Annotated in this window: 99 protein-coding genes and 2 tRNA genes; 10 read left to right on the top strand and 91 right to left on the bottom strand. The window is 38.9% G+C overall.

Annotated features, from left to right (window positions below):
- A partial coding sequence (locus Q1W14_RS10525; protein WP_300701361.1) for an ATP-dependent Clp protease ATP-binding subunit occupies positions 1-1,503 on the bottom strand: 1,503 nt, incomplete at its 3' end.
- 277 nt (positions 1,504-1,780) lie between these two features.
- Between Q1W14_RS10525 and gyrA the strand changes: the two genes are divergently transcribed.
- Positions 1,781-4,312, top strand: a complete 2,532-nt coding sequence (gene gyrA, locus Q1W14_RS10520) for a DNA gyrase subunit A (protein ID WP_300701360.1) — start codon at positions 1,781-1,783, stop codon at positions 4,310-4,312.
- A gap of 30 nt (positions 4,313-4,342) precedes the next feature.
- Positions 4,343-5,557, top strand: a complete 1,215-nt coding sequence (locus Q1W14_RS10515) for a tetratricopeptide repeat protein (protein ID WP_300701359.1) — start codon at positions 4,343-4,345, stop codon at positions 5,555-5,557.
- Between the two features lie 186 nt (positions 5,558-5,743).
- On the opposite strand, the gene Q1W14_RS10510 is transcribed toward Q1W14_RS10515, so the two are convergent.
- The 19 genes from Q1W14_RS10510 to tsaD form a co-directional block, all read right to left on the bottom strand.
- Positions 5,744-6,874 (bottom strand): universal stress protein, encoded by a 1,131-nt coding sequence (locus Q1W14_RS10510; protein WP_300701358.1) that lies wholly within the window; start codon positions 6,872-6,874, stop codon positions 5,744-5,746.
- 79 nt (positions 6,875-6,953) lie between these two features.
- Positions 6,954-7,229 carry a DNA-binding protein gene (locus Q1W14_RS10505; protein ID WP_294588676.1) on the bottom strand — a complete coding sequence of 92 codons (276 nt, stop codon included), beginning with the start codon at positions 7,227-7,229 and terminating at the stop codon, positions 6,954-6,956.
- A 265-nt stretch (positions 7,230-7,494) separates the two neighbouring features.
- Positions 7,495-8,328 (bottom strand): tetratricopeptide repeat protein, encoded by an 834-nt coding sequence (locus Q1W14_RS10500; RefSeq protein WP_300701357.1) that lies wholly within the window; start codon positions 8,326-8,328, stop codon positions 7,495-7,497.
- Between the two features lie 16 nt (positions 8,329-8,344).
- Positions 8,345-10,195 carry a BatD family protein gene (locus Q1W14_RS10495; RefSeq protein WP_300701356.1) on the bottom strand — a complete coding sequence of 617 codons (1,851 nt, stop codon included), beginning with the start codon at positions 10,193-10,195 and terminating at the stop codon, positions 8,345-8,347.
- A gap of 21 nt (positions 10,196-10,216) precedes the next feature.
- Positions 10,217-10,930 carry a tetratricopeptide repeat protein gene (locus tag Q1W14_RS10490; RefSeq protein ID WP_300701355.1) on the bottom strand — a complete coding sequence of 238 codons (714 nt, stop codon included), beginning with the start codon at positions 10,928-10,930 and terminating at the stop codon, positions 10,217-10,219.
- Positions 10,927-11,955 (bottom strand): VWA domain-containing protein, encoded by a 1,029-nt coding sequence (locus tag Q1W14_RS10485; RefSeq protein ID WP_300701354.1) that lies wholly within the window; start codon positions 11,953-11,955, stop codon positions 10,927-10,929. Before Q1W14_RS10485 ends, Q1W14_RS10490 begins: the two co-directional genes overlap by 4 nt.
- A gap of 73 nt (positions 11,956-12,028) precedes the next feature.
- Complete coding sequence (locus Q1W14_RS10480) at positions 12,029-13,012, bottom strand: VWA domain-containing protein (RefSeq protein WP_300701353.1); 984 nt, start codon at positions 13,010-13,012, stop codon at positions 12,029-12,031.
- A 60-nt stretch (positions 13,013-13,072) separates the two neighbouring features.
- A complete protein-coding gene (locus Q1W14_RS10475) occupies positions 13,073-14,146 on the bottom strand; it encodes a hypothetical protein (RefSeq protein WP_300701352.1) in 1,074 nt (357 codons plus the stop codon).
- A gap of 7 nt (positions 14,147-14,153) precedes the next feature.
- Complete coding sequence (locus tag Q1W14_RS10470; RefSeq protein ID WP_300701351.1) at positions 14,154-15,023, bottom strand: DUF58 domain-containing protein; 870 nt, start codon at positions 15,021-15,023, stop codon at positions 14,154-14,156.
- A gap of 220 nt (positions 15,024-15,243) precedes the next feature.
- Positions 15,244-16,239 carry an AAA family ATPase gene (locus Q1W14_RS10465; RefSeq protein WP_300701350.1) on the bottom strand — a complete coding sequence of 332 codons (996 nt, stop codon included), beginning with the start codon at positions 16,237-16,239 and terminating at the stop codon, positions 15,244-15,246.
- 191 nt (positions 16,240-16,430) lie between these two features.
- Complete coding sequence (locus Q1W14_RS10460; RefSeq protein WP_300701349.1) at positions 16,431-17,576, bottom strand: HU family DNA-binding protein; 1,146 nt, start codon at positions 17,574-17,576, stop codon at positions 16,431-16,433.
- A gap of 23 nt (positions 17,577-17,599) precedes the next feature.
- Positions 17,600-17,872 carry an HU family DNA-binding protein gene (locus tag Q1W14_RS10455; protein ID WP_300701348.1) on the bottom strand — a complete coding sequence of 91 codons (273 nt, stop codon included), beginning with the start codon at positions 17,870-17,872 and terminating at the stop codon, positions 17,600-17,602.
- A 78-nt stretch (positions 17,873-17,950) separates the two neighbouring features.
- Positions 17,951-19,249 (bottom strand): 30S ribosomal protein S12 methylthiotransferase RimO, encoded by a 1,299-nt coding sequence (gene rimO, locus Q1W14_RS10450; protein WP_300701347.1) that lies wholly within the window; start codon positions 19,247-19,249, stop codon positions 17,951-17,953.
- Positions 19,246-20,205: a signal recognition particle-docking protein FtsY gene (gene ftsY / locus Q1W14_RS10445; RefSeq protein ID WP_300701346.1), complete on the bottom strand. Its 960-nt coding sequence runs from the start codon at positions 20,203-20,205 to the stop codon at positions 19,246-19,248. The genes rimO and ftsY overlap by 4 nt, the downstream gene beginning before the upstream one ends.
- Before the next feature lie 200 nt (positions 20,206-20,405).
- Complete coding sequence (locus tag Q1W14_RS10440) at positions 20,406-20,564, bottom strand: DUF4295 domain-containing protein (RefSeq protein ID WP_300701345.1); 159 nt, start codon at positions 20,562-20,564, stop codon at positions 20,406-20,408.
- Between the two features lie 13 nt (positions 20,565-20,577).
- On the bottom strand, positions 20,578-20,766 hold the full coding sequence (gene rpmG, locus Q1W14_RS10435; RefSeq protein ID WP_002560155.1) for a 50S ribosomal protein L33: 189 nt from the start codon (positions 20,764-20,766) through the stop codon (positions 20,578-20,580).
- Positions 20,767-20,785: 19 nt separating this feature from the next.
- Entirely contained in the window at positions 20,786-21,046 is a 261-nt protein-coding gene (gene rpmB, locus Q1W14_RS10430) for a 50S ribosomal protein L28 (RefSeq protein WP_294588640.1), read from the bottom strand.
- 121 nt (positions 21,047-21,167) lie between these two features.
- Positions 21,168-21,635 carry a CinA family protein gene (locus Q1W14_RS10425; RefSeq protein ID WP_300701344.1) on the bottom strand — a complete coding sequence of 156 codons (468 nt, stop codon included), beginning with the start codon at positions 21,633-21,635 and terminating at the stop codon, positions 21,168-21,170.
- Positions 21,636-21,653: 18 nt separating this feature from the next.
- Entirely contained in the window at positions 21,654-22,676 is a 1,023-nt protein-coding gene (tsaD, locus tag Q1W14_RS10420) for a tRNA (adenosine(37)-N6)-threonylcarbamoyltransferase complex transferase subunit TsaD (RefSeq protein WP_300701343.1), read from the bottom strand.
- Positions 22,677-22,875: 199 nt separating this feature from the next.
- Here tsaD and Q1W14_RS10415 point away from each other — a divergent pair, with 199 nt between their 5' ends.
- Positions 22,876-27,348, top strand: coding sequence for a translocation/assembly module TamB domain-containing protein (locus Q1W14_RS10415; protein ID WP_300701342.1), 4,473 nt, complete (start codon positions 22,876-22,878; stop codon positions 27,346-27,348).
- A 134-nt stretch (positions 27,349-27,482) separates the two neighbouring features.
- Here Q1W14_RS10415 and Q1W14_RS10410 read toward each other — a convergent pair whose 3' ends face one another.
- The 8 genes from Q1W14_RS10410 to Q1W14_RS10375 all read right to left on the bottom strand — a co-directional run bounded on the left by Q1W14_RS10410 (position 27,483) and on the right by Q1W14_RS10375 (position 36,331).
- On the bottom strand, positions 27,483-28,394 hold the full coding sequence (locus Q1W14_RS10410; protein ID WP_300701341.1) for a Ppx/GppA family phosphatase: 912 nt from the start codon (positions 28,392-28,394) through the stop codon (positions 27,483-27,485).
- Positions 28,391-30,439, bottom strand: a complete 2,049-nt coding sequence (locus Q1W14_RS10405; RefSeq protein WP_300701340.1) for an RNA degradosome polyphosphate kinase — start codon at positions 30,437-30,439, stop codon at positions 28,391-28,393. The genes Q1W14_RS10410 and Q1W14_RS10405 overlap by 4 nt, the downstream gene beginning before the upstream one ends.
- A gap of 47 nt (positions 30,440-30,486) precedes the next feature.
- Entirely contained in the window at positions 30,487-31,626 is a 1,140-nt protein-coding gene (locus Q1W14_RS10400) for a glycosyltransferase family protein (protein WP_300701339.1), read from the bottom strand.
- A gap of 16 nt (positions 31,627-31,642) precedes the next feature.
- The gene (locus Q1W14_RS10395; protein WP_300701338.1) at positions 31,643-32,431 is read right to left on the bottom strand and encodes a UDP-2,3-diacylglucosamine diphosphatase; all 789 of its coding nucleotides are present in this window, start codon (positions 32,429-32,431) and stop codon (positions 31,643-31,645) included.
- A 180-nt stretch (positions 32,432-32,611) separates the two neighbouring features.
- Positions 32,612-32,794, bottom strand: coding sequence for a hypothetical protein (locus Q1W14_RS10390; RefSeq protein WP_300701337.1), 183 nt, complete (start codon positions 32,792-32,794; stop codon positions 32,612-32,614).
- Between the two features lie 86 nt (positions 32,795-32,880).
- Complete coding sequence (locus Q1W14_RS10385) at positions 32,881-33,867, bottom strand: cation diffusion facilitator family transporter (RefSeq protein ID WP_300701336.1); 987 nt, start codon at positions 33,865-33,867, stop codon at positions 32,881-32,883.
- Between the two features lie 72 nt (positions 33,868-33,939).
- On the bottom strand, positions 33,940-35,433 hold the full coding sequence (gene proS, locus Q1W14_RS10380; RefSeq protein WP_300701335.1) for a proline--tRNA ligase: 1,494 nt from the start codon (positions 35,431-35,433) through the stop codon (positions 33,940-33,942).
- Between the two features lie 265 nt (positions 35,434-35,698).
- Positions 35,699-36,331, bottom strand: coding sequence for a hypothetical protein (locus Q1W14_RS10375; protein WP_300701334.1), 633 nt, complete (start codon positions 36,329-36,331; stop codon positions 35,699-35,701).
- A 278-nt stretch (positions 36,332-36,609) separates the two neighbouring features.
- On the opposite strand from Q1W14_RS10375, the gene Q1W14_RS10370 reads away from it, so the two are divergent.
- Positions 36,610-37,074, top strand: a complete 465-nt coding sequence (locus Q1W14_RS10370; protein WP_300701333.1) for a TspO/MBR family protein — start codon at positions 36,610-36,612, stop codon at positions 37,072-37,074.
- Positions 37,075-37,370: 296 nt separating this feature from the next.
- On the opposite strand, the gene Q1W14_RS10365 is transcribed toward Q1W14_RS10370, so the two are convergent.
- The gene (locus Q1W14_RS10365; RefSeq protein ID WP_300701332.1) at positions 37,371-37,697 is read right to left on the bottom strand and encodes a hypothetical protein; all 327 of its coding nucleotides are present in this window, start codon (positions 37,695-37,697) and stop codon (positions 37,371-37,373) included.
- A 537-nt stretch (positions 37,698-38,234) separates the two neighbouring features.
- Here Q1W14_RS10365 and umuD point away from each other — a divergent pair.
- A complete protein-coding gene (gene umuD / locus Q1W14_RS10360) occupies positions 38,235-38,699 on the top strand; it encodes a translesion error-prone DNA polymerase V autoproteolytic subunit (RefSeq protein WP_300701331.1) in 465 nt (154 codons plus the stop codon).
- 15 nt (positions 38,700-38,714) lie between these two features.
- Here the strand turns inward: umuD and Q1W14_RS10355 are convergent, their stop codons facing one another.
- The 35 genes from Q1W14_RS10355 to Q1W14_RS10185 form a co-directional block, all read right to left on the bottom strand.
- On the bottom strand, positions 38,715-39,341 hold the full coding sequence (locus Q1W14_RS10355; protein WP_300701330.1) for a hypothetical protein: 627 nt from the start codon (positions 39,339-39,341) through the stop codon (positions 38,715-38,717).
- Positions 39,342-39,507: 166 nt separating this feature from the next.
- Positions 39,508-39,897 (bottom strand): hypothetical protein, encoded by a 390-nt coding sequence (locus Q1W14_RS10350; RefSeq protein WP_300701329.1) that lies wholly within the window; start codon positions 39,895-39,897, stop codon positions 39,508-39,510.
- A gap of 221 nt (positions 39,898-40,118) precedes the next feature.
- A complete protein-coding gene (locus tag Q1W14_RS10345) occupies positions 40,119-40,448 on the bottom strand; it encodes a hypothetical protein (protein WP_300701328.1) in 330 nt (109 codons plus the stop codon).
- A 107-nt stretch (positions 40,449-40,555) separates the two neighbouring features.
- Positions 40,556-41,002 carry a DUF6808 domain-containing protein gene (locus Q1W14_RS10340; protein ID WP_300701327.1) on the bottom strand — a complete coding sequence of 149 codons (447 nt, stop codon included), beginning with the start codon at positions 41,000-41,002 and terminating at the stop codon, positions 40,556-40,558.
- Complete coding sequence (locus Q1W14_RS10335; protein WP_300701326.1) at positions 40,999-41,394, bottom strand: structural protein P5; 396 nt, start codon at positions 41,392-41,394, stop codon at positions 40,999-41,001. The genes Q1W14_RS10340 and Q1W14_RS10335 overlap by 4 nt, the downstream gene beginning before the upstream one ends.
- Entirely contained in the window at positions 41,391-41,867 is a 477-nt protein-coding gene (locus Q1W14_RS10330; RefSeq protein ID WP_300701325.1) for a phage holin family protein, read from the bottom strand. The genes Q1W14_RS10335 and Q1W14_RS10330 overlap by 4 nt, the downstream gene beginning before the upstream one ends.
- Positions 41,868-41,968: 101 nt before the next feature.
- Positions 41,969-43,597: a hypothetical protein gene (locus Q1W14_RS10325; protein WP_300701324.1), complete on the bottom strand. Its 1,629-nt coding sequence runs from the start codon at positions 43,595-43,597 to the stop codon at positions 41,969-41,971.
- Between the two features lie 11 nt (positions 43,598-43,608).
- Positions 43,609-43,779 (bottom strand): hypothetical protein, encoded by a 171-nt coding sequence (locus Q1W14_RS10320; RefSeq protein ID WP_300701323.1) that lies wholly within the window; start codon positions 43,777-43,779, stop codon positions 43,609-43,611.
- 2 nt (positions 43,780-43,781) lie between these two features.
- Entirely contained in the window at positions 43,782-48,875 is a 5,094-nt protein-coding gene (locus tag Q1W14_RS10315) for a hypothetical protein (RefSeq protein WP_300701322.1), read from the bottom strand.
- Positions 48,872-49,288, bottom strand: coding sequence for a hypothetical protein (locus tag Q1W14_RS10310; RefSeq protein WP_300701321.1), 417 nt, complete (start codon positions 49,286-49,288; stop codon positions 48,872-48,874). The genes Q1W14_RS10315 and Q1W14_RS10310 overlap by 4 nt, the downstream gene beginning before the upstream one ends.
- A complete protein-coding gene (locus tag Q1W14_RS10305) occupies positions 49,285-53,610 on the bottom strand; it encodes a tape measure protein (protein ID WP_300701320.1) in 4,326 nt (1,441 codons plus the stop codon). Before Q1W14_RS10305 ends, Q1W14_RS10310 begins: the two co-directional genes overlap by 4 nt.
- 14 nt (positions 53,611-53,624) lie before the next feature.
- Positions 53,625-54,329 (bottom strand): hypothetical protein, encoded by a 705-nt coding sequence (locus Q1W14_RS10300; protein WP_300701319.1) that lies wholly within the window; start codon positions 54,327-54,329, stop codon positions 53,625-53,627.
- 123 nt (positions 54,330-54,452) lie between these two features.
- On the bottom strand, positions 54,453-55,151 hold the full coding sequence (locus Q1W14_RS10295; RefSeq protein ID WP_300701318.1) for a BACON domain-containing protein: 699 nt from the start codon (positions 55,149-55,151) through the stop codon (positions 54,453-54,455).
- 5 nt (positions 55,152-55,156) lie between these two features.
- Positions 55,157-55,561, bottom strand: coding sequence for a hypothetical protein (locus Q1W14_RS10290; protein ID WP_300701317.1), 405 nt, complete (start codon positions 55,559-55,561; stop codon positions 55,157-55,159).
- Positions 55,558-56,016 carry a hypothetical protein gene (locus Q1W14_RS10285; protein WP_300701316.1) on the bottom strand — a complete coding sequence of 153 codons (459 nt, stop codon included), beginning with the start codon at positions 56,014-56,016 and terminating at the stop codon, positions 55,558-55,560. The genes Q1W14_RS10290 and Q1W14_RS10285 overlap by 4 nt, the downstream gene beginning before the upstream one ends.
- Positions 56,017-56,018: 2 nt before the next feature.
- The gene (locus tag Q1W14_RS10280) at positions 56,019-56,342 is read right to left on the bottom strand and encodes a hypothetical protein (protein ID WP_300701315.1); all 324 of its coding nucleotides are present in this window, start codon (positions 56,340-56,342) and stop codon (positions 56,019-56,021) included.
- Positions 56,339-56,653 carry a DUF6706 family protein gene (locus Q1W14_RS10275; RefSeq protein WP_300701314.1) on the bottom strand — a complete coding sequence of 105 codons (315 nt, stop codon included), beginning with the start codon at positions 56,651-56,653 and terminating at the stop codon, positions 56,339-56,341. The genes Q1W14_RS10280 and Q1W14_RS10275 overlap by 4 nt, the downstream gene beginning before the upstream one ends.
- A complete protein-coding gene (locus Q1W14_RS10270; protein ID WP_300701313.1) occupies positions 56,650-56,967 on the bottom strand; it encodes a hypothetical protein in 318 nt (105 codons plus the stop codon). The genes Q1W14_RS10275 and Q1W14_RS10270 overlap by 4 nt, the downstream gene beginning before the upstream one ends.
- A 10-nt stretch (positions 56,968-56,977) precedes the next feature.
- Positions 56,978-58,096, bottom strand: coding sequence for a hypothetical protein (locus Q1W14_RS10265; protein WP_300701312.1), 1,119 nt, complete (start codon positions 58,094-58,096; stop codon positions 56,978-56,980).
- Positions 58,097-58,107: 11 nt separating this feature from the next.
- A complete protein-coding gene (locus Q1W14_RS10260; protein ID WP_300701311.1) occupies positions 58,108-58,695 on the bottom strand; it encodes a head fiber protein in 588 nt (195 codons plus the stop codon).
- A 2-nt stretch (positions 58,696-58,697) separates the two neighbouring features.
- Positions 58,698-59,339 carry a hypothetical protein gene (locus Q1W14_RS10255; protein ID WP_300701310.1) on the bottom strand — a complete coding sequence of 214 codons (642 nt, stop codon included), beginning with the start codon at positions 59,337-59,339 and terminating at the stop codon, positions 58,698-58,700.
- A 298-nt stretch (positions 59,340-59,637) separates the two neighbouring features.
- Entirely contained in the window at positions 59,638-60,165 is a 528-nt protein-coding gene (locus tag Q1W14_RS10250; protein WP_300701309.1) for a hypothetical protein, read from the bottom strand.
- 13 nt (positions 60,166-60,178) lie between these two features.
- Positions 60,179-60,541: a helix-turn-helix domain-containing protein gene (locus Q1W14_RS10245; RefSeq protein WP_300701308.1), complete on the bottom strand. Its 363-nt coding sequence runs from the start codon at positions 60,539-60,541 to the stop codon at positions 60,179-60,181.
- Positions 60,542-60,551: 10 nt separating this feature from the next.
- On the bottom strand, positions 60,552-60,851 hold the full coding sequence (locus Q1W14_RS10240; RefSeq protein ID WP_300701307.1) for a type II toxin-antitoxin system HigB family toxin: 300 nt from the start codon (positions 60,849-60,851) through the stop codon (positions 60,552-60,554).
- Between the two features lie 136 nt (positions 60,852-60,987).
- Positions 60,988-62,475: a phage portal protein gene (locus Q1W14_RS10235; RefSeq protein WP_300701306.1), complete on the bottom strand. Its 1,488-nt coding sequence runs from the start codon at positions 62,473-62,475 to the stop codon at positions 60,988-60,990.
- A gap of 11 nt (positions 62,476-62,486) precedes the next feature.
- Positions 62,487-63,755: a phage terminase large subunit gene (locus Q1W14_RS10230; RefSeq protein ID WP_300701305.1), complete on the bottom strand. Its 1,269-nt coding sequence runs from the start codon at positions 63,753-63,755 to the stop codon at positions 62,487-62,489.
- Positions 63,752-64,246, bottom strand: coding sequence for a hypothetical protein (locus Q1W14_RS10225; RefSeq protein WP_300701304.1), 495 nt, complete (start codon positions 64,244-64,246; stop codon positions 63,752-63,754). Before Q1W14_RS10225 ends, Q1W14_RS10230 begins: the two co-directional genes overlap by 4 nt.
- 1 nt (position 64,247) lies before the next feature.
- A complete protein-coding gene (locus tag Q1W14_RS10220) occupies positions 64,248-64,988 on the bottom strand; it encodes a ParB/RepB/Spo0J family partition protein (protein ID WP_300701303.1) in 741 nt (246 codons plus the stop codon).
- A 213-nt stretch (positions 64,989-65,201) separates the two neighbouring features.
- Positions 65,202-65,870 carry a phosphoadenosine phosphosulfate reductase family protein gene (locus Q1W14_RS10215; RefSeq protein ID WP_300701302.1) on the bottom strand — a complete coding sequence of 223 codons (669 nt, stop codon included), beginning with the start codon at positions 65,868-65,870 and terminating at the stop codon, positions 65,202-65,204.
- Between the two features lie 2 nt (positions 65,871-65,872).
- The gene (locus Q1W14_RS10210) at positions 65,873-66,001 is read right to left on the bottom strand and encodes a hypothetical protein (protein WP_300701301.1); all 129 of its coding nucleotides are present in this window, start codon (positions 65,999-66,001) and stop codon (positions 65,873-65,875) included.
- A gap of 69 nt (positions 66,002-66,070) precedes the next feature.
- Positions 66,071-66,460, bottom strand: coding sequence for an ASCH domain-containing protein (locus Q1W14_RS10205; RefSeq protein WP_300701300.1), 390 nt, complete (start codon positions 66,458-66,460; stop codon positions 66,071-66,073).
- Between the two features lie 32 nt (positions 66,461-66,492).
- A tRNA-Val gene (locus Q1W14_RS10200) sits at positions 66,493-66,566 on the bottom strand.
- Positions 66,567-66,704: 138 nt separating this feature from the next.
- Positions 66,705-66,905, bottom strand: a complete 201-nt coding sequence (locus Q1W14_RS10195; RefSeq protein WP_300701299.1) for a hypothetical protein — start codon at positions 66,903-66,905, stop codon at positions 66,705-66,707.
- Positions 66,906-67,158: 253 nt separating this feature from the next.
- Positions 67,159-67,446 (bottom strand): hypothetical protein, encoded by a 288-nt coding sequence (locus Q1W14_RS10190; protein WP_300701298.1) that lies wholly within the window; start codon positions 67,444-67,446, stop codon positions 67,159-67,161.
- Between the two features lie 14 nt (positions 67,447-67,460).
- A complete protein-coding gene (locus tag Q1W14_RS10185; RefSeq protein ID WP_300701297.1) occupies positions 67,461-67,736 on the bottom strand; it encodes a hypothetical protein in 276 nt (91 codons plus the stop codon).
- Between the two features lie 187 nt (positions 67,737-67,923).
- Here Q1W14_RS10185 and Q1W14_RS10180 point away from each other — a divergent pair, with 187 nt between their 5' ends.
- Positions 67,924-68,181, top strand: a complete 258-nt coding sequence (locus Q1W14_RS10180) for a helix-turn-helix transcriptional regulator (protein ID WP_300701296.1) — start codon at positions 67,924-67,926, stop codon at positions 68,179-68,181.
- Complete coding sequence (locus Q1W14_RS10175) at positions 68,178-68,924, top strand: abortive infection system antitoxin AbiGi family protein (RefSeq protein WP_300701295.1); 747 nt, start codon at positions 68,178-68,180, stop codon at positions 68,922-68,924. Before Q1W14_RS10180 ends, Q1W14_RS10175 begins: the two co-directional genes overlap by 4 nt.
- A gap of 53 nt (positions 68,925-68,977) precedes the next feature.
- Here the strand turns inward: Q1W14_RS10175 and Q1W14_RS10170 are convergent, their stop codons facing one another.
- The 6 genes from Q1W14_RS10170 to Q1W14_RS10145 all read right to left on the bottom strand — a co-directional run bounded on the left by Q1W14_RS10170 (position 68,978) and on the right by Q1W14_RS10145 (position 72,289).
- On the bottom strand, positions 68,978-69,415 hold the full coding sequence (locus Q1W14_RS10170; protein WP_300701294.1) for a hypothetical protein: 438 nt from the start codon (positions 69,413-69,415) through the stop codon (positions 68,978-68,980).
- Positions 69,416-69,510: 95 nt separating this feature from the next.
- Positions 69,511-69,687, bottom strand: a complete 177-nt coding sequence (locus Q1W14_RS10165) for a hypothetical protein (RefSeq protein WP_300701293.1) — start codon at positions 69,685-69,687, stop codon at positions 69,511-69,513.
- Entirely contained in the window at positions 69,671-69,961 is a 291-nt protein-coding gene (locus tag Q1W14_RS10160; protein ID WP_300701292.1) for a helix-turn-helix domain-containing protein, read from the bottom strand. The genes Q1W14_RS10165 and Q1W14_RS10160 overlap by 17 nt, the downstream gene beginning before the upstream one ends.
- Before the next feature lie 343 nt (positions 69,962-70,304).
- Positions 70,305-71,027, bottom strand: coding sequence for a hypothetical protein (locus Q1W14_RS10155; RefSeq protein WP_300701291.1), 723 nt, complete (start codon positions 71,025-71,027; stop codon positions 70,305-70,307).
- A 147-nt stretch (positions 71,028-71,174) separates the two neighbouring features.
- Positions 71,175-71,765, bottom strand: a complete 591-nt coding sequence (locus Q1W14_RS10150; RefSeq protein ID WP_300701290.1) for an ASCH domain-containing protein — start codon at positions 71,763-71,765, stop codon at positions 71,175-71,177.
- Between the two features lie 8 nt (positions 71,766-71,773).
- On the bottom strand, positions 71,774-72,289 hold the full coding sequence (locus Q1W14_RS10145) for a hypothetical protein (protein ID WP_300701289.1): 516 nt from the start codon (positions 72,287-72,289) through the stop codon (positions 71,774-71,776).
- Between the two features lie 61 nt (positions 72,290-72,350).
- Here Q1W14_RS10145 and Q1W14_RS10140 point away from each other — a divergent pair, with 61 nt between their 5' ends.
- Complete coding sequence (locus Q1W14_RS10140) at positions 72,351-72,935, top strand: toll/interleukin-1 receptor domain-containing protein (protein ID WP_300701287.1); 585 nt, start codon at positions 72,351-72,353, stop codon at positions 72,933-72,935.
- An 80-nt stretch (positions 72,936-73,015) separates the two neighbouring features.
- Here the strand turns inward: Q1W14_RS10140 and Q1W14_RS10135 are convergent, their stop codons facing one another.
- The 8 genes from Q1W14_RS10135 to Q1W14_RS10100 all read right to left on the bottom strand — a co-directional run bounded on the left by Q1W14_RS10135 (position 73,016) and on the right by Q1W14_RS10100 (position 76,964).
- Positions 73,016-73,477 carry a hypothetical protein gene (locus tag Q1W14_RS10135; RefSeq protein ID WP_300701285.1) on the bottom strand — a complete coding sequence of 154 codons (462 nt, stop codon included), beginning with the start codon at positions 73,475-73,477 and terminating at the stop codon, positions 73,016-73,018.
- On the bottom strand, positions 73,474-73,875 hold the full coding sequence (locus tag Q1W14_RS10130; RefSeq protein WP_300701283.1) for a YopX family protein: 402 nt from the start codon (positions 73,873-73,875) through the stop codon (positions 73,474-73,476). The genes Q1W14_RS10135 and Q1W14_RS10130 overlap by 4 nt, the downstream gene beginning before the upstream one ends.
- A gap of 19 nt (positions 73,876-73,894) precedes the next feature.
- Positions 73,895-74,839, bottom strand: coding sequence for a phage integrase SAM-like domain-containing protein (locus Q1W14_RS10125; protein ID WP_300701362.1), 945 nt, complete (start codon positions 74,837-74,839; stop codon positions 73,895-73,897).
- Between the two features lie 181 nt (positions 74,840-75,020).
- Positions 75,021-75,935 (bottom strand): hypothetical protein, encoded by a 915-nt coding sequence (locus tag Q1W14_RS10120; protein ID WP_300701281.1) that lies wholly within the window; start codon positions 75,933-75,935, stop codon positions 75,021-75,023.
- A gap of 28 nt (positions 75,936-75,963) precedes the next feature.
- Positions 75,964-76,233: a hypothetical protein gene (locus tag Q1W14_RS10115; RefSeq protein WP_300701280.1), complete on the bottom strand. Its 270-nt coding sequence runs from the start codon at positions 76,231-76,233 to the stop codon at positions 75,964-75,966.
- 28 nt (positions 76,234-76,261) lie between these two features.
- On the bottom strand, positions 76,262-76,549 hold the full coding sequence (locus Q1W14_RS10110) for a hypothetical protein (protein ID WP_300701279.1): 288 nt from the start codon (positions 76,547-76,549) through the stop codon (positions 76,262-76,264).
- A gap of 17 nt (positions 76,550-76,566) precedes the next feature.
- Entirely contained in the window at positions 76,567-76,809 is a 243-nt protein-coding gene (locus Q1W14_RS10105; protein WP_300701277.1) for a hypothetical protein, read from the bottom strand.
- On the bottom strand, positions 76,803-76,964 hold the full coding sequence (locus Q1W14_RS10100) for a hypothetical protein (RefSeq protein ID WP_300701275.1): 162 nt from the start codon (positions 76,962-76,964) through the stop codon (positions 76,803-76,805). Before Q1W14_RS10100 ends, Q1W14_RS10105 begins: the two co-directional genes overlap by 7 nt.
- 81 nt (positions 76,965-77,045) lie before the next feature.
- On the opposite strand from Q1W14_RS10100, the gene Q1W14_RS10095 reads away from it, so the two are divergent.
- Positions 77,046-77,822: an HNH endonuclease gene (locus Q1W14_RS10095; RefSeq protein WP_300701273.1), complete on the top strand. Its 777-nt coding sequence runs from the start codon at positions 77,046-77,048 to the stop codon at positions 77,820-77,822.
- 313 nt (positions 77,823-78,135) lie between these two features.
- On the opposite strand, the gene Q1W14_RS10090 is transcribed toward Q1W14_RS10095, so the two are convergent.
- The 13 genes from Q1W14_RS10090 to Q1W14_RS10030 all read right to left on the bottom strand — a co-directional run bounded on the left by Q1W14_RS10090 (position 78,136) and on the right by Q1W14_RS10030 (position 86,186).
- A complete protein-coding gene (locus Q1W14_RS10090; RefSeq protein WP_300701271.1) occupies positions 78,136-78,888 on the bottom strand; it encodes a site-specific DNA-methyltransferase in 753 nt (250 codons plus the stop codon).
- A 140-nt stretch (positions 78,889-79,028) separates the two neighbouring features.
- A complete protein-coding gene (locus tag Q1W14_RS10085) occupies positions 79,029-79,574 on the bottom strand; it encodes a DUF6633 family protein (RefSeq protein ID WP_300701270.1) in 546 nt (181 codons plus the stop codon).
- Complete coding sequence (locus Q1W14_RS10080; RefSeq protein WP_300701269.1) at positions 79,537-80,493, bottom strand: hypothetical protein; 957 nt, start codon at positions 80,491-80,493, stop codon at positions 79,537-79,539. The genes Q1W14_RS10085 and Q1W14_RS10080 overlap by 38 nt, the downstream gene beginning before the upstream one ends.
- A 1-nt stretch (position 80,494) precedes the next feature.
- Positions 80,495-80,842 carry an HNH endonuclease gene (locus Q1W14_RS10075; RefSeq protein ID WP_300701267.1) on the bottom strand — a complete coding sequence of 116 codons (348 nt, stop codon included), beginning with the start codon at positions 80,840-80,842 and terminating at the stop codon, positions 80,495-80,497.
- A 595-nt stretch (positions 80,843-81,437) separates the two neighbouring features.
- The gene (locus tag Q1W14_RS10070) at positions 81,438-82,268 is read right to left on the bottom strand and encodes a hypothetical protein (protein ID WP_300701265.1); all 831 of its coding nucleotides are present in this window, start codon (positions 82,266-82,268) and stop codon (positions 81,438-81,440) included.
- A gap of 149 nt (positions 82,269-82,417) precedes the next feature.
- Positions 82,418-83,563, bottom strand: coding sequence for a PD-(D/E)XK nuclease-like domain-containing protein (locus Q1W14_RS10065; RefSeq protein WP_300701263.1), 1,146 nt, complete (start codon positions 83,561-83,563; stop codon positions 82,418-82,420).
- Positions 83,563-84,024, bottom strand: a complete 462-nt coding sequence (locus Q1W14_RS10060; protein WP_300701261.1) for a hypothetical protein — start codon at positions 84,022-84,024, stop codon at positions 83,563-83,565. The genes Q1W14_RS10065 and Q1W14_RS10060 overlap by 1 nt, the downstream gene beginning before the upstream one ends.
- Before the next feature lie 19 nt (positions 84,025-84,043).
- The gene (locus Q1W14_RS10055) at positions 84,044-84,241 is read right to left on the bottom strand and encodes a DNA-binding protein (RefSeq protein WP_300701260.1); all 198 of its coding nucleotides are present in this window, start codon (positions 84,239-84,241) and stop codon (positions 84,044-84,046) included.
- Positions 84,242-84,253: 12 nt separating this feature from the next.
- On the bottom strand, positions 84,254-84,646 hold the full coding sequence (locus Q1W14_RS10050; protein WP_300701259.1) for a DNA-binding response regulator: 393 nt from the start codon (positions 84,644-84,646) through the stop codon (positions 84,254-84,256).
- An 18-nt stretch (positions 84,647-84,664) separates the two neighbouring features.
- Positions 84,665-84,859, bottom strand: coding sequence for a hypothetical protein (locus Q1W14_RS10045; protein WP_300701257.1), 195 nt, complete (start codon positions 84,857-84,859; stop codon positions 84,665-84,667).
- Between the two features lie 26 nt (positions 84,860-84,885).
- Positions 84,886-84,958, bottom strand: a tRNA-OTHER gene (locus tag Q1W14_RS10040).
- 683 nt (positions 84,959-85,641) lie between these two features.
- A complete protein-coding gene (locus Q1W14_RS10035; RefSeq protein WP_300701256.1) occupies positions 85,642-85,956 on the bottom strand; it encodes an SH3 beta-barrel fold-containing protein in 315 nt (104 codons plus the stop codon).
- Between the two features lie 20 nt (positions 85,957-85,976).
- Positions 85,977-86,186: a hypothetical protein gene (locus Q1W14_RS10030; RefSeq protein ID WP_300701255.1), complete on the bottom strand. Its 210-nt coding sequence runs from the start codon at positions 86,184-86,186 to the stop codon at positions 85,977-85,979.
- Positions 86,187-86,343: 157 nt separating this feature from the next.
- On the opposite strand from Q1W14_RS10030, the gene Q1W14_RS10025 reads away from it, so the two are divergent.
- The gene (locus tag Q1W14_RS10025) at positions 86,344-87,207 is read left to right on the top strand and encodes an XRE family transcriptional regulator (RefSeq protein WP_300701254.1); all 864 of its coding nucleotides are present in this window, start codon (positions 86,344-86,346) and stop codon (positions 87,205-87,207) included.
- Positions 87,208-87,237 lie beyond the last annotated feature (30 nt).

Genomic DNA, 87,237 nt, shown 5'->3' with positions numbered 1-87,237 from the left:
CTGGCGATCGTCTTTAAGACGGGCTTCCCATTCAGTTTTCATTTCATCCAAACGTGTAGAAAGCATCTTCTCACGGTCACGATAACTTGCCGCAAGTTCAAAATTCTGTGATTTCACCGCATCACCCTTTAGGGAACGTGCTTCTTCGATCAACTTCTCTTGCTCTTCAATTTCTTTTGGAACATTTATATTGGTCAGATGCACTCGTGATCCTGCTTCATCCAAAGCATCAATTGCTTTATCAGGAAAATTACGATCTGTTATATAACGGTCTGACAACTTGACACATGCTTCAAGTGCTTCATCCGTATAGTTCACATTATGATGATCTTCATACTTCTCCTTGATGTTTTTCAAGATTTGAAGTGTTTCGGCTGCTGTAGTAGGTTCTACAATTACTTTTTGGAAACGACGTTCCAAGGCACCATCTTTTTCGATGTTCTTTCTATATTCATCAAGAGTAGTGGCGCCAATGCATTGTATTTCACCACGAGCCAAAGCAGGCTTAAGCATGTTAGCGGCATCCATAGAACCTGCAGCAGCACCTGCCCCTACAATAGTATGAATTTCATCGATGAAAAGGATGACATTCGAATTTTTCTGCAACTCATTGATAATAGAACGAATACGTTCTTCAAATTGCCCGCGATACTTTGTTCCGGCTACAACGGAAGCCATATCAAGCATCACAACTCGCTTTTCAAACAAGATTCGAGATACTTTCTTCTGCACAATACGTAACGCAAGTCCTTCAACAATAGCAGATTTACCAACTCCCGGTTCACCGATCAACACTGGATTATTCTTTTTGCGACGACTTAATATTTGTGCTAAACGCTCTATTTCGCGTTCACGACCTACCACAGGATCAAGTTTTCCTTCTTCCGCCGCCCGAGTCATATCCATACCGAAATTATCCAATACAGGAGTATCATTTGATGGCTTTTTCGCAGCCTGTGCTGCTGACGCCTGACCGGCACCGGTATTACGAGAAGAACGGGAAGCATTCATATCCTCTTCTTCATCTTCATCGTCTTCAGTAAATCCCATTCCTGCATTTGGATTGGTCGATTTCATCGAAAGTTGCTCAAATACAGAATGATAATCTACTTTATTTTCTTCCAAAACTGTTGCAGCAAGGTTATCACCATCTTTCAGTATAGCTAATAATACATGCTCTGTATCTGCAGTCGCACTCTTTAAAAGACGAGCTTCTAACATGCACATTTTTAATATTTTGGCTGCCATAGGTGACAGAGGAACATCAGCATCCGGTAGGAGAGTATCATCTTCCGCATCCTTAAGAAAGCTCTCCAAACGGCTCTTTACGCGTTTTAAGTCTATATCAAGCTTCATCAATATCTCAATAGCCTTTCCTCCGCCGTCGCGTAACATGCCGAGCAGAAGGTGTTCAGGACCGATATATCTATTTCTTAATCGGTTAGCTTCTTCCTTGCTATAAGTTATTATATCAGAAACTCTTTGTGAAAATTGATTGTTCATACTTTATTATTCTCCTCTATTAAAAGGTTATCCATTGACAAAGATACGCAATTATTATTTCAACGTATCCAAATTTAACTGTTTTATAATATACAAATCCCGTGCCATAAAAGTTTTATCTACTAGTTCTTCTTTTATACCTATTTTATATATATGCACAATATAAGTGAAGCACGAAGCAAAGTTTATGCCTGAAAACTTTTGTATATCGTAAAAAAGCAGTACTTTAGCGTGGTTTTTCACGAACCCGAAAATGTATAATTAATAATCTTTTTAAATGCTTGAACAAGACAGAATTATAAAGATTAACATCGAGGAGGAGATGAAGTCATCGTACATTGACTATTCAATGTCGGTTATCGTTTCTCGTGCTCTCCCGGATGTTAGAGATGGTTTTAAACCCGTTCACCGAAGAATTCTTTTCGGAATGATGGGATTAGGAAATACATCAGACAAACCTTATAAAAAATCAGCCAGAGTTGTAGGTGAAGTATTAGGAAAGTATCACCCTCATGGTGACTCTTCCGTTTATGGTGCGCTTGTCCGCATGGCACAACCATGGGCTATGCGTTACATGTTGGTGGACGGACAAGGTAACTATGGTTCTGTAGACGGTGATAGTGCAGCTGCTATGCGTTATACAGAGTGTCGTCTACGAAAAATTGGTGAAGAGACAATGCAGGATCTTGACAAAGAGACTGTTGACATGCAAAACAACTTTGACGACTCATTACAGGAGCCTACTGTCATGCCGACACGTATTCCAACCCTTTTGGTTAATGGAGCGTCAGGTATTGCTGTAGGTATGGCAACTAATATGCCAACTCACAACTTGTCTGAAGTGATTGATGCCTGTGTTGCATACATCGATAACAATGGTATAGATATAGAAGAGCTTATGACTTATGTTAAAGCTCCCGACTTCCCGACCGGAGGTTATATCTATGGAATGAGTGGCGTACGTGAGGCATATCTCACTGGTCGTGGACGAGTTATCATGCGTGCCAAAGCCGAAATTGAGACCGGTTCAACACATGACAAGATTGTTATAACCGAAATTCCCTACGGCGTCAATAAAGCAGAGTTAATCAAAAACATTGCCGACCTAGCTAATGAAAAGAAGATAGAAGGCATAGCTAATGCGAATGATGAATCCGATCGTGAAGGAATGCGCATTGTTATTGATGTTAAGCGTGACGCTAATGCCAGTGTAGTGCTGAATAAGCTCTATAAAATGACATTATTGCAAACATCTTTTGGTGTAAACAATGTAGCATTGGTTCATGGACGTCCTCGTCTGTTGAATCTGAAGGATTTAATTAAGTATTTCGTAGAACATCGCCATGATGTAGTAATCCGCCGTACTCAATATGACTTGCGCAAAGCTAAAGAACGTGCACATATCTTGGAAGGTCTAATTATTGCATCTGATAATATTGATGAAGTAATAAAAATTATTCGTGCGGCAAAAACCCCGAATGATGCTATTATTGGCTTGATGGAACGCTTCCAGTTGACTGAGATCCAATCTCGTGCCATTGTTGAAATGCGTTTACGTCAGCTCACTGGTCTTATGCAAGATCAACTTCATGCTGAATATGAAGAAATTCAAAGACAAATTGCTTATTATGAGGAAATTCTCGTCAATGATGAACTCTGTCGCAAAGTTATTAAAGATGAATTGATCGAAGTAAAAGAGAAATATGGTGATGAACGTCATTCTGAAATTGTTTATTCTTCCGAAGAATTCAATCCGGAAGATTTCTATGCAGATGATGAAATGATTATCACCATTTCTCATATGGGATACCTTAAACGTACTCCGTTGAGTGAATTCCGTGCACAAAACCGTGGTGGAGTAGGATCTAAAGGCACTGAAACCCGTGATGAAGACTTTATAGAGCACATCTACCCTGCAACTATGCACAACACGATGATGTTCTTTACTCAAAAAGGTAAATGCTATTGGCTGAAAGTTTATGAAATACCTGAAGGTACGAAAAATTCTAAAGGACGTGCTATTCAAAACTTATTAAACATTGACTCTGATGATGCTGTTAATGCTTATTTACGTGTGAAGAATCTGAATGATCAAGACTTCATCAATAGCCATTACGTTTTATTCTGTACCAAAAACGGCGTTATCAAGAAAACTTTGCTTGAGCAGTATTCACGTCCTCGCCAAAATGGTGTCAATGCTATAACAATTCGTGAAGACGATCGCGTTATTGAAGTGCGTATGACAAACGGCGATAATGAAATCATCATTGCTAATCGTAACGGTCGTGCAATTCGTTTCCATGAAAATGCTGTACGCGTAATGGGTCGCACAGCCACTGGAGTACGTGGTATGACGTTAGATGAAGATGGACAAGACGAAGTTATAGGTATGATTTGCATTAAGGATCCTGACACTGAAACGATTATGGTTGTCTCTGAACAAGGTTATGGAAAGCGTTCAGACATTGAAGATTACCGAAAGACTAATCGTGGAGGTAAAGGCGTTAAAACGATGAATATCACTGATAAAACAGGCAAATTGGTAGCAATCAAGTCTGTAACGGATGAAAATGACTTAATGATTATCAATAAATCAGGCATCACCATTCGTCTAAAAGTAGCTGATGTCCGTATCATGGGACGTGCAACACAGGGAGTTCGTTTGATTAACCTTGAAAAGCGTAACGATGAAATCGGCTCAGTATGCAAAGTTACTTCTGAAAATGAAGATGAAATTGCTATTCAGGAAGAAGATGAAAACCTACCTCAAGGTTCTCAAGAAGAGATTAATAACGAAAATGAAGAATAGACATAATATTAATTTAAATTTTCTACAATCATGAAAAGAGTACTATTTTCAATGGTTTTACTACTTGCCGCTAGCTTTGTATTTGCTCAAGAAAAGAGTGTAAAAGAAGCTAAAAGTATTGCTAATGAAGTAAAGCCAGATTTTGCCAAAGCAGAAGCGCTGATCAATGAAGCTTTGACTAATCCCGAAACAAAGGATAAACCTGAAACTTGGGATGTAGCCGGTCTTATTCAAAAGAAAAGAAGTGAAAAAGAAATGGAAAATGCCTACCTGAGAAAGCCATACGATACTCTTCAGGTGTACAATAGTGCATTGAACATGTGTAAATACTACTTCAAATGTGATGAACTTGCACAACTTCCTGATGAAAAAGGCAAGATTAAAAATAAATTCAGAAAATCAAATTCTGCTTCTATTTTGGCAGAACGCGGTAATTTAATCAACGGTGGTATTCAATTCTTTAATCAAGATAAGAATAAAGAAGCTTTTGAATTCTTTGCAACTTATGTTGATGTTGCATCAAACCCGATGTTCGAAAAAGAAAACCTATTGAAAACTGACACAGTATTACCTCAAATTGCTTATTATGCAAGTTTGGCAGCTGCTAAGATGGAAGATTATCCTAGTGTATTAAAGTATGCTCCTTATGCACAAAATGATAAAGAAGTAGGAAAGTACGCAATGGAATTTATTTCTACTGCTTTGAAAGCTGAAGGTGATACAGTAAAATGGGTAAATTCATTGAAGGAAGGTATTCAGAAGTATCCTGAACACCCATTCTTCTTTGGCCATTTGATTGACTACTATAGCAATAACAACAAGTATGATGAAGCTATGCAATTCGCTGATGATATGTTAGCTAAAGACCCCAATAATACATTCTATCTGTATGTAAAAGGCTATCTTTATCATAACATGAAGGACTATGACAAGGCAATTGAGTTCTATACTAAGACTGTTGAAGTAGATCCTAATTACGCAGAGGCATTCTCTAATTTAGGATTAATCTACTGTTTACAAGCTCAAGATTTCTCAGAGAAGGCTACAACTGATGTAAACGATCCGAAATACAAAGTTGACCAAACTACATTAAAGTCTTTCTATGAAAAGGCAAAACCAAATTATGAGAAGGCAAGACAATTGAAACCTGATCAAAAAGACTTGTGGTTGAATGGTCTTTATAGAGTATATTATAATTTGGATATGGGACCGGAATTCGATGAAATCGAAAAGCTGATGCAATAATTCTAAAATGATTATAATGAAAAAGCCTGACCAAGTAAAATTGGTTAGGCTTTTATTTTTTAGCAATTCTGCAATGAAAAGCTTTATTTCTCTATCAGGGGAGCTAACTAATGAAATTATAATGAATTAGATTTGTATATTAAACATAATACTGATTATTACTCAAATATAAGAAGCATATTTAAATCAGTTCGGTCGTCCGTAAGTAACTAATAAAGGTGTATCAGAATGAAAAATCATTTTTCGGGCAATACCGGGATTAAATAATCGAGAAAATATATTTCTCTTATAAGAAGTCAATGCAATAATATCTATATGATTACTTTTTATATAAGTATCTAGACTATTCAATAAATCATCGTTTTTCACAACATCATAACTAATATCTAATAACGGATATTGTTTTTGGAAATATTCTTTGATTCCGCCTAATTTAATCTCATTCCATGTATCTTTCACATCTGAAAGATGAATTAAAGAAATAGCAAATTTAAATGGCTTCAAGCTACTTATCAGAGAATCAAAAGCAATCAAATCACGTTGATCAAAATTAGTGATAAAAGCAATACGTTTCACTTCAGCGAATTGCTTAAAAGGAGTATTTTCCGGAATGGCCAATACTGGTACTCGGCTACGCTCAATTACTTCTGCAGTAACACTACCAATTAAATCAATATCTTTCTGGTTTTTACCTCTTGTTCCCATCACAATAATTCGTGGACGATATTCTTTAGCATAACGCAAGACTTCCTCTTCAGGAATACCTTCACGTAATACACAAGCATATTTTACACTAGGAAATTCTCCAGTAGCAACTTTTTCCTTTACTTTGTCTGATAAGGAATTTAAATCAGCATGAACTTTTTGTAATATATTCTTAACATTCTCTTCATCAGCAAGTTGATAATTGAACACATCACCATAAGGTAAAGAAGTTGCATATATAGGTGTAAAATAAACATGTAACAAGACAACTTCTGCACCTATACTATGAGCAAAATTAAAACCAAACTCACATGCTTTCAACGAATAATTAGAGAAATCTACGGGAATAAGAACTTTATTATTTGTTTTCTCTATTTTGGGAGACTTTCCTCCTACTACCTCCTCAGATAACCAAGCTGAACTTTCAGTAATTTTTAGAGCATGAGGCAAATCGCTTTCCTTTATTCGTACACGCACACCAGAAGATATAACAGGCTGTATCTGATTTACGTTCATTATATAGGTTTCAATACCCTCATTCTCAAGTACATTCTTCAGTATTTGCGCTTTTGCATACGTCAGAATAGCTAATGTAACTAATTTATCTTCCATAAACCATTAATTTTTAAATTAAAACAAATAAGAAATCCCAATTGTTTGTCAGCAATTGGGATCCTTTTACTTTCTTTTCTTAAGCTCTAATGGGTTCTGCGGTTTTAGCTGCTATTTCATCTAAAATCTTTAATGCCCGGTCTAGAACAGTAGTATCGTCGATCATTACTAACCCGCCATCAGGACCTGGTTCCAAGTGAATCCCAACACTTTTTCCTTCTTTAAAGTTATGTCCGCCGAAGAAATTTCTTACTGTATCAACATTTAGTCCAAGTTCATCAGCTATTCTATGCATACTACCACTAGGCAATGAGTCTTTAATTTTACGTAGTTCATTAAATGTTATTGTTCTCATATTTATAAATTTAATGGTTAATACTCCATGTTTTTATTATCACGCTATAAACTTAAGGAAAAAAAAAGATAAAACAAACTATTCCTTTAACTTTTTTGAAAAAGAAATCGTATACAAGGAAAATAAACAATGGATTGTCTTATTTCAGAAAAATCACGATGAATTCAGGAAATATTAGAGCAGCAAAAAAAGAAAAGGCTCATACAAAAAAGAAGATAATAATACTCTTCCTTTTATATGAGCCATTCCTATTGTATCAAAACGCTTAGATCATCTCAATAGCAGAAGCTGGTACCCAACCTACTTTGCCATCTTCCAAACGGATCTCTTTCCATTCACGCATTGAATTATCTTTTATTTCAACTTTATGTCCCTCATGTAGAATAAATAGGCTCGTACCACTATCACTAGGTGTGCTACGCACTGTAACGCTCGGAGACAAGACGATTGCATCATTACGGTCAATTAATTCATTCTTTTGCTGAGATGCAAAAACATTAGTCAAAATGACAAACGCTAAAAGAACTAATCCTCCAATAAATCCTGTTTTTTTCCATACAATCTGTTTGGAAAAAAAGAATAAATATAAAGCACCTAATAAAAGGATAAAAAATACAACTCCTAACTTAGCCCAAGCATCTATGCTCATACTATTAATCAAGGATTTTATCCAAGACACAAAGAATATCTCAGGTACCGGAACAACTTTATCTATTGTTTTCGAACGAGCTATTTCTAAATTAGCACGAACATCTGCATTGCCTGGTTGTAACAATAAAGCACGTTCATAATTCAAAATAGCTTTTGCTATATCACCAGCTTTATAATAACTGTTTCCTAAGTTATAATAAACTTCAGCAGCTTCACCCTTCTTTAATAGATTTTCATATATCTGAATTGCAGAAGCAAAATCATTTCGTATATAAGCACTGTCCCCTTCAGCCTTAGTTACATTACCTTGCTGTTTCGCAGCAGAGAATTCTGCATGTGCAGGTATTGAATCATTTGTTGATTGTAGAGTATCTACAACGGTAGAATCCTGTGCAAAAGTATTTACTGACAGCAACAAGCTAAGGGTAAAAAATAGTATTTTCTTCATTATTGTACCCTCCTAATTAGTGTTTAATTGAATTTTCCATTTTGCTGATAACCTCCAATGAAGCAGAGTAAACCTTATCCATAGCCTGATTATCATCACCAGGTGCAAAACGGGCAAACTCACAATTATTCAATGTATCAAGAAACTCCTCTATCAATGCATCAGAAACGCCATAATTGCGAAGTTCTTCAACGATATTATCCTTCGATAAACGAGATACCGGAATATTCAGTTTATCACTGATATACCCCCAAAGTGCTTTCAACACTTCATCATAGAAGTCATCTTTCTTATTCTCGGTCAATAATTTGCCTGCTTGCTTCATACGTTTTACAGCAACCTTATTAGCCTTTTTAGTACGCATTTTGGCAACATTTGCATTGGCAGCTATTTGCTTACGATAGATTATAAAGAATATGATAAACGCAACTCCAGGTACTAAATAGAATAACCAATATGTCAATGAGCCATAGAAGAAATCACCTTTCTGAGAAAGAGTTACATCATTTTGTTTGATATAACGGATATCCTCATTCAGTACTTTCAAATCTTCTTTGTTAGTAAAGTTTGCAATAGTTTGAGCGGCATTTCCTGCACCTTTCTCTACATGTAATTCATATTCTTCTGTAGTTAGCGTCTTATAAGAACGAGTATTAATATCAAAATAACTGAATTTTACGGCAGGTATCTTATAAGTTCCAGCAGTACGCGGAATAGCAAGATATTCAATTACTTTACTACCTGAAAGGCCAGAATTTGTTAAGCGGAACTTATTGTCCACTTTTGGATCATATACTTCAAAATCTTCCGGGAATTTGATTTCCGGATTAGATAAAAGCTTCAAATTACCAGTTCCAGAAATAACAATCTTCACTGTAATAGCATCATTCGTCTTAACATTCGTACTATTAATAGAAGAAGTTATATTAAACTCTCCCACTCCACCTGAAAAATCAGCCGGTTTGCCAGCAGGTAATGGATTGACATTAATGGTTAATTGTGGAGTCATAATCGTCTTCTTTACTTCCACGTAGTTACTACCACCATTAAAGAATGCTTCAAATGGATCAACTGCCTGTGTTGCTTTAGCAATAGAAGCATCAAAGCGAGCAGCATCAATCGTCAACTTACCTGATTGTTGCGGAAACAATACGAATTGTCTATAAACAGTAGTTTGATAATTTCTACCTTTATAATGTTCCAAGCCCCATCTTCTATCATTAGGCAACTCAACCTCTTGCGAATGGAATCCTTTAAAATCGGGCAACTTTACATTATCAAACATACGTAAATCTACTAATGTATAAATCTTATATGTTAATAAGAAAGCCTCCTGCTCATATACAGTTGTTTTACTAGCTGTAGGAATAATAAACAAGTCACTGCTGGAAACAGCTGTTCCCGATGAAGCACGACTTGTACCACCACTTTGTTTACCACCACCACTATTGCCGGAAGATGTTCCAGCATTTGCCTGGTCAGCTGGCAAGACTTTTATCTGCACTGAATTAGATACCAATTGGTTACCATCAGCGGTAATCGTAGCCCCGGGAATAGTAAAACTACCTTCTGTATTAGCCAACAGGATGTAAGTAAAGGTAATACTACTCGTTGAAGTAGTTTGACCATTAATTATCTGTACACTATTCTGTTGTGAACGGCTAGGACCCATCAATACATCAAATCCTTTAATAGATGGAGCGCGAAAATCTCTCACGTTCTGCGTAGTTACTGTATATGACAGTCTGAACTGATCGCCTACCGCTATAGCATCAGGCGCAGTCGCAGTAAATGATGCTTTGCCATCAGCAAAAGCACATATACTGACTGATATCAGCATTATCCATAAGAAAACTATTTTTCTCATATATTATTTCCTATTTATGTGTTACCAATCTTTTTCCAAACGGCCACCTTGGAGAACTTGTTGCTTTTTCACCTTGTCTTGCACATCCTTTTCATCCTGCATAACTGAGTTCAGAAGCTGCTCTGCATTCTCCTTTGACATTTGATCATCCTTCTTCTCAGGCTTTGGAGGTTGTTGCTGATCTTGGTTCTTCTGTTGGTCTTGTTTATTTTGATCCTGCTTATCTTGATCTTTTTGTTGATCTTGCTTCTGATCTTTGTTTTGGTCTTGATTCTGATCTTGATTTTGCTGGTCTTTCAGCATTTTCTGAGCTAATGCAAGATTATAACGAGTCTCATTATCTTTAGGATTATTACGCAATGATTGTTTATAAGCTTCCACAGCTTTCGCATAATCTTTCTGAGAATGCAAGATAACTCCCATATTATGGTAGATCTGAGCTAAATTCGACTTATCTTTCTCTACTTTTGTAGCTCCAACATACTGCTCCATCGCCTCTTTCACCTTATTCTGCTGAGCTAAAGTATTTCCCAAATTAAACATAGATACTGTTGATTGGGGATTTACTTCCAGAGCTTTCCGATAACTTACTTCCGCATTTACATATACACTGTCTTTAAAAGAACGGTTTCCTTTGCGGATAAAGTCGCGTTCTGCCTTTTGTGCAGATGCTGCCACTGCAATGAGCAGTAGCAAAATCATTCCAATATATTTCTTCTGTAACATACGCATCATTTCTTATTAGAAAACAAATGAATGTTGCGGAAAAGAGGATTTTTACGTTCCAATATCAGCATTTCCGCTAACAGCAATAACAAAATGATCCACGCTATAGCTTGGAACTGCTCATTGAATTCCGTATAAACCTGCGTTTCTACATCAGCTTTTGCCATCTTATTAATTTCTTGACTAATAGCTTTTTGGGCACTGTTGGAGTTATCTACTCTCACATAGATGCCATTTCCAGCTTTAGCAATCTCCTGACACATTTCCTCATTCAAACGGGTCACGATGACATTACCTTCACGATCGCGACGAAAATCATTGGTACCTTGAATTGGAATAGGTGCCCCATCAGGCATACCGACTCCCAGTACATTGACTTGAATACCTTTCTCGTTTGCAGCTTTAGCAGCTTCCACCGCACCACCCTCATGATTCTCGCCATCAGTAATTACGATAATGGTACGTCCTACTCCCTCTTGTGGTGTAAAACTACGAGCAGCCAAATTTATTGCCGCACCAATAGCCGTACCTTGTTTGGATATCAACGAAGGATCAATAGATTCCAAAAACATTTTAGCAGAGATGTAATCACTCGTTATAGGCAATTGCGTAAACGCATCACCAGCAAAGACTATCATACCCACTTTATCATTCTGCATCTTGTCTACCAACTGTGCAACCAACCTCTTTGCTTTTTCCAAACGGCTGGGTTGCACATCTTGAGCTAACATTGAATTGGAAATATCGAGTGCAATCATAACCTCCACTCCCTGACGTTTCACCGTCTCTAGTTTAGAGCCAAATTGAGGACGAGCCAGCAATACAGCAAATAACCCGATTGCGGCAAATACAATCCAAAACTTCACATCCGGACGATATTTAGATACATCCGGCATCAACTGGGACATCAGTACCGGATCACCGAACTTACGGATAGCTTTTCGCTTCCGGTAATTGGAGTACAAGTAGAAGGCTACCAGGAAAGGTAGCAACAGTAACAAGTACAAATATGCAGGTTCTTCAAATCGAAACATCTTTCTATTTACAATTTAACGATTTACAATTTACAATTTGGCTACGCAATAACTAATCGCACAAAGAACTTTTTTATGGTATCTTCTTTAGGATGGAGTTACGTAACAGAACTTCCAGCAATACACAGAAAAGAGCTGCCAGTGCAAACCAACGGAACTCTTCCTGACGTTTACTATATTCTTTCACATTTAATTTTGTCTTCTCCAACTTGTCGATTTCTTCGTAAACCTCTTTCAGTTTAGAGTTACTGGTAGCACGGAAATAGTTACCATCAGTAGTACCGGCAATCTGTGTCAAAGTCTTCTCATCAATTTCAACCGGCATATTGACGTATTGCACAGTTCCACCTACAGGATAAGGATATGGAGCCATACCATTAGTACCTACACCGATGGTATAAACACGAATACCAAAGCTCTTTGCAATTTCAGCGGCTGTTAAAGGAGAAATATCACCCTTATTGTTGACACCATCCGTCAACAAAATGATCACTTTTGATTTAGCTTTACTGTCTTTCAGACGGGTAACTGCATTGGCAATACCCATTCCGATTGCCGTACCATCTTCAACCAGTCCGCACTTCATATCTTTAAGTAAATTCAGCAGTACGGCATGATCCACGGTTAGTGGGCATTGTGTAAAACTCTCACCGGCAAATAAGGTTATACCTATATTATCATTCGGACGTCCATTTATAAATTCAGCGGCTACATCTTTGGCAGCTTCCAAACGATTCGGTTTCAAATCCTCAGCAAGCATACTCGTAGATACGTCCATAGCGAGCATAATGTCGATACCTTCAATTTCACTGTTCTGCCAGCTATTGGTAGTTTGGGGGCGTGCCAAAATAAAGATAATCAGTATTAATGTAATAATCCGCAATACAAACGGTGCATGCAACAAGTAATTCTTATAACTCTTCGGAGTATGGGCATACACACGAGCATCCGAAATCTGAAGCGTAGCTTCGCTATTCTTTCGCGTCATGATATACCATACTATATAAGGTATAAGCAACAGTAGCAAAAATAAATATTCAATATTGGCAAAAACCATGATATTTACGATTTAACGATTTACAATTTACGATTGAAGTCACTATTCATAACCATGCTATCAAGCAAAGTAATTGTACAACTCCAAACCTATATATATCAGTGAGCCGATAAGAGCGGCAGCCAACACCAGAATACCAGTACCAAGCAATATCTTGGTACGCAAAGAACGTTTCTCAATGATAGTAATCTCAGTCGGTTGCGGTTTGGCATTCTCATCTTCTTTGACTTTTGTCTCATTAATAAAGTCAATAGCATTTATTAAATTGGCGTCGTTCTCGTTCATCATCGGATTATGCTTGGCAAACTTCACAAGGTCAGCTGTTTGGAACAACTCACGCAGATCCTTAATGGCTTCTTTATCTTTCATTTCCAACAAGTTATCAATGATTTCAGAAGAGGTCATTTCCAAAGCATTGAAACCGAAACGATCTTTAATATAAGTACGAATAGCATCCGTCAATTCAGTATAATACTCCTTCGACAATCCTTTCTGCCAAACTTTTTCAGTTTTAATACGTTCAATCTCTTGTATTGCTAACTGGTGAGGCGGCAACTTAGACTCAACTTTCACCTTGCGAATAATCGGTTTATTATCGCGAATACGCTTCACGAGATAAATTAGCAACAAAAGAAGAGGCACGAACAAAAGCACACAAGCAATGGCAACATACCAATCTTCCCAAGCAAAAGGCGCTTGCATCACAGTTTTGGGTCCAAAGAACTGATCGGGATGCAATGTATCTACCGGAATGGAATATACTTTCAAGGCTAATGCTTTCGAAAGATAAGGCTTATTATCTACAATCACCTTCATAGGTGGTAAATAATAGAGCGCCGAGTCAAACGAAGTAACGGTATATTCTTGAGTTATCAAAGAACGTCTACCATCATTCAGAAGTTGAGTATCCGGCTTGGCCACATCAATAATTTCGACTCCACGTATCAATGTATCCGTATATACAGGAAATATTGCACGCTTATTTGCATCCAATGATACTTGAAGCTTTATCTTTGCCTGCTCTCCTATTAAGATTTGCAGGGAATCAATAGTAGCATCTACCGTTACCGACTGGGCTACTGCCCTGCCTGCCAATGCTACTAACAGCGTTATCAGAAATAAATATCTTTTCATTTTCCGATTAATTTCGTTTAGCAAACAAATTCATCAATGCCTTGACATAATCCTGGTCAGTTCGTACCGACACATTATCGACATTACTCTTGGTAAATGTTTCGTTCAGTTCTACTTGCTTGTTAACCCACCAATCATGATGAGCACGACGCACAGCACGCGAGGAAGTATCAATCCACTGTTCATGTCCCGTTTCAGCATCTTTAATCTTCATCAAACCTACAGCCGGCAAATCTTCTACCCGACGGTCATACACCTGAATCGCAACCACATCATGCTTACGATTGGCTATGGTCATTGCATTTTTAAAGCTTTCCTGGTCAATGAAATCCGACAACATAAAAGCAGTGCAACGACGCTTCATTACATTTGTCAGATATTCCAGCCCTAGACGGATATTCGTCCGGCGGCTTTCCGGATGGAAGTCTATCAATTCACGTATGATATAAAGTATATGCTTACGCCCTTTCTTAGGTGGAATGAATTTCTCTATCCGGTCTGAAAAGAAGATAACACCGATTTTATCGTTGTTCTGAATGGCAGAAAAAGCTAAAGTCGCAGCGATTTCCGTCACCATATCCTTCTTCAATTGCTTCACAGTACCGAACTCCAAACTACCGGAAACATCTACCAACAACATTACTGTCAACTCACGTTCTTCTTCAAACACCTTCACGTATGGTTTGTTGAAGCGAGCGGTTACATTCCAATCAATGTCGCGTATATCGTCGCCAAACTGATATTCACGCACCTCGGAGAATGCCATACCTCTACCTTTGAAGGCTGAGTGATACTGCCCGGCAAAGATATTATTGGATAATCCGCGCGTCTTTATTTCAATCTGACGGACTTTTTTTAGTAAATCAGTTGTTTCCATTGATATATATGAATAATCTCATTAATAAAAACCTTAGCGGAGATGAACTAAAAGCCCTCATGTTTTCATCAGAAAACCCTGAGATTTGAAGAACAAACTCCTGGAGTTTTCAGTAAAATCCCCGGGGTTTTCGGTAGTAAATCCCCGGCAATTCAAAAGCGAATGCCGGGCATTTCCGGAGCAAACTCCTGAGGTTTTCTACTGATATACTTCCCCTATATTAAGGTACTTCTACTTTATTCAATATCTTGCTGACAATTTCGTCAGAAGTTACATTACTAGCTTCTGCTTCGTATGTCAAACCGATGCGATGACGCAGTACGTCATGCGCCACAGCGCGAACGTCTTCCGGAATTACATATCCACGGCGTTTAATAAAGGCATAGCTACGGGCAGCGAGTGCCAAATTGATGGAAGCACGCGGTGAACCACCGAAGCCAATCATATCCTTCAGTTCCTTCAAATCATATTTTTCAGGATAACGGGTAGCAAATACAATATCTACAATATACTTTTCAATCTTCTCGTCCAAATAAACCTGGCGAACTACCTTACGGGCTTCGATAATCTCTTCTGCCTTCAAAATAGGTTTCACATTGAATTTTTCGCCATTGATATTCTGACGGATAATCAGTTTTTCTTCTTCCAACTTCGGATAATCAATAACCACCTTCAGCATGAAACGGTCAACCTGCGCTTCAGGCAACGGGTAAGTACCCTCTTGCTCGATGGGATTCTGAGTTGCAAGTACCAAAAATGGCTCGGGCAACATGAAAGTTTCTCTACCAATAGTAACCTGACGCTCCTGCATTGCTTCCAGCAAAGCACTCTGTACCTTGGCCGGAGCACGGTTAATTTCATCCGCCAAAACAAAGTTTGCAAAAATAGGACCTTTCTTTATCTGGAATGTCTCGTCTTTTTGACTATATACCATTGTACCGATAACGTCGGCAGGAAGTAAGTCCGGCGTAAATTGGATACGGCTATATTTCGCATCGATCAAAGATGCCAATGTTTTGATTGCTAAAGTTTTTGCCAAACCTGGTACACCTTCCAGCAATACGTGTCCGTCAGATAACAGACCAATTAACAACGATTCTACCAGATGCTTTTGACCTACAATGACCTGGTCCATACCTGTGGTAAGATTGGTAACGAAAGCGCTTTGTCTTTCAATCCGCTCGTTCAGTTCGCGGATATCAATTGTTTCAGCCATAAATCTATACTATTTTAAGTGTTTAAATTCCCCATTTTCCGGTTTAATACCGGTAATTATTTTTTCGCTCCCAAAAGTACGGGAATAAATTAACCATACCAACTAATTTTTATTAAAAAACAATGCGAAACCTTTAGATTAAACTACTTTCATAGAGTTTAGTATTTGACAAAAAAAGAAGCAGTAATATTTTACTGCTTCTTGACTAATTTAGGTATCTTTATTGTAGTTCCGAATGGTACATTATCCGGATTCTTGATAACACCTGGATTATGCTTTACTATGTATGGCCATAAAGCCTTCGTTCCATAAAAACGAAGTGCAACTTTCGTCAAAGTTTCCCCTTCTTTAATGGTATAAGTAGTTTCCGTACCAGCAATCGAGTACCCCACTGAATCGGGCTCAAATGGCGCAGCAGGTTTCTTTTGTTCCTTTTTAGATGGTGCTTGCGTCGCACTCTCCTTGGGCATATCCTTCGGAGTTGAAGCCACAGCAACACTTTCAGCCACTGTATCAGGTTTAACCGGTTCAACTATTTCTTTTTCTTTTGCAGATAAACTATCAGTCAACATAGTCTGATCTGTCTTCACAACTTCCTCTTTTTCTACAGGAGGCTTAGATGTGAACTGATCCAATAGATCGGGATAATACATAAACATTACGGCACCACCACATAGTACTATAACGAAAACAACAATACCAATGAAGTATTTCATTGTAGAAGAATCCGTTTTAGCATCAGATTTATCAATGACAACAACTTCTTTGTCAGGCTGTTCATCAGACGAAATCTTAGTTTCTTCTTGTTGCAGTTCCTGTTCTATTACAGGTTCTTTCACAGCAGTAACCTCCTCTTCTTCTTTTACAGCAACAACTTCTTGCTCTTTTATAGCAGTTACTTCTTCTTCCTCTACTACCACTTCAGAAGACTCATTAATTACCTCTTGAGGGATATCTTGTTCTTGCTCTTCCTCCTCAGTCTCATTATCCAAAGGGGTATCTTCAAGAACTGTACCATCATTTAAGACTACTGTTTCAAAGTGCGAGAATGGTTTATTGATAACATCTTTTAATGTAGGTTCCGGAGTAAACGAAACTTTAGTATGTCCTTGTATTTCAAATCTTTCCCCAGTATTGACATTCACACTTTCACGACTATCTACATCAATCAGTTTAAATGTACCTAGTCCTTTTATTTTCACATACTTATCTTTCTCCAATGATTCTTCGATCAGCAAAAAGAATTCCTTTACAAAATTGTCGGCATTCTTTTTACTCATACCATGCTTTTCAGCAAGCAAATCTATCAAATCCTGTATGTTCAGTTTCTCATTCATAGTGTGGAGAGTTAAAAGGAAGATTACTTAAACTTATCTTTCAATAGTGAACTGGGCTTATAGGTCAATACCAACTTGGGAGGAACCAGCATACGCTGTTTTGTAGTTGGATTAACAGATATACGTTCTGCCTTCTTTTTCACTTCAAATGTGCCAAATCCCTGTACAGATATAGTATCTCCCTCTTCCAACTGACGCGACATTTCCGACAGCAAAGATGCAATCAACTCAGAAGTATCCTTTAATGTATATCCTAACCTCCGAGATAATTCAGAAGTAAACTCTTTGTTATTCAAAATATAAGCTTTAATATGGAACTACGCTGCTATATTAGCAAATCTTCTTCATATACACAAGAAGTTCGGGAAAAATCTTTAAATAATTCTTCCAAAAAGGTCGAAATCATCGGAACTTACTATCTCTACTTGGTAAAAGTTACCAATAGTCAGTTCTTTATTTTCACTTTCAATCAAAACTTCCGGATCGACTTCGGGAGAATCAAATTCTGTACGTCCTACGTAGTAATCACCTTCCAAGCGGTCTATAATTACCTTCATTTGCTTTCCCACCTTCGCAGCACTCAATTCAGAAGATATTTCCTGCTGTATAGACATTAATTCATCCAAACGAGCCTGCTTCACTTCTTGTGGAATAGCATCCTCATAATTAGCAGCAGCATAGGTGCCTTCTTCTTCAGAATAAGCAAAAGCCCCCATTCTATCGAAACGAACCTTACGAACAAATGCTTTCAGTTCTTCAAAATCAGCTTCTGTTTCACCTGGATGTCCTACCATAAGAGTAGTGCGCAAATGAATCCCAGGAACTTCCTTACGGAATTGCTCTACCAATTGATAAGTCTCATCCTTCGTTACATGACGGCGCATTTTAGTGAGCATATTATCACTAATATGCTGCAAAGCGATGTCCATGTATTTGCAAACATTGGAACGCTCCCGCATTACACGAAACAAATCTGTAGGAAAATGTGCCGGATAAGCATAATGCAAACGTATCCATTCCACTCCGGGTATTTCGGAGATTCTTTCTATAAGCTCCGGCAACATCTGCTTTTTATACAGATCCACTCCATAATAAGTCAGCTCTTGGGCAATCACTTGAAATTCTTTCACACCACGAGCAACTAAGTATTTTACCTCATCCAAAATTTCTTCTATCGGACGAGACACGTGCTGTCCTGTTATGATAGGAATAGCACAGTAAGAACATTTACGATCACACCCCTCTGATATTTTCAGATAAGCATAATGTTTAGGAGTGGTCAGTGTACGCTCAATGTGCAATTCGTCATGGTATGCCTTTCCTAAGTCCTGCAACAGTTCTTTCCAGTTAAACTTCCCGTAAAACTTATCAACCTGTGGGATTTCGATAGCCAATTCTTTCAGATAACGCTCCGAAAGACAACCCATAACATAAAGTTTCTCTAAACTACCTTCTTCTCTAGCCTGGGCAAATTCCAGAATCATATTAATAGACTCTTCCTTGGCATCTCCGATGAAACCGCAAGTATTAATAACGGCTATCTGTCCTTTTGGACGTTCAGTATCATGGGTTACATTATAACCGGCTTCCTCAAGCTGACGCATCAAATGCTCTGAATCCACCAGGTTTTTAGAACAACCTAAAGTAATGATGTCGATGGTTTTCCGTCTCATGCATCTCCTCCAAACAGTGAATCAACAAATTCTTTCTTACGGAATACTTGCAAATCTTCCATACCTTCACCTAAACCAATATATTTCACAGGAATCTTAAATTGATCTGAAATACCAATGACCACACCACCTTTTGCTGTTCCATCCAGTTTGGTCACTGCCAATGACGTTACTTCCGTAGCCAAAGTAAATTGGCGAGCTTGTTCAAAAGCATTTTGTCCGGTGGAACCGTCCAAAACAAGCAATACTTCATTAGGCGCATCAACTACAACTTTCTTCATCACATTTTTAATCTTGGTCAATTCATTCATCAAACCAACCTTATTGTGAAGACGACCAGCCGTATCGATAATGACTACATCTGCATTATTAGCGACTGCGGAACTCAATGTATCAAAAGCCACTGAAGCCGGATCTGCCCCCATTTTCTGTTTGATCACAGGTACTCCTACCCGTTCTCCCCAAATCATTAATTGTTCAACGGCTGCAGCACGGAAAGTATCGGCAGCACCTAAATAAACCGACTTTCCAGCCTTTTTAAATTGATAAGCCAATTTCCCGATTGTAGTAGTTTTACCCACACCATTTACACCCACTACCATGATAACGTAAGGTTTCTTCGCAATTGGTGCTTCAAAATCATCCACATCTTCTGAATTGTTCTCTGTGAGCAATGCAGCGATTTCATCGCGCAAAATCCGATTCAGTTCTTGCGCATTCATATATTTTTCAGAAGCAGCCCGTTTTTCTATACGTTCAATAATTTTCAACGTAGTTTCCACGCCAACATCCGAAGTAATCAATACTTCCTCCAGATTATCCAACACTTCGTCGTCAACTTTCGACTTTCCAGCCACAGCACGGGCTATCTTGCCGAATACACTCTCCTTGGTCTTAGATAATCCTTTATCTAATGTTTCCTTCTTTTCTTTTGAAAAAAAACTAAAAAATCCCATATTCTAACTATTAGTAAAATACATTATGATACAAAGATAATGCAAAGAAAGCACAATCTTCGCTTTAAACGCAAAGATATAACAAAACTGACAAATAATAAAAACTTCGCCCCCTTTTAAAAAAGAAATCCTCTTATCAGTTATACCGATAAGAGGATCTTTTATAGTTTATCAGTGCTTTTGCAAGCTCTGTATTCATCTTACTTCTTGAAAAAGTCTTGTACTTTTTCGTTTTGTACCATTTGCTCATCAAAGATGTAAGCACCTGTTTTCGGAGACTTAACCATCTTGATAACCTTTGTATAAGCACGACCTTCTTTAGTACCTTCGTGCAAACTTGCTACTGTTTTCTTTGCCATGAGTTATACTTTATTATTTAATTTCTTTATGTACTGTTACTCTTTTCAGGATTGGATTATATTTCTTCAATTCCAATCTCTCAGTGGTATTTTTTCTGTTCTTCGTTGTAATATAACGAGAAGTTCCCGGCATACCGCTATCCTTGTGTTCTGTGCATTCCAGAATCACCTGTACTCTGTTACCTTTTGCTTTCTTTGCCATAATCAGTATCTCCTACTTTTTAGCCTATTACTTTGATGCTTTTCCAATCACAAAAACCTTTAGCTACTGCATCTTTCAAAGCAGCGTCCAGTCCTTTTTTATTAATAACGCGCAAACCATTAGCGCAAATGCTAAGGCTAATCCAACAATCTTGTTCTACATAGTAGAATTTCTTGTTAAACAAGTTCAAATCAAAAGTTCTTTTAGTTCTATGATTTGAATGTGAAACATTGTTGCCAATCATGGCCTTCTTTCCGGTAATTTGACAAATCTTTGACATTTCTATCTTTATTTTATAGTTTTCATCTATACTTCTCTCAAACAGAGCGCAAAGTAAGTACTTTTATCGTTACCAAACAAGTTTTTCATAAAATAATTCGTTGTATGATAGCAATTTTTCCTTATTTCAAGCTGTTTCGAAGCAATAAAAGGGCATTCTGAATAGCTTTTTGTACATTTCCCATTCTTCCGGAATCTCCTTCCTGCTTCATGGTAACGATTTCATTTTTATAGGCAGCGGCAATCCAAACAGTGCCTACCGGTTTGTCAGGAGTTCCACCACCAGGACCTGCAATACCCGAGGTAGCAACCGCGCAATCCGTTTTCAACGTTTTCATCGCACCTTTCACCATCTCGGTCACCGTTTCACAACTTACTGCTCCATGTTTTTCTAATGTATCACCAGAAACATGAAGCAAAGACATCTTAACTTCATTGGAGTATGCTACAATACCCCCATTAAAGTATTCCGAACTACCCGGAACAGACGTTATCAAAGCTGCAATCCCTCCACCGGTACAACTTTCTGCGGTGGAAAGGGACAATTTCCTTGCTTTTAGCAATTCCCCTACCTCTTCTTCCAGTTTCATACCTTATTATATATAGGCTTATTTCAAAGTTACCCTTGAATAAGCAGGTGCATCTATTGAACAGTAGTCCTTATCCAGATACTTAAAGTAGCCTGTAATAGCAATCATGGCAGCATTATCCGTTGTATAGCTGAATTTCGGAATAAATATATTCCAGCCATACTTTTCAGCATGTTCACGGAATGAATTACGCAATCCATTATTAGCCGAAACACCTCCTGCAACTGCTACTTCTTTTATTTTGTATTCTTTAGCTGCTTTACGCAATTTATCCATCAATATATCTACAATTGTTGCTTCCAACGAAGCAGCTAAATCAACCTTATGATTCTCGATGAAATCGGGATCTTCCTTCAACCAATCCCTCAAAGAATACAGGAAAGAAGTTTTCAATCCGCTAAAACTGTAATCTAAGCCAGGTATATGCGGCTTGCTAAATGTATATGCTTTGGGGTTTCCCTGACGTGCCAACTTATCAATGATCGGTCCACCCGGATAGCCCAGTCCCATTACCTTAGAACATTTATCTATAGCTTCACCGGCAGCATCATCAATAGTTTGCCCTAATATCTCCATATCATTATAGGCTTTCACCAGAATGATTTGAGAATTACCACCAGAGACTAGCAGACAAAGGAATGGAAAATCAGGTTGAACATTTTCTTCTCCTTCAGCTTTAATAAAATGAGCTAACACATGGCCCGTCAAATGATTAACATCAATCATAGGAATACCTAAAGAACGAGCAAATCCTTTTGCGAACGATACACCAACCAATAAAGAACCCATCAAACCGGGACCACGTGTAAATGCCACAGCACTCAGTTCCTCTTTAGTCACTCCGGCACGTTTCAATGCTTCATGCACTACCGGAACAATGTTTTGTTGATGAGCACGAGAAGCAAGTTCAGGTACTACACCACCATACGCTTCATGCACAGCCTGACTGGACACTACATTCGAAAGCAGATAGCCATCTTTGATAACAGCAGCAGAAGTGTCATCGCAAGAAGATTCTATTCCTAAGATTATTGTACTCATAGTGTTTTTTACGTTTAAACGCTGCAAAAGTAGTGATAAAAGTAGGATTCATAACGTATAATTTCATATTTTTGTTGGCTAATTATAAAAATCGCCTATCAGAAAACTAAAAAAAACAGTACGTTGGGTACTCGGTATCGTTCTGGGACTGTATATCGGTACTATTTTGTTGCTGAACATTCCATACGTCCAGCGACAAATGTCTATACTCGTAGCGGAAGAACTAACTTCCGTATTAGGTAGTAGTCTTACCATTGGGCGGGTTGATATAGGCCTACTGAATCGTATCATTATCGACGATTTATTGTTAAACGATCAGTCAGGAAAGGAAATGCTGAAAGTAACACGTCTTTCAGCTAAATTTGATTTTATACCCCTATTAAACGGCAAAATATCTATCAGTAATGTACAGCTATTCGGTTTCAACATTAACTTGGAGAAACAAACACCTGAATCCAAACCGAACTTCCAATTTGCACTCGATGCTTTTGCTTCTAAAGATACCATCCAAAAGAAAAGTAATCTGGATCTCCGCATTAACTCCTTGTTGATTCGACGTGGAAAAGTATCATACGATGTACACTCTGAAAAAGAGACTCCCGGTAAATTCAACCCTCAACATATTCGTTTACGTAATATTATTGCCAATATTTCTTTGAAAGCTTTGCAAAGCGACTCTATTAATGCCGCCATCAAACGCATGAGTATAGAGGAAGAGCACTCCGGTTTCGAATTAAAAAAGCTAAGCTTGAAGATTATTGGTAATGACAAAAAAATGAGGATTGAAAACTTTGCCATCGATCTGCCACATACTTCATTGGCAATGGATACTATCCGTATGGAATATGATAGCTTGGGAGCTTTTAAGAACTTTGCCCATGATGTGCATTTCTCATTCCGTATGCTGCCTTCCCAGATAACCTTACAGGATATATCCGCTTTTGTACCGGCTTTTAGCCCCTTTAAAGAGAAAGTACAAGTAGAAGTAGAAACTAATGGAACTATCAACCGGTTGAATTGTCCCCGTCTTTCCATATCTTCGGGCAATCATTTTCATCTGAAGGGCGATGTATCCTTGCAAGATTTGTCTCATCCGGAAGACGCATACGTATTTGGCAATCTTTCCAGTTTATATGCCGATCCGGAAGGTATCGCTTTCTTTGTCAGGAATTTAAGTAAAAATTATGAAGGAGTGCCTCCTATACTCGAACATTTAGGAACCATCTCTTTTCACGGAGAAGTATCAGGTTACTTCACAGATCTCGTTACATACGGACAAATACGTACTGACATCGGTAGCATAAAAACCGACGTCAAGTTAAGTTCCAACAAGGAAAAAGGATATTTTGCCTATTCAGGAGCGGTGAAAACGGAAGATTTCGAACTAGGAAAGATGCTGGGCAACGATAAATTCGATAAGGTTACATTCAATTTGGATGTTAACAGCAGTCATTACGAAAATCAATACCCATCCGTAATATTAAAAGGACTAGTGTCTTCCATAGATTACAGCAATTATACATATGAGAATATCAATTTGGACGGAGAATACAAACAAGGCGGTTTCACCGGAAAAGTAGCCTTGGATGATCCGAATGGTTCGGTCATACTGAATGGTACTATCAATACCGCCAGTCAAATACCCACTTTCAATTTCTATGCAAACATCAGCCATGTCCGTCCGCATGACCTTCATCTGACGCCGAAATATGAAGATACTGAAATATCCATCAAGATTAAAGCCGATTTCACCGGAGGATCCATTGATGATATGAATGGTGAGATTAACATTGATAGTCTTCAATTCACTGCACCGGACAAGCAATATTTCCTTGACAATTTAAAAATAGCCGCCAGCCCCAAAGGTGAACATCAAAAGCAACTGACTATTGCCTCTAACTTCCTACAAGGGAGCATTGAAGGAGACTATTCTTATCGTACTTTACCAATCAGCGTACTCAATATCATGCGACGTTATATTCCTGCTTTGATTCTACCGGACAAAAAGCCGATGGAAACAGAGAATAACTTCAATTTTGACCTGCATATATATGATACGGAACTATTATCCACTGTATTCCAAATTCCGCTTAAAGTATATACCCACTCCACGCTTAAAGGATATTTCAATGACAAAGCTCAACGCCTTCGTGTAGAAGGTTATTTCCCACGTTTGCGCTATGGAGATAAATATATAGAATCGGGAATGATACTCTGTGAAAATCCGGGTGATCAATTCCATACCCGTATACGTTTCAATAATCGAAAATCAAGTGGTGCTGTCAATGTAGCTTTGGAGGCTCAAGCAAAAAATGACAGCATTCAAACTACATTGAATTGGGGAAACAGCAGTAGCGTAACCTATAGTGGCAAACTTTCTGCTTTGACTCACTTCATTCGTGAGTCCAAAGGCGTAAAAAGCCTCTCCCAATCAAGTAAAAAAGATAAATCGGCATTGAAAACAGTTGTCGATATCCAACCCACCAATGTAATCTTGAACGATACGCTTTGGGAAATCCATCCCTCACAAGTAGTGCTTGACTCAGGGAAAGTACATATCAAAGACTTCTATTTCAGCCACAAAGAGCGTCATTTGCGCATTGATGGTACCATTTCTAAGTTACCGGAAGATACAGTGCGTCTCGATTTGCAGGACATCAATATAGGGTATGTATTTGATATAGCAGACCTTGGGGTGAATTTCAAAGGAGAAGCTACCGGTCCTGCATTTGCCAGTGGAGTACTGGAAAAGCCTGTTATGAGCACCAATCTGTTTATCCGCAATCTAGGACTGAATGAAGGATTGCTTGGCGATGCCAACATCCATGGGGAATGGCATCACGATGTAAAAGGAATCTATTTGGATGCCCGTATCCGTGAAAAAGACATTGCTAAAAGTCATGTATATGGTTACATATATCCGCTTAAACCAACAAGTGCGCTTGATTTGCAAATTGAGGCAGATAGCACTAACCTGAAGTTTATACATCATTATATGAGCAGTATCACGCCGGAATTCAACGGTCGTGCAACCGGTAATGTTCATTTCTATGGCAAATTCAAGGCCTTGACTATGGAAGGACGTGTCTTTGGGGACGCTTCTATGAAAGTAGATGTTCTCAATACTACATTTTTTGTTAAAGACAGTATTTTCATTGAGCCGGGTGGACTTACTTTTAATAATAATCGTATTTTCGATACTCAAGGGCATCAAGGCAGAGTGAGCGGATACCTCCACTATCAACATTTCAAGAATTTGGAATACCGGTTCAATTTCAATGTTAATAATATGTTGGTAATGAACACTAAAGAATCTCATGACGTCCCCTTCTTCGGTACAGTCTACGGCACAGGAAGTGCTACCATTGCGGGAAATGCTCAGGATGGTGTAAATATCGACGTAGCAATGACTACCAACCGTAATACGAACTTTACCTATATAAAAGATAACGTAACTTCCGCTGTTAGTAACCAGTTTATCAAGTTTATAGATAAAACTCCACATCGTGCCGTTCAAGATTCGGTTCGTCTTTCCGATTTTGAAATCGCACAGAAAGAAGTAGAGGAAGAAAAAGAAAGTGACACGGATATCCGTTTGAATCTTTTGGTAGATGCTACTCCCGATGCCACCATGAAAATTATCATGGACCCTATTGCAGGCGATTACATCAGTGGAAGAGGTACCGGAAATATTCGTACCGAATTCTATAATAAAGGAGATGTGAAAATGTTCGGTAGTTATCGCATTAGCCAAGGTGTTTATAAATTCAGCTTACAAGAGGTTATCCGCAAAGATTTTATCATTAAAGACGGAAGTACTATTGCCTTCAATGGCAACCCACTCGATGCAAATCTAGATATAAAAGCCAGCTATACGGTCAATTCTGCTTCTTTGAACGACTTGATGCCTTCTAGTGCTACCACCTCTGATTTTATAACTCAGACTAACGTCAAAGTAAACTGTATAATGGACTTAACCGGACAATTAACCTCGCCCAACATCAAACTGGACATTGAGCTGCCTAATGAACGTGATGAAATGCAATCTATCATCCGTAACTACATCTCTACTGACGAGCAAATGAATATGCAGATACTCTACTTGTTGGGAATCGGTAAATTCTACACGACCGAATATAGTGATGCTGCGCAAAGCTCTAATATGATGACCAGTGTGCTTTCGTCTACACTTTCCGGACAATTGAATAATGCCCTTTCGCATATTGTAGATAATAATAATTGGAATATCGGCACCAACCTCAGCACCGGTGAAAAGGGATGGACAGATGTTGAATTCGAAGGTATTTTATCCGGGCAGTTATTAAATAACCGATTGATCATCAACGGAAACTTTGGCTATCGTGACAACCCAATGGCAAACACTAACTTTGTAGGTGATTTTGAAGCCGAATGGCTTGTCAACCGTTCCGGCGATATTCGTTTGAAAGCATATAATGAAACGAACGACCGCTATTATACTCGAACCAATCTGACCACGCAAGGTATAGGCATTATTTTCAAGAAGGACTTCAACAAATGGAACGAACTGCTTTTCTGGAATAAATGGAAACTCAGAAAACTAGAAAAAGCACAAACCCAAAAGGATACTTTATCTACCAATAAAACTTCACTTCCTGAAGCAAAATCAAAGCGGGAGAGAAAAAAGAAATAACTCTATTTTTATATAGAGGCAATAAGTTAATATCGTGTTTACACGATATATGTAACGTGTAAACACGATATTAACTTATTGTTCTACACGATATTAATTTCTTGCAGGAGATAATATTTATTTCATGTAGTACATCAACAAGATGTAGAACCTATACTTTTAGCATACAAATCGTCAATGATACCATCCGCCAAGCCAATAACCGGCACATGCACATATCCTGCTTTCACAATCTCTGCAATTGTCAGAAATATTTCGGCGGCCGGAATAATAACATCAGCACGGTCAGCTTTCAAACTGAACGCTTCCATACGTTGTTCAGGAGTTAGAGGTTTCAGCTCGTCGTACAATACCTTTAAAGAAGTGACCGGTAAACGCAGTTTCTTCTTATCCTTTTTGCCGGCAAGACGATATAGCTTATTGATGTTACCTCCACTACCTATAATATTAATATCCTGATATTCAACAGAGAGTTGCGCAAGATCTTCCTTCATCTGCTGCCAGGTTTCTTCCTTCACAGCATTGCTCAGCATACGAACCGTACCAATATTATACGAATAAGATTTCACCAATTCACCGTTAACCATTAAGTTTATCTCCGTGCTGCCACCACCAACGTCTACATATATATAGTTACCTACACTATCCTCCATACACTCTACATGATTATTGTATATGGTGCGTGCCTCTTCTTGACCATCAATAACCTCTATATCAATACCCGTATCTTTTAATATCTTCTTTATAACAGACTTCCCATTTTTAGCATCGCGCATGGCAGAAGTCGCACAAGCCCGATAATCCGTTACATCGTAAATTTTCATCAATTGGCGAAAAGCCTTCATCAGCCGCCGTAACTTTACCGCTTTTACATCAGATACAATTCCCAAAGAGAATACATCAAAGCCTAACCGCAGTGGAACACGCAGTAACAATACTTTGGAAAGACGCTTATTCTCTAAATCCTCATCCTGCTTGACTTTCTTAATCAGTAACCGCACAGCATTTGTACCAATGTCTATAGCGGCATAACATTTTTCATTCATAATTTGTAATGTTTATATAGTTCTTCTTGTGAACGGAAAGGCACATCACTATCCGTCGTCCAAGGACGGTTTTCTCCAGTTCCATCCACAATACTGCCTTGACAATTATCACGAAGACCATAATCTATCACAGTCCACAAATCTTCTTTTATCTTAGGGTCATAAACCGGCGCAATTACCTCCACCCTATTATCCAGATTGCGCGGCATCCAGTCTGCCGAACCGATAAAGGTTTTATTCTCTCCATTGGCAGCAAAAATAAAAATACGCGAATGCTCCAAATAGCGGTCAATAATTCCATTGATATGTATCGTATCACTCACGCCAGGGATACCCGTAATCAATGAACAATTGCCACGCACCAACAAGTCAATAGGAACACCGTTTGCAGATGCTTCATAAAGTTTCTTCACGATGGCAATATCTGTAATATGGTTTACTTTGACACGAATGTAAGCAGGCTTACCAGCCTGTTTATTCTTGATTTCATCATTTATCAACTTGATGAATTTCGCTTTCATCTCATTGGGAGATACCAGCAGCTCCTTGAACAGAACCGGAGAATAAGGTTTCTCAATGAAAGTGAACACCGAATGTATATCGTTCACCACGTTTCGGGCAGCAGTCATCAGCAGGTAATCCGTATACATACGAGCATTACCTTCGTGGAAGTTCCCCGTGCTGATACATGCAATATCATTTCCGGTTTTCATGCTGATATGCGTAGTCTTTGAATGGACTTTCAAGCCTTCGACCCCAAAGATGACACGAATACCTGCTTCCTGCATCTTCTTAGACCAACCTATATTAGAGGCTTCATCAAATCGTGCCAGAAGCTCAATCACCACAGTTACCTTCTTACCATTACGAGCGGCACAAATAAGGGCTTTCACTACTTTAGAGTCCTTAGCAAGACGATATAAAGTAGTTTTGATACTTTTTACTTCTTTACTGATGGCAGCTTCCTGCAATACACGAATATAATAATCAAAGCTATGATAAGGCACATGTATAAACCGGTCACCTTTCTGAATCAACTTCAAAAGGCTTTCACCACTTTTTAGTTCCGGTTTTATAATTGGTACCCATACAGGGAATTTCAAATCTTTCCTACCACAGTCAGGAAAAGACATTAAATCCTTGTGATTATGATACCGTCCGCCATTTATCACTGTATCCAGCTTATCAAGATTCAGTTTATTCATAACGCGTTTCAGTAAATCTTTTGGCATTTCTGCATCATAGATCACGCGCAAAGCATCACCTTTCTTGCGGCTTTTCACTCCTTTGGATATCTTTTGAAGAATGCCATTACGAGGGTCATTGTCAATCTCCATCTCCGCATCTTTAGTAAACTTGAACGCGTATGCCTTGAAAGACTCATAATTCAACCCGGAAAAAATCATCGGCAAGCAATAGCGGATAACATCATCCAAATACATCAGATAGTTTTTGCCTTCTTTATCAGGTAAACGCACAAAACGAGCACATTCAGTAACGGGAAGAGAAATCAATGCATATTCAAAATTCTTCTTGCCGGCAGCTTGCATCTTAACAGCCAAATGAATGTTTTCATCTGTCTCATCCGTCAATTGTTTTACCGCCGAAAGCCAAACGGGACTTATAAAGCCACTCAGCTTCTGGCTGTAGTACTGGCAAACAAATGCCTGTTGCTCTTCATCCAATTCATCTTCTTTCAACAAAAAGATATTTTCCTTCCGCAGCTGACTAGTTACCTCCTTAATAGCATTTTCATATTCCTTAGAATACTTATTATTGAGCTTGGTTATCTGCTTGATAAGTTGAGTGGCACTCTCCCGCTCCGCATCCAACCGTCTGTCTTTACACTCGGCAATACGGCTAAGTGTTGCCATACGAACACGGAAAAACTCATCCAAATTATTGGAATAAATGCCAAGGAATACCAATCTCTCCAACAAAGGCACCTGTAACTTGGTAGCTTCCTGTAAGATGCGATGGTTAAAGTACATCCAACTCAAATCGCGATCCAGATAGGCTTCTGATAAAATCTTCTTGTTAGTCATCTCAATTAAAACTATCTATATTTATTAGGAAGATGAAGATATTAATATTACAATGCCATATCGGGCATATTGGAATATGAATACGGAAATGCCGGCGCTGGATAGTGTGCCAAAGACAACCCTATTTCTATATTACGCAAAATCCGCCAGTCACAACTATGAACCCAGTAACGGAATGAAATATCCGGTTGGTAGTTCTCTGAAAATTCCAACAGGTTTTCCAAATCAAAGGCATCGGCAACAATTCCTGCACCGGTTCGAGCAGCATCGTAAGCATTACAGTCTTGTTCAACATGTACAGGAACCATCAGTAACGGTTTGCCAAGATACATAGCCTCACAAACAGATTCAAAACCGGCCGTCGTCGCATAAGCCTTACAGCCGGACATGTAGCGCAGAAACTTTAAATCATCCAATTGATGGAAACTTAAAGTATCATCAACTTGGCAGACCTCATCCTCATCTTGTTTATCCCAAAAGAAATGAAGGGGTACTTCAGGATGATCGCTATGCCATTTCCTTATATTCTCACCAAAACCCGAATTCACCATATAACCATGCAAATAATCCCCTTTCGCACTTTCGCAAGAAAGAACTTCCTTACGTAGCAATGGAGGTACTACCCTAATATGCGCTTCTTCATCATCATCCATTGCACGGAAAGATAAGGCCAGTTTTTCGTTTGCGCCAATACAGGTAAGTCGTGTGAAGAAGCGAAGTAACCATAAGTTAACTCCGCTCTTTTCGGGAAATTCAAAGTCTTGATGTAAAAAGAGATATTGGTGTCCGATACTGATTTGAGGTACGGAGGGGCGAAAAAGCAGATAGGTCAACCCCGTAAGTAATTCATAAAAGTTTATGACTAGTTCGGCACCGCTCTCTTCAATGCGGCGGTGTATATAGTGCATGCTTTGAAGGTAGGTAGGTAACTTTATCATATTATATGCCACACTCCGTGATAAGCTGACTCGCTTATTAGCAGGTGTAGGCAAAAAATTGGGACTCAGAAAACGTTTCACCGGAGCTTGGATACTGCGATTAAAGAAACCGGGTAAATGGCGCGAATTACTTTTTCCCACCAATACTTCTACAACTTCATGACCGTTACGACGCAACAAATCTTCCATCGTAATGGCTTGGGTAAGATGCCCTCGCCCTTCTCCCTGAACAATAAATAGTACTTTCATAAGCTCTAAGTTTTAGTTATGAAGCAACTGAAACACTTTCGGTATGCTCCTCGATCAACATTTCGTCAAAGCGGAAGATATTCCAGTTTCCATTTTCATCTTCTGTCAAAGCAGAAAGTGATTCTACCCAATCGCCGGAATTCAAATAATGAATATCGCCATAGTAAAGGTTGGCAGGATGATGGATATGTCCACATATCACTCCGTCACATTTGCGAGTTTGAGCAAACCTTACCAATTCTTTTTCAAAATCTGACACATATGAAACAGCGGACTTTACTTTTTGTTTAATGGCTTGAGACAAAGAATAGTAAGGCAGGCCTTTCCGAGTGCGATAGTTATTGTAGATGCGGTTTAACCACAGTAAGAAATCATATCCTGCACCACCCAATTGTGCCAGCCATTTCATGCGGGTAGTCACGGTATCGAAAATATCTCCATGAGTAACATAATAACGTTTGCCATGGCTTTCATGAATAAAGTCTTTTACGATTTTAACGTTATAAAAAGTCATTGGAGCAAGACTATCCAGAAAATCATCGTGGTTTCCACGGACATAGATAACCTCTGTACCTTGCTTTTCCATCATCTTCATAATTACCTTGAAGAAGTCAGTATGTTTGGACTGCCATTTACGGGTGCCTCCCCTCTTCAAAGCCCACCCGTCAATGATATCACCATTTAGTATCAACCTCTTGCAATTGACTGATTTTAAAAAGTTACTGACTTCCACTGTTTTTGAGTGTGATGTGCCCAGGTGAATATCTGAAAGCACAATGGTAGAATAGAATTTACGTAAACGCATAGTATTGCTATTTTTGTTGTTGCAAATGTCGCTCTTCTATGTTACGCCGATATGTAAAAGATATGACAATCCTGTTATAATAACAAAAGCCACACCGGTATCTCACAGGCATGACTTCAAGAGAATCTATGGAATAAATACGTAAAAAAGATAAATTTGTTCGTGTGTAAAATCAAAGCATCAGACAAATTCTTCAACCATATACATATCACTGACAAAATCGTCAACAATCAGTTCCAGGTTATCGCAAGCTTCGTCGGGTGTTTCGCCGTATGCACTGCATAACAAGTTATTCAAAAAATAAGCGTTAAAACCACCGCCGGCTGCCGCCTCTACGGTATAGTCATTTCTGTTCAGTTTCATATTCGGTCTTCTTTATTTTTTTTACACTGCAAAGATGACCGGAAGTTGTTTCAATGGAATGTATAAGAAGTTACAATACTGTAACTTTATTCATTCCGTTCTTCATCACTCTCTATGATATTTGACAAAGTGATACTTTCTAATGCTTCAAAAGGAGTTATTCTGGAAGTACAATCACTCATTTCACAATGCTCGCAATGCTTCATCATGCATGGGTCCGAATGAATGGAAATTTGAATTTTATCAGATAAGTTAGAAACCAATGCGGTTTTCAGATTCTCGCAAGCCTGATGGCTTTCTATAATATTGTAATACCATGGTAGAGTTAAGTCACAATCTATATAGAGAAAACTACCATATTTTATAGCTTTGGTATTATGAACATCTATCCAATCGGGTTGACGATGCTCGTTAATGCTTTGCGCCATGCTATTCAAGACCTCATCATCCGCTTTATCTAGAAGATTAGCAATCGTTTTTCTTAATATTGAGATACCCGTCAGAATAATAATTCCACCGAATACTAAAGCCAGAGCACTATCTATCCAAGTAATACCTGTATAATAAAGTAGCAATAGACCTACTACAAGACCAATAGTAGAATAGGTATCCGATTGCAAATGTTTTCCTCCTGCTATCAATGCCATAGACTGATATTTCTTTCCCATCCTGATACTATACCACCCCATCAGATAATTCATCAACCCGGCAATTGCAATTACCCAAATACCCAAATCCAGTTTTTCGATTTCGGCAGGTGAAAACAATCGTTGTATTCCTTCGTAGATAATCAATCCTCCTGCAATGGAAATAAGCAAACCTTCAATGGATGCAGAAATGAGTTCCATCTTTCCGTGACCGAAAGGATGTTCCTTATCTTTCGGCCGTGAAGCCCAGTGTATACTGTAGAGACTAATGAATCCGGCAACAACATTCACAATGCTTTCCATAGCGTCTGTCAGAATACCTACGGAATTAGTAATATAAAAAGCAATGAATTTGCCAACAAGTATAAGTACGGATACAGATACAATCCAACGTTGGATTTTTTGTTTCAAAAGGTTTTCATCCATAAGGAGTAATCGTTTTAAAAAAAGGGGAGCATTGCCAAGCAATAACTCCCCTCTTGTAATTCTATATTCTTATTAATAAGAACGTGCAAAAATCACGCGGCATTCAGATGGTTTACCGGTAACCATACATTTACCCGGTTCTTTATCGCCCGGCAAATAAGAATCCAAAGGAATACAACGAATAGTTGCTTTAGTTTCTTCCTTAATTCTCTCCTCAGTTTCGGTAGTACCGTCCCAATGAGCCAAGATAAATCCGCCTTCTTCAATCTTTTCCTTGAATTCATCGTAGCTATCTACACTTATCGTACGATTGGTACGATAATCAAGCGCTTTCTTAAAGATATTTGCCTGGATTTCTTCGAGCAAGTCTCTTACATATTCTTCAATGCCATCGCAAGTACGAGTTTCTTTCTCCAATGTATCACGGCGCATAACTTCCATCGTGTTATTTTCCAAATCACGACCACCCATCACCAGACGTACAGGAACACCCTTTACTTCATAATCGGCAAATTTGAAGCCCGGACGTTTATTATCTGCATTATCATACTTCACAGAAATGCCCATTGACTTCAGTTTAGCAACAATACCAGCCACTTTTTCGTCAATCTTAGCCAACATTTCCGCATTCTTATAGATAGGCACAATCACCACTTGTATCGGAGCCAAGTGCGGAGGTAATACCAGACCGTTATCATCGGAATGCGTCATAATCAAAGCACCCATCAGACGAGTGGAAACACCCCAAGAGGTAGCCCAAACATACTCTTGCTTATTTTCTTTGTTCACAAACTGTACATCAAATGCTTTGGCGAAGTTTTGACCTAAGAAATGAGAAGTACCGCTCTGCAATGCCTTACCATCCTGCATCATAGCTTCAATAGTATAGGTATTGAGTGCACCTGCAAAACGTTCATTAGCAGACTTCACACCCTTTACAACCGGCACTGCCATGTATTTCTCTGCAAATTCGCCATAGACATTCAGCATTCTTACTGCTTCTTCTTCAGCTTCTTCACGGGTAGCATGAGCTGTATGACCTTCCTGCCACAAGAACTCAGCTGTACGCAAGAACAAACGTGTACGCATTTCCCAACGGAATACGTTTGCCCACTGGTTACACAAAATAGGCAGGTCACGATAGGAATTGATCCAGTTTTTATAAGTGTTCCAGATGATGGTTTCGGAAGTTGGGCGAATAATCAATTCTTCTTCCAACTTAGCGGCAGGGTCTACCACAACTCCACCACCATTGGGGTCGTTCTTCAAACGATAATGCGTTACAACAGCACATTCTTTGGCAAAACCTTCTACGTGCTCTGCTTCACGGCTGAGGAATGATTTCGGAATAAGCAAGGGGAAATAAGCATTAACATGTCCCGTTTCCTTGAACATATCGTCTAGTTGACGTTGCATTTTCTCCCAAATAGCATATCCGTAAGGCTTAATCACCATACATCCACGCACAGCCGATTGTTCTGCCAAATCGGCCTTCACTACCAATTCATTGTACCACTGAGAATAGTTCTCACTGCGTTTGGTCAGGTCTTTTAATTCTACTGCCATTCTATTTCGTTTTTAAAGTTTTTCAATGTTTTCTTCAAACAAAGCGCAAAAGTACAAATTTTAAAGGAAATCTATTTGAAAATTAGGCAGTATTTTGAAAGAATAAGCTAAATCATCAGTGGTGAAATGACGCAACTCACCGTCTCCAATGACACAGCTCAGTTCTCGCAATGACGAAGCTAAGTACTTCCAATGACACATTTCGGAGGTGATGAGCTGCGTGGTTTGGGCTGATGAATTGCGTCATTCGTGACGGTGAAGTGCGTCATTGCAAATACCGTGCAAATCGAGCACACTCCTCCCCTCGCTTTCGGTATGCCCAATAGCGCTTTGTTTTTTTGCCGTCATCGGTTTCTGAACTCAACAAAATATCATCAGCAGCAACAGCAGTTTCTTCTTTTTCTTCTGTTGTTGCTGTTGTTATTTTATCTTTTATATTCTCTTTATTAGTATTAGTGTCATTTTTTGCTAAAACTCCATTTTTCAGACTGTTATCCGAATTGTTTTGTTCGAATTTAGCTTTATTTAACGACACTTTTCGCCTATTTTCGTCATTTTTTGGCTCGGAATCAGCATTTTCCGGAACATTTTTGGATGTTTTTTGCTCTTTTTTACGTGGAGGATTTAGCTCTTCGGATTCGAAATATCCATCTTCGTATATACTGAAAAGTTCATAATTCAGGATGATTTTCTTTATATAAGCGAAAGATACTTTCATACTTTTACAAAATGGACGGAGGTATTCAAACTGGGCATACGGTTGGGGCAGCATCTCCAGCTTTTCTATAATAATCCAATAAGCACCTAAACCTTTGAAGCCTTCTTTATCTAATAGATTCTCCATGCGGGAGTCGCACATGGCCATAAGCGGATATTGAAGATAAAAATTTCTATTCATACTGATTTGTTTTTTAAGCACTTACACTTTCTTTTCATTGTATCTCAAAGGTACGACAAACGCTTTTGATGCACAAATGGACTTTCATAGGTTTGAGGCACTTTTCCCCCCTCTCAGAAAACTTGTAGAAGGGTTTAACCTCTAAAATCAGGGGCTAAGGCATACTTTGGTAAAATGTGTCGTTTTTTCACATTTTTTACATATCAAATAAGAAGGGATAGCTTACAACAAGATCAACCTTTAAATTGTTAAGTAATTTAGATCAATAAAATAGAAATATGAAAAAAATATTAGCAATATTAATCCCGATCATAGCATGTTTCTTTATCGGGTTAACAGCAAGTTATTTTCAACACGATGCCATTAATGAGTGGTACCCGTTACTTGATAAATCAAGCTTGACACCACCTAATATTGCATTTCCGATAGCATGGAGTATTATCTATCTGTGCATGGGAATATCAATAGGAATTATTTATATCTCAGATTCTACAAAGAAAAGGCAATTAGGCAAATTATTCTGCATACAATTATTTTTTAATTTTGCATGGAGCATTCTGTTTTTCTATTTACAAAATCCACTATTAGGCTTTATTGATATTCTGATATTAGATATCTGTGTTACTATATATGTAGTAAAAACCTATCCTGTGAGAAAAATCAGTTCAATCCTATTTTGGCCATATATGATTTGGATTTATTTTGCTACGTACTTAAACGGTTACATACTTCTATACAATTAAATATGTTTCCATTACTTCAAGTTAATTAAGACAGCATCTTGATAACTCTGCTCAATTGCTTTCTTTGTTTTTTCCATATTTTGTCATAACACATACAATTAGGGTGTGGATAAAGATAAAAAATTAATGAGCAAAATAACTTTCTGAACGACACGAAATGGGGTGTGAACAGCAAAAATAAGGGAATGAACGGAAAAAGGCGGCTTTATTCAGCCGCCCCTTTCCGCATTAATAAAATAGACATGAAAAGCATCTCAATTCATCTTTATAAACGGATGCCGAACCCTAGAGAGTCATTATTCTACAGATTCACCTTTTTCATTCAGAATAACCGTGACTTCCTCAGTAGATTGATCTTCCTTGGTGATAGTCAATACAACCTTATAAGTCTTACCGGCCTCTTTCTCAGAAACGAAAGCTTCTTTTATTACAGCTCCTTCGTAGTTCTTACCCAAAGATCCTAAAACAGCTTGAGGCAAGTCTTTTACATCTATTTTTGTAAACTCATCCTGAGAATCTTGCTGGGTTTGTTCAACTGACTGTATGCTTGACGCTACGTCTGCGAAAGCTACTGAAGTGCCTAATCCCATAATCATCGCTAATGCTACCAATACTTTTTTCATAATCGTAAGTTTTAAGTGAATAAATCTAGTTTCTGTATTAACTATTAGGGCAAACGATATGCCACAATACGTACAAACACATAACCTGTTATACAACAACATATTAGAAAACAACAATAGAAATAAAAATGTGTGGAAATATGTGGAACTGAGTACCACACATGGGGAAGAATTACCCAATATGAATTGGTAAGAAAAAGAATAAATGTGCGTAAATTGTGGTATTATTCCTCATTCAAAATAAGATAAACAGCATAAAAAAGCGTTTACAATTTTTGTAAACGCTTTTTTTATATCGAGCGGCAAGCGAGGTTCGAACTCGTGACCCTCAGCTTGGGAAGCATTATTTTAGAAATATAATTCACTAAATAACAGATAAATACATTACATATATAATTATTTGCACCAAATTTGCACTTTCTTTATTAATTAATTGTACCATCTAAATTTTCGTAAGTCATGGCATTTATTTTAGGACAAAGATAGTATTTATTGCTAAAAAGAACCAAATTCAATGCTCTTTGTTTATCTATACCAATGAAAACAATAGAGATACATAACATAGATTTATCCACAAGTCTCCCATTGCAATATGCAGATGAAGGGATTCGTGCAGGCTTTCCTAGTCCGGCACAGGACTACATGGAGCAAGCCATTGACTTGAACAAGGAACTTATCAGACATCCGGCTAGCACATTCTATGGGCGTGTAGTCGGTGACTCCATGAGGAACGAAGGAATAGAAGAAGGTGATATTCTTGTTATTGATAAATCTCTCGAATTACAGGATGATGATTTAGCAGTGTGTGCTATCGACGGAGAGTTCACAGTAAAACGTGTACGATTAGAAAAGGATGCAGCTTGGTTAGTTCCGTCCAATCCGGATTATCCACCGATTAAAGTTACTGCAGACAACGACTTCATTGTGTGGGGTATTGTAACATATACAATTAAAAAGAATAGGAGGAGAAGGAGGTATACAACTGCATATATTTTGAAGTAAAGTATTACATTCGATTTATTCATTCCATACTTGATCAGCAGAGGCTCCATAGTCTTTTGTAACTTCAGGGTTGCCATCGCCTAACAATGTAACACATGTTCTGCATCTTTTTATATCTTTACCAACATCATTAGAGCCAGCATAATAACCGTCATTGTATATAGGACGTCCCTTTTCTCTTCGAGTCATTTCAGAAACTATTGATTTTATATTAATATCTTCTATAATAGGTGGGAGACTTGCTCCAAATCTAGTATATAAGTCATTTACTGCCATTCCTAAAACTTTTGGTTCTGCACAGCAAAATTTGTCATTATTGGGAAAATCTGCAGGTTTTTCATAACCATCTAACAACTTATTTGTTTGAGGATGCTTCTTGATTCCAGCTTCAGTCTCTGCTGGAGTTGGATTACCTGATGTAACTGCTTTTTCAATATTTCCACTAGCCTCTCCATCCTTATATGCCATATTGATGCTTGCAGATACTGTCATACATTGACGAACATTAGAAATGGAATTAACCAATTTTAATTGAGAATCGAATTGTGACCTATTATCTCTAAATTTTCCATTTTTCTCCCTATTAGAATGAGACATAAAAATCTTGCATTGTCTCTGTTGTTCCCTACCATATTCTCCCATACCACATAAATTTAAAGTAATGGATAAAGATAGGAAATAGGAAATTAGCAAGCAAATAAACTTTCTGAACGACACGAAATGGGGTGTGAACGACATAAAAGAGAGAATTAATAAAAAAGAGGGTATGCCAAAAACCCTCTTATCACAACTGCTAAACGACACTCTTTTAGGATAAATCAACTAAATGATAATCATTAACAGGGCTTATTTCAAACCCTTCACTTAATATTTTGACAACAGGTTTTGCATTATTGAATTCTTTATAAGCATAATAAGAGAAATGTTGAGTATTTATTTTATCTCTCAACTCTTTAACCATCTGAGTGCTATCTTCATCTTCGTGAGCGGTAATAGCAACCGCTTCTTTTACAATCTCGTTAATAGATATCTTAAAATTATCAATATATTTGCTTTGACAATGTTGAGCCATAATACTCTCATTGATAAATCTCACAATTATAAGACAACATGAATCAATATGCGTTCCAGCTGTCAAATCATCACCAACTGATACTTCTTTGGGATTGTTAACCTCAAACAATAATATATTTGCCATAATATTAAAATATTTTATTCCTACTCTCTCAAAGGCTTTTCGGAACCCGCCTATAAATTAATTATCTCTGTAAGCTTACGATGCAAAGATAAACCAGTGAATAGAGAAGAGGAAATGCATTTTATGAATGAAAAGAATGTTTTGTGAATGACAAATAAAGGAAATGTTTTTGAAAAAGGGCAAAGAGAAAGGCAGCTTATTGGGCTGCCTTAACTATTCTCTCACTCAATAATGCCGGCAGACTTTAGTAAACCAACAAATGGGCTTTGCTTTCTATTAATGAATGGTTTGACATTTTGAGTATTGATACATTCCAGATCGCGAGCTTGCCTGAATGCGGAAATAAATTGATTCTTACTAATAGATTCTCCTTCCGTAGCTCTATTACTTCCTTCCTTGCCTCCTTTGTATTCTATAGAGTCACTTATAACCTTGGCATTGTATTTAATATCAGTGGTAGACAAAAATTGTTTGTTCTTATTGATATAAGCTACTACTACATTCCAAACCTCATTGGCTGGCATTCGTTCATATTCCTGTTTAACTTTCATGATATCTTTTTTCGCAAAGATACTAGAAGTTTAATCATGAGCATTAAAAATCTCAGAATCTTTCGACCCGAGGCATCTCTTATCGCTATAAAATGACTTCTACTTCTTTACCACTGCCACAAATTATAACTCACACCAACGCCGACATAAACCCCACTTGGATAACCATATCCGGCTTGTAATCCAAGCCCCCATCGCTTCTTCTTCTGAATGATGGTATGATAAACATCATTCGTCACAGTCTGATACACGGTCTTCGGAAACACCTGCAAGCTATCCAGTCTCGGACGATACCCACTCACCCACGCCCGGTAAAGACTATCTTCGTAATAAGCCTGTTCACGCTGCACAACCGTATCACCGATCTGTATGGTGTCATTGGTGAATGTAAGGAACATCGCTATCGGTGCAGAAATAAGGATGGTATCATATCTAACAACCGTCTGTATTTTCGTCTCAGTTCTGATCGTTTCCTTTGCTTCTTGTGGACGGAACCAAGCGACTACACATGCTATGAGCAGCAGTACTACTAATATCCAAGGCAGAGCTTTCATAGCAACCTCCATCCTTCTTCTATATCTGCCATCACAGCCGGCACTCCGTTCTCAACGAGTGAAATAGCAGCAGCAAATGCACACATAGTACCCATATCGTTAATATCGGGTATATAGCTAGTAGGAACCTGCATTTCTCTGCATACACGACTAATATAGCCCGATGTATTATTCTCTGTAGCTGGCGCCCAACGGTTAATGAAATCCGCTATCGTTTGGCAACCCCATTTAAGACGGTAATTCTGTAAAGTACGAATCAGTGCGCGATATCCCCATTTCATTTCAGTAAACTGGAAGAATGATTTATCTTCCTGATTTGCCCTTAGTCCCTGCCATTTATCCTTAGTTATACGGATGTTTCCGGGGTTACAATTTCTTAAACCTCTACTCATTTAGTTTCCTCCTTTTCTCTACATTTCATATACTCAACTACAGCAGCAGCTATCTCGGACGGGTCTGTTTTGTGTTTAGCAATCTCGGCAACAAGAACAGCTACATCCTTGTAATCACCCTTTACCTTCTCGTCAGCCTTCTCGTAGATGGATTTCAATTCAACCAATGAGATACCAAGTGCGCCAAGAAGTGTAACTATCGGGAATATAGGTATAGACCATTCATAATAACCGTCCAAATACCATACACCACCCATCTGCATGACATCGATCACTGTCAAAGCAATCAGAGCATTGTAATAACGGGCAATCTTGTCAATAGTCTTCTTGTACATAAAACTGGATCGTATTTCACCACGTATCTTGGCTTTACGAACGCCACTCCATAGGTCAGCTAGTATCATAATAAACACCTCGATATAGATGCCGAAAAGCATCCAACCGACTACAAACAATTCATTTAACCCTTTCATTTTCCTTTCTCTATTTAATTGTTAATACTACCTTTATTGCATCATTATCCTATTGTTTTACCCTATCTTATTCGCTATGAGCAGAACAGTTTTTTTATTTGTTACTCCGTTTTAATATTGACGGCTGTTGCTGTAAATGTCTCGGATGCCTTATCGAATGTAATCACTAATAAGCCTCCCAATGCACCACCAAAGAGCCCATAACCAACCCCGGAAAACATTACAGTCATGCTTCCATTTTCCTCAAGACCATATATAATGGATATCTCAGTTCTGCATTTTGCTAAATCCATCATTCCGGTAATGATAAACCTGTTCCCGTCATTTGCCGCCTTGATTATCTCTTTCAGTCCACTTTCACCGCCTAATGCAGCACTAATCTCAGCAGAAGTGGAGGAAGCCATTAAGGAATAAAGCCCCATATTCAAAGGATAGCCTTTAGGGTAAATCTTCCGACTGCTGAAAGATGGCTTGAGCATGCTACCTTGCAACTCCATTTCGTAGTAAATTGAACTTTTTAGACCTATCCCCGGTACCGTACATCCTATGCCCACTGAAATAAGCGTGCTTATTTTCTGAAATGTTATACTAACAGGGATAGATATAGGTTTAATACTGTTTTTTAAGTCTATAAGATAAAAACACTTTTTTGATTGCAAGGCTGTAAAAATGTCTTCAAGTGCACTTTCCCCACCAAATGCAGTAAGTATTTCGGCAGAAGAACTCTCGTCTGTCAAGTCAAGTATTGCAGATGGCAAGATATAAGTGTTGTTTGACCCACCACCTCCTAGCCCGGCTTCCAGTTTACCGATGGCATCGTTAATAGTATCATCCACGGTAATTGCAGAATAAGATGTTTTCTTGGCATAGTTAACCAAGGAAACCGACTGACTCATATCTTCCGTGCTAGGATAGTTATACATATTAGTAGTAACCTTTCTCGTTAACAAATCGACCATCCAATCCATTCTCCTCATAGTGCCACCGTAAGGCGCAAACACAGTAAGGATTATATAGGCTTCAGTCAGTACGGGTGTGAACATAGCAAAACCATCCCCTGTATTGGTACAAGGGAATCTGCCATTGATAATATATTCTTTTAACCTGTTGATATCATCTGTAGGCAGTGTATCATCCGACCCGACATTGTTGATTATATCCGATACATCGACAATATCCGACAAAGACCATGCGCCACTTTTGCGCACATAGGACTTGCCATCAAGGGGAGCGTCGGCAATGCCACCGCCGGAGCCTGTAATTTCGATATTTCCGACACCTACGATACTATTACCATTAATGGTCTTTAAATTTGTTGTCTTGACGAAATCACTGTCATTATCCAATTCGCTTGTTTTGGACGGTATTGTTGTTGTAGATGGTAACGCACCCACTTCCGTAGCCGTATATTCGGGTTTTGAGCCTCTGTTAACCCAAGATGGCTTATTCTGTACATGATCCCAGTCCACCGGATCAGCCACTCCGCCGCCACTGCCACCGGTACCATCCTTACCTTTGGGTATGCCAAAGTTGAGCTTGTACTTCGGATTGCCGGACGCGTCTTCGCCAGCACGCACAACCGTAGATGTCGCATTATCCCCAGCGGCAAGCGTTGTTGTTTCTCCTGTTTCGAGGACGGGCGTCTTGCCCGAGGAACCACCTTCCGGCATGTTATCGCATTTCTTCAGCAATTCATTTGTTTTTGCAGTAGTATAATCCAGTACTCCCATATTTGTTGTCTTTAAAGTTTAATATCAAAATCAAATTCGTAATCTTGTCCGTTTGTTATCGTGTCAACCTTGATTACAAGGCTGTCATGGACTGTATCACCATCCACCAAAGAACTGGGAACAATTCCTGTACATCCGGTCATGGATACAACAAGCAATACCGTTACCATAATCTTTTTCATCACTATATCTCCTTTAATGAAATGTCCTTCACATTGACAACGCAGCCTGTGCCCGGAGGAATGAAGCAAACATACAGGGAGTCGTTCACCGTGCTGTCACGTCTCGGAGTAAGGTCAAGGATAAACTCTTTTGCAACCGTCGTCACTTCATCTCCATATATAATTTCATTCTGAAGCGTAATATCGCTTTCCAGTTCACCAGTGGACGTATTGAATGTGCCTATGCCGGCAATAGCTGTAGCCGTATAAGAAGGAGTGATTGCTGTAAAGCGGAGTCTGTATTTATGACCTTTCAGAAGCTTACTTCCAAGATTCCCCTTATTGAAAAGCACCCATCCGGTATTATTTATCCAGTCTATATTTGTACCCATATACGACATTTGCATTTTACCATTCGATACAGCTACATAAAAAAGACCGGATGTGCCTTGCTTGTATTTAGTGATATAGGTATTATCCTGTAAATTGGTGCCCAGAAATATTTCATCACCTGTAACGGCATATGCTTCAAAATATGCCGTCAACGTCTTGTCTCCGTCCCACGTCACATTATGGGATGCACTGCCTTTGTCCGACCATTCTACAAAGCGATACCCGCTACCCGGTATGGCAGATACGGCTCTCACTGTACCAGCATCGGCAATGCCACCACCCGAGACACTGCCACCACCAACAGGTGACGCCTTCAAGGTTACAGTGTATCGCTGGACTTGTAACTTAGTGAAATAGGCGGTGACGGACTTGCCCGACTTGTCCCATGTCACAAGATGCCTTTGGGCGCCACCGTCACTCCAACGGTCAAACTGATACCCGGCATTAGGGAAGGCTTCGACATATTCCGTTTCCCCTTGGTTCCTCATCAACAAAGGAGAAGGTGACGGACTGGTAGTACCACCTTCCTGCGGAGAGCAGGATATACTGACTGTAATGACAGTTACCACGCTGTTTGTCACAACCAGAGTGCCGTCACTGTTCTTTCTTATGCTTCCGGCTCCGATGTCCTCTGGTCTGAGACTCAGAAAGCTGTTACCCGAACCGAAACCGAACACGAGTTGGTCGGGAGATGCGAACAGCGTCTTATTACCCGACCTCATATTCAGTTCCGGCATGCCTGTAGTCTGATTCACCGCAAGCCGCATGACATCCGCACCATTATACAGAATTCTCAGATAGCCGTCAGATATGATAACTTCCGTGTTCGGTCCGATCGAGTGCAAAATGCCCTGCAAGTCAACAGAACCGTCTTTGTAAACAATGAATTTATCATTGATATTTAAGGATGATGCTTTGATAGCGCTCGCTATCAAGGCAGTAGTAACAATCAAATCAGCCTCGATTAGAGACGTATTTATCTTGCCGCCTGTTATGAGCGTGTTACCTTTAACTGCGGCAGACTGCATGGCTGCATAGTCGGCATAGCCCATTTGCTTTGCGACATCATTCTTGGCGGCAACAGTAACTTTCTCTATTTGTGATACCGCCTCCTTTACTGCATCAGAAGCAGCCAATGCACGAATCTTCTCCTGTATAGATTTGTTAGCATTCTCAATAGCTGTCTTCATGGCGGCATACGCATTACTGAACAGGGTGTATTTAGAGTCTACGTTATCCTTCTCCGCATTAGTCGTCTTGCCATCTGCGATGGCGGCTTGTATAGCGGCTATCAGATTGCTGACGGATGTCGTGAAATCAGTCTTGGCGGTTGACAACCCGGTTTTGGCAGTACCTTCAAGAAACAAATTGGAGTACAATACGTCATAGGTCGCCTCCACTTCATTTTTAGTGGCATTGACCGCATTGATATATTTCTCGATAGACTTGGCTTCCGCTTCGGAAATAATTCCGTCAGCAAAGGCACCATCAACATACTCGTTCAAGTCAGAAACGGCAGCACTGGCATTATTGGCACTTTCCATAGCCGTAGATGCATTATTGTTCGCTTCATCTGCTGCTTTCTGCGCATTGTCAGCATAAGATTTCAGTTTGTTCTGAATGGACTTGTTCGCTGATTCTACAGCTTCATAGAAAATGCCATAAGCCTGATTGAACAGTCCGTATTTCGAATCAACATCATTCTTTTCGGCAATTGTAGTCTTTCCGTCGGCGATAGCGGTATTAATCGAGTTAATCAGTGTGGTAGTAGCATCTGACAAGGAAGATTTGGCATTCATCAAGGACACTTTTGCAAAACCTTCAAGATAAGGGTTCGAATACAACTGAAGATAGCTTGAATCAGCGGTGGACTTTTCGCTGTTGACGATGTTAATGTACTTTTCTATTGCCTTGGCTTCGGATTCGGAAATAATGCCATCCGCAAAAGCACCGTCCACGTATTTATTCAGATCGGTAACGCTACCCTGTACTTTATCGGCTGATATCTTGGCATCGGATGCAGCGGATTGAGCGTCTTTAATGTCTTCTTGTATGGCACCTATATCGGGAGCATCCGTAAGATTCTCAAATCCTGTAGAGCCGGGCTTGATAACCATCTGTCCGGTAAACAGGTTCTTGTCGGCATTAGGAGATATGACGGTCACCTCTCGACCTTTCATGGAGAAGTTGTTTATGCCGGAATAAAGTTTAATACTGGGTGCATCCTCATCATATGATGAAAGGAATACAACGTGCTGCCTGTCCTTATCGGTGTCATTGCCGACTGTGACAATCGTATCACCAGCCAAAGGTATCATACTGCCGGTATCGCAGACTGTCTTGGAAAGGTCGATATAATCGGAGCCGGTTCCGGTAACTCTTCTCCAATAGTATTGGTTGCTCACACCGGTAGATACCCCCGACTTGACATTGAACTCACGGCATTGCGCCAAATCACCTACAGCAAATTCATTAACAATTTCTTTTTCGCCGTCGGTCTGCTTGAAATAACAACGATAAGCGGTTGAACCGTCAAATACAGGTGCAAGCAACTCCTCATTGTTGGAATCAAGCAATTGATCGCCTGTACTGTCATATAGCGGTTCATTGTTAGCCGCAACTTCTTCTACTTTAATGCACTCCATTCCAGCAGGAGAAAGGACAACACGACCACCTACATGCGAAAGATGCTTGATTTCGAGCATCTCAAAAACAGCTTTCAGACGGAAATAGGCTTCGTCAACCTCAAAATAGGATTTTCCCGTTTTGGGATTCACTTTTAGGAGATAGCCGGAACCGAATGGACCTGAAGAGAAATCGGGAGAAGTGATACTTGATACATTCTTCAATTCGTCAAAAATAGCGGTAACAATGCCTACGTCATTTACGGTAATGCCTCTGCCATTCTTGCCAAGAAGTATGCCGCTCAGTGTCTTTATCAACCCCTCTACCGTCAACTCACCACCTATTTCTAAGGAGTGATCGGTACGGTCGTCGGCAGTCTTATTTAAAAATTGCCTCAATGCCCTTTTAGCAGAATAAGCATTCCTGTCCGTTGCAGGTGTGCTGTCATTCGATGTAATCAGATACACTCCGCCTCCCCCACTGCCTACATAGGTCTGACCTTTGTAGGTGAGTGATTCCAGCTTATCTTCAATATCACCTATACGGGAATAAGAAGCCGTCTCACCAATAGTATATACAGGAGAATCCCAAGGATAATCAAGGTTATACTCAAATCCGATGATACGGGATTGGCGGCTACCAGTCTCGAAGAAGGCTTCATTGATAAGGTTTACCTTGTCTCCTGCTTCAAAGAGTTTGGGAGTGCCGTCCTCGTTAATCATACGATCAGACATCATCTTACAACTGTAAGTAGAAGGGTCTATCTTTGACTTCTCTACATACTTCTGAGCCTTTTCCTTTAGTTCTTGTTCTGCTGCCGGGATCATGGCGTCAGAAACAAACTTGGTATCGAATCCTGAAAGAATATAGGTATCAGCAGGTACCAATACATTTCCTTCCATGTGTTCACCTTGTGGACGAAGTACTTCATCAGGTAACGGACGCCCGTAGTCTTCATTACGTACAATCTCCCATACCTGAGCGAGTGGATTCCAAGAGCCGTCCTCGTTCTTTTCGGGTTGGGCTTTCTCACCACCTTCTTTGTCGCATGGGTTGAAGGTAACAGCAAACTCCATACCGTTGAGTGATCCGGATTGAAAGACAATTTTCAGTTCTTGACCAGGAAGAACATAATCTTCTGAGAAAGTAATACCACTATCTTTGAATCGGTAAGCGTTCCACTTCTTGATTACATCCGGTTTGCCTTCTTCCTCTATTTTATCCGTGTACTCATGGGTGGTAATATCAGAAACCGTGCCAATGCGCTTGGGATATACATCTTCGAATACTACTATATCCTCGATAGCTTCTTCGGTGCTCATGTCAGGATAAGCATCAATGTACGGAGTACCAACAGGGAGCATCAATCTTCTTTGTACTACACCGTTCACAACTACACTTTCGTCAACAGGGCGATAATTGGTAGGGATGTTTCTTGTAGAGCCGAAAGCGTAGACACGGGTAGCATAAGCCGTTTGGCTATCACTTCTATCCATTGTCTCTACGTTGTCACCTAGCTTAAAATCTACGGCCGCACCGAACTCACAACGTCCGAAATGAATTGTATGGTCCGTTACCCACCATTCGCACTCCCAAGCTTGCGCAAGATTGGTGAGAGCATCCAGCATGTTAACGCTGTCATAGGTCATTAACTTGGCTGAATTCTCTACTGTACTGTCTATGTCAAACTCAAAATTTCTTTCTCCATATTTGTAACCAAGAGCTTTAAGATTGCGGAGAAATACACCCATCTGTACATCCAGTGAAGCAGTGAGGTTCCAAGACGCTTCTTGCCCTCCAACTTCCGGTGTTAATTTGAATATCTTGTTTTTCCATTTCCAGTAATAGGCATCCAGGCGAAGTTCATAGTCATATCCACCTGTCGAGTTATTGAATGTAGGCTTCTGTAAATCCACAAGTTCAAATCGCCCGAAACGGGAATCCTCTACATAGTCACCTAACTTAAAGTATATAGGGGTATCAAGAGAGAACTTCAAAGTAATGTAGTCCTCTTTTTGGAGGGTGAATTTACGTTTACTTCCTTCATTTATCGGAGTGGAGAAACGTACTTTGCCGGATATGTCTTTGATGTCTATCATAAGTTTCTATTAATAGGATTAGGTTCGTTCAATTTGAGTACAAACTTTCCTATCCCCTGCATGAATTGACTAAATTGTTGGCATGACAAATAAATTGTGTGATATACCACGCCCGGTTGATACTTGGTTTTAATATCAAGTATACCAGTAGCTAATTCCTCACAGAAGCTATTATATCTTGCAAAGAATATATCTTTATCAGATGCTATGAGATTTATCTGCAAAGTCAAAGCCCGTTCATCAAGCTTTGGATTGGAAGGCACAATTCTCTTTCCATGCTCTAACCTTGATTTATTCTCGATTAGTTCTTTATTAGGAACAGGTGTCATCAAGGCGGACAATGCGGTATCATCCAAGCTGATTCCCCAAGTAGTGTAGGCATCTTTACCATTTATGAATAATTCTCCTGTCATAATGCTTTCTCTATATTTTTATTAATGCTATCAAGTTTGTTTCCGAAAGTCTCTAACATCTTCTTTGTATAGCCAGATATATCTTCAAGATAGCTATTGGAGGATATCATCAAGTTTTTAATCTCAGTAAGAGTAATACTGTTATTGCTCACCGATACAGATATGATGTTTACATATACGAGCATGGATAGCATTGAATTCTTAATTTCCTCATTGGATATCTGCAAGGCAGTGAAGCGTCCGTTGAGTTCTTCGCCAGTATCTTGGGACATAGTTTGAAAGCCTTTTTTTGTTGCTTCTTCTTGAGAAGATGAATCAGGTTTGAGTATATCGAATCCCTTATCTGCTGCCGACTTCTGATATTCTTCTAACAAGCGATTAGCTAATTCTTGCTGGTCAACGGCATCACCTACAAGATTATTGAGAATCCCAGTCCATTTTTTGAACTTATCTTCATCAGATAGTCCAGTACTCTGCATAATATCCATCATCTCCTTTTGAGCCTTTTCCATCAATGGGGCGAGGGTAACAGAATACACCATCTGCTTAGCAAGCGTTTCAAGCATATCAGAAACCGAATCTATAAACGTTTGTGCCGCATCTGTCCCACTCACAAAGGCATTTACAAGGGCGTCGGTCATTGATTCACCAAGGCTACCGAAGATATTTGTCATGTAGCTATTTAATTCATCATAAGCCGCTTCTGCTTGATTAGCAAGGTCAATCATGTTTTGCAGGGCATTTTTACTATCATCGGACATTGTACGGGTATTGATAATTGTTTCAGCTAAACTCTTATCAAACTTTCCGTTAGCATCTACCAGCTGCGGATACACATCAAGTATTGAGGAGTAAATATCTTTCCCTTTACCCCAACCGAACAAACCGGTCTTCTTGTGCCCAGTCTTGATTTCGATATCAGCAAGCCCAGCATAAGCGTTCATCATAGCACGCTGAGCCTGTGATAAAGTATCTACCAGTCCATTTTTAATAGAGAAAGCATATCCACCTTCATACTTTCCACTACCTCTCAACTCATCATTCAAGTCAGCTACAGCTTCTTTCATGACCGTTACAGCATTGGCAGCTTTACCATAGGTATCAGTACCGAAAATAGTAGCGGCTTTCTCATACTCCAGATTCTGTTGCATCAGAAGAAGATTGTACTCTCTTTGTTGAGCAATGGTTTCATTCATTATCTCCCTAAGAGCAGCCTTATGGCGAGCGTTGGCTGCAAATGCTTTCCCAATGAAGTTGGCCGCTTCACCGACTGCGGCTGCGATACCACCAACAATACCACCTTTTGCGAAACCTTGCCCGATGTTAGAGATTGCGTTCATTGCATCTTGAACACCACTCATTGCGTCAGCAGCTCCGGCATTGCCCATTTCCTCAAACATGGAGGAAAGACTGCCAGCTACACCTCCTACCATATCGGCGGCTACCGAAGCTGATTTACCAATATCTTGCATACCTTCGGAAACTTCTTTGAATCCTTTGGCAGATTTCAACTTGGCTATTCCTTTGGTGAAACAGTCAAATATTTCATCCCATTCATTGGTTTTACCATCTCCCTTGAGTAGATTATCAAGTCCTTTATTTAGTTTATCCAGTTCTTCGGGACTTTTCTCAATAAGTGCTAATTGTTCGGGGGAAATAAACGTAATACCTTTCGCATCTCCATTGCCGGATAGGTATTCACGTAATAATTTAGCCTGTTCGATGAGCTTCTGTAAGTCGTTAAAGGCCATTTGAGAAGTATCACCAAAGAGGTTCTTCAAGAAAGGGTTGTCTTTCGTTTCCTCTGTGGCTTGAGTATCATTTACCTGCTGAATACCTTCTTTTATCTTCTTTTGAACTACTTTAATGGCACGGTCTATCTCTATGGAATTCTCATTTGTCCGCTTAGTTTGGAGTTCGGCTATATCATCGTTGCCTTCCTTTTCGATGGCTGTTCTTTGGGCATCGAAGTCACGATACTTTGCCAATAGGTTTTTAAGTAACGATTCGGTGTCTTTTTCCTGCTTCTGATAAGCTAAAGAGTATTCTTTATCAAACGTTTCTTTCTGTTCTGGAGACAATGAGGTGGTTTTGGGAGTAAACTTTAACCCCTTCTTTTCGTAATCCGGATTATCCTTTTCCCACTGTTTGCGCTCTTCATCCTGTAGCTTTTGGAGCAAGTCCCGTTCTTCTTTAACTATCTCTTGATAACGCTTATCATAGTTGAGTCGGATTTGGGCAAGTTCTTTCTCTGAACCTTCGTCCATCAGGTTTATTTGCTGCTGTTGGATATCCATTTCAGATTGGATAAGGGCTTTTTTTCGCTCTTGGACGGATTTTTCTATTTCTTGGGTGAGCTTCTCTCGCTCTTTGCGCAGTTTCTCGGAGGCGGAGTCTTGCTTGGAAGTGTTGGTGACGCCACCTAAATCATTGTAAGCTTTTTCCTTTTCACCTAAATCCTTTTTAGCCTTGTCGTAGTCTTCTTTCGACTTTTTCTTTGATTCTTCAAGTGCTTTTTGTGCTGCCTTCCATTCTTTTTTAGCAGTATCATAGGCTTCTTTGTAAGTTTGAGTTGACTTGCTTTGAATTAGTGAAGCGACAGTTGTATCAATATTGGCAAGTTGCGCTTTAGCATTATCAAATCGTATCTGTACGTCAATAGGAATAACACCGAAACCTGATTCTTGGATTTTACGTTGCTCTTCTTCCAGTGTAATCTTGGCAGAAAGAAACTCTTGCAAAATTTGTTCACGGTTATTCTTCGCTTCCATTAATTTAACTTCAACGGGCTTTGCGTTTTCTTCTGCTTCTTTTTTTAGTCGATTATATTCATTAAGCTGTTCTCTATATTTTTTCAACTCCAACTCAAGATCTTCTTTGTCACCACTAAGTTTTTTCTGCGTGAAAAAGCCTTGGTTATTACCCATACTCATTTTTCTATTGAGTTCATTGATTTGGTAAGTGATACGACCGACATTAGCAATGATATTCTCATAGTTCATATTATCTCTTTCCTCATTGAGCACTTTTTGCGATTTAGCAAGTTCAAGCGTGGCAAGTTGTTCACGAGTATATGCAGCAACCAGTGCGGGAGAATAACGCTGCAACTCTTCGTATGCCTTTATCTTAGAGTATTCTGTTTCTGTTTCATCTTGGATAACTCGAATAAGTTCTTCAATCTTCTGTTTGCGTTCTTCCTCTTTTGATGCAAACCTTTCTTGCTCATCGTTAAATTTACGTTGAGCTTTCTCTGCGGATGTTGCGGAATCCCGAAAAGCCCACATTGCTGCAACAACTCCGACAATAGCAGTAGCTAACAAGACATAAGGATTTGCTTTAGTCACTACATTTAATGCTGCTTGAGCTATCTTTAGCTTCTCGGTGATTACAAGTTTTGCATAATCAAGAGCTATATCTCTGGCTTTCCATGCATCGAGAAGTATAATTGCAGTTCGATAAGTCCCATATACCCCAACCAAACCCGCAAGAATCTTACCAACAGTTTCATAATTCTCTACCAGTGATGTAGCAGCGGAAATACCAGCAGAAGCAATACCTTGTGTTTCCGTTCCAATCTTATTGAGCATCATATCCCACGCATCGCCAAGATTACTTATCTGCCCGGTGAGCGATGCCGATTGTTTCTCCATCAGATTATAAAACTGCCCATTTGAATCCGTCATATTACGGATAACTTTTTCTACTGCTGGAAACCCAATCTTCCCAGCAGTAACCATCTCGTTGATTTGTTGTTCAGTCTTACCAAGTTCAGCAGCCAATTCTTTCACAAGAGGAATACCACGTCCCATGAATTGACGTACATCTTGCGTGAATAACCTGCCCTGAGTTTGAGTGGTGCCGTACAAATAAACTAAATCACCAAGAGGAATAGACAAACCAGATGCAATATTTCCCAGACGAATGAGAGTATCATTCACCTCTTCGGATGCAGTTCCATAAGCAAGCAGCTGTTTTGCGCCTTGTGATACGCTTTGTAGATCAAAAGGAGTTTTAGCGGCGGTTTCTGTGAGTTGAGCCATCAAAGCAGATGCTTTATCTTTGCTTTTCAGCATAGTTTCAAAAGCAATCTCAAGCTGTTGGAACTCACCGCGGACTTTTACAATATCATTGATTAACTGAGTAGCAGAGAAACCAATCCCTAAAGCAGCGGCTCCTTTTGCTAACCTATTGAAGTACGCTTCTATTGAGCCTGCTTCCGATTCGATTTTCTTAGAAGTCTGAGAAACACCCTGCCTTGCTTCTTCTAGTTTACGAAGAAAGTTACTATTATCACCTGTTATGTCAAAATGCAATCCTGCCATAGTACTATGTATTTTTACTCATTCAACATTTGTCTAATAAGATTCTTGTTCTTCGGGTCATCCCCATTTATCACCTCTCCTACACTCATCCCGAGTTGCTTTCGTTCTTCCTCACTCAGATAGATGGTAGTAATAGCATCAGCCATGAGCATTTTCAAATTAGCATAACTGATCCCCCACACGACATAATCCATTGACCAACCATAACGCTGGCATGCGAAGTCTATCAATGTTCCGTAAGTACTATTTCCTCCGAACGTGACACTACTACTATCGTTCTTAATTTTAGCTATTCTAGCACGCTCTACACGTTCTTTGTCTATTCCGAAGTAGCTGATATAGGATTCTGTGTTGTCATCAGAGAGAACAAGTGTAAACAGTGTAGCAAGTTCTTCGACATCGAGTTTGGAAAATGCTTCGGTACGCTTATCAACCTTTCTGTTGTCAAGTATATCTTCCTTCCGGTTGAATGTGTTGTAAGCTAATACACGGCATACTACATCTTTCTTCTCTGTACACAGGCGCATAGCCTCCAAGTATGGATTAGTATAAATTATCTTTTCGTTAGCCTCTAAGCCCTTGAGTAATCTTGCAAGAAGATATGTCTTCCCAAGTGTGGGAGGATAGATACAAAAACGCTGTTTACCAACATTAAAGCCTATCTGCCTTTCAATGATGGTATCAGCGATGTTCATTTCAAGCAATTCTTTATCTTCCATGATGTTGAATTTAATTAGAGCGGTTTCCTGGATTCGAACCAAGACTTCAAGTCAGAGTGACTTATGTACTACCGTTATACGAAAACCACAGATGCGGGATGCAATATATTATCCCGCATCACTTTATACACCTGCTTGATATACAGTGACAACGGAGGTCTTTCCGTCAGCAGTGATACTGATATTCGCAGTTCTAAGAGCGCCAGTATTAGCAGCTGTTTTAACTGTTACAGTCTTTGAAGCAACGGTAACAGTCGCCCACGATTCACTTGATACAGCAGAAACAGTACTGGTAGCAGTTACAGTGATAGCCTTTCCAGTAGTATCAGCTTCTTTCTCAAATACCAAAGAACTTGGAGTTACTGGTAGTTGTTGTGCAGTATAAGGCTTCACCTGATTGCCTGTTTTAGGTTTCAGGACATCAGCGGTGTATTTCCATTTCTTACCTTCAGCGGTGTCGAATGTATCTTCAACTGAAACTGTTGAACGCTCTATCAGGAAGCCTTCGCATTCTGGGTTCTCAGGAGTCAAGCGGAAAGCATATTCTCCTTCTACAACACCATCAACGTCTTCGATAGGTTTAGTACGTCCAAGAGCCGCACGTACTTCAAACTCGAATACATAGGTATTCTTAGCATATTTCACGGCTTCGTTCTCACCACCTTCCACTTTTGCTTCTTTCTTTTCGCCTTTTGTAGGTGTCAACTTTGTGGAGTTTTCTACTGGGTCATAAGCTAACTTAGTCCACGTTGTAGGTGCAGAACCATTAGCTCCACACTTACCAAATTCAATTGAGGGCTTACCCCATGATAATTGTGCCATAATCTTTATTCGTTAGATTGTTTATACAATAATTTATTGTTAATGAAGTGCTCGTCTTTTCCGTTCACTTCTAATACACGTTGTTTAGAACCGGATGAATCGACTCTGAATCCATTGCTACGGCAGTTAAACAAAAGTTCATAAGATAGCTTGCAAAGTTCTCTCAGTCTGATTGATTGTTCTTCTGCTTGACCGTCTCGCATATCATCAGGAACGTAGATATTCACATTCACAAAGGCTTCTTGAATCTGGCCGCTACCATTATCAAGTATGGAAATGACTATATCCTCCTTGTCTGAATTGGAAGGGCGTTTCGTCTTCTTCAACTTACCTGTCACGGCTTTTTCAAGAGCAGAACCTTTGATTACCTTGTAGATATCATCCTTGATTTCAATGTCCGACTTCATCATGCAGCTATTCTCATTATTTGAGTTTTCAGTTTAAACATCATAGATGGGAGTTGCTGTCTTGCAAACAGTTCAGCAGATGCAAGCACTACCTTGTTGTCGAGAGCTTCAACACGTTCAGCGTAATTCATACCGGCAACTACAATCAGAGCGTAACCAGTAGAGAATTTAGAAGCGAGTTCTTCTGCAAGTTCTTTTCCTTCTTTAACTCCTTCAGTTCCTTGCTTTACCTGGTTGAATTCTGAATACTGAATGATTTTACCTTCATGAACGATTACATAGCCAATGGAGCTACGAAGGTTTCCTGATTGGTCAAACCAGCTTGATTCCTGAGGTCTTTCTTTTGCTTCTACAACGCATTTATCACCGAGTTCAGACAATGTGACTATGATAAGCTTTTCTACCCGTTCAGCTTCTGCCCGGATCAAAGTGTTTATCTCATTCATTGATGTAGTCATTCTTATACCCATAGTTTTGCATTTAATTGTCCCCGGTGAAATCCTTGAACTTGTTTCTCTGCAATCGTACTCCTATTACTTAAAAGGCGAATAATGTCACCGATCTTAAACTCTCGGCAATTCTGATCCAAATAAACCACATACTGATACACATAAGTCTTACCATCTTCAAAGGCTATTGTTGTCGCTTTTCCATTAGGCTCAAATCGGCAAGGGATGTCACCCTCGAAACGAAATTCCCCTGAATGGTAATCACCGTTTTCATCCTCATATCCTTCAGATAAAACTTGGTATTGTAATCTATGTGGTCTAAACTGTGGAATCATAAGAATCTACAAGTATTTTTGTTTGTCAATTCGTCTTTCAATCCGTGCTTCTTACACAGAAATGAATAGTAAACCTTAATGCCTTCAAGGTTCCATGATACAGAAACACCGCCCTCTCCTATTGATGAGGGTCGAAGCAAAAGAGAGGGGATGAACTTCGCAATCGCCACCGTAACCCGCGTATGATAATCCTGGTTCATCTCATCCTCTCCGCTTATCTTAGAGCTCAGACACACGTCCAAAAGATCAGCTTCCGACAACTGAATGCCGAAGGTCTGAAACTTCTGGGTTATGTAGTCTTTTACCGTCATACTCCTAATGCGTCTTTCAGTTTAGCAGCTGATTCTTCGTCAAGCCCCGCAACCTTTTCCAAAAGAGTTTTCTCACCCATCGTTCCAGTCGCCTGAGCACCGACGGACTTCAACGCTTCAACCAAAGCCTTTTTCTCGAACTCTTTTTCAAAAAGAAGAATACCAACCGGTTTCTTTTCTTCAACTGGTTCAGCCAGTCTACGACTTTTCAAGTCCTCGACACGGGCTTCGTCCTCGATTTCGATTACTTGTCCCGGTTGATACAACTGCTTGGTAAACTTGTCCTGAAATTCACTGATTACTTTTACTTTCATAAGCACCTCCTTATCCCTGTGGGATGTTATTAATGGTTGATAAATCGAAGTTCGTAATCAGGTTAGGATTGCTAATCTGCGGAATCCACTCTGCGGTATATTCCATGTAACGACCGTTCTTGTCACGGTAGTTAGAGATAAGCATCTGACCGTCTGCCTTAGTGTAAGTACGTCCCTGTACGGGGTCGGTAGCTTCATACGGAGTATGATGGCGCATATAACCGATTTGGTCGGAAGGTAACAGAGAAATACGGTTATCCGCATAAATCTGTACGTTCTTACCTGTCTGGTCTTTTACATAATCCTCTTTGATGTCGATAGCCGGAAGTCCGATACCTGTAAAGACCTGAGAAGCCAAAGCGGAAGAAATCAAACCTGTACTCAAGTTCATTTCGTTAGAGCCAAGAATCATCTTGTAGCTTTCACCAAATTCAGAAGAACCAAGAATGTTCTTATTGAACGTGGCACGAGTCAAAACCATCTTCTGATAACGTCCGTAGTCAGGGGCGATTTTATTCAAGCTTTCTCTCAAATAAGAGATAAACTTATTCTTTCCATCTACAACCACATCGGAAGCTGCCGGGGTGATAAAGTTGAACGGAAGTTCGATTTCCAACAAGTCCGGTGCATTCTGTTCGGTCTTGGCAGCATCTTTGTTCTTCACAAGAGCCGAACCCGTCATAATCAAAGAAGCCACAACAATATCCATACGCTTGTGAGCGGCAAGCATCGTCTGACGGAAGTCGTCTTGAATGAAGTTTACAATCTCATTCATGGCGGCTGCTTGGTCGGCTGTCTTGGCTTGGTTGAACTTATCAATCAAGTCTTGAAGTTCAGAAAGACGGTCGATAGACATTTGGTAAGCATCACCCAAGTAGGCGATTTCACCATATCCCGAACCGATGTTTCTACGTTCGCGAATCGGTTTCTCTCCGAAGCGGGAATTGATAGAACCTGCCATCACACCGGAAATCTGACCGATGTAGTCCTTGAACACACGGGTAGTCACCTGCCGGAAGGTAAGATACTGTTGCCAGTAAATTGCGTCTTTACGTGTCTGATTAACACGTTGGATGATGGCACTTACAATACCAGCATCACTAAATAGGGTTTCAATAGTCAAAAACATAGCTTACCTCCTTATTCGTTAAATTCAAACCAACCTTTCAAGTTCTCTTTGTCGTTCGTAGAGAACGGCATCACCAACTTATCAGGCTCAATTTCTGCGGCAGTACGAAGCAATGCCACCAACACGATACCGTTTTCCACTTTCGTTCTTTCATAAAGAGCGGAGTTGGCTACGTACTTCTGCTTCAATCCGTCAACGGCTGCAGCCTCGAAAAGAACAGCACCCTTTACAACAGCTTCACCGAAAGCGGATTCGGTAGTCAATACGTCATAAGCCTTGTTAGACTTGTCGATAGATGCAACCTTTGCCCCCTTAGAGCCGTTACCGATGAACATACCAGCATAAGCCAGTGAGTTTTTAGCTACCTTGATAGCCACACCGGAAGCATACGCTTCGATTACTTTCACATTTCTAACCGGATAAGCAAACTTGTTTTTCAAGTCTGCGTAAATCGGCACAAAAGAAGGAAGATGGCTTCCCTCTACCAAGTTCGTTGTTACGAGCTTGAACGGTCCACGTCTGCGGATTCCGGTCTGAACGTCATAGCGTTCTTCCGTTTCCACAGGCGGAACTAAATCATACTTAAATCCTGATGCCATAATTAATTCTTGTTTTGTTCAACAATAGTTTTTGTCCCCTCGTTAATCATATTGGCGATAGATTCTGTCTCCGTTTTAATCTTCGCATCTGATGTTTCAGGAGGAACTACTCCGGCAAAACCTTCGTTTTTAAGCTCCTGCGCTACATCCTTGAAATAAGTATCCAAGTCTGCATCTTCGGGAACTGAGTAGCGTTTTGCCTGAGATTCGGGAATACCGTATTCCTTCGCCTTAGCCTGAATCTGCGCACCCCGAACGGTTTGCGCTTCTTTCTGCTTAAATCCCGCCAATTCAGTAGACAAAGGTTCTACTGCTGCTTTTACAGCATCAGCAATCATCTTCGCCATATCCGGCTGAACAGGATTGGGGTTCGGGTTTGGATTGGGATTCTCGATTGGTTTACCGTCCTTTAATCCGTGTTTCTTCTCATAGTTAGAGACTGCGGAAGTCACAGCAGAATTAGCCCGGAAATCACCGTAATTATTAACCACGTCCGTAAAGCTGATACCCTCCACGATGGAGTTTACTTGGCTTGCGTCCGTTACACCCTCTGCCTTTTTAGTGGCTATTCGGGTCAAAGTAGCAGTGTCCACACCCGAAAACTTCGTTTGTAGCCCTGCTAAGATTTGTTCTAAAATTGTCATACCGTATGAATTAGAAATTAAAATTCAATTTGTGAGAGTAAAAATACCTACAATACAGATGATTGATAAATATTTAAAGCTCCCATACCGAACAATAGATAAAAGGTTCGGTATTCGGTATAAAAGTACTTAGGAAGTAGGTGGAAGGGAAATAATTAAACGGTGTAGATTTCACCAAAAGGAGATTGTGAAGAAATAAATAAAAAAGGCATGAATAGCCGAAACCTCACGCCTGAATTTTGAATTTAAAAGTTCTGAATTTATAAAGTAGCAGATTATAACTCTGCTCCGATATTCTTTATAGCTTTACTCCAAGCTCTTCTCCTGTAATATCAAAGTATAGATTTTGAAGTTGATGAAGATATGTACAAGGTTTATTATTAAGCACAGGATCCTTAACTTCAAAACTCACATCCTTCAAGTATTCTGTATACAATGCATATACCCCCTTTCCTTTCTCGCAATAGAAGCATAAATAATTATTCGATTTTATATCATTACTCTTATGGAAATATAGTGGTAATATATAAGTCTTTCCATCTTTTATTTCCTCAAAACCGCACTTTAATAATAATTCATTAGTTAAAGGCAACGGTTCAATCAATTGATATACGTAAGGGTTCGTACTAAATATGAGTAGATTACGATCTATATTAACTCCTTGTTCTATTTTGCCCTTATTTATACATAATCCTAAGCCTTCTAAACTTGCAGCTTCTTCTTGAATATCAAACACTCTTTTTATTTCAAGATTTTCATAATGGGGATTATTTGCTAATACATAATTCCCTTCTCTGAGTTCATTAAATTCTATCAAATCTTTCATACTCTTATTCTATTTAAAACCCTAACATAGCAGCCGGAGGTATATTCAATACTCGGCAAAGTAATCTAGCAACTTTCAAAGTAGGCTCAGAGCGTCCTGCAATAAAGTCATTGATACGTGAAGGACTTATTCCAATCTCACCAGCTAGCTGCTTTTGGTTCATTCCTTTTTCTTCAAGTGATAACTCTATCAGTTCTGCAACCGTTGGCTTTTCGATTGGATAGTGTTCCTTTTCGTATGCAATAACGATATCAGACATAACAGATAGCTCCACTGCATTCTTATCATTTGCAGGGGTGTTATCATCAACCATTGGCAAAAGCTCCTCCACTCTCGCCAGTGCAAATTCATATTGTTCTTTCGTTACTTTAGTCATATCATATATCTTAAATGGTTGAACAATCAATTTTATCATAATCCGCATGAGTACACACCTTACGAATAAAAATGTAACCCATCGTAAACTTAACAACCACCACCAAGCGGTAATTGTTGCCCTTTATATTGAAAACATAGTGTTGATTACCGACATAATCAACAGAAAGAAAATCGACTTTAATATCAGATAGGTTTTTCCATTCTGCTTTTTCAGCTACATCATACCAACGTTCTAAGGCTATACGTGAATCTTCATAACCTTTGGTTTCGTAGAAATCTTTCAGCTTCTTATGTGATACTATTCTCATACATCATTCATTTGATGCAAAAATACGAAATAATTTTGAATTATAGAATTATTCCAGCATAAATATTTTATAAAACAAAATTATATCTAATAAAAAAGGCGAAGCAAAAGCCCCGCCAATTATAATTATCCTAACATTATTCCTTCGTATTGGGAGGAATAATCTCTTTCTTCCTGGCATCCCGCTCTTCTTGTATCTCTTTCAACTCCTCATCGAGCCTGTCGGCGTTTCCCGCAAACATAATGCCCTCACGAGTAGACCAAATACCACCAGCCACAGCGGAAACAGCAGTAGTAACCTTGTCTGTAAGGTCGTCAATCATGTAGGGAACGAGTCCCACATCAATATCAATCGTCTTGGATGCCTTGCCAAACTCGTATGGATTGATAGCACCCAAAGCAGATACAAGGAAGTTCGTTCTCCGTTGCATGAAGTCACCTATCACCTCGGCATGATTCTCTACCGCCATGTGAGCACCCATGAACATAAAACGGAAGGCTGTACCTGAAGCTTTGCCCACACCTTTCAGTGTTTCAAAGGAAATTCGAGGGGTGTTTGTCATGTCATAAGCGTTATTCGTAAGCGTTTCCGCCTCGAATTTTATAGTATCAGGTACTTGATTCCACGTAAGATAAGAGGCCCCTGCACCTAGCCCTGTAAGCTTTACAATCCGATCTTTAACCTTGCCAGCAAATCCTTCCACATCACCAACCAACTGAAGGATCGGGAAGAAGTGGTAGTCGATGCAGTCAGCATAGTTTGAAAGAAGCTTCTCCAACCTAACACGGAAAGTCTTAACCTTCTTGCAGTAAGATTCTGGACGATAGGCGTAGATAACAGGCAGCTTTGGAAATCCATGATTGAATGTCTTCCCTTCCGGTTGCTCCCATCCGTTTCTAAGTTCCCATTGAAAGACTGCACCTTGGGCGATAGTCATAAAACAGGTGATTTCATGATCGTCTAAGTCCTTCTTCTTGTATTCACGGGAGAAAGCGACCATATTGCCATTATCATCAAAGAACGGATAAAGCTTATCACCACGGAATGGCGACCAAAGAACACTTTTAAGCTTCTTACTTGGTTTAGTCTTTCCTCCGAATGTCTTTTTCACCTTCTTCCAGAACTTATCCCAGAATGAATCAGCATCGACTACATACCAATACTCGGCTACTTCTTGTTCAGATAACCAGGAACGAACCACTTTCTTGTTTTGGTACTTGATTTTGTTCTTCTGAAGAGTGGATTTCAAGGCAGCTAACAAGCTCTTTTCGTCCTCATCCTCTGTGCTACAGTCCATCTTCGGTTCTGTACCGACCGTGAAAGCTGTTTGGATATTTACGATATCCTGCTCTAAAGGAATGGTAATACGGTTCACTTCTTCGGTTTCGTATTCAGCAGGAGATTCGATCGTTCTACCTGATTTCTCATCGAAAACCGATTTCGCTTCGCTTTTGAGAACCTTTCTATCCGGGTACTTTTTCTTATTCGTCATTATCTCGTGCTTCTCTGGATTCCAGTCGTTCCAAAGCTCTGCACAATCCGGTAGGTTGGTTCTTCTTCCTTTTTTGAGGTATTGAATCTTTATGCCAATGTCCTCTAATGCTAATATCTGTTCGAGTGTCATACGATTATATTTTAATGATTGAATATTCCTGTTAGGTCTTTCGGCTTCAAGATACGCCCTAAGATATGCCCCAAGATATAGTACCTAATAGGGTCCAGTGTATGATTCCAAGCATCTATCGGTTCATTGATATAGCGTCCGTCTTTATCCTTATCCCAAACGTAATTTCTTAATTCCTCTATGATATGATATGAGCGTTTAGTGACAAACAACTCGTACTCTTTTATTTTATCTATGCCGGCAACAACGGAACCGGGAAACTTATCTACCGGATAAATGTTCACACCTCCGTTTTTGACTTCTTGAATCAAACGAGGGTCTGCACTATCGCCGTAAACTTTCAATCCCCACGGTTGTAGCTCCTTGACTATATCCCTCGTAAGCATACCTGTACGGTAGAACAATTCATCCACATATAGCCGGTTATCAACGATTCCGCACCGAATACCGGTAGAAGGGTCATTCGTAAATCCCCAGTCGGAAGCCAAAGCGACCTTCTTGCACCATTGAGGAAATTCATCAACAATACCCCATTTCTTGAATACAGCACCTTCGGCAACGTCTGCCCACCGACCGATAACAACATGAGCGTACTTCTCAGGATTATTCTCTTTCATGTCCTGAACCTCTCTCAAGAACTCAGGTGAAAGGTTCTCTAAGTTATCCAGATAGGTCGTATGAATATGTAACACGTTCGGATGAGTGGAAATCTGGACCTGTACCCCGTCAATCTCTACCAGTTTGTGAGTTTTCTCAATGTACTTCTTGTAGATGAAATGATTGGAGTCAGTCGGATTCATAACAATCATAATCCGATTCTGAATGCCTATTTGCCGAATAGAAAGCATTATCTTGTCGAAGCTATTCTCATCTGTCCACTCTTCCGCTTCATCGCAAACAAAGGTAGTCAAAGCATGAATTGACTTTAGCTTTGCCGTCTGATTACCCGATGAAGTCTTGATGCCTCGGAACATAATACGGCTCTTAGTCATTTTGTTGACTATATCCGTCTTAGTGGTCTTGAAATACTTAGTAGTTCCATCCAGTTCTATCTTTTCAAGCATTTCAGGGATGATAGACATTCCGGCAGAAACCATCGTGTAACGGGTGTAGAGAATCTGGTGTACTATCTTCTCGGCAGGAGTCAATTCAAAGGTCAGACGCTCGATGAATGTAGAAGCGTTGAAAGACTTTCCTGATCCACGCCCACCGGTGACAATGATAATGAATTTATCTGTGTCAGTGTACAGGGGGTGATATATAATTTGGGGCTCTATCATTCAATCTTGCCTTTAATCCATTCGTCAATACAGATACCTTTATCTGGGTTCTTTGGAATATCATCATCTTCCTCAATTCTTGGAGCCGGTCTATTCCATTGCTCAGGCTTACGGTTCTTTAACCAGAAAATACCGGCTGTTGTGTCAGGTGGAACTTCCTGTTCAAGTTCGACAACTTCTATTCTTTCCTTTTCACATCTTCGACCTTCTTCATCGAAATACACATCCTTCACTTTGATAGCCTGCTGAACCTTTACCTTTGTGCCCATAGCCTTACGGTAGATTTTACTTTCGATAGCAAAATCTAAAGGCGCACGCCCGTTTTTTAATGCTTTAGATAATTTAGGCAATTTACCTTTCAATACTGAGAAATGAGCCTCACTATATCCTATGTTAGCCGCAATCTGTTTATCATCCAAACCATCACGAGCCCAACCCTCAATGCGGATTAAGTTCTGTTCGTCATCAAAATCAAACTTCGGCTTTGCCATATCAATCTACCCTTTCTACTTGGTCGGAGAATACTTCCCCCTTAATAAACTTCATCTCTCGTTCATACCCGAACCTCTTCATGAAAGCCGCTTTTGCTTCATAGGTATCGAAAGAGAGCATCACATAAGCATCCATATCTTCGGCTGTCTTTTGTGCATTCTCCTTTACTTGTTGCTTGACTTCTTTCATGTGAGCGACCTTCTCGGCACGCTCTAACTGTTTAGCTGCTTTGTCGGCTTCTTTCTGCTCGGTAACAGGGGACATCATATCATCCAAAGCATCAGCGATAGAGTTTTCTTCTTCGGTCTTCAGAAGATAGTCACATCCGATCAGATTCAAATCGACATCCGTCAGTCCGGCATCTTTCCAGTCAATATCAGGAACAAGGGAAGCAAGAGCATCGTAGTCCCATTTACCCTGAGCATTCGGATTATTCATCAGGATGTTCAACTCTTTCTCCTGCTTTTCGTCTACGTCTATCAAATCTATACGGATGGCGTAATCGTTCTCCGGGAACTTATTCAGTTCATCCATGACTGTTAATCGCTGGTGTCCGCTTACTACTGTCATACCGGTACGTTTGTTTACCACAATTCCTCCAACCAATCCGAATTTCTTTATTCCTCGTTTGAGAGTTTTCTTTTCATTTTCGGATAAGGTACGGGGATTGTAGGAGGCAAAGTGTATTTGACTACGGTCCACCTCTACGCTTTGGGATTTTATGTATTTACTTAGTTCCATACTATCCACCATTCAATCCCATATAGAATCTACGAGACACTTGATTTCCCCAACTCGTACCGCTCTTATTAAAGTTGCTCAAATACCTCCCCTGAATCCTATTCACAAGATTATTAGGTTTACTCGCATTGTTACCGTAACGTCTTTCCGCAATGCTTGCTGCTTGTCGAGCAATATCCCAACCCGATTTAGTTTTCTTTCTGACTCAGCTAATTAATTTTTATGGTTATCATATTCAAATAAAATTCTTTCACTCATTGGAAAAGCTTTGATTATTCTTCTCAAATCACCCGGATAGTTCTCACGAAGCCACAGAAAGCAATCAAGATTGAAACCAACACCACCGGAAGCCTTTGCAGAGTATCTAACCGGTTCGGGCAATCCTTTTTGTTTCATATAGGCAAGAATATCTCTCTGTGACCAATCAGCAAGCGGATAACACAAACCGTTATTTTCATAGTTGGAGTACCATTTCAGCATCAACCGCCTATTCATGCTGTCGGCTTTCTTCATACCTAAAAACACATAGTGAATGTCATACGTCAATCGCATAGACTCAACCACATCGACAAGCTTCAGTAACTTTACTTTGGGATTCGCTACGCAATACATACCACCTCGAAGAATATAAGTCAAGTTCCAATGCGGGACCTGAACGAACTCAATCTTCGGATACTTTGCTTTCGTCCAATTTACCCATCGTTCAATGTGTTCTAATCCTTCAACAAAGTACATAAACACACATACGATCCGGTCAAACTTCGGATAGATTAAATCAAGCAGAACCAATGAATCTTTGCCAAGGCTACAAAACAATATAGCCTCACTCGATTTTACTCGAATGAGGTCTATGCATTGGTTCGCTTGTTCTATCCTATTCATGGTTAACCACCAGATAAACCATAAGCAATACGAACGTCACTATAACGTTGTCTGCGTGAACCCAATTGAGATGTGCCTGCTGCACCACCTCTTCTTGCTACTAATCTACCACCGGCACCAGCACCGTTCATGTTTCGACGGGGACCGGCTACTCTGTTTATTCTTCTTGCGACTCAGCTTTCAAATTTTAAATTAAACAATCAGTCTATATGTTTCTCTAATATCTTACCTAATGTGTAATCCATTTGTGCAGCAAGGTATTCTTCGCCTTGATACTCATAGACAATATCATTACCTTCATCATCGGTGAGAAGTACTGCTTCTGTTTCTTTAATCTCTATGATTATATAAGGGCGCTTGCCTTTATATTCACCCGTAAGAAGTTTGATAGCATCGTACTTGATGGGCTTTAATTCTACATCACCTTCTTCTGGTAATTCTTCATCTACCTGGTACTCTTTGCCACCACATAAGTAAGTAATATACTTCTTAGCGTTGGTTGGCCTGATCTCACGGTATTCGTGCGTTTTTGTACCTGCTAAGATTTCATCAAAATACTTTTGCTTAATACTAAGCGTCAAAATGTTCATAATCGTGTCATTTTTAAAATTAATAATCGTAGTTGCGGGGGATGAATTCGAATCACCGACCTCTACCAAGTCAAAGTAGCGAGCTGACCAACTGCTCTACCCCGCGATAGTACCCCAAAGGTACTACCACAACCAAAGATAACGAAATATCTTCATAGTTCAAGACGAACAATCAGCCGAATGTTTGCTTTTTAGCCAAATGTCACATTCTTCTCTGCATTGTTTCAGTGATGGGGCTACCGGATTAGTAACCTATTTGTTTTAAATAACCATCAGATAAATTTAATTCCAATATGCCACGTTGATTACTTCTTAGAAATCCTTTTGCTTTAAGACTATCTTTTGCTTCATCGTAGCGTTTGCCTTGCATTTTATACCAATCACGATTAACGCTACCTGTGATAATTGCAAGTAAAAGTTCTGTTTCTGTTTTATTCAATTTCATAACGTATGTATTATGTAGGGCTTTCGCCCTACCGGTTAAACTTAAAAATTCTCTATCTTGAGATTATCGTTAATTATAAATTTACGGTCACATTCGCAAACAATGTGAGTTTCTGTAACTCTCTTAATTACTCGCACTACATCATCATGGGTTACACAAGGTGTACATCTGCATAATGACCATTAGCCAAATCGCCAGAAATTCTGTATCTCAAACCAACTATAATTTCATTTGTCTTCATAATCGTATCGTTTTAAAAGTCACAAGCGTGTGTATATTGCTTTTTCAGGCTCTCTAAGGTTTTTTCTGTAACAAGATAGCCATTACCGCCCATGTGTTTAATAGAACGTGTTTCTTTGAGTGTAATAGGTTTATTGAAACGTATCTCATACCTGTTACCTACTGATACAAGCAGAAAATCAACGCTACGTTTATATTTGTCTAACTCTGTTTCTTTATAATCGCCTTTAGGGATGAAATTAGGATTGGGTACTAAGCAACCTTCTGCGACTAATTCGCCTTTTGAATTATACTTCTTCATAATTGTATATTTAATTACTTTAATACTCTTTTTAGTCTAGAAATAGCCTCATTACGAGATTTGCCCCAAAAAGCAGGATTAGTATCACCATCTTCATTTATTGCTTCAGCAGCTAAATACCAATAATCAACAAGATCATTGTAATTTTCTTCTTTAACAAACGATTTTGCCTCACTTACTGAATCCTTAATTTCAATAATGTCTTGAGTACCTTTACTACAGATAGCTATCGATACAATAATGTCACCTATATTGATGCTATCGAAATTTGAGCCATTAATAATTTTCATAATCATATATCTTATTAGTTATTCAAATTCTATTTTGATTATTATAATGCAAATATCAAACTTTAATTTGAATAAAACAAATCTTATTCTATATTTTTTCAAATTATTTTTTGAATTATTTATTTATTATTCTATATATAGTTTGAAAATAGTTCCTATCTTTGCATCAAACTATAATTTGAATATTATGCTAAGAATACAAGAAATCTGCAAAGAGAAAGGTATGACCATGCAAGAATTGGCTACCAGTATCGGTATAACCTATCAAGCCCTATACGCTTGCGCATCCGGTAATCCAACTATCGGTAAACTTAATGTCATTGCATCAGCTTTAGATGTGGATATTGTCGATTTATTCGAGAGAGAAAGGGAGAAAGACGAAAATACTATCACTTGTCCTCACTGCGGAGGTAAAATCAAGATAGAGAAAGGAGAATCTAAATGAATACACTTAGTGCAAATACTTTGTTTCATTTCACAAAAAGCAAAGAAACTTTAATCAATATTTTAAAGAGCGATTTCAGACCAAGTTATTGTACTGAAGAAAACTATCTGGTAGAAAGCAAAAGATGGAAAGTTCCAATGGTTTGTTTTTGTGATATACCACTGTCTCAAATAGAGGAACACGCTTATTGGTATGGAGAATATGCAATAGGTCTGACCAAAGAATGGGCAATAAGAAATAATTTAAACCCTGTGCTTTATGTCAATAAAGAAGTTGAACTAATTGACACCTTAAAGAACAGTTTTGAACAATTAATCGAAAAGAGGAATAGCGTAGAAAACTTCTCTGAATTACAAGCTATTATAAACAACTTGTTGTACCAATATGCCTATATAAAACCGTATGAGGGAATTAGATATGATAAAAATCAATACATAGATATAATCAAACGGTATTATGATGAAAGAGAGTGGAGATATGTTCCTAAGAAAGAAAATGAACCACTCTTTGAGTTTGCAACAGCCTTCTTTCCGGGGCAAATTCAAGAATTAAACAACTCAATAAAAGATTATGGTTTGAAATTTGAGCCTAAACATATAAACTATATTATCGTATCAAAAGAGCAAGAAATACTTGAGATTAAAAGAGAAATAGAAAAGATAAAAGGAAACTTTCCCAATAATGACGTATCATTATTGACAACTCGAATAATTTCGATGGAACGCATCAAAGAAGACTTCTAAGAAAGCCGGGGCCATAAACCCCGGCTTTCTTTTTCGTGCTATGGTAGCACCTTCTAATTGATTAGCCCTTTGAATTTCAAACGATTTATTATTTCGGTGTAAAGATACTCTATATCTTGTCGGAAGTCCTTATATTGTTGATAGAGAAAAGAAACATCTGCTATATTGTTCGATATTGTACAAGGTCGGACATTGGGGAATACCTCTTCAAGCACCTTTCTCACTCCATTAGGCATACGACCGCCTGCCAACACACTGGGAGCAAATAAGAATAGGGCGATGAAAAGGAATTTCTTTCTTTGATGGGGACTGTCTGCCATAGGTGGAAAATCCATTTCGGCAAGTATCTCTTTAAACCATTCATATACAACCGGGATAAGCTCGGACTCCTCCAGTAAAGGAGATGATAACTCCTGTTCCCTCTCTGTTAGTCTTGATTTCTGTTCACGTATTGTTTTAAGCTCTGAAACTACTGAAAATTCTTTCACCATAACACGATTAATTTAAAAGTAAATAGTATATTTGTATCATAATCGTGTAAGAAGGAAGGACATAAGCTTGGTCGTGCGGGCTCGTTCTTCCTTTTCTATTTTAAAGACTTATCCCTTTCTTGGATAGCCTGGTTCTTTTCATCAATTTCTCTACCCCACATCATTGCAGAATAGAGAGCACCGACATATAAAAAGAGTTCCTCACGGTTTGTAAGGAACTCTACTTTCAAAGCCATCTTAACAGCCTTGTTGTACTCACTCTTTCTTTTCATTTCTCAAATCATATTTCTTAATATACTTCTCAACCGTAGTCTTACTCACTCCCATCTTCTTAGCGATCTCTTTAAGGTGCATACCGCTTTGTACGAAGGTCCTTAATTCTTCAACATCAATAGACACCCGGAAATTACTTCCTCTATGTTCCATTACAGGTGCAGGATTAAATTGCATTCTCTTCTTCTCTGCGTATTCGGGGTTACATTTATCTTTGGTGACGTAGATAACTGTACGATGATCGATGCGTAGAGGGTATTTATTACTATTCATAATTAGTTAATTCATTAATTTGATTATGTTAATTGTTAACATAGTTATTATTCCGCTAAACCATGTTATAAGAACGGTCTGTAGACCTCCAAAATTTGCAGAAGTCCCGAAAGTCAGTACCTTTGCAATGTGTTTTTCATAGTATTAGATTTAAGGTTAACAAAGATTGCTCGTCTGGGAAGATGGGCTTTTTTTATGTTTATAAGTAAAGCCCCCACCTTGCTGATTACTAACCAAGGGGTTAATTAGGTGGGGACTGGGTGAATAAAAAAGGCATCGAACCGTGAGATTCAATGCCGGGTGATGATTAGTGATGAAAAATATTCCTTTACTCTATATTTGATTACTCAGGACTTTTCATTTTAATCGCAGTATCGTTAACAATATAAGTTTTAATGGTATCAGGAACATCTATCTTAGCTTCTTGTACGGCTTTGACAATATCATCAATATTCTTTTGTGATATAGATACATCTTGACACATAGATATAATACTCGATATTATACCAAAGAGACCCACGAGGAAAGCTATCCGAATTTCGGTATTTGTATCTCTCCTTTCTTCCTTGAAATTTCTTTGTTCCAGTGTTTGGTAATCATTATCCACGAAATCAAATAAAAAGTTTGATACTACAAACCAGCAATTTAACATTTCCCATAAATCAACTCCCAAGTCATTATAAAAAGTTTCGATTCTTAATTGCCCCTCTTTTGTTATTGGATTACAAGGGGAAGCTATTTTGTTGGTATCTCCAATAGCATCATTTTCAATAACCAAACTCAATACAATATAGCCATCCTTTTGAAGCATATTAATTAGTAGTATTGCTTCATAAAAATCATTTCTAAATTCGATACCAGGTCTATAATAATATTCAATTTCAACTTTACGGGGGTCTTTGATTGCATTACACTGTAATTCGGCATTACTAATTTTGACTTTTTTATAGCTTTTAATGGAGTATATTTTTTTAAGAATATCACCAACGGAAAGACCATTTGCGGGATCATAATTTTCGATTAAAGCCTTTACGATTTTCTTCTCTTTTTTCGTTAATTCTCTCATTTTCTTTTTTTTTTAAATTTGGTATTATTATTGTAGAAGTTTACTCTCGTACAAATGTAAGAAGAAAGGTGATTCGTTGTTATCAATTTATTTTAAGATTCTGATGAACAAAGTCTCAAAAGGCATAATCGTAATTTGCATACTCATTTACTTAATCGCCCATTCGCTTTCCATTATAACATGACCGCACTTATTGCAGCTATGCAAGAAGGTGGGAAACGGAGCTGTAGTATAATCTTCAACTGCTATCTCTATGCTGCCACATTCAGGGCATTCGATTTTCACCTCTTTGATACCGGGATAGTCCCAAAAGGATAACTTACCTTTAGCCGGTATAGGATTGGCAAAGAGTACGGGATTAGCAAGTACCCAGTTATAGGTCTTATCCCCATAGTAAGGTAATCCATGTTCATCTGCCTTTACTTCTGTTTTCTCAGCCCAGATTGAAGGGTGATTGATAACACAGTCTACTATCTCAACACTGCCGATGATGGCGGAATCAATCACCTGTGGATTGGTATTACTGCCTCGGATGAATCTTTTATCATCACGGATAACCTCAAATTGAGCTAAAGAAAAGATAGAAAGAGGCTCAACCCATCTTCGTCTTTTGCTGGCATGAATTAGCACCCTCTGCCCGATATACTTCTTAGGACACGCCCAAGTTCGGTTCTCGATGTCTTTGATGCCGTGGACGATTAAGGATGCCCAAGGTTGTTTGATGGTGATTGCTTTCATTTAGTTTCTCATTTCAAATATTCTTTGTTAAAATGCCGATTCTTGATAAGCCAATCAATCATATCAATGCAAATATCAAATATTGTTTCATTGGCTCCTATGGAAAATCCGGTAAGGAAACTTATTGTCTTGTCAGAGTTAAATCCAAAATAAGAGATGTCTATATGTGATATAAAAAGACCACCTACAGTTCTATCTATAGTTATCTCGGATGGCATCATATCAATAAGTCGAGATAAAGACCAAGCAGGCACGTCCTTTCCCCAAATCTCATCAAACACTTCTTCACCAGTCATTGTCGTTCCATCAGGGTGCTTATGAAGTGAGCTTGCAAGTCTCGCAATGTTCAGCTTGGTAGTACTTCTTAAAGTTGGCGGATATGGTTTAAGTTCCCATTCAAGTGCAGCCGTTTTACTCTTTGTATGGTGATATACCATATCAGCCGTCTCCGGCAATACTCCAAGGGAGAGCAATTTTTCTGATTGCTCCCGGGTGGTAGCAATTTGGTTTTCAAAATTTATCATACTATTCTTTCATTTTAATAAAATAAAATCATATATTTGTGAAAATAAAAACACACATACTATGGGACATGATGTATTTATAAGTTATTCACATGAAAACAGTGAAGCTTCCTTAGCAATTTGTCATGCACTGGAACAAAATAAGATAAAATGTTGGATCGCACCACGGAACATTCCTTCTGGGTCTGAATATGGAGATGTTATAGATGATGCAATAATTAATTGCAAGATATTTGTAATCATATTCTCAAAACAGTCTTCTGCTTCAAACTGGGTTAAAGGCGAGCTTAATGTTGCATTCACAGAACAAAAGCACATAATCCCATATCGCATTGATGAAACTCCATTAAAAGGTGGAAGTCGATTAATTTTAAATCAATACCACTGGATTGATGCTTATCCAGATTATGAGCAAAAATTTCAAGACCTTATTTTGTCAATATTAAGTACATTAGGGAGGTCATCTGATATTTCTCAAACAGAAACCACTAAGACAAATGATATTAAGCAAACCCAAGAGACAAAAAAACGTAATGAATCAATTACACATAAAAATACACATAAAGCCGATTTAATTAAAAATGCTATTGCAGTAGGACTAATGATGTCTTTTCCATTTATTAATCGCTCTAAAAAGAAAAAGTAGAGAGATTGCATTCGCATTATTTGCGACTACACCGAGCGACTGCAATTGCTTCATCTGTTCGATTGATGGGGTTTGATTTTTCATTGTTCTTTGTTTTTAAAGAGATTGATAAGTTCCTCGACGGTTGCCACATGACAATAACATGAGCACCGGGTGAAATTTCCTATAACGAAATCTCCTTTCTTGTGAGATTCAAAATCTTCATCAAAGACCCAGTATTGCCTTGTGCTTGTGCCATCACGTTTTGCAGCGATAGCAAGGAATAGTTGCTCGTTGGTACCGCAGTCGACATGTGCACCATAGGTATTGTATCTGTTCCTGCTTTTTAGATACTTATCTGTTTTTCTATGTATATGGAAACGAGACATACCTGTGCTAATGATAATCTTTCCAGTTTCATCTATAGACAGATTCAAATATACGTCAATGTATCTACCGCTATCATTTACGAACTCATACCCTAAGCAAAGGAGTTTATAGCATATTTCACGTGCCTTTTCCTTATCTATCAGCGTTATGTAACACGGTGAAGTAAAACTCATTCTTTGCCTCCTTTCAGTAGTTCAGGATTATCATGGGTTGAACCGATAATAAAGAGTTCTGTTGATAGAAATCCAAGCGGTTGAGTATATATGAGGTCTTTGCTTTTTAACCACCATGCGCCACGTGATTCATTCCAGCACACGCAGTAATTACGCTGTCCATTGTTGAGTACGTCACATTCGTATATCTCCTTACCGCTCTTATCGAGTAGTCCGGTGAACTGACCGACTGTATTGGATATAACTTCTGTAATTAACTCTCTAAACTGCTTTGTTGATATATCCTCTAAGATAGTTACTTGTGATATGTGGCAACATTCATCACTACTGGTAAGTAAGTCTCCGAATATCCATTCGCCGTCATTGGGTCTCTTTCCTCTGAATTTTATTGTTCTCATTTCTTTTAATCTTAATCGTTTATTTTCTAAAATACATATCCCCGGATATAGATCGGGCGGTATCTTCGCCAGTCAATCGTATGTATCGGAAGAAGTTTTGCTCAGTTCGATGTCCGGTTAGCTTCATTATCTCTAAAGTCTTCATCCTGCCGGTGAGATACATATTGGTAGCTGCTGGCCGTCGGGCCGTATGACTGCTGATTAATTCCCACTTTTCACGGGTAACAGTAACTAGCTTACCACCCTGAGTATAAGAGTAGGTCACAAGGTCATTCAATCCTATTTCCTTCATTATCACTTTCAAATACTTGTTGACGTACTGAATGCAGAGCCCACAAGGGATGCGACCGTTATACTTGGTAAAGATTTCTTTTACATAATCGTGCATTGGAACCTTAACGTCTATATTCGTCTTCTTCGTCCGCTTCACGATATAATTACCTTGGAAATTATCTTTCGTTAGCGTGGAGTAATCGGAGTATCTGAGAGCGGTAAGGCAACCTATAACGAATAAGTCTCTTATACGCTCCTTGGCTTTCCGTTTATCTTGATTCTCGAACTTGTAATAGTAAATGCGGGTAATCTCATTCATACTCAGGAACACGGCGTTTGTTGGTTCTAATTTCAAATCAATCTCATCGTAAGTGTTATCTACTGCATAATTGTACTGCGATGCCCGGCGGACGAGAGTTTGAATCTTCTGTATATAGCCTACGATGGTGTTATGTTTCAAGCCTTGGTCTTCGAGATAAACGATGAAATCATCTAAGAACTCCGCTGTAACAGAATTGGTATAGATGTCGCATTCAAATTCCTCGGAGAAAGCATCTATGTGCTTGATGATCGTATCGTAAACGGCGGCATAGTGTTCAGACTTGCGTCTGCTGCGCTTTTCAAGTAATTCCTTGGCAAAAGAAGTGAAGAATATACCTTCTAGTGGTTTCTCTTGCCGGAAGTGGTTGATGTAGTCCTTTCTCGCTTGGCGGGGCTGGACCGGTTGGGATAATTGTAGGGGTGCGGCTGTATCATTTTAAAGGGTTAATACTGTATCTTTAATAATCATTTAAAACGAACCTCAACAGGGTGCAACTCTGTTTAACTCACGGATTCCCGCCGTGCCTGCCTCTTGGTTCGTTATTTATTGTTTACGCTAATTGTTTTAAATAATAGTCACACTTAAATCCTTTGCGTGGCGAGAAATCGGCAAAGTCAAACGACTTGAATAGCCACATCTTATTTGCCCACCTCGCAAGGTCTAATTCGTATTGTTTAGGCTTCCTGTTATTTGTAAAGTCTCTATATGGCTGTACAAATGGAGTAATACCTAAACCTTTGAGAGTATCAAGCCGAAACAAATCTTGCTCAATAGTGGAATTGAAACCAATCAATACGTAGCAAGTAATCTTGTATGGCTTTACATACTTTATCATCTCTTTAAGCCTGTCCGTTAGATCAATTTGCGGTAAATCCCAAGCGATGTGTATGTTCTGCTTCATTTTCAATTTATTCAGCCAATACGCTTGCTCTTCGTTCATAATTCTAACGTCCACGCCGTGAAGTTTTACGGGCTGTTTCGCTTTAAGAAGATAATTAACCGAATCTCTCCAATTTGGATTAGCAAAGAAATTATTATCCAGTACCTCGATCCATTTTCCTTGTGGATTTAGATCAACCGGGGAAACAGGTTGGATATATCCTTCTTTTTCGCGAACTAAACAGAAAAGGCATTTTCGGATGCAGCCTCGGCTAAAGAATTGAATTGAAAAATTATACTGAGGATATATTGAATAGTCCATCAATGGGCTTTTCTCAATCTCGTGCGATAGTCGTTTCTTTATGTCGTATCCGGTTCCCCCTTTTTCAATGGTATCAGCCTGTAATGACAAGTAGTTGAAATCGGGAGTAAAAGCAAACACCTTACTCGCCATCACCTTGTCATATCTATTAAAAGGAATAGCCCATTCAACTTGATCACCTCTTGACTTATGATATGCAGATGCACGCATAAGAGCAAAATTAGGGAAGTTATGACCGTCTACGTCTATTAGTCCGATGTTCATTTTTTATGAAGTTTTTATCTATTTATTGTTACTCTTTTGTTTCTTCTGGATATTGTCCTGTAATTGACTTGAAGAAGATGGCTTCAACTTCTACTTTCGTCCACTTGTGAAAGTTATTGTGTACGTCACAAGCCTTGCGGCATTCTTCTTCTGAGTCATAAGTTACTGGTGATACAGGCACATAACCATTACCTACAATATAAGCTGCTATTACATGGTCAGCCTTTTCTTCTTGTACTGGGTACATCGGGTAAACCAAGTTACCACGGTGATCTTTCTTTTCATATCCGTATTCCATAATATTCATTTTTTCTTTGTATTGAGGATTATTGTTTTTCTTCATCCTTTAAAAAGCCGCTTCGGTCAGGATATATATTTTGTTCCAGCTTCTCCATTTCTTCAATAGCTTTATAAGCATTGCTTATATCATCTTCACGATATGGATTATTAGGATTATCACCGAATAAACCGTATATGACCTTGTATGAGAGCATGTGGGCTCGTTGTCTATCAATATACTTTTGCTCACAAGTTGCAGTTCCATCAAGCGTTCCTCCAAGACTGTTTGTAACAGTCATAAGCCTTGCTAACAATTCCTTTTGAGTTTTATTCATTACTATTTTGTTATTAATTAATTGATTTTCGATTTTTCCTTTACCCTTCTGCAATTCTCAGTGATAGTGCAGAACTTGCACCAAGATTGCAGGGTTTCAAAGCGCTTCCCATTGCGGGTGTACTTCAGTGGGTAGAAGTAGTTCAGCCGGAAGAATTGACCGCAATGGCTACAGCGTTTGTGTAGAACTCCTCCGATACTCATGTAATTGCCTTTCTTCCTCCTACCGATCGGCAGGTCATCATCACCAAGTGTCAACATGGTACAGTCGTATAGGTGAAGTATATCAAATAACAAGGATTCTCTACGCGTAGTCTGTTTCTTTCGACTTCGATATCGTCAGTCTCGATGTTTACTTTCTCACTTCGGCGGGTATCACCGGTGATATACTCGATTTTGGTTATTAGGTATTTCATTGGAATAATTATTTTTCTATTTAAATTTATATACTCGAAGAAAACTTATATATTTGTTCTTAAACTAAAAGAGTTAATACTATGTACGCTATCATAACTGAGAATGACTTATCACAATGGAAAGACAAGACTGGGGAATTATATCATCATCCCAAACGGCATTTGAAATCTCTTGTACCTGGAACTAAGGTTATTTATTATAAAGGTAATCTTACAGATAAAAAATATGAGAAATATCGCTTGACATCGAAAGCTCATTATTTTGGAATTGGAGAGATTGGCAAACAATATCCTGATCCTAATTCTACTAAGAATGATTATTTCTCTGAGATAATAAATTTCCAAGCATTTGATAGTCCAATTTTTACAAAGGATAAAGATGGTCATTATTTAGAGACCATTCCAACTTCACGTCAAACAAACTATTGGCGAGATGGGACAAGACCTATAACCAAGGAAGTCTATGAAAAAATACTCTCTCAATGTTGTATTTCAATTGTAATAGATCAAAATGAAGAATTAACATCCAATGTAACAGAGGGAAAACAAAAAAGGACTTACTCAACTACATATGAAAGAAAACCTAAACTACGTCAACAGGCACTAGACATCCATGGTTATACATGTATGGTATGTGGATTTAACTTTCTCGAATCTTATGGTGAAGTCGGCCGTGGTTTTATTCATATCCACCATATAAAACCTCTTTCTGAAACTGGAGAACAAATTGTTGATCCCCAAACTGATCTAATGCCTGTATGTCCTAATTGCCATTGTATGATTCACCGAGGAAAAGACCACGTTTTAGCAATTGAAGAACTAAAACAGATGTTGAAAAAGAGTATACTCACTCCATAATACATCTTGAATCTACTGGCATGTCTGACTTATTATGAACATAATATTATACTATGAGAAATATAAAGTTTTTTTTAAAGAGACTAAATCGCTACATACAATACCATTATCCGTCTGATCGGGATTATATTTTAAAGATACTGAAGCCTTGGATTGCTATTGGATTAATAATCACAATTTGCTATTTAGCTTTTTGCTTTGGAATAGATTGGGTTCTTAGTAGAATAGCTTTCTTGGGAATCATTGGCACTCTTGTATGGTGGGGAGATTTGGGAAGCAAATAAATTCACCTCTTTATTGGTTTGGAGATTTATTAGAATAAAGTTTGTTGTATGCGGGATAACACAAATTTATTCGCATCAGCATAAAAATTCTTCTTGATTTCAAATCCGTATGCTTTGCGTCCTACTTGAGCTGCCGCGAGTAAGGTGGAACCACTACCGGCGCATGGGTCAATCACGACATCGCCTTTATCGGTGAATATCTCTATCAACCTTCGAAGAAGCGGAACGGGCTTTTGTGTTGGGTGAACTTTCGGAGTATCGCTATCTCTCACCCAATCAAAACAATTGAAAATCATTCTGCCATCATTATTGAACTTAGGAAGCTTTTCCCGATAGAGTAATAAACCATACTCACAATTGCCTACAACTTTCATATTAGCCTTTAATACTTGGGCTGAAAAGTCTTTTCTGAATACTAGGTTAATGTAGTTATTTAACCCATATCGTTTTCCTAGTTCAATATACCTGAATTGATCTTCGAACTCGCAAAAGATAATCATACAAGGAGCTTTCCCTTTATCTTTTGGCTCTTTAACAAGCATTTGACTGCAAAAGTGCATGAACTCAGCCGGACGGAAATCCTTATCAGTATCGAAGAATTCTTTACCTGCCTTGTTGCTCTCTCCGTTTTTGTTGTCTCCGTCAACGTACCAAACAGGGTTAGACGCATAGGCGTTGTTCCCAAGATTATAGGGAACGTCAGCAATGATAAGCTGGGCTTTTGGTATTCCATAAACTTTGTAGTTCTGAAAGTGGTCATTGAATAATTCTATATGTTTCATTATGCTGCAATTTCTTTTAGTGATCTCATAGTGTTACAAATAAGTTCTTAAACAATAATCTGCTATCCAGTAGCAGACAAAATAAAAAGCAGCATAAGCCGCTAAGATTGACAAGATAGTCTTGATTAATTTTATGTCTTTCATTTGTTTTTAAATTTACTTTTATGCCGATCAATTTCAACTTGAATATAATCAGCTGGTTCGTGATACCGTTCAAACTCAGCAATAGGATTGTCGTATTTCTGATTATTCTTTCTTCGTTCAATAGAATCAATCTCATAAGCACGTTCACGTATAAACTTTTTAAATGCTTCACCAATAGTAAGCATGTCGAAGTACCCATAAAATTTTCCATACTGGCCTAATTTGAACCGAGCTATGAATAGCAAGAACTCTGTCAATTTAGTGCTATGATATTGACGTGAAAACAAGTTAGAGAACTCTGTTAGTGCATTCATGTCTGCATCTTCCTTGGTTGATGACACGAAATCAATACCTGTTAATTGGGTCTTTACCCATAAGGCAGAAGCACCATACTCGTACATACGGTCTAAATCACCTATGGTTGGAGATTTATCACTGTAGGCTTTGTTTAAATCAGAGAGCAATACCGGTTGAAGTGAGGATGAAAATGCTGTTGAAAGTCCGCTAAAGGTCGGGTATCTCTGTTTTACCGATTCCAACATGACTTCCCTGCTCAATGGCAGTGTATTCATCAAGGAGCATTCTTGCTTTTGCTGCTTTATCAACGTTCCTATTGTTTCCATATTTTAGCTTTAACCATTCTTGATAATCATGTTCAGTTCCAGTAAATACAACTCCGGTCCAATCTGATTCAATAGCTCTTTCTATCTGCCGGATGGCAAACTCTTCTTCAAACTTGGAAAGTTTGTCAAGTGAGAGCTGCAAAGCATAGTTGAGTTTCTTTTTCCATTTCGGAGTTCGGCGAAGTGCCTCCCATGCAGACATGAAAGCTATCGAAGAGAAAGGATAGACCAAAGGTTTTTCGTCTCCTTCTTTTTTCTTGGACTTCTTAGGATTCTCAGGTGGGGAGTTCTCGTGCGTATGCGCGAGACTCTCTCTGTTTAAAGTTTGAATTCTCTTATAAGGTGGAATTTGCGTTTCATCAGTACCATTTACCGATGATATTACCGAAGTAACTTTTTTATCATCGGTACTTTCATCAGTACGTAGTACCGAAGATATTACCGTATCGTTTACCGATGATTGAGGTTCGTCTGTTTGGGTATCATCGGTAATTTCTAAGGTATTTTCATCAGTACCATTTACCGATGATATTACTGGTATCTTCATGTCGTTACTTAGTTTTTGGGTAAATGAATAATAACAACCGATCCTTTTATCTTTGCAGGATTCGAAAGAAATAAGCCCAGCATCGGCAAGAGCTTTTCTCGACTTCCGCAATGTCTTATCCCAAATATTAAGAGAAGAACAAAGGACATTGCTGCGTACCTCGAACACTTCTTTCCAACTTTTATCATTGCACATAGAAATAAGCTCATAATAAAGAGATTGATCGATTGCTGTGAGATAGGTATCATCCCGTATCTTCTTGAGTTTTGATATTAATTGATAACTGTTCATATTATCCTAAATAATAGTCACTCATTACAATTGTTGACTTTTGACAGTCCAGATCATATAAATGAAAATATCTGTTTGCAGCACATTCATCAAAAGACTTCACTCGCTCAATAAGCCGCTTTTGCCTTTGTCTGAAAGATAAATTATTGTCATACTTATTATGACACTCTCTACACAAACCAACTATATTGAGTGGATTGGTGTAATGCTCCGGGTATATACTCTTAGGAACTAGATGGGCTGCATCAACAGCCAACTTTCCACAAATGGCACATACAGAAGGGAGATTCCGCTTTATCTTAGCCACCTCTCTATTCCGCTGGGATTGTTTGTTACTAATCTGTCTCATAGATATTTCTTATATTAATAAAATCGAAATAAAAACCCCGAAGCATTTGCTCCGAGGTTATGCCACTTCACAATTGTTCCTATCGGGCAATCCTCTTGTGGCTGATTGTGTGGACGGTGAGAGAATCGAACTCCCCAGAGCGACTTAGTGCCGGTCTGTTCCATGCAACCGCCCATGTGCTGTTTTATTTACGGGATTAAAAACAGCAAAAACTAACCGCACTCATTTCAATGTTTTTGTTGAAGGAATCCGAAAATAGAGTGAAAAACAACATTCCCCATTGTGGATAGGCGGGGATTCCAACCCCGATGCGCCTCTTTGCGCTGGCTCTATGTCTACCTACCCGCGTTTGCCCTCTCCATCTTCACAGACCGAGAAAGCCGGTTAACAAAGTTACTTTCCATGAACCTTTGCATGACAGTCCTCACAAAGAGTCGTCAAGCAATGCAAACATTCAAGTTCATGCCCGACAATAGATACACCACCTATTTTATAGACTTTGTGATGTACTTCCAAACTGTAAGTTTTGCCACACATTTGGCATTTATGCCCATCACGAATGCGAACCTTACTTTTAACTTCTTCCCAATAGGGATTATTCTTCAACTTCTGCCGATATTTCGTCGGTCTCCCCTTCTTGTGTGCAAGTCTGCTCATTATTCTCCTCCCTTCTCCACGGACTTTCTTCAATAGGTACACGATGCCATTCATGGCGTTGTATAGGAACTACTTCTCCATTATCCTCATCAAGGAAAGCTTCAACCCAATGTTCTAACCAAACATCTTCACCATTCTCTTCCCAAACCTCAATAGTATCTTCGCCCTTGCCAAACTTACGCACATTTTTTCGGGTATCTTTAACATTGATATTTGGTAACTCGTAACCAAGTGCCTCAAACGCCTTTTGATTCATTTCACCCGAATTGAATAAGTCGTCATATTCGTGCTTAGGTATCTCTTGGACCAGCGCCAAACGGAAAGATTCATTCACCCAAGAATAATACAAGTAATATCCCATAATCGGAATGCGGAAAGTATCAATCATCTTCAACGGATAGTCCCTAATACCCTTTTTGGCAAGACTTACCAAATCCTTAAACTGGGTATGCAAAGAAGCAATCTTAGCTTCAAATTCTTTTTTGGCTGAATTAAACTCCGACTTTAAAGCTTCAAATTGACTTTCAAGTTCTGGCATCTGCTTCTCTGCTATTTCACCGTAATTCGCCCGAAGGATAGAAATTTCATAATCATCCATGATTCTGTTGGCAATCACGTCTTTCTCTTGGATGGTCACAAAATTTTCTGAAAGCTTCTTTTTCACATCATCCATGCAGACACTATCAGGGAAAATCACTTCGGGGAATTTTACTGTTACCGGCAATTTGAATTTTATTTCATCCGGCAAATAATCTTTTAAATCTGTCATTTCTTATTATTTATTCGTTTAATCATTCTTTTGCAACGCCTGCACAAATCTTGATCAGGCGAAGTTTTAGGTGCATACTTCTCTATCTTATCCGAACACAGCTTCAGTAGGCGCTCTATATGTTGAATATCTGTTTTGCATAACTCCATTTATTCAAAATCATCTATCGCTACCGGATGAAGCATCTTTTGGCTCCATTCAGGAAGCTGCATATCAATTATACCATGTGCATTTTCTTCGGCATTGGCATCGTAACCGGGGAACCACTTCTTTTCGAAGCAGTCCTTTACGATGGAAAGTGCATAGTGGTACTTATACTTACCATTCGCCAAATCATCCGGTGCCCAGAAAAGAACCGCCACATCATAGGGTTCAACCGTCTGCAACATAATCATTATGGTTACATTGAAGTTTCGATCTGTTATACTACTCATTACTTCCTGATACATACCCTCTGATAACTCATATTTGAGTTTGGCACAATCATAGTAGAACTTGCCGAGATCATCGGCTCGTGTGGTCTTGAAAGAGATTATGGCATTTACGCCGATATTCTCTTCTACATTGAAATAGTCCGGTCTTACCCTTACATCAAGTCCAGTTTCTTCATCTTTCCCGTAGAAGGATACTTCCGAATAAGCCCCTTTGAGAATTTGAGGAATAATGCCACCGCCATACCAATAATAGTTTCTTTTCAAGGCAGTGATAATCATATTCATTTCCTCGCTGATGAAAGAATAACCAAGATCAACAAGATTCTGCCTCAGATTATCCCGGTAGTCCTTAAGAGCATTGAAATTCCATTTCACAGAAGGATATTCATCTTTTGCATCTTTCACATAGTCCTTTTCATTTAATAGAAGCTCGCCATAGAAATCAATCATTTGAAGTACACCATCCTTTGATGCCTGATTACATGTAGGTTCAACCTTTACAAGTTCAAATAAACGAGGTTCAAGAAAAGCCATGTGAGCAAATGTACCTAATTGAAAGCAGGGCTTCGGTTTCTCTTCAAAAACTCTCTCCCAATCATAGTAAAATGAACGAGGTGTTTTAAGTGCATTTTTCAAATTTGAAGATGAGATATACTTGCTTTGAAGATATAGTTCCATGGGGTCGCGTTTCACGACCCCATTTCTACTTAATGACTTCAAGTCAATATTTATAGGACGTATGTGACTGTTTTGCGAAATAAAGTCAAGAACAGTCTCTTTAGTTGGGTAATCATCCGGATTATAGGCTGAAGGGTTGAGTTCCTCCCCTTCTGCCATACTGTTCAAATCAAAATCACTCATTATCCAGCAACAGACAATTCAATTCGTAGCGGTTTCACAGACCAATTATCTGAACTGAAATTGTTCGTCTTGTTTTTACGCTTTCCCATGAATGTAATTTTCAGAGGTGTCCCGTTTTTAATAAGGCCACTCTCCACATACTGTTCAAGCATACCAACTAAACGTCTTGAGCCATTGGTTATAGTTACAAGATTACCTTCCGGATTTTGCTCAACAAAGAAAGCGCAATCCAAATCAATCAACTGACCGTTACCTGTAGCACTCAAAACCTTTTGAGGTTTGATTTCTACGAAGAACACACGTTTATACTCTCCCGGATTTTCAGGCGTCCAATAGTTGCCGCATAAATCAATAGGCAGTTCTTGCGCATCTTCCAAAGAAGGAAGCGTGTTCATACTCAAATCCACGGCTTGAACCTCAAATGCGGATTCTTTTTCTTTTAATGTTAGTTCTTTATTCATAATCGTAAAAATTAAAGGGTTATATAACTTTCATTCTATTTAAAAATCTATTTATTGATTCAAGATTGTACCAAATCATTTTTCCATCTTTAGCAAAAGAAATCTGAGCACTTCCACGAAGCTTATCTAAATAGTCTCCACTGCATCCTAAATAAGCCATAGCTTCATCCTTACTCAGCCATAACTTTTGAATAGGTTCTATCTTTCCTCTTTTCATACAAGTATTGTTTTAAGCTACAAGAGGCATATCTCTTCCTCTTGTTCTAGTTCTAACCTTACATGTTAACTCTATATTGGTTCTTGACCTAAATGTTCTCAATCTTCTCATTTCAAAGTGACCGTCAAGACACAAAATCAATAGTAGACAACAGGTAATTCCCGCACGTATAGCCGGCGAAAAGTCCATCGTGAAACTTATTCCAGACATCCGCTCATACAGTTTCTTCGCTAATTCCCTGCCGTTTCTTACATGAAGAATTCTGAATGCTTCTTGCAGTTGGTTGTTGATCGTGCTTAACGCCCTGCATTTAATTGAAGCGATTTCCTTCTTTTCATAACCTAATGCATACATTTGTGCAGTGTATTCACATTCTTGGGTAAGTTCGGTTAATACTCTTTCCATAATCGTGTAAGTTGAGAGTTATGAAACCCTTGTCACAATAACTGTCCCCTTCTTAGGATATGACTTTGATGTCCATTTCTTCCCTTCAAGAAGATGCTTAGCATTCAGAAGTGACACGTTATTACGAATTGTTTCTAATGAAGATATAGGAAGCTTAAGTTGCCCACCCTTCTTTAAATTTCTCATTTTTTCTTTGCTTTCTACCTTTTCCATAAGCCTGATTTTAAATTAATAATTAGTGGAGGCAACCGGAATCGAACCGGCAATATAACCAATTGGATAGGTGAGCTCACACACTACCACTTTACCTCCATTAAGAAAAGTGTGCTATCCTCACGAACGACACACCTCAGCACAAACACAAAATAAAACACGACAAAACAATATCATTTTCCCATGCCTCTCAATTCAGCATCCAATTCTTTCTCATGCTTACTAATGTATAGACATGTACAAGCCAATGCAGCTAGAGAGCACCAAAATACAACGCCAAGACTTTCAACGGTCATTGCGCATACTAAGAGCGACAAGACCAATACTGTAGCTAAAAATGTAACTCGCATAATAGTTGATTTTAATAGTTTACCGCCCGTATAAGGGTAAAGGGGTAGCGGTGCACTTCGCATCCCTCACGGCTTTTAATACGGCATAGCACTAACCTTTGCTGCGGTGTTGCACCCTACCCGATTCTCGCTATCAGATGCCAGTCATTAACTATCCATAGGGTTTTATATAGACCTCTCAGCGATACTTGTGCCTTACACCAAGCATACTCACCACGCTAAAGACAAATTGGCGTGCTGAAAGTAAGTTCATTCAAATTATATAGCCTTACCACCAGTCACCGCTTTTCAGCTATGGCAGTTTCTATATTCGTTATCTTTGGTTGACCAAAACAGTTTATGAATTACACTGTAATGGTTTTTACATTATGTCAAAGAGCTAATCAATAGTGAGTAGGTAGAATATTCTCTACGTCTGCCTACCCTAAGTTTTTAGTAGATGGCTACTAGATTCTCAACCTTAAAACTTCTGAACGCTTCTACATCTGCGTCGAAATAGCAAACAGTCTTGTAATTCTTCTTGCCTGAACCCTTCACCATTTCAGAAGCACCTTTCAAAGTACCAGTTGCTTTTCTAAGACTGCCGTTTGATTTCTCATAAGCGAACTTTACGATACCTGCCCGAAACATCTTTACCAATCGGTAAAGTTGCCAAGCCTTTGTCAAGCATACAGACCAGTTCTTCATTGTAGCCTTGAAAATCTCGTGAGCCATCATCATTACATCGTGCCTAAAATCTGTTTTCATAATCGTGTATATTTAAGTTATTATCTTGATAAGCCTTGTGACATACAGAGGTATTCTCTCTCTGCTTCAAGTTCATCATCTGTATAATCATATTCAGGCTCAACCTCAATAGCTTCAAGAACAACTTGAATAGCTTCTTCTTTAGTGTCTACATTATAGAGCACCTGTACAGCTGATAAACTCATTGAGTTTATCTTTGCTATTTCTTTTCTTGCTTCTAAATCTGTCATGGCTATACATTTTAATATGTTTATACTATTTGAAAAGCCGATTCAATCAACTATCTTTGTTTCGTGATTGATTGATGATGCAAATATACTATCTTACTGCAATATATCGCTAATTATCGCAAGATATTATCGCTACATTGACAATATTTAACTTTATATGAAAGAACTAAATGTTACCAAACTGCGTAAAAGCCTTAAAATGACACAGCTAGATTTCTGTAACAAATTTGGCATATCCCAATCGTATCTATCTGAGATAGAGAACAAAAAGAAGCCCATGAGTAATGAGCTATACAGTAACATGCTCGCTGAATTTGGAGAAATGGTGATTAATAATTATTGCGAAGAAACGAGCGATAATATCGCAAGCGAAGTCAATGATAGAATACGTAAAATCATTGATGACAACTTCGATGGTAGCATAGCTGAGTTCTGCAGCAAACTAAACCTCGTACAAGCAACTGTCAAAGCAACGCTTGAATATAGCAAACCGTCATACAATATGCTGATGAGCATAATTGATGATAAGGATTTAGGAGTTAACATGAAATGGCTTTTAACAGGAGAAGGCAAACCGTATGAAAAGGAAGCAGCATGTAACCATGAAGAAGAAAAGCAAAACTTCAAAACCTATCTCTTACCTATGTCAGCAATGGGAGGCTCGCTTAGTGGATTTGCGGAACCTGGAGTAACATTGGAAAACTGTGAAGCAATTGTATCTCCGATTGAAAATGTAGATTTCGCAATTACTGTATATGGAGAAAGTATGGCGCCTGAATATCCTTCCGGTTCTCGCATTTTAATCAAAAAGATAAACCCTGATATATTCATAGATTGGGGAAAGGTATACGTACTTGACACGCCGAATGGAGTAGTAGTTAAAGAAATTCACGAATCAAATAAAGGAGGATATATATCATGCTACTCTATAAATCCAGATCCAAAATTTAAACCATTTGATGTACCTGCAAATGAAATTTTTGGAATGTACAGAGTATTAATGTGTCTTTCAGCAAAATAGCTTATGGAGTTCAACCAATACGCATAGAAC

The sequence above is a fragment of the Bacteroides sp. genome, from assembly GCF_030151085.1.
In the GTDB taxonomy this organism is placed as follows: domain Bacteria; phylum Bacteroidota; class Bacteroidia; order Bacteroidales; family Bacteroidaceae; genus Bacteroides.
Note: the sequence above shows the minus strand (reverse complement) of the source record. Positions and strands in the feature narration are given on the sequence as shown.

Bases quoted from the DNA above. Each gene is read 5' to 3' on its own strand.
- Q1W14_RS10290 (WP_300701317.1), bottom strand. From the start codon at position 55,561: ATGATGAAGTCGGACATTGAAATCAAGGATGATATCTACAAGGTAATC.
- Q1W14_RS10160 (WP_300701292.1), bottom strand. From the start codon at position 69,961: ATGAATAGTAATAAATACCCTCTACGCATCGATCATCGTACAGTTATC.
- Q1W14_RS10120 (WP_300701281.1), bottom strand. From the start codon at position 75,935: ATGAACATCGGACTAATAGACGTAGACGGTCATAACTTCCCTAATTTT.
- Q1W14_RS10095 (WP_300701273.1), top strand. From the start codon at position 77,046: ATGTACGCTATCATAACTGAGAATGACTTATCACAATGGAAAGACAAG.
- Q1W14_RS10055 (WP_300701260.1), bottom strand. From the start codon at position 84,241: ATGAAAAGAGGAAAGATAGAACCTATTCAAAAGTTATGGCTGAGTAAG.
- Q1W14_RS10190 (WP_300701298.1), bottom strand. From the start codon at position 67,446: ATGAAGAAGTATAATTCAAAAGGCGAATTAGTCGCAGAAGGTTGCTTA.
- Q1W14_RS10210 (WP_300701301.1), bottom strand. From the start codon at position 66,001: ATGAACGGTGCTGGTGCCGGTGGTAGATTAGTAGCAAGAAGAGGTGGT.
- Q1W14_RS10215 (WP_300701302.1), bottom strand. From the start codon at position 65,870: ATGAATAGGATAGAACAAGCGAACCAATGCATAGACCTCATTCGAGTA.
- Q1W14_RS10255 (WP_300701310.1), bottom strand. From the start codon at position 59,339: ATGACAATTTTAGAACAAATCTTAGCAGGGCTACAAACGAAGTTTTCG.
- Q1W14_RS10230 (WP_300701305.1), bottom strand. From the start codon at position 63,755: ATGATAGAGCCCCAAATTATATATCACCCCCTGTACACTGACACAGAT.
- Q1W14_RS10105 (WP_300701277.1), bottom strand. From the start codon at position 76,809: ATGTTGACACTTGGTGATGATGACCTGCCGATCGGTAGGAGGAAGAAA.
- Q1W14_RS10070 (WP_300701265.1), bottom strand. From the start codon at position 82,268: ATGACAGATTTAAAAGATTATTTGCCGGATGAAATAAAATTCAAATTG.
- Q1W14_RS10080 (WP_300701269.1), bottom strand. From the start codon at position 80,493: ATGAACAGTTATCAATTAATATCAAAACTCAAGAAGATACGGGATGAT.
- Q1W14_RS10135 (WP_300701285.1), bottom strand. From the start codon at position 73,477: ATGAGTTTTACTTCACCGTGTTACATAACGCTGATAGATAAGGAAAAG.
- Q1W14_RS10130 (WP_300701283.1), bottom strand. From the start codon at position 73,875: ATGAGAACAATAAAATTCAGAGGAAAGAGACCCAATGACGGCGAATGG.
- Q1W14_RS10280 (WP_300701315.1), bottom strand. From the start codon at position 56,342: ATGATTCCACAGTTTAGACCACATAGATTACAATACCAAGTTTTATCT.
- Q1W14_RS10085 (WP_300701270.1), bottom strand. From the start codon at position 79,574: ATGTTGGAATCGGTAAAACAGAGATACCCGACCTTTAGCGGACTTTCA.
- Q1W14_RS10165 (WP_300701293.1), bottom strand. From the start codon at position 69,687: ATGAAAAGAAAGAGTGAGTACAACAAGGCTGTTAAGATGGCTTTGAAA.
- Q1W14_RS10395 (WP_300701338.1), bottom strand. From the start codon at position 32,431: ATGCGTTTACGTAAATTCTATTCTACCATTGTGCTTTCAGATATTCAC.
- gyrA (WP_300701360.1), top strand. From the start codon at position 1,781: ATGCTTGAACAAGACAGAATTATAAAGATTAACATCGAGGAGGAGATG.
- rpmB (WP_294588640.1), bottom strand. From the start codon at position 21,046: ATGTCAAAGATTTGTCAAATTACCGGAAAGAAGGCCATGATTGGCAAC.
- Q1W14_RS10495 (WP_300701356.1), bottom strand. From the start codon at position 10,195: ATGAGAAAAATAGTTTTCTTATGGATAATGCTGATATCAGTCAGTATA.
- Q1W14_RS10180 (WP_300701296.1), top strand. From the start codon at position 67,924: ATGCTAAGAATACAAGAAATCTGCAAAGAGAAAGGTATGACCATGCAA.
- Q1W14_RS10355 (WP_300701330.1), bottom strand. From the start codon at position 39,341: ATGGGAGAATATGGTAGGGAACAACAGAGACAATGCAAGATTTTTATG.
- Q1W14_RS10205 (WP_300701300.1), bottom strand. From the start codon at position 66,460: ATGAACATTTTGACGCTTAGTATTAAGCAAAAGTATTTTGATGAAATC.
- Q1W14_RS10050 (WP_300701259.1), bottom strand. From the start codon at position 84,646: ATGGAAAGAGTATTAACCGAACTTACCCAAGAATGTGAATACACTGCA.
- Q1W14_RS10500 (WP_300701357.1), bottom strand. From the start codon at position 8,328: ATGAAGAAAATACTATTTTTTACCCTTAGCTTGTTGCTGTCAGTAAAT.
- Q1W14_RS10325 (WP_300701324.1), bottom strand. From the start codon at position 43,597: ATGGGAGTACTGGATTATACTACTGCAAAAACAAATGAATTGCTGAAG.
- proS (WP_300701335.1), bottom strand. From the start codon at position 35,433: ATGGCAGTAGAATTAAAAGACCTGACCAAACGCAGTGAGAACTATTCT.
- Q1W14_RS10275 (WP_300701314.1), bottom strand. From the start codon at position 56,653: ATGACGGTAAAAGACTACATAACCCAGAAGTTTCAGACCTTCGGCATT.
- Q1W14_RS10025 (WP_300701254.1), top strand. From the start codon at position 86,344: ATGAAAGAACTAAATGTTACCAAACTGCGTAAAAGCCTTAAAATGACA.
- Q1W14_RS10045 (WP_300701257.1), bottom strand. From the start codon at position 84,859: ATGGAAAAGGTAGAAAGCAAAGAAAAAATGAGAAATTTAAAGAAGGGT.
- Q1W14_RS10415 (WP_300701342.1), top strand. From the start codon at position 22,876: ATGTCTATACTCGTAGCGGAAGAACTAACTTCCGTATTAGGTAGTAGT.
- Q1W14_RS10225 (WP_300701304.1), bottom strand. From the start codon at position 64,246: ATGGCAAAGCCGAAGTTTGATTTTGATGACGAACAGAACTTAATCCGC.
- Q1W14_RS10170 (WP_300701294.1), bottom strand. From the start codon at position 69,415: ATGGTGAAAGAATTTTCAGTAGTTTCAGAGCTTAAAACAATACGTGAA.
- Q1W14_RS10100 (WP_300701275.1), bottom strand. From the start codon at position 76,964: ATGAAATACCTAATAACCAAAATCGAGTATATCACCGGTGATACCCGC.
- Q1W14_RS10515 (WP_300701359.1), top strand. From the start codon at position 4,343: ATGAAAAGAGTACTATTTTCAATGGTTTTACTACTTGCCGCTAGCTTT.
- Q1W14_RS10425 (WP_300701344.1), bottom strand. From the start codon at position 21,635: ATGAAACTGGAAGAAGAGGTAGGGGAATTGCTAAAAGCAAGGAAATTG.
- Q1W14_RS10155 (WP_300701291.1), bottom strand. From the start codon at position 71,027: ATGAGAGAATTAACGAAAAAAGAGAAGAAAATCGTAAAGGCTTTAATC.
- Q1W14_RS10295 (WP_300701318.1), bottom strand. From the start codon at position 55,151: ATGGCACAATTATCATGGGGTAAGCCCTCAATTGAATTTGGTAAGTGT.
- Q1W14_RS10240 (WP_300701307.1), bottom strand. From the start codon at position 60,851: ATGAGAATAGTATCACATAAGAAGCTGAAAGATTTCTACGAAACCAAA.
- Q1W14_RS10150 (WP_300701290.1), bottom strand. From the start codon at position 71,765: ATGAAAGCAATCACCATCAAACAACCTTGGGCATCCTTAATCGTCCAC.
- Q1W14_RS10490 (WP_300701355.1), bottom strand. From the start codon at position 10,930: ATGATGCGTATGTTACAGAAGAAATATATTGGAATGATTTTGCTACTG.
- Q1W14_RS10375 (WP_300701334.1), bottom strand. From the start codon at position 36,331: ATGAATAGAAATTTTTATCTTCAATATCCGCTTATGGCCATGTGCGAC.
- Q1W14_RS10405 (WP_300701340.1), bottom strand. From the start codon at position 30,439: ATGACTAACAAGAAGATTTTATCAGAAGCCTATCTGGATCGCGATTTG.
- Q1W14_RS10305 (WP_300701320.1), bottom strand. From the start codon at position 53,610: ATGGCAGGATTGCATTTTGACATAACAGGTGATAATAGTAACTTTCTT.
- Q1W14_RS10140 (WP_300701287.1), top strand. From the start codon at position 72,351: ATGGGACATGATGTATTTATAAGTTATTCACATGAAAACAGTGAAGCT.
- Q1W14_RS10285 (WP_300701316.1), bottom strand. From the start codon at position 56,016: ATGACTACATCAATGAATGAGATAAACACTTTGATCCGGGCAGAAGCT.
- Q1W14_RS10110 (WP_300701279.1), bottom strand. From the start codon at position 76,549: ATGAATAAAACTCAAAAGGAATTGTTAGCAAGGCTTATGACTGTTACA.
- Q1W14_RS10330 (WP_300701325.1), bottom strand. From the start codon at position 41,867: ATGAAAGGGTTAAATGAATTGTTTGTAGTCGGTTGGATGCTTTTCGGC.
- Q1W14_RS10115 (WP_300701280.1), bottom strand. From the start codon at position 76,233: ATGGAATACGGATATGAAAAGAAAGATCACCGTGGTAACTTGGTTTAC.
- rpmG (WP_002560155.1), bottom strand. From the start codon at position 20,766: ATGGCAAAGAAAGCAAAAGGTAACAGAGTACAGGTGATTCTGGAATGC.
- Q1W14_RS10480 (WP_300701353.1), bottom strand. From the start codon at position 13,012: ATGGTTTTTGCCAATATTGAATATTTATTTTTGCTACTGTTGCTTATA.
- Q1W14_RS10470 (WP_300701351.1), bottom strand. From the start codon at position 15,023: ATGGAAACAACTGATTTACTAAAAAAAGTCCGTCAGATTGAAATAAAG.
- Q1W14_RS10265 (WP_300701312.1), bottom strand. From the start codon at position 58,096: ATGTTTTTGACTATTGAAACCCTATTTAGTGATGCTGGTATTGTAAGT.
- Q1W14_RS10195 (WP_300701299.1), bottom strand. From the start codon at position 66,905: ATGAAATTGAATAAAACAGAAACAGAACTTTTACTTGCAATTATCACA.
- Q1W14_RS10060 (WP_300701261.1), bottom strand. From the start codon at position 84,024: ATGAATAAAGAACTAACATTAAAAGAAAAAGAATCCGCATTTGAGGTT.
- Q1W14_RS10235 (WP_300701306.1), bottom strand. From the start codon at position 62,475: ATGACACTCGAACAGATATTAGCATTAGAGGACATTGGCATAAAGATT.
- Q1W14_RS10075 (WP_300701267.1), bottom strand. From the start codon at position 80,842: ATGAGACAGATTAGTAACAAACAATCCCAGCGGAATAGAGAGGTGGCT.
- Q1W14_RS10365 (WP_300701332.1), bottom strand. From the start codon at position 37,697: ATGAAAAAAGTATTGGTAGCATTAGCGATGATTATGGGATTAGGCACT.
- Q1W14_RS10390 (WP_300701337.1), bottom strand. From the start codon at position 32,794: ATGAAACTGAACAGAAATGACTATACCGTAGAGGCGGCAGCCGGCGGT.
- Q1W14_RS10410 (WP_300701341.1), bottom strand. From the start codon at position 28,394: ATGAATGAAAAATGTTATGCCGCTATAGACATTGGTACAAATGCTGTG.
- Q1W14_RS10310 (WP_300701321.1), bottom strand. From the start codon at position 49,288: ATGACAGGAGAATTATTCATAAATGGTAAAGATGCCTACACTACTTGG.
- tsaD (WP_300701343.1), bottom strand. From the start codon at position 22,676: ATGAGTACAATAATCTTAGGAATAGAATCTTCTTGCGATGACACTTCT.
- Q1W14_RS10320 (WP_300701323.1), bottom strand. From the start codon at position 43,779: ATGAAAAAGATTATGGTAACGGTATTGCTTGTTGTATCCATGACCGGA.
- Q1W14_RS10345 (WP_300701328.1), bottom strand. From the start codon at position 40,448: ATGAAAGTTAAACAGGAATATGAACGAATGCCAGCCAATGAGGTTTGG.
- Q1W14_RS10315 (WP_300701322.1), bottom strand. From the start codon at position 48,875: ATGATAGACATCAAAGACATATCCGGCAAAGTACGTTTCTCCACTCCG.
- Q1W14_RS10370 (WP_300701333.1), top strand. From the start codon at position 36,610: ATGAAAAAAATATTAGCAATATTAATCCCGATCATAGCATGTTTCTTT.
- Q1W14_RS10185 (WP_300701297.1), bottom strand. From the start codon at position 67,736: ATGAAAATTATTAATGGCTCAAATTTCGATAGCATCAATATAGGTGAC.
- Q1W14_RS10030 (WP_300701255.1), bottom strand. From the start codon at position 86,186: ATGACAGATTTAGAAGCAAGAAAAGAAATAGCAAAGATAAACTCAATG.
- Q1W14_RS10250 (WP_300701309.1), bottom strand. From the start codon at position 60,165: ATGAAAGATTTGATAGAATTTAATGAACTCAGAGAAGGGAATTATGTA.
- Q1W14_RS10175 (WP_300701295.1), top strand. From the start codon at position 68,178: ATGAATACACTTAGTGCAAATACTTTGTTTCATTTCACAAAAAGCAAA.
- Q1W14_RS10510 (WP_300701358.1), bottom strand. From the start codon at position 6,874: ATGGAAGATAAATTAGTTACATTAGCTATTCTGACGTATGCAAAAGCG.
- Q1W14_RS10090 (WP_300701271.1), bottom strand. From the start codon at position 78,888: ATGAAACATATAGAATTATTCAATGACCACTTTCAGAACTACAAAGTT.
- ftsY (WP_300701346.1), bottom strand. From the start codon at position 20,205: ATGGGATTTTTTAGTTTTTTTTCAAAAGAAAAGAAGGAAACATTAGAT.
- Q1W14_RS10065 (WP_300701263.1), bottom strand. From the start codon at position 83,563: ATGAGTGATTTTGATTTGAACAGTATGGCAGAAGGGGAGGAACTCAAC.
- Q1W14_RS10350 (WP_300701329.1), bottom strand. From the start codon at position 39,897: ATGGCAAATATATTATTGTTTGAGGTTAACAATCCCAAAGAAGTATCA.
- Q1W14_RS10505 (WP_294588676.1), bottom strand. From the start codon at position 7,229: ATGAGAACAATAACATTTAATGAACTACGTAAAATTAAAGACTCATTG.
- Q1W14_RS10440 (WP_300701345.1), bottom strand. From the start codon at position 20,564: ATGGCAAAGAAAACAGTAGCAAGTTTGCACGAAGGTACTAAAGAAGGT.
- Q1W14_RS10460 (WP_300701349.1), bottom strand. From the start codon at position 17,576: ATGAATGAGAAACTGAACATACAGGATTTGATAGATTTGCTTGCTGAA.
- Q1W14_RS10465 (WP_300701350.1), bottom strand. From the start codon at position 16,239: ATGGCTGAAACAATTGATATCCGCGAACTGAACGAGCGGATTGAAAGA.
- Q1W14_RS10245 (WP_300701308.1), bottom strand. From the start codon at position 60,541: ATGACTAAAGTAACGAAAGAACAATATGAATTTGCACTGGCGAGAGTG.
- rimO (WP_300701347.1), bottom strand. From the start codon at position 19,249: ATGAGACGGAAAACCATCGACATCATTACTTTAGGTTGTTCTAAAAAC.
- Q1W14_RS10485 (WP_300701354.1), bottom strand. From the start codon at position 11,955: ATGTTTCGATTTGAAGAACCTGCATATTTGTACTTGTTACTGTTGCTA.
- Q1W14_RS10220 (WP_300701303.1), bottom strand. From the start codon at position 64,988: ATGGAACTAAGTAAATACATAAAATCCCAAAGCGTAGAGGTGGACCGT.
- Q1W14_RS10335 (WP_300701326.1), bottom strand. From the start codon at position 41,394: ATGAGTAGAGGTTTAAGAAATTGTAACCCCGGAAACATCCGTATAACT.
- Q1W14_RS10400 (WP_300701339.1), bottom strand. From the start codon at position 31,626: ATGAAAGTACTATTTATTGTTCAGGGAGAAGGGCGAGGGCATCTTACC.
- Q1W14_RS10145 (WP_300701289.1), bottom strand. From the start codon at position 72,289: ATGATAAATTTTGAAAACCAAATTGCTACCACCCGGGAGCAATCAGAA.
- Q1W14_RS10270 (WP_300701313.1), bottom strand. From the start codon at position 56,967: ATGAAAGTAAAAGTAATCAGTGAATTTCAGGACAAGTTTACCAAGCAG.
- Q1W14_RS10035 (WP_300701256.1), bottom strand. From the start codon at position 85,956: ATGAAAACAGATTTTAGGCACGATGTAATGATGATGGCTCACGAGATT.
- Q1W14_RS10300 (WP_300701319.1), bottom strand. From the start codon at position 54,329: ATGGAAGATAAAGAATTGCTTGAAATGAACATCGCTGATACCATCATT.
- umuD (WP_300701331.1), top strand. From the start codon at position 38,235: ATGAAAACAATAGAGATACATAACATAGATTTATCCACAAGTCTCCCA.
- Q1W14_RS10340 (WP_300701327.1), bottom strand. From the start codon at position 41,002: ATGAAAGCTCTGCCTTGGATATTAGTAGTACTGCTGCTCATAGCATGT.
- Q1W14_RS10260 (WP_300701311.1), bottom strand. From the start codon at position 58,695: ATGGCATCAGGATTTAAGTATGATTTAGTTCCGCCTGTGGAAACGGAA.
- Q1W14_RS10385 (WP_300701336.1), bottom strand. From the start codon at position 33,867: ATGGATGAAAACCTTTTGAAACAAAAAATCCAACGTTGGATTGTATCT.
- Q1W14_RS10475 (WP_300701352.1), bottom strand. From the start codon at position 14,146: ATGAAAAGATATTTATTTCTGATAACGCTGTTAGTAGCATTGGCAGGC.